This is a genomic window from Streptomyces sp. NPDC047017 (assembly GCF_040644175.1).
Lineage (GTDB): Bacteria > Actinomycetota > Actinomycetes > Streptomycetales > Streptomycetaceae > Streptomyces.
Genome location: NZ_JBEYVW010000003.1, coordinates 112,834 through 228,176 on the forward strand (window position 1 = coordinate 112,834; position 115,343 = coordinate 228,176).

The following is a 115,343-nucleotide window of genomic DNA, read 5'->3' on the forward strand; positions in this document are numbered from 1 at the left end:
ATGAAAGCACTCCGTTCATACGTCGCACGGTCCCTGCACCGTGGCGTAGCTGACTTTGCCCCATCGCAACTCGTCCCACGCGTGCGGCAGTTGCCTCCGGCACGGCACACCGTCCCGGGTGCGGGGACGGCGTGGGGGCCGGACGGCGGGGTGTGCGGTGGTCCGTCGTGCCCGCGGGTCGCGCGGGGCGGGATCTCGCGCCGCGTCCGGGCAGCTGACGCCCGCCTCACCCGGACCGCCGGATCACGGCAGACGGCGCGGGCCGTGCACCCGTCTCACCACCCCGAAAGTTCGAATAAATATTCGAGCATCCTGTGTCGTCGTGGACCGGATGTTCCCGTGTCGCCACAGCGCGCCCCCCGCAAGATTGTCGGGTGCAAAATCGTTTACGTCCGATGCGCGTTCCAAGAATGACGTGAAGTGATCGGTCCAGGGTGGAAACATTGAAAACTTCGGACAGACTCTCTGGTCGGGCGCCGCCCGACTCACGTACACGCCCCCAAATGCGCCCCGGCGCACGCTTGTTGCCCGGGATACAGGTGGTGCGGAAATGACCTGGAGTGGTGATCCGGCCGGGCCGGATCTCTGCTTTGATCTGACCCCATGGAACCCCTGTCACCCGAACAGCACCGTGCCGCAGGCGAACAGCGGACCCACCGGCTGAGGATTCTCGGTCTCAACACGGTCGATGTGGAAGCCACGTTCGACCGGGTAGCACGACTCGCGGCCACCTTCACCCAGGCGCCCCTGGCCATGGTCAACTTCATCAACGACGAACGCCAGATGTTCCGCGGCATGTTCGTGCCCACCGGGTCCCCCGAGGACCCCGTGGAGATCGTGGGCGGCGGCGTCCCCTTCGACCTGAGCAACCTCGCCCGCGAGGCCCCCGGCGACTACGGCTTCTGCCCGCACGTGGTCGCCCAGCAGTCCCAGCTCGCCCTGGAGGACGTCTTCGACTACCCGCGCTTCAAGGGCAACCCCCTCGTCAACGACCTGGGCGTGCGCTCCTACCTGGGCACCCCGCTGCGCGACAACACCGGCATGATCCTCGGCACCGTGTGCGTCGCCGACTTCAAGCCCCGCGCCTGGGACCGCCAGCTCAGGCAGGGCATGCGGGAACTCACCGAGACCCTGCTGTCCGAGTTCAAACTGCGCGACAGCCTCCTCGCCCAGCAGCAGGAGCTGTTCGCGGTGTTCGACGGCGCGCCCTTCCCCATCATGCTCACCGAGGGCCCCGAGCACCTGCTGCGCTACGCCAACGGCAAGCAGGGCCAGGCCTTCGGCAGGGTGCCGCAGTTCAGCCTGGGCCGCAGCGTGCTGCCCGGACTGGACCGGGTCGGTGTCTTCAGCGCGATGGACGACGCCCTGCGCACCGGCCGGCCGACCACGGTGCCGCACGCCTCGCTGCGGACGTACGACTCCCCGACCCCGCAGGACTACGACTTCCTGTGCACCCCGGTCCGCACCTCCCCGAGCGCCCCCTTCAAGGGTGTCCTCACGGTGGCGATGAACACCACCGGGCAGGGCTACGGCGGCACCGAGTCGCACGCCTTCGCGGCCAACGTCCAGCAGCGGTTCGAGCAACTGGGCGGCGCCGCGCTGTCCGACAGCGTGCCCGGCCGATGACCGCCCGGCCGCCCGGCGCCCGCTGACCCGGCGCCGGGCCGCGGCACCGCTTCCGCGACCGCACGGCCCGCCCGCCCCGGCACCGCACGGTCCGCCCGGCCTCGTCTCCGGTGGGCCGCCGTTTCCGCGAAGGCCCGGCGACGGACCGGCGAAGGCCCCGCGCGCAGCCCCTGCTGAGGCGCCCCCGTGCCCTTGGCCCCTCCCGCCCGGCGCCACCCGGCGGTGCGCCGCCCTGCCCCGGCCGGGGGAAGATGGAGATCGCGAGCGGACACAGGACCGAAGACGAGGAGATGGGTGTCATGCAGCAGGAACGAGCGGGCAAGCCGGCCGGGCCCGGGGAGCTGATCGATGTGGCCCGGCTGGTGACCGCGTACTACGCGCTGCACCCCGATCCGGCCGAGCCCGGCCAGCGGGTGGCGTTCGGGACGTCCGGGCACCGCGGTTCGTCGCTCACAGCGGCGTTCAACGAGGACCACATCGCCGCGACCAGCCAGGCCATCTGCGAGTACCGCGCCCGCCAGGGCACCGACGGCCCGCTCTTCCTCGGCGCGGACACCCACGCCCTGTCCGAGCCCGCCAAGGTCACCGCGCTGGAGGTGTTCGCCGCCAACGACGTCTCCGTGCTCATCGACGCGGCCGACGGCTACACCCCCACCCCGGCCGTCTCGCACGCCATCCTCACCCACAACCGCGGCCGCGCCGCGGGCCTGGCGGACGGCGTCGTCGTGACGCCCTCGCACAACCCGCCCGCCGACGGCGGCTTCAAGTACAACCCGCCCAGCGGCGGACCGGCCGGCTCGGACGCCACCTCCTGGATCCAGGACCGGGCCAACGAGATCATCGCGGGCGGCCTGAAGGACGTACGGCGCATCCCGTACACCCAGGCGCTCGCCGCCCCCGGCACCGGCCGCCACGACTACCTCGGCAGCTATGTCTCCGACCTGCCCGCCGTGCTCGACCTGGACGCGGTCCGCGACGCGGGCGTGCGGATCGGCGCCGACCCGCTGGGCGGCGCGTCCGTGGCCTACTGGGGCCGCATCGCCGAGCAGCACCGCCTCGACCTGACCGTGGTCAACCCGCTCACCGACCCCACCTGGCGGTTCATGACGCTGGACTGGGACGGCAAGATCCGCATGGACTGCTCCTCGCCGTACGCCATGGCCTCGCTGATCGAGCAGCGCGACCGGTTCCAGATCGCCACCGGCAACGACGCCGACGCCGACCGGCACGGCATCGTCACCCCGGACGCCGGGCTGATGAACCCCAACCACTACCTCGCCACCGCCATCTCCTACCTGTACTCCCACCGCGAGCGGTGGCCCGCGGCGGCGGGCGTCGGCAAGACCCTGGTCTCCTCCGGCATGATCGACCGCGTCGCCGCCGACCTCGGCCGCCGGCTGGTCGAGGTGCCCGTCGGCTTCAAGTGGTTCGTGGACGGACTGACGGACGGCTCGCTCGGCTTCGGCGGCGAGGAGTCCGCCGGCGCGTCCTTCCTGCGCCGCGACGGCTCGGTGTGGACCACCGACAAGGACGGCATCGTCCTGGCGCTGCTCGCCTCCGAGATCACCGCCGTCACCGGGAAGACCCCCTCCCAGCACTACACGGCCCTCACCGAGCGCTTCGGCGAACCCGCCTACGCCCGGATCGACGCGCCCGCCTCCCGCGAGGAGAAGGCCCGCCTCGGCAAGCTCTCCCCGGCGCAGGTCACCGCCGACACGCTCGCCGGGGAGCCGGTCACCGCCGTGCTCACCGAGGCGCCCGGCAACGGCGCCGCCATCGGCGGTATCAAGGTGGCCACCGAGAACGCCTGGTTCGCCGCCCGCCCCTCCGGCACCGAGGACGTCTACAAGATCTACGCGGAGTCCTTCCGCGGCCCCGGCCACCTGCGCCAGGTGCAGGACGAGGCCAAGCAGGTGGTCCTGACGGCCCTGGGCGGCTGACTCCCACCGGACGACATGGTGCGCGGCCGCTCCCGGCCGCGCACCACGTGTGTGCGCCCCCACATCGTCACCAGAGTTTGACCATTCGTTTTCTTGAATCATTCGTGTTTACGGCGGTAGGTTCTGCCCCATGACCGCAGACCGGCCCCGCACCACCGCCGAGGAGCTGCGCGGCGCGGGCCTGCGGGTCACCGCCGCGCGCGTCGCCCTGCTGCAGACCGTCCGCGCCGGTGACCACCTCGGCGTGGAGGCGATCGCCTCCGGGGTGCGCGAGCGGGTGGGCCATGTCTCCCTGCAAGCCGTGTACGAGGCCCTGCACGCCCTGACCGCCGCGGGACTCGTCCGCCGTATCGAACCGGCCGGCAGCCCGGCCCGGTACGAGGGCCGCGTCGGAGACAACCACCACCACGTCGTGTGCCGGTCGTGCGGTGCCGTCGCCGACGTGGACTGCGCGACCGGCCGGGCGCCCTGTCTCACCGCGTCCGCCGACCACGGCTTCTCCATCGACGAGGCCGAGGTCATCTACTGGGGCCTGTGCCCCGCCTGTTCCACCGCGCGCACCACCTGAGCACCGTGTTCCGCCCAGTCCGGAAGGATTCCCATGTCCGAGAACCACGAGGCCATCGTCACCGATCCCAAGACGGACGACGCGGGTGGCGGCTGCCCGGTCGCGCACGGGCGCGCGGCGCACCCCACGCAGGGCGGCGGGAACCGCCAGTGGTGGCCCGAGCGCCTCAACCTGAAGATCCTCGCCAAGAACCCGGCCGTGGCCAACCCCTTCGGTGAGGACTTCGACTACGCCGAGGCGTTCAACAGCCTCGACCTGCCCGCCGTGAAACGGGACATCGCCGAGGTGCTGACCACCTCGCAGGACTGGTGGCCCGCCGACTTCGGCCACTACGGCCCGCTGATCATCCGGATGGCCTGGCACAGCGCGGGCACCTACCGCATCAGCGACGGCCGCGGCGGCGCCGGCGCCGGGCAGCAGCGCTTCGCCCCGCTCAACAGCTGGCCCGACAACGCCAACCTCGACAAGGCCCGCCGCCTGCTGTGGCCGGTCAAGAAGAAGTACGGCCGCGACCTGTCCTGGGCCGACCTGCTGATCCTGGCCGGCAACGTCGCCCTGGAGTCCATGGGCTTCGAGACCTTCGGCTACGCCGGCGGCCGCGCCGACGTGTGGGAGGCCGAGGAGGACGTCTACTGGGGCCCGGAGACCACCTGGCTCGGCGACGAGCGCTACACCGGCGACCGCGAGCTGGAGAACCCGCTCGGCGCGGTCCAGATGGGCCTCATCTACGTCAACCCCGAGGGCCCCAACGGCAACCCGGACCCGATCGCCGCGGCCCGCGACATCCGCGAGACCTTCCGCCGGATGGCGATGAACGACGAGGAGACCGTCGCCCTCATCGCGGGCGGTCACACCTTCGGCAAGACGCACGGCGCCGGCCCGGCGGACAACGTCGGCCCCGACCCCGAGGCCGCCCCGCTGGAGCAGCAGGGCCTCGGCTGGAAGAACACCTACGGCACCGGCAAGGGCGGCGACGCCATCACCAGCGGTCTGGAGGTGACCTGGACGCCCACCCCCGTCCAGTGGGACAACACCTTCTTCGAGACCCTGTTCGGCTACGAGTGGGAGCTGTTCAAGAGCCCCGCCGGCGCGAACCAGTGGCGGCCCAAGGACGGCGCCGGCGCGGGCACCGTGCCCGACGCCCACGACCCGGGCAAGCGGCACGCCCCGACCATGCTCACCACCGACCTCTCGCTCCGCTCCGACCCGGTCTACGAGCAGATCTCGCGGCGCTTCCTGGACAACCCCGCGGAGTTCGCGGACGCCTTCGCCCGCGCCTGGTACAAGCTGACCCACCGCGACATGGGCCCGGTCGCCCGCTACCTCGGCCCCGAGGTCCCGGCCGAGACCCTGCTGTGGCAGGACCCGCTGCCGCGGCGCGACCACGAGCTGATCGACGCCGCCGACGTCACCGCCCTCAAGGCGAAGATCCTCGACACCGGCCTCACGGTGTCCGAGCTGGTCTCCACCGCGTGGGCCTCGGCGTCCTCCTTCCGCGGCAGCGACAAGCGCGGCGGTGCCAACGGCGCTCGCATCCGGCTGGAGCCGCAGCGCGGCTGGGAGGCCAACGACCCCGACCGGCTCACGTCCGTGCTGCGCGCCCTGGAGGGCGTCCAGGAGTCCTTCGACGCCGCCCAGAGCGGCGGCAAGCGGGTCTCCCTCGCCGACCTGATCGTGCTGGCCGGCGGTGTGGGCGTGGAGCGGGCCGCCAAGGAGGCCGGCTTCGAGATCGAGGTGCCCTTCACCCCGGGCCGCGTGGACGCCGCCCAGGAGGAGACGGACGTCGAGTCGTTCGCGGCCCTGGAGCCGGCCGCCGACGGGTTCCGCAACTACCTGGGCAAGGGCAACCGGCTGCCGGCCGAGTTCCTGCTCCTGGACCGCGCCAACCTGCTGACCCTGAGCGCCCCCGAGATGACGGTCCTGGTCGGCGGCCTGCGCGTGCTGGGCGCCACCCACCAGCAGTCGCAGCTCGGCGTCCTCACCACCACGCCGGAGGTCCTCACCAACGACTACTTCGTCAACCTGCTCGACCTCGGCACCGAGTGGAAGTCGACCGCCCAGGACGCGACCGTCTTCGAGGGCCGCGACACGGCCACCGGGGAGGTCAAGTGGTCCGGCAGCCGGGCCGACCTCGTCTTCGGGTCCAACTCCGAGCTGCGCGCCCTCGCGGAGGTCTACGCGAGCGACGACGCCAAGGAGAAGTTCGTGACGGACTTCGTCGCGGCCTGGACCAAGGTCATGGACCTCGACCGGTTCGACGTGGCCTGACCACGAAACGCCGGGCCGGCCCGTAGCGGCCGGCCCGGCGCGTACCGTCGTCGGCGGCCGCCGCTGTGCCATGAGCTGCTATTCCATGAGCTTCCTGGCCACGCGGGTCGCCGCCTCACTCTCGGCCGCGGCCGGCGACAGCTCGCTCAGTGTGTCGAGGTCGGTGTCCTGCCACAGTTCCTTCTCCCAGGCGGCGGCGAACTTCTCCTGTTCCTCGCGCGGCAGCCCCTGGACGTGCTCCCGGTGGTGGGGGTCCAGCGCGGCGAGGAACCGCTCGACGGTGTCGATGGGCATCTTCTTCTCCTCGGTCGACGGGACGCCGGCCCGCGCCGCGCACGCGACCGGCGGCGTCAGCGGCCTCAGCGCGCGGCGCGCCGGCGTGAGCGCGAGGACCAGCGCAGGGCGATGAAGACCAGATCCACCACGACGAGCGCGATGCCGATGATCAGAAGGTAGAACAGGCCCTTGACCACCACGCCGATGATGCCCAGGGCGACGGCGACGAGGATGAGGAACAGGAACAGAGCCATACCGGGCGCACCTCCACGGATCGGTCAGCGGCGGGCCAGGCGGCGTTCTCCGCCGGCGCCGGGGCTGTAGGGAAGGTCGTAGTGCTGGTAGATCGACGCCTCCTGCTCGGCGGGCAGGACGTCGTCCGTGCCGATGGACGGCGCCTTCTTGACCAGGCCCTTGGGATGCGCGACCTTCACGTAGTCCGGCCCCACGACCGCGTCGCCCACGGGGACGAAGACCAGGCGCTGCCGCGTCGGCAGCCCGGCGCGGACCGTGACCATGGCCGGTTCGTCGGTGCTGGTGTCCACATAGACCGCCTCCAGCGCACCGATCTTGTGGCCCTCCACATCGACCACATCGTGGTTGCGCCACTCGCGGATGTCGGCTGTACGAATCATATGGATGCTCCCCTGCCGTCGTACCGATGAGTGACCCGGCGGCCGGGGACGTAAACACCCCCGATGGGCCGCCCGGACCGGACCGGGCCCCGGACGGCGTGCCGTCCGGGGCCCGGGAGCGGTAGGCGTCAGCGGATCCGCCACTGCTGGAGGTGCGAGGTGCCGCCGCTCTCCTGGGTCACCGCGGCGCCCCTGCCCGCCGACGCGGCGGTGAGCAGCAGTCCGCTGTGCACGGAGGTGACGGTGGAGGCGCCGTTCGTCAGCCGCCTGACCGCCCAGCGCTGGTTGTCACCGCCGGTGCAGGGCCACTGGATGACCTTGGCGCCGGCCGCGAGGGACGCGCCGTCGACGTCGGCGCACTGCCCCGACTCGGTGTTGACGATCTCGTAGGTGCCGTCGGCCTGCCGGGCGAACCGCCACCTCTGGTTGGCGCCGCCGTTCGCCGTCCAGGTGGCGAGCGGGGTGCCGGCGGTGGCGCTGTGACCGGGCGTCTCCAGTGCCTTGCCGGAGGTGACGAGCGTGCGGGTGCCGTCCGGCGCGGCCGGTACCCGGCCGGTGGGCGTCAGGGTCAGCGTCTGCTCGGCCGCGGTACGCGTACCGCCGACCGGGCTGCCGGCGGCGTTCCAGAAGCGGACCGGGGTGGTCTCCGCGGGCCGCCGGGAGTCGGCGGACAGCCCGACCACCAGGCCGCTGTAGCGGTTGACCAGCCGGTACGTGCCGTTCGGGGCGCCGCCGGCGGAGGTGCCGGGGACGATCCACCACTGCTGTCCGACACCGGCGCCGCCGGGCCCGGCCGCGGTGACGGTGGGCCGGGTGCCCCAGGCGCGCTGGGCGGTGGCGGAGGAGCCGACGCCGAGCAGGCCGCCGGTGGCCGCGTTGGCGATGCGGTACGAGCCGTCACCGTTGCCGGTGAAGATCCACGACTGCCGGGCGGAGCCGTTCGCGCGGGCGTCCGAGGTGGTCGCGGAGCCGCCGGAGACCTGGGCCAGGACACGGCCGCCGCCGCTGGAGACACGGTAGGTCCGGCTCGTGTCGACGGGGGCGGCCGGTGCCGAGGTGCCGATGGTGACGTTCGCGTACTCGCCGGCCGAGCCGTTCGAACAGCCGAAGGAGCAGTACGAGCGGAACGACTTGCCGACGATGTTCGAACTGGTCCTGTTCGCCGGGTCGAGGAACCAGCGGTACCAGGAGGCGTTGGTGAGGCTGCCGGTGTCACCGATCAGCCGCCACTTGGGCGCGGCCAGGTCGGCGGTGGCGTAGAACCGCTGCGGCGCCTTGCCGCTCTGGTCCACGCCCTGCGGTTCACCGATGTACAGGCCCAGGTAGGCGTTGTAGGTGATGTCCATGACGAACAGGGGAGAGGTGGCGGGCATCCTGCCCGCCGCGACCTGCTGGCTCACCGTGCCGCTGTTGGCCGGGTCGTACTCCTTGTCCGGCGGGGTGTAGCCGGTGGGGTGCGTGGCGTCGACCGGCACCATGTTGCTCTCCCGGCCGCCCGTACCGGGCTGCGACCACGCGCCGTCGTACCACTTCTGCCAGGAGCCGGGCGCCATCTTCCCGGAGATCGGGGCGCGGGCGACGTGCGCGTGGAACGCCTTCCAGCTGCCGCCCTTGTCCACGATCCGCGAGCCGTAGTAGACGTAGAAGTAGCCGGAGGCGGTGTCCACGAACAGGCGCGGGTCCCCGTCGCCGTAGTCGAACGTCTGCTGCGGGAAGGCCGCCGTGTCCCCGCGCTCGGTGCTGTACGGAGAGGTGATGACGTGGTCCTTGATGGTCCACGTCCTGCCCTGGTCCGTGGAGACGGCGTAGTCGATCGCGTCGTAGTGCAGGCCGTCGCCGAAGGGCTGCGGGGTGAACTCGTTGTGCACCAGCCCGTACCAGTCGCCGGTGTCCGGGTCGACCCACACACCCGCCAGGTCGCAGTAGTTCTTCTGGGCGTAACCGGAACCCGAGGGCGCGTAGCTGGCGGTGAGGCCGGTGGGGCTGTTGTCGCAGCGCCAGGTGGTGTCGTCGTTGCGGTCGGCGGGGTTGGCCGGGTTCACCGCGTCGCTCAGGGCGGTGTCGCGGGTGGCGCTGTCGAAGTCCTTGCCGGTGAAGAAGGTCCACTCACGGCTGTCGTTCGCGCCGTACAGGGAGTGGGCCTGCTGGAAGTGGAAGGTGCCGTCCTTGTCGATGTAGGGCGCGGCCGGGGTGTCGTCGGGCTGGGTCCAGGTGCCCTTCCCGTCGACGGTGACGGTGTAGCCGGGGTCGCCGGCGGCGGCTCCGGGAGCTGCGGGGGCGGCCAGCGCGCTGGAGCCGGTCACGGCCGTCGCCGTGGCGGCGACCGCGGCGACGAGCGCTACGGCCAGTCTCTTGCGGTGAGTTGACACAGGTGCTCCTTTGCGGGACGGGGCCGCGCCCCAGTGCGCGGGCCCCCTGGGTGTGGTTCCTGTGCGGTGCGGCGGACCGGTGTCAGGACCGGTCCGGTCTGTGGCCCCCCGTCGTGCCCCCCTTTTTTTCCGCCCTCGTCGGCCGGACGTCCGCTGCCCGTCAGTCGAAGGTCTCGACGTACTCCTCGGCCGGTCCGAGGGCTGGCCGGTCGCGCAGGGCGAGGTGGTCGCCGAAGTGTTCGAGTTCCAGGACGGTGAGGGTGTTCTCACCGGCGCGCAGCAGCGGTCCGGGCAGATAGAGCGTGGTCTGCGGCCCGATCTCCCAGTAGCGGCCCAGCAGGGTGCCGTTGACCCAGACGAACCCCTTGCCGAAGCCGGGCAGCGCGAGGAAGGTGTCGGCCGGCCCGGGCACGGTCAGCGAGGCGGTGGCGAAGCCCGCACGGCCGTCGGGCGGCGCGGCCGAAGCGGCCCGGGCGAGGTCCTCGGGCCGCCACTCGTCCAGCGGCAGCCCGCGCACGGTCCAGCCGTGCACCAGCCGCCGCTCCACGCGGACGCCGCCGAGGATGCCCTTGCCCTGGCCGAGCAGCGGGCCGTAGTTGATCCGGCCCTGGTTCTCCACCAGCAGTTCGAGCCGGACCCGCTCGCCCCGGCCCGGCACGGTGAACGACCCGGTCTCCCGGTCGAGGACGGCCACCGGCTCCCCGTCGGCGAACACCTGGGCGCGGTCGTGCAGCCCGGTGACGGTCAGCTCGTGGCGGCCCGGCGGCAGCAGCGGCGCGGCCTCGTACAGCACCAGGCCCGAGGACTGCTCCAGCTCCTCGAAGCTCAGCGGCAGCGGCGCCCGGACCGGCTCGCCCGCCGACCGCAGGGCGTCCAGCAGCCCGGCCCCACGGGTGATCCCCAGGGTGCGCGGAGCCAGCAGCGGGGGATCGGCGGGCACCTCGCCGGGAGTGCCGCCGACCGCGGCCAGCCGCTCGCGCACGGCGAAGAACTTCGGGGTGAGCGCGCCGTGTTCGGCGATCGGCGCGTCCGAGTCGTAGCTGGTGACGGTGGGCTGGAGGCGCTCACCGTCGTGGTTGGCGCCGGCCCACAGCCCGAAGTTGGTGCCGCCGTGCGCCATGTACAGGCTCACCGAGCCGCCCGCGTCCAGGATGCCGCCGACGTCCTCGGCCGCACTGACGGCGGAGCGTACATGGTGCCGCTCGCCCCAGTGGTCGAACCAGCCGTTCCAGAACTCCGCGCAGAAGAAGGGCTCGCCCTCCCGGCGCGAGCGCAGCAGCGCGGCCGCCTCGGCGGGACGCGAACCGAAGGTGGCCGCCGCGAGCTGCCCGGGCACGCTGCCGCCGTCCTGCATCAGCGCGGTCGGCCCGTCGGCCGTGTACAGCAGCTCGGTCACGCCCCGCCCCACCAGGGCGTCGCGCACCCAGCGCACATAGTCCTGGTCGTCGCCGTGACTGCCATACTCGTTCTCGATCTGCACGGCCACCACGGGCCCGCCCCGGCCGGCCTGGAGCGCGGCGACCCGCGGGATCAGCTCGTCGAACCAGCGTGCGACCGCGTCCAGGAAGGGACCGTAGGAGGTGCGCAGCCGCATGCCGGGCGTGCCGGTCAGCCAGGCCGGAAGGCCGCCGTTGTCCCATTCGGCGCAGATGTACGGTCCCGGGCGCACGATCACGTCCAGTCCCCGCTCCTGCGCCAGCTGAGCGAACCGGGCCAGGTCGCGCGGGCCGTCGAAGCGGGCGTCACCCGGGGTGCGCTCGTGGAAGTTCCACGGGACGTAGGTGTCCACGGTGTTCAGGCCGAGCGCCGCCAGGCGCCCGAGCCGGTCGGCCCACTGCTCGGGCCGGACGCGGAAGTAGTGCAGCGAGCCCGCCAGGACGCGGTGCGGGCGGCCGGCCCGCAGCAGGGTGCCGCCGGTGTACGTCAGGGCGGCCCGGGCGGTGGCCGCGGGGTACGGGGCGGAAGTGGTCACTTGACGGCTCCGGCGGTCATGCCCGCGCGCCAGAACCGCTGGAGCGCGAGGAAGGCGATCAGAAGCGGGACGACGGACACCAGCGATCCGATGACGACCAGCGCCGGGGGCACCGCGACATGACTGGCGTTCCAGCCGACCAGGCCCACCGTGACAGGTTGCAGCCGGTCGTCGCCGAGCACCATCGCGGGCAGCAGGTAGTTGTTCCAGATCTCCACGAACTGGAACAGGAAGATCGTCACCAGGGCGGGCAGCATCATCCGCACCCCGATGGTCCGGAAGATGCGGAACTCGCCCGCACCGTCCAGCCGGCCCGCCTCCAGCACCTCGTCGGGAACCGTCTGCGCGGCGAACACCCGGGACAGGTAGACCCCGAACGGGCTGACCACGCTGGGCAGCAGCACCGCCAGCGGATTGTCGATCAGGTGCACACCGGAGAACATCAGGTACAGCGGCAGCGTGAACAGCACCTTGGGCACCAGCACCGCCGCCAGCACCAGGCCGAACACCGCGCCGCGCCCGGGGAAGTCGTACTTGGCGAGCGCGTACCCGGCCAGCGCCGAGAAGGCCGTGCCGAGCAGCGCTCCCAGCCCGCAGTACAGGACGCTGTTGAGCATCCAGCGCCAGAAGATCCCGTCGTCCTGGGAGCCGAGCCGGGCGATGTTGTCGAACAGGCCGAAGCCGTGGAACCACAGGCCGCTGCCGGAGAACTGCTCGCCGAACGGCTTGGTCGCCGACACCAGCAGCCACCACAGCGGGAAGAGGAAGTAGCAGGCCGACAGGCCGAGCAGCGCCAGCACCGTGACCCGGCTCGCCGGACGGCTCTCGCGCCGGGAGCGGACCGGGGACGCCTTCGCACTCACTGCGCTCATGCCTGCTCCTTCCGGCCGGTCAGCTTGAAGAACGCGAACGACACGGCGCCGACCAGGACCGCGAGGAGGACGGACTGGGCGGCGGCGTACGGGTAGTTGCCGGCCGCGACCGCGCTCTGCGCGGACATGATCGGCGTGAACGCCGAGGACACCGAGCCGTCGGAGAGCGGCTGCAGGACGGTCGGCTCGTTGTAGAGCTGGGCCGAGCCGATGATGGAGAACACGGTGGTGAGCACCAGCGCGCCGCGCACCGCCGGGATCTTGATGCTCCAGGCGGTCCGCACCGCCGACGCCCCGTCCATCCGGGCGGCCTCCAGCACCTCCGCGGGGATCGACTGGAGCGCCGCGTAGATGATGATCATGTTGTAGCCGGCCCAGCTCCAGGTGACGATGTTCGCCACCGACCACAGCACCACCTCGCTGTGGAAGAAGGGGATGGTGAAGCCGAACGGGTGCAGCAGCCGGTTGACCGGGCTCGACTGGGGGGAGTACATGAACGACCAGACCAGGGCGGCGCTCACCCCGGGGATGGCGTACGGCAGGAAGCTCGCCAGCCGGAAGAAGCCCTTGCCGCGGGCGGACCGGGAGTCGATCAGCAGCGCCAGGACCAGGGCCGCGCCCAGCATCACCGGGACCTGGACCACGCCGAACTGCGCGACCCGGCCCAGCGAGGAGAGGAACGCGCCGTCGCCCAGCGCCCGGCTGTAGTTGCCGAGCGGGTCGAAGGCCCTGGTCGGTGCGGTCAGGCCCAGTCCGGAGCGGTGGACGGTGAACAGGCTGCTGACCGCCGCGTAGACGATCGGGGCGATGTACATCGCGGCGAACAGGACGAGGAAGGGGGCGCAGAAGAGCAGCGGCTCCAGGCGGCGCGAGCGGCCGGCCCGCGCCCCGGCCCGCGCCCCGGCGGGCGCGGGCGCCGCCGTGGGCGGCGGGCCGCCCACGCTCCGGCGGCCCCGGGCGGCCGCCGGAGCGGCCGCGTCGATCACGGACTCGTTCACGGGGCGACCTTCAGGCCCTGCTTCTTCATCTCGTCGACGGTCTTGTCCTGGGCGGTGCGCAGCGCGCCGGCGATGGTGCCCTTGCCGGCCCACGCCTTGCCGAGGCCGTCGTCGAGGTCGGTGGCCGTCTTAGTCATCAGCGGCCCCCAGGTCCAGGAGGAGTCGATGTGCGGCGCGGCGGCGGCGAACACGTCGTAGATCTTCTGGCCGCCGAAGTACGGGTCGGCGCCCTTGAGCTGCGGGAGGTCCAGCAGGTTCTTGGCGGCCGGGTACAGCGCGGCCTTCTCGACGAGGCCGCCGAAGGCCGCGCGGTCGGTGCCGAGCCAGTGCGCGAACTCCCAGGCGCCCTCGGGGTTGTCGCAGCCCTTGAGGACCGCGGTCGCGGACCCGCCCGCGTCCCCGACGCGGGTGTCCCCCTTGGTCCACTGCGGCAGCGGTGCCACCGCCCACTGCCCGGAGCCGTCCTTCGCGCCGCCCTTGATGACACCGGCCTGCCAGACCCCGCCGACCACGGTCGCGATGTCACCGTCGCCGATCCCGGTGTACCAGGACTGGTCGTACATCGGGGCCCCGCTGATCAGCCCGTCCGAGACGAGGCCCTGCCAGTAGTCGGCGACCTTCTTGTTGGCCGCGGACGCCATGGTCACCTGCCAGGCGTCGCCCTTGACGCCGAACCATCCGGCGCCGGTCTGCCAGGCGAGTCCCGCGTAGTCGTAGTCGAGGTAGGGCGAGGAGATGTAGCGGTGCGGGTCGGAGGCGTGGATCTTCTCGGCGTCCGCCCGGTACTCGTCCCAGGTGGTGGGGGGCTTGAGGCCGAGCGAGTCGAACACCTTCTTGTTGTAGAACAGCGCCATGGGGCCGGTGTCCACGGGCGCGCCGTAGACCGCGCCGCCCAGCGTCACCGACTTCCAGGCCGCCGGCTGGTAGTCGCCCTGGTCGGCGGTGGCGTACCGGGTGACGTCCTTGAGGGCGCCCTGCGCGGCGAAGCTCGGCAGCGTCTCGTAGCCGACCTGGGCCAGGCAGGGGGCGTTGCCCGCCTTCACGGCGTTGAGCATCTTCTGGTAGCCGCCCTTGGCGCCCGGCTGCACCGCCTGATAGGTGACCTTGAGGTCCGGGTGGCTCTTGTCGAAGGCGGCGACGGCGTCCGCGTACCCCGGTGCCCAGCCCCAGAATGTGATCGATCCCTTGCCGTCGGACGAGGTGGAGCCGGAGCCGGACCCTCCGCACCCCGTGGTGACGAGGGCGAGGCATATCGCTCCCGCGGTCCCGGCAATTCGGGCAATGGATCGCTTCACGGCTTCTCCTGAAGGCTGGGGTGGAGCGGAGGAGATGCCTCCGCGAGGCCGCACACACGGCATGCGACACGCGGCCCGCAGGGAGCCGACGCGCTGATGGCCGAAACTATGGCAGAGAATGTTATCGATGCCAATAGGTGGGGACGGTCTGGTGTCCAGCAGGGAAAACAGCAGATGGCAGGGCCTGAGCGCGATATCATCGGCTCCCAGCAGGAGGGGTACGAGGAAGGAACCCATGGCGAAGCGGAGTGACGGCGGGGGCCGGCCGCCGGGCATGGCGGACGTGGCCCGGGTCGCCGGGGTGTCGGCGCAGACCGTGTCACGGGTGCTGTCCGGCCACCCCAACGTGCAGGAGAAGACGCGGGCCAAGGTCCTCTCGGCGGTGGACCAGCTCGGCTACCGGCGCAACAACGCCGCCCGCATGCTCTCCTCCGGGCGCAGCCGCACCATCGGCGTGGTCACCCTCCAGACCGACTTCTACTCGCGGGCCGCCGTCACCTCCGGCATCGAGCACGCCGCCCAGGCCGCCGGATACGCGGTCAGCACGGCGACCACCACCTCGCTGGACACCTCCGCCATCGAGGCCGCCCTGTCCCGGCTGGCCGACCAGGGCGTCGAGGGGGTCATCCTGTCGGTGCCGCTGAACCACAGCAGCCCGCGCATCGAGCAGCTCACCCGGGCCACGCCCACCATCACCATCGACGGCTCGCGCACCGACGCCACCGAGGTGGTCGCCATCGACCAGGCGCTCGCCGCCCGGCTGGCCACCCGCCATCTGCTGGACCTCGGCCACGACACCGTCTGGCACATCGCGGGCCCCGAGGAGTGGCTGGAGGCCGCGGCCCGGCGGGACGGCTGGCGCCGCACGCTCCAGGAGGCGGGCCGCCCGGTGCCGCCGCCGCTGGAGGGCGACTGGTCCCCGGCCTCCGGCTACCGCAACGGACTGATCCTGGGCCGCATCCCGGACGCCACGGCGGTGTTCGTCGCGAGCGACGAGATGGCGTTCGGCGCGATCAGGGCACTGCACGAGCTGGGCCGGCGGGTACCGGAGGACATCTCCGTGGTCGGCGTCGACGACATCGAGCTGGCCGAGTACTGCTCGCCGTCCCTGACCACCGTGGCCCAGCCGTTCAGCCAGATGGGCACGCTCGCCGTGGCCCACCTCCTTCGGCACATCGCCGATCCGGCGGCCGTGCCCGAACCGGCCTCGGTGGAACCGCAGCTGATCGTCCGGGCCAGCACCGCCCAGGCCGGCACCCCGGCCGCCCAGGCCGGCACCCCGGCCGCGCGGGCCGCTGCCCCGGCCGCACCGGCCGCCGTACAGGCGGATGCCCCGGCCACGGGGGCCGGGGCACCGTAGGGAGCCAGGCCGGTCAGCCCGCGCAGTGGAACTTCGCCTGCGCCCAGTCGCCGTGGTCGCCGGACTTCGTGCCGTCCGTGTCGGTGACCACCAGCTGGACATGGCGGGCACCGGCCAGCGGCACGTCCACCGGCAGCGGATCTGACGTGCCGCTCACGGTCGGGGAGGACCACACCTTCTTCCCGTCCGCGACGACCGAGAAGGACACGCCGCCGTAGCCGTTGATCTCGTCGTCGATCCCGGCGGTCGCGGTCAGGGCGGAGCACCGGCCGCCGAGCCAGAACTCGATGGCGGAGTCGGCGTGCACACCGATGCCCTTGGCGTAGGCGGTGCCGTTCAGGGTGAGGGTGTGGCCGTCACCGGCGGCCGACTCCCCGTTGCTGCGGTCCCGTTCGGCCGGTCCGTAGCCGTTGGTGGAGTTCAGCCAGGGCAGGTCACTGGCCCAGCTGTCGCCCCGGGGCGGGGCGGGCATGGTGCGTATCGCGGTCCGCCCCGTGGTGACACGGTCCTCTCCCGCCGACCGGTAGCGCGCGGTCCCGGTCAGCACGGCCTCACCCGCCGTGGCGCCGGCCGGCGGCGTCACGGTGAAGTCCGCGCTCACCCGCTGCCCCGGCCTGAGCCGGCCGAGATCGCGCTCCGGCGAGACCGTCCACCCGGCGGGCGCGGTCACCGACAGCCGGGTCGCGGAGCTGCCGGTACGGCCCGCGGTGAAACCCACCGTGACCTTGCCGGACACACCGGCGCCCAGCTCCCCGGGCGGGGTGAGCGCGACGGTACCGGTGGCGCCGGGCACCTTGCCGCCCACCGCGCTCGCCCCGGCCAGGTCGATCCGGAAGCCCTGGGCGGTGCTCAGCGAACGGGTCTTGACCTGGACCACCCCGGCCCGGTCCGAGGGGTCGTACCACCAGCCCTGGCCGGCCGCGTCGAAGGCGGCCTTCGAGGTGAACCGGGGCAGCGTGCGGCCGTCCAGCGAGACATGCCCGGGCGCCGAACCGGTATGCACCGTGAACGCGTACGGGCGGCTCTGCTGCTTGCCCGTGAAGTCGCCCTTCTCGGCGCCGACCGCGATGCGCACCGGACCCGCGCCGCTGCGCGGGGCGGTCACGGTCACCGGCTGCTCGGCGTACTTGCCCGAGCGGTGCCGGCGCGTCACGCCGTCGTCCTCGTACAGGGTGAAGGAGCTGCGCCCCTGCGGGTAGACGTCCCAGGCGAGCGGGGAGCCGGCGGTGCGGTCCTGGTAGGAGGTGACGCCCGGCCACATCGGCACGGTCGCGCCCGCCTTGACGAACAGCGGCAGGGTGTCCAGCGGGGCCTGGTAGCCGTCGACGGTGGCCGGGCCGTGGTACGTCCGGCCGGTCCAGTAGTCGATCCAGTCGCCCTTGGGCAGGTAGATGCCGTCGCGCACGGCGGTGTCGCTGTAGACGGGCGCCACCAGGAAGTCCCGGCCGGTCAGGAACTCGTACTTGGCCGCGTCGCTCGCCGCCGTCGCGTCGTCCGGGTACTCCAGCGCCAGCGGGCGCACGGCGCCGACACCGGTGCGGTGGGCCTCGGCCGCGTACGTGTACATGTACGGCAGCAGCGATTCCTTCAGCTTGAGGTACTTGCGGTTGATGCTGGTGTACGGCTCCCCGTACCGGTAGGGCTGCTTGTCCTGGGCGGCCCAGCCGTCCATGGTCATCACGGCCGGCAGGAACGACTTCCACTCCAGGTCGCGGGTGTACGTCTTGGCGCTGCCGCCGAAGATGCCGTCCACGTCACCGGAGGTGTAGGCCAGGCCCGACATCGTGGCACCGGCGTACGTCGGGATCTGCCAGCGGATGTAGTCCCAGCCGCCGGACTGGTCGCCGCTCCACTGCACGCCGCAGCGCTGCGCGCCCGCCCAGCTCTCCGGGGCCCAGGTGAAGCCGCGGGCGTCGCTGTTGTCCTCGATGCCCTGGTAGGCCGCCTTGCAGCCGTCCAGGGCGAACTTGTACCCGTCGCCCACCCAGGCCACGTCCAGCTTGGCCACCCGCTGGCCCGCCTTGACCTGATCGGCCAGCTTGTCCAGGCCGTTCTCGGTCCACAGACCCATCTGCGTCTTGCGGGAGTTGAGGCCCTTCGCGGTCTCGGCGAGGTCCTCGTAACCGCAGCCGTAGCCGTCGTTGACGAGCATCCAGCCCAGCGGCATGTCGTTCTTGACGTAGTCGTCGGCCACCTTGAGGGCGTCCAAGGTGTGCCGCTCGCCGCGGTTGGCGTTGTGCAGGTAGCAGTCGGAGTCACCGATCTCCAGGCCGTAGACGGGCGGCAGCATGGGCCGGCCGGTGAGCTGGGTGTACCGGCCTATGACGTCCTTGGCGGAGTTCCCCGCGAAGTAGTAGGCGTCGAACCGGTTCTCCTGCTCGGTGGCGGTGACCGGGTCGGTGAAGGCGTAGGTGCCGGGGGCGTAGGTGTTGCGGTAGACGCCGTAGCCGGCCGAGGACAGGTAGAACGGCACCGAGTTGGGGTGACCGCCCTCGTTCCAGTTGTAGTCGACGCCCACTTCGAGGGTCTTGCCGCGCTGCGAGGTGTTGCCGCTGCCGTTCTGCTCGCCGGTGCCGTAGAACTGCTCGCCGGCGCCGCGCGAGAGGGTCTGGGTGGTGGCGGTGCCGTCCCAGCTGATGCCCTGGGTCTCCTCCCACAGGCGGGTGCCGTCCGCGCGGTACAGGGCGAACCGCAGCGGCGACTTGTAGGCGCGCAGGGTCACCTTGTCCGTGGCCAGCTCGTAGCGGTCGCCGCGGTCGCGCCAGTGGGTGGCCGGCGCCTTGCCCTGCGGCAGCACGATGTCACTGCCCACGGGGTCGGTGAACGTGCCGTCCGGGGCCACCTCGATGCGGAAGGTGTCGGCCGAGACGAAACTGACCCGCGCCTTCGCCGAGTTCGCGGTGAAGGTGTAGGCGGCGCCCGAGTGCGAGAACCCGGTGACCGCGCCGATGACGGTCGGGGCCGCGGCGGAGGCGGTCGTCGCGGCGCGGGCCGGTCCGGCCGGTCCGGCCGTGGTCGCGAGCACCGCGAGCACGGCCGTGGCCGCCACGGCCGCCCCGGAGGAACGGAGGGCCTTGCGTCTGCGGGGTGGAGCGGTCATGTCGGTCCCTTCGCACACGTCGGCTGATACGGAATGCGGTGATTGAACGTGCGTGATACGGCACTGAAGCAAGCAGAATCAATCATGCGAAGGTATAGCGCACGGCGGTCGCCGTGACCAGAGTGCGAACTGACCGGAAGCAGCCCTCAGTTGTCCCGGTGCGGGCCTCGGGCATGGTCGCGGGAGGAGCGGGCACCCGGGCGGTGAAGGAACGGCGAAGAGGGCGTGACCCTTCGGGCACGCCCTGCGTCAACCACACCGATCACGGGAGAGAGTGATGACCAGTTACGGTGGCCCCTCCGCGGCGTCCTCCGGATCGCGCACCAACGGCCTGGCGGTCGCGAGCCTCGTCTGCGGCATCGTCGGCGTGTTCTTCCTGAACGTGGTCCTCGGCCCGCTGGCCATCATCTTCGGCGGTGTGGCCCTGCGGCAGCAGAGCGCCAAGGGCGGCGGCAGCGGTATGGCCAAGGCCGGCCTGATCCTCGGTGTCGTCGACCTCGTGCTCTTCTTCGTGCTGCTCGCGGTGGCCGCGTCGAACGGCGGCTTCCACTGGTACGTCGGCGGCTGACCTGACCTGACCTGACCTGACCTGATCCGGCCGGGAGGGCGCGCTCAGTCCGTCTCGGTCGCGGCGATCACACCGACCACCGTGCGGGTGGGGTCCAGGCAGGCGAAGGCCGTGTCGGTGAAATCGCCGAAGAACCAGCGGTTCTCGCTGTACGGGGCGAGGGCGAACCGCAGCCACCGGTACTCGGCGGCCAGGCGCACGGCGTCCCGGTGCGGGACCTGGGTGTCGAGGCCCATCAGGGCGTACAGGCTGCGCCAGGCGGCCAGCCTGGCGTAGGCGCCGTGCCGCCCCTGGCACCACAGCCCGCCACCGAACGCGGCGCTGAACAGGTCGGAGGCGAGGTCGTCCGCGGTGGTGTGCACGGTGGTGATCGTCTCGGCGTCGGTCGCCTCCAGGCACTGCGCGTCGAGTCCGGCGAGCAGGGCGGCGTTGAAGTCGCCCGCCGCCAGCGGCTCGGACAGGGTGTAGAACGCCACCTCGCACACGGCGAGTTCGGCGAACCCCTCGGCGGCCGTGCGGGCGCGCGCCTCGTCCACCAGCCGCCGGGCCGTCCGGCCGGCCCGCTCTCCGCCCGCCGTGGGCGCTACCTCGGGGTAGCAGGCGCGTAGTTCACGCGGGGAGAACGACCCCACCATGAGCCCCTCCATCGTGCTGCCGCCGCGCATGGTGTGTTCGAAGTACAGCGCGTCGAGCGGGAGCCAGGCCAGGGGATGGCCCAGTTCGGCCAGCCCGGCTGCGTACGCGAGGTAGACCTCGTCGGTGACTCCGTGCCGCAGTGCCATCTCGTGCAGGAGGCAGGCCCGCAGCTCCGTGCCCGGGTCGTCCAGCGACACGGGTGTCCGGTCGGCGAACTGCGGCTTGAGGTACGCGGTGCTCGGGCGCTGCACCAACTGCCAGGCGGCCCGCCGTACCAGCGGCCGCCAGGCGTCCCCTTCCGCCTGCTCGCCCCGGGTCTCGGCGAGCCGCACCGCCAGGTCGGTCGCCTCCCGGGTCTCCCGGTCGGCCAGCAGGCCCGACAGTTTGCCCAGGGCACGGTTGTCGCCGACTGTCAGGGCGAGGTCGTACAGCCGCTGCGGGTCGGTGGCGGCGAGCGCTTCGAGGGCGGCGTCGTCAGGAAGTCGGGCCATGGGATGACTCTATGCGAGCACCCTGCCCGGCGGCGCCGCGAGGCGGGCGCCGCCGGGGGAGTGCCCGGTCAGGACCGGTCGACGGCGTCCTGGCTGTCCGCCGCCCGGCGCGGGGCCGGCAACGAGCGGTCACGGCTCGCGAGTTGAGGCGCCGTGCGCCGGGCGGTGAGGCGCCGGGCCAGGGGCTCGGTCCAACGGGCGGTCAGCGGACCGGCGATGACGAGGATCAGCACGTACGCCGTGGCCAGCGGGCCCAGCGAGGACTCGATCCCGGAGGTGACGGCCAGCCCTGCGATGACGATGGAGAACTCGCCCCGGGCGACCAGCGTGCCACCGGCCCGCCAGCGCCCCCGGGCCGAGATCCCGGCCCGCTTCGCCGCCCAGTACCCGGTGGCGATCTTGGTGAGGGTGGTGACGGCCGCCAGCGCGAGGGCCGGCAGCAGGACCGGAGGGATGTCCGCCGGGTCGGTGTGCAGCCCGAAGAAGACGAAGAACACCGCGGCGAACAGGTCCCGCAGCGGGGACAGCAGATGGTGCGCGCCCTCGGCGACCTCCCCGGACAGCGCGATGCCCACCAGGAACGCGCCCACGGCGGCGGACACCTGGAGCTGCTGGGCGAGACCGGCGACCAGCAGGGTCAGCCCCAGCACGACCAGCAGCAGCTTCTCCGGGTCGTCGCTGGAGACGAAACGGGAGATGTGCCGTCCGAAGCGCACCGCCAGCAGCAGCACCAGGCCCGCGGCCCCGAGGGCGATGGCCAGCGTGACGCTGCCCGCCGCGAGACCGCTGCCGGCCAGCAGCGCGGTGACGATGGGCAGGTACACCGCCATGGACAGGTCCTCAAGCACCAGGATGCTGAGGACGACCGGTGTCTCGCGGTTGCCGAGCCGCCCCAGGTCGCCCAGTACCTTGGCGATCACCCCGGAGGAACTGACCCAGGTGACCCCGGCGAGGACCACCGCCGCGACCGGCCCCCAGCCCAGCAGCAGCGCCATCAGCGCACCCGGCAGCGCGTTGAGCGTGGCGTCCACGAGACCGGCCGGGTACTGGGTCTTGAGATGGGAGACGAGGTCGCTGGCCGTGTACTCCAGGCCGAGCATGAGCAGCAGCAGGATGACGCCGATCTCGGCGCCGATCGCCACGAACTCCTCGCTGGCGCCCAGCGGGAGCAGCCCGCCCTCCCCGAACGCCAGCCCGGCCAGCAGGTACAGGGGGATGGGGGAGAACCGCAACCGGCCGGCGAACCGGCCCAGCAGTCCCAGGGCGAGCAGGATGGCGCCGAACTCGATCAGGAAGACCGCGGTCGAATGCATGCGTTCACTCCCGTCCGAGTATCACGGCGGCCGCCTCCACGCCTTCGAGCGTGCCGATGACGATCAGGGTGTCGCCGCCGGCCAGCCGGAAGTCGGGCCCCGGGGAGGGGATCGCCTCGGCCCGGCGCAGCACGGCCACGATGGACACGCCGGTACGTGTACGCATCTGCGTGTCGCCCAGCAGCCGGCCGTTCCAGTGCGAGGTGGCCGAGAGCATGATCCGCTCGGCCACCAGGCCCAGTCCGGTCGTCGACAGCAGGTTGGGACTGTGGTGCGTCGGCATCAGCGCGTCGATGAGACTGTCCGCCTCGCCCGGCGACAGCCGCACCGACAGCGCGCAGGCGTCCGCGTCGTCCTCCCGGTACGCGCTCAGCGTCCGTGACCCGTCCCGGTGCGCCACCACCGACAGGCGTCGCCGCTCCCGGGTCGTCAGGTCGTAGCGGCTCCCGATGCCCGGCAGCGGTGTACGGCTCATGCGCGCAGTTCCCACGCGTGTCTCCCGGTCCGAACCCATCATGACTTGACTTTCTCTTTGCAAACCATTGAGGGACACCCTGCCGACCGCTTCCGGCCAGGCGGGTCCCTCCGGGTCGGCGGCAGGGCGGTGCGGGGGCCCGGCAGCGCGAACGCCCGGTCCGGCGGCTGTCCGCCGCCGGACCGGGCGTCCCGGGTGTACCGATGGGCCGTCAGACGAGCTTGCAGTGGCTCCCGCCCTGCCAGGGCGCCCTGGTGCCGGCACAGACCGCCACCGCCACGTTGCGCACCGAGGAATTGCCCCACTGGAAGTGCTTCGTCCTGCCCCCCTGGGGCCCGGCGGAGGCCTCCGGGCCGGTCCACCTCCGGTAGCTGTGGCCGTTGATGAGCTTGTCGTACCTGACGTAGACGTACGCCTTGTCCCGGTCCGTCCGGGTGTCCTTGACGTAGGAGGACGAGTAGTCGATCCGGGCGTTGTACCGGTTGTCCCAGCAGAGGTGGAACGCCGTGTACGCCCCGGTCACACCGCCCTTGCGGTACTGGTGGTGCGGCCAGTTGCGGCCGCACTCCAGGCCGGCCGCGGGCCGGCCGGCCACGGGCATGGCGGCCTGGTGGGCCGCGGTGAGGGCGCTGCTCGGCGCGGCCACCAGGAGCAGGCCGCTCCCGAGCAGCGCCGGGGCTGCCGCGGCGGCCACGATCTTGCGGATGTGCATGGTGGTTCCCGTCTTTCGTCCGTTGCCTGGTACGCCCCCCGGGCCGGGGAGACCGGCTGTCTCGGCGGGCACTGGCGTCCGTCCCCGGCAGAAAAGCCCACCGGCACGGCTTCGAGAAGGGACCGCTGCCGCCTCCCGGTCAATCCGGTCCGACCGGGTTTCGACGGCATGTGCGCCGGTCACCGCCCGGCGCGTCGGCCGGCCCCGCCCATCCGGAGTGACGGAGGCGGCGGGAGGGGCCGACCGCAGTGGCGGGTCCGGTACCCGGAATGACCGAAAATCCGCCGACGAACAGCCATATGGCTCACCTTCACGGGTGAAACAGGCATGCTTCGCATTGACGATCGGCGGCGGTGTCGCCGGTCACGGGGCACTGGGCGCGGGCACCCGACCGGATCAGGGAGCGGCGCGGAACACCCGCTCGAAGTGCTGGAAGGCCACCTCCTGCTGCCACTCGATGGCCGCCTTGGGGCTCGCGGCCAGCAGCCGCCGGCACGCCACGCCGGGCGGGACCACTCCCGGCCGCTCACCTCGGCACCCGCCCGCCAGGCGGTAGCCGTCCCGCGTCGGGTCGCCCTGCCACAGGCTCACGCCCGGCAGGAAGGCGTACTGCAGCGAGGCCCGCGCCAGGTCCTTCAGCTCGGGGTAGGACAGGCCGTAGGTCCGCGCGGCGTACTCGTACTCGTGGCTGATGTCGATCCGGCTCACGCCCGGGTCGTCGGTGGCCAGCACGACCGGCACGCCGTAGGCCCGGTAGGTGTTGAAGGGGTGCTCGGCGCCCTTGACGCCGAGGATCTGGGCGTTGCTGGTGAACGGCACCTCCACGGCCACCTGACGCTGCGCCATGGTGCGGGCGGTGCGCTGCCAGTCGTCCTCGTGGACCAGGTCGACGCCGTGCCCGACGCGTTCGGCGCCGGCGACGTCCACGGCCTCCTTGATGTGGAACGTGAGGTCCGCCGGCTTGACCAGCCCGGGTGTCAACTCGCCCGCGTGCAAGGTGAGTTGGGCGTGCGGGTACACCCCGCGCAGGTACTTGAGCATGCGCATCTGCAGGCTGTAGTCGCGCAGCGAGCTGTCCCAGTCCTCGGGCTGGACCAGATTGACGGCGACGAAGCGCGGGTCGCGCTCGGCCAGCCGCATGCCGAGGGCCATCTGGGTGAAGACCCGCTCCGGCGCACTGCCCCGGGAGACCTGGGAGATCCAGCGCACCGTCAGCGCGCAGCCGGGCTCGGCCCGCCGGGTGCCGCAGCGGGCCGCCGTACGGAACTCGGCGTCCGCGTCGTCGGCCTCCTTGCGCGCCTCGGCCACGACCGCGTCGAGCTTGCCGCCGGCGACCAGCTTGCCGTGCAGCCTGGCCAGGTCCGGGTCCCAGCCGACCGCGGTGGCGAGGTTCTTGGCGCTGTCGGAGGCCGGGGTGACCAGGGTCTCCAGGTAGAACTGGTTCTGGCGTACGACGGTGTCGGCCACGTCGAGCAGCAGCTTGCCGCGGTGCCGCCAGGTCACCTCGCCGAACTTGCCGAAGGTGTCGAAGAAATGGTCGTGCCCGTTCTGGTCCGGCGGGAAGTCCTGCATGGACCAGGCCCGCACGATCGCGTCCCGGAAGGCGCGGTCGGTGCGGGCGTCCGCGGCCGGACGGGTGCCCGGACCGCAGGGCGCGGGCAGCGCCGTCAGCGTCGTGGTGTCGACGCACAGGCCGTCCTCGGCGGCCAGTTCGACGAGGTACTCGGTGGTGACCGCACCGGAGAGGTGGTTGTGCAGGTCACCACCCTTGGGCAGCCGGTCGAAGAAGTCGCGCAGCGACCGGGGGGCGTCGCGGGCCGACCTCAGATACGCGTCGGTGCCCGCCTCCGACCCGGTCATCGGGCGCGGAGCCGCGGGGACGCCGGCCGGCGCGGACCCCGCGCCGCCGGGGACGGAGGAGGGACGGGCGGACGCGGACGGCGCCATCAACGACGCGCTGAGAGTGCCAAGGGCAGCCACGGCCAGGAGGGTCCGGCGGCGTGCGGCACGGCGGTGTTCTGACATCACCGGCCCATGATCGCGACCGGCCCGCCGCCCCCGGGCCGCCCGGCACGGCTGTACGGCCCTTTCCATTCCTCCGAGTGACCCGCGCCGCCGGTCGTTGACGCGAGGCGGCCACCGACTCCCTTACACCGCCCGGATGATGACGCCCCCTCACGCCACTCCTAGACTCGCGATCATGACGACCGACAGCACCACCCCCGAGCCCACGACGCACACCGGCGAGGATGGCCCCGCGCTCTTCTCGACCATGGCCACCATGCGGGCCATGCGCCGCCTCAAGCCCGACCCCGTTCCCCAGGATCTGCTGGAGCGGCTGATCCAGGCGGCGGTCTGGGGACCCAGCGGCGGCAACATGCAGCGCTACGAGTACGTCGTGGTCACCGACCCGGCGGTGATGGCCCGGCTGGCCCCGCTGTGGCGGCGCTGCGTGGACGCCTACCTCGCGACCACCGGGAAGCACGCCCCCGCGGGCATGGACGAGGCCGCGTACGCGCGGATGGTCGCCGCCATCGAGTACCAGCGCGACCACTTCGCCGAGACCCCGGCGCTGATCGTGCCCTGCTACCGCTTCCCCGCACCGAGGCTCGACGAAGAGGGCCTGCGCGCCTCGGCCGAGGCCCTGGGCGCCGAGGCCACGGCCCGGATGGCACAGACCCAGGAGCGCTTCGCCGCGCTGGCGGAGGGCTCCTGCGTGTACCCGGGCGTGCAGAACCTGCTGCTGGCCGCCCGCGCGCTGGGACTGGCCGCCAACATCACCATCTGGCACCTGATGCTGGAGGAGGAGTGGAAGGCCGCCCTCGGCATCCCCGAGGACATGCACACCTTCGCGGCGGTGCCGGTGGGCCGGCCGCGCGGCAGCTTCGGCCCCGTACGGCGCCGGCCCGTCGCGGAGGTGATCCACCGGGACCGCTGGTGACCTGGGAGTGGACCGCGGGCGTTACGCGTCGGCCGTCGTGGTGGTGAGCCAGGCCAGCGCGGCGACCACCAGGGTCTGGACGCCGGTGCCCAGGGTCGGCTCGACGACCGGGGCGAAGTGCGCGGAGTGGTTGCCCGGCAGGGTGTCCAGCTGCCCGGCGGCCAGCGCGGCGAAGGTGGTGTCGGCGTCGAGGCCGCCCCAGAACCAGAAGACGGTGGGCACGCCCGCCGCCTCGCCGAACACGCCCACGTCCTCGCTCGCGGAGACCGGCGGCATCGGCAGCAGGCGCTCCGCGCCGAAGTGAGCGGCGAACGCCGCCACGGTGGCCGCGGTCGCCTCCGGGTCACTGACCAGGAGCGGCATGCCGTGCGTCCAGTCGATCTCGGGAGGCCGGGGCGCCGCTTGGGCGGCCGCCTCGGCCCGGACCACGCGTTCGACGGCGGCGCGCACCCGGTCGCGGACCCGCGGTGTGTAACTGCGCACGTTGACGCCGAGTTCGGCGGTGTCCGGGATGATGTTGTCCTTGGTGCCCGCCCGCAGCCGCCCGACGGTGACCACCGCGGCCTCCGCTGGCGGGACCTCGCGGGCGACGATGCCCTGCAGCCGGGTCACGACATGGGCGGCCATCAGCACCGGGTCCACGGTGGACTCGGGCCGCGAACCGTGCCCGCCGCGCCCGTGCAGCACGACGCGCGCGCTGTCCGAGGCGGCCATCACCGGCCCGGCGGCGTGCCCGATGAAGCCCGCGGGCAGCGGGCCCACGTGCTGGCCCAGCACGATGTCCGGCTTCGGGAACCGCTCGAAGAGCCCGTCCTCGACCATGTCCCGCGCGCCCCGGGCCAGTTCCTCGGCGGGCTGGAACACCACCAGCAGGGTGCCCGCCCAGGCCGTGGTGGCGCCCGCGAGCAGGGTGGCGGCGCCGAGCAGGCAGGTGGCGTGCATGTCGTGACCGCAGGCGTGCATCACCGGCACCTCCTGCCCGTCCGCGTCGGTGGCGCGTTCCGTGCTCGCGTACGGCAGCCCGGTCCTCTCCGCCACGGGAAGGGCGTCGATGTCGGCGCGCAGCATCACCACCGGGCCGTCGCCGTTGCGCAGCACACCGACCACACCGGTGCCGCCGACCTGCTCGGTCACCTCGAAGCCCAGGGGCCGCAGGCCGTCGGCCAGCAGGCCCGCCGTGCGGTGCTCCTGGAGCGACAGCTCGGGGTGCCGGTGGAGATCGCGGTAGAGGTCCGCGAGCCGCGGGCCCAGCTCGTCGAGCCCGTTCCACACGCCGTCCGTCATCTGGCCTGCTCCTTCGGTCGGGGGGACACGGCGACGTGCGGGCGCCCGCACCGCCGGGTGATCTCCATCGATCATCATCGATCATCGCAGGTCCGTTCGGGCCGGTGAGCGGCGGTCCGGCCGCCCGCCGCCCGGTGCGGATCGCCTCGGCGCGGGGTGGGCGGAGGCGTCCGCACTCACCCGGCCGCCGCTGTGGACGAGCGCGGTCCCCGGGCGCGGCTCTAGCCTCGAAGTGCCTTGCGCTGTGACAGGACCGGCAAGGCCCGGGCGGCCCCCGCACCCCGCGCCCTGGGCAGGGGCCGCCCCTTCGCACCCCGACGCCCGCCCGGCCCGTACGCGGGCACGGGCGGCGGCGTCGTCCCCGGTCACGGGCCCCCGGCCGTACGCGGGGCCCCGACCGCCCCTCTAGAGTGCTTGCGTCCCCTACCCGCACTTGCGGCCCCGGCCCGGCGGCACCCGCCGCTTCCGCCCCGGGGCCTGAACGAGGAGCAATCGTGACCGACCTGGCGTCCACCGGCCCGCAGCAGGAGATCGCCCGGGATCTCCAGGTGAGCGAGTCCTTCGACGTACAGCAGGAGAGAGAGCGCCGGGTGGCCTTCCTCGCCGGCCGGCTGACCGGCACCGGTCTGCGCTCGCTGGTGCTGGGCATCAGCGGCGGCGTGGACTCCACGACCGCGGGCCGGCTGTGCCAGCTCGCGGTCGAGCGGGTCCGGGCCACCGGGCAGGAGGCCACGTTCTACGCCATGCGGCTGCCCTACGGCACCCAGGCCGACGAGAAGGACGCCCAGCGGGCGCTGGACTTCATCCGTCCCGACAAGACCCTGACCGTCGACGTGCGGCCCGCCTCGGACGCCGCGCTGGAGGCGGTGCTGACCGGCGGCGCGGTCTTCCGCGACGCCCACCACCAGGACTTCCTGCACGGCAACATCAAGGCGCGGCAGCGCATGATCGTCCAGTACGCGGTGGCGGGCGCGCACGAGGGCCTGGTCGTGGGCACCGACCACGCGGCCGAGGCGGTCTCCGGGTTCTTCACCAAGTTCGGCGACGGCGCGGCCGACGTCGTCCCGCTCACCGGGCTCACCAAGCGGCGGGTCCGGGCCCTGGCGCAGGCGCTGGGCGCGCCCGCCGCGCTGGTCGGCAAGGTCCCGACCGCCGACCTGGAGACGCTGAGCCCGGGCCGGCCCGACGAGGAGGCGCTCGGCGTCACCTACGACGACATCGACGACTTCTTGGAGGGCAAGCCGGTCTCCGAGGCCGCCTTCGAGGCGATCGTCCGCCGCTACCGGTTCACCGAGCACAAGCGGCAGCTGCCGATCGCCCCCTGACCGGGGCCCCGGCAGCGGGGTCACCGGCCGGCGCGGCGGGCGCCGCCGGCCCTCACCAGTCCCGTTCGACCGTGGTCTTCCCCGGGCCGAGGACCTCGACATGGCCGTGGTCGCCGTACGCGGTGCGCCGCCAGGCGGTGAACGCCTCGGCGGTGCGTTCCGCGGCGTCGGCCCCGTCCACCCCGTAGTCGACATGGACCACGGCCGTGGCGCGTGCGCTGCCTTCCGGGGTGCGGACGTAGACGCTCTCCACATGGGCGGCGTGGACCGCGTCCGCCTTCGGGGCCTTCGTGGTGAGGTACGCGCGGAACTCACGGAGCATCGGGAACCAGCGGTGCGGGCCGGTCGAGGGGGCGTCCTCGGAGTCGTCCGTCGTGTCGCCCATGGGCGGCCCGTAGCCCTGGTCGTCGCTGGTGGTGTCCGGGCCGGAGTGCTGGTCGTCCGTGGTGGTGTCCGGCAGGCCGGTGTGCTGGTCGTCGCTGGTGGTGTCCGGCAGGTCGGTGTGCTGGTCGTCGCTGGTGGTGTCGGGCAGATCGGTGTGCTGGTCGTCCGTGGTGGTGTCCGGCAGGTCCGTCCCCTGGTCGTCGCCGGTGGCGTCGCCCACGGACGATCCGGCCGCCCCCGCGGCACCGTCCGCCCGCGTCCCGGCGTGCTCGGTGCCGCAGGCGGTCAGCGGCAGGCAGCAGCACACGAGCAGCGCGGCCGTGGACACGTACCGGGTCATGGTCTTCATTCTGTGAGCCCCCTTTGAGGGGTGAGAGGGGCTCACAGCGTCCTCGGTTCCCTTCCTGACCTGCCCTTTCAGCAGCCCGTCGCAGGTCAGGACGCGCGGTGCACGATGTGGCCGCCGGTCACGGTGAGGCGGACCGCCGCTTCGGCGACCTCGTCCGCGGGCGCTTCGACGGGGTCCAGGCCCAGGGCGGTCAGGTCGGCCCGGAAGCCCTGGCGGATACGCCCGGCGACGGCCGCCTCACCGGCGGCGACCGCCGCGTGGGTGGTGCAGCCCTCCAGGGCCTCCAGGCCGGTGAGTCCCGCCCGCGCGGAGGCGGCACCCCGCGGGCTGCGCGCGGTGGCCAGGACGGCGCGGACGTCGTAGTGGGCGACGGGCCAGTCCGAACCGAGCGCGACGACCGCCCCGGCGTCCCGCAGGTCGCGCAGCCGCCAGGCGCGCCCGGCGCGCGTCTGACCCAGCCGCACGGACCAGGCGTCGGTCCGGTCGGCCCGGGTGTAGGCGGTGTGCGGGGGCTGCATGGAGGCGATGACCCCCAGGCGCGCGAACCGGGCCACGACGTCGTCGGGCACCGACTCGATGTGCTCCACCCGGTGGGTGAGGTGAGCGCCGGCGCCCAGCGACTCCACGGTGTCCAGGACGTGCCGCACGGCCGCCTCCCCGATCGTGTGGGTGGCGGTGCGCACCCCGGCGGTGTCCAGGTGCCGGACGGCCTCGCTGTAGGCGGCCGGGTCCGGCCAGAACGCCTCGGTGCCCTGCCCGTGGCAGTCGGGGTGGTCCAGCCAGGCCGTGCCGCCCTCGACGGTGCCGTCCATGAAGAACTTCACCCCGCCGACCCGCCAGTGCCGCCCGCCGCGTCCTTGCAGGGAGACCAGTTCGTCCAGCGTGTCCTTGTCGGCGCCCGGCATGCACCAGGGCGCGAAGCGCAGCCGCAGCGGCAGGACGGTGTCCTCGGCGACGGCGCCGACGAGGTCGAGGTCGCCGATGTCCATGACGTGGGCGCCGGTGAGGCCGGTGGCCGCCATGGCGGAGAGCAGCTCGACGAGCCGGGCGCGCCGCACGGCGTACGACGGACGCGGCATGACCGCGGTGACCAGCTCCATGGCGGCGTGCTCGACCAGGTGCCCGGTCAGGCGGCCGTCGGCGTCCGCGGCGATGTGGGAGCGCTGCGCGAACGCGCGCGGCCCGGTGACGCCCGCCGCGTCGAGCGCGGCCCCGGTGACCAGGGCGGAGTGCGCGTCGTACAGCCGCAGGAAGGCGGGGGCTCCGCCGAGGACGTCCTCGACGAGGGACCGGTCGACGGGCCGGCCGTCGAAGACGTTGTGGTCCAGGCCGAAGCCGATGACCCAGCCGTCGACACGCTCCGCCGCGGCGAGCGCCGCCCGCAGCCCGTCGAGGTCGCGCACGGCGGACAGGTCGGTCCCGGTGGTCATGTCCAGGCCCATCACCGGATGGCTGTGGCAGTCCGCCAGGCCGGGCACCAGGGTGGCACCCGCCAGGTCCACGACCTCGGTGGCGGGCCCACGCCAGTCCCGTACGTCGCTCTCCTCGCCGACGGCGGCGATCAGCCCGTCGCGCACGGCGACCGCGCCGGCGTACGGGCGCCGCGGGTCGAGAGTACGGACACGGGCGCCCGTGAGGACGAGGTCGGTGGTGGGCATGCGGGGGCTCCTTGCGGTTCGGGAAGGGGGGGCTGGACGGGGGCGTGGGCCTCAGACGGGGTCCGGCGCGGCGGCGTCGGCGGGCCGGGCGGCGTCCTCGCCGGGCTCGGCGGCGAACCGCTCGTAGACGCCGGGCCGGCGGCGGCGCAGCCAGCCGGCGAGCGGGAACCCGGCGAGGAAGACCAGGGGGACGACGGCCGCCAGCACGGTGTTCACCGCGGCGGACGCCCCCGTGAACAGGTCGAGGTGGGTGACGACCAGCGCGATGGCGGTGGCGAGCAGGACGGCCGCGACGACGGGCGCCACCACCGTGCGCAGGACGCCCTCCTGGTGCCGGACGCGTCGGAAGTACAGGGGCACGGCGAGGGCCGCCAGCAGTTGCAGCGCCAGCAGGGCCAGCATGCCGGGGGTGTTCACCCACAGCAGCAACTGCTGGTACGGGTCCGCCCCGGCGGCGGCGAAGGCCAGGACCACGGCGGCGCCGAGCACGGTCTGCACGACACCGGTGACGTACGGGGAGCGGTGGCGCGGGTGCACGCGGGCCAGCGCCCCGGGGAGGATGCCCTCCTCGGCGAGGGCCAGACCGTAGCGGTTGATGGCGTTGTGGAAGGCGAGCAGGGAGGCCAGGACGCTGGTGACGATGAGGACGTGCATGGTGTCGGCGGCCCAGCCGCCCACGTACGTGGTGATCGCGGAGAAGAACAGTCCGGCGGGGTCGCCGCCCGCCGCCCGCACCACCTCGGCGTCACCGAACGCCTGGATCGCGATCCAGACGATGAACGCGTAGAAGAGGCCGAGGAATCCGACCGCGAGGTAGGTGGCGCGGGGCACCGTGCGCGCCGGGTCGCGGGCCTCGCGGCGGTAGATGACGGTCGACTCGAAGCCGGTGAACGCGGCGAACGCGAAGGCCAGCACGGCCGCCGTGCCGGGCACCAGCACATGGGCCGGGGCGAAGGAGGCCGCCGACAGCCCGTGCGCCCCGCCCTTGACCAGCACTCCGGCGGCGAGCAGCACCAGGATGCCGGTCTCTGCGGTGAGCAGCACGCCGAGCACCTTGGCGCCGAAGTCGATGGAGCGGAAGCCGCCGTAGCCGATCAGCAGCAGGCCCGCCAGCGACACGGGCAGCCACGGGATGTGTGTGCCGGCCAGGGCGCGCACGGTGCCCTGGGTGGCGGTGCCGAGGAGGCCGTAGACGCCGATCTCCATGCCGTTGTAGCCGAGCAGGGCGAGCAGCGCGGCGCCGATGCCGACGCGGCGGCCGAGGCCACGGGTGACGTACGCGTAGAAGGCGCCGGCGCCCCGGACATGACGGCTCATCGTGGTGAAGCCGACGGCGAAGACGGCGAGCGTGATCCCGGCGACGAGATAGCCGACCGGGGCGCCGATGCCGCCGAGCATGATCGCCAGCGGGGCGACACCGGCCATGACGGTGAGCGGAGCGGCGGCGGACACCACGAAGAAGGCGATGTCGGTGGTGCCGAGCGACCCGGAGCGCAGGGTCGGGGCGGCGGGGGAGGTGACGCTCCCGGAGGGGCTGGAGCCGGGGGTGGTGACGGGCATGAGCGAAAGCCCTTCTGGCTGCGGGCAAGGCTGCGGGCAGGGAGGGATGACAGGCGTGGGGGTGGCCGGAGCCCGTAAATCTAAAGGCTTTCGGTTTCCGCAATGTAGCCTTCCGTTCGTACGGATGGGAAGACCTTCGAAGGGGAAACGCGACATGGGGCGGCCGCGCACGGCTCTGCTCGACCGGGAGCGCATCACCGCGACCGCGCTCGATCTCCTCGACGCGCAGGGCGAGTTCAGCGTCCCGCAGATCGCACGGCGGCTCGGGGTGCAGACCGGCTCGGTGTACCACCACGTGGACGGCCGGGACGGGATCGTGGAACTGGTGCGGGAGCGGATCGCCGAGGCGATCGACACCGCGCCCCTGGACGCAGGGCCCTGGGACACGGCCCTGGCGGGGTGGGCCCGCTCCTACCGCGCCGCGTTCGGCGCGCACCCGCGGGCCATCCCCCTGCTGATGGCCAACCCCGTACGGGCGCCCCGGGTCCTTGAGCAGTACGAGCGGGCCGTCGCCCTCCTCCTCGACGCGGGCTTCGCGACCGCCGACGTCATGGTGGTCATCACCGCCCTGGAGAACGTCGTCCTCGGCTCGGCCCTCGACCTCGCCGCCCCGCAGGCCATGTGGGAGATCGCCGACGACACGGCCACCCCGCGCCTGGCCGAGGCGCTCGGCGCGGTCCACGGCAGCCGGACGGACCGGGCGTTCGATCTCGCGCTGGAAGGGATGCTTGTCGCTGCGCGGCGGATGCTGGAGGACTGAGGGGGGGGAGGCGGGGTGAGGTGAGGCCGGGGCCGGGCCGGGCCGGGGGTTTCGTCGCCGCCGTTCGGATGGCGGTGCGGGGGCGTGGCGGTGCGGCCCGCTCGGGCGGGTGCGGGGCGGGTGTCAGGGTGTCCGCATGCAGACGTGTCCACCGCCGTGGCCCGCACGTGTCCCGGCCTGACCCCGAGCGGCGGGTCCCTCCGGTGCCGGTGCCGGTGCGGGGCATCGACCATGTCGGCGTGACCGTCCCCGACATCGAGGCCGCGACCGCTTTCTTCGTCCACGCCCTGGGGGCGGAGGTGCTGTACGACACGCTGCGCCGCGAGGACGGGCCGCGCGGCGGGCAGGCCCTGGAACGGCGGCTGGGGGTGCCCGGGGGCACCGAGCAGCGGGCGATCCGGATGCTCGCCCTGCCGCACGGACCCGGCCTCGAACTCTTCGAGTTCGCCGGCCCCCCTCGACGGACCCCGGCGCTGCCCTGCGACCTCGGCTGGCAGCACCTCGCCGTCCACGTCGACGACCTCGACCACGCCCTCGCCCGCGTCGAGGAGGCCGGGGGGCAGGCGCTGTCCGTGCCCGCCCCGCTGCCCGGCCCCGAAGCGGGCCCGCGCAACCGCATGGTCTACACGCGAACGCCCTGGGGCAGCACGCTGGAACTGATCACCTACCCCGACCCGCAGCCCTACGAGGACCACACCACGCGCCGGCGTTGGCGCCCCTGACGTCCCGGGGCCGGGTCGAGGCAGCAGGTGCTCGGCGAGTTCGCCGAGCAGTTCCATGCCCTGTCGACGGTGGCCGCCGGCCACGGCGTACCGGAGCCTTGCGGGCGGTCCGCTTCCCGGGCGCGGAACTTCCCGCCCCGCTCCGCACGTTCCGTCCACAGGCGGATGCCATCCTGGCTTCCGTACGTACACGGACGAGCGGGGGAGCCGCATGGCACGGGTTCTGGTCATCGGCGGCGGGATCGCCGGTACGGCGACGGCGCTGGCCCTGCACAAGGCGGGGTTCGACGCCACGGTGTACGAGGCCCACCCGGACTCGGCCGCGGACATCGGCGCGTTCCTCACGCTGGCCGGCAACGGCATGCGCGCCCTCGCCCAGCTCGACGCCTCCGCCATGGTCACCGCGCTCGGCTTCCCGCTGACCTCGATGCGCGTCCTCGACCGGACGGGGGCCGAGACGGCGCACGTACCGCTGGGCGACGCCGACGACCCCCGGCTGCGGTACAGGTGCCTGCGCCGCGGCGACCTCAACACCGCCCTGCAGCGGGAGACCGGGGCACGGGGCATCACCGTCCGGCACGGCGCCCGGCTCACCGCGATCGACGACGGCCCGCGGGGAGTGACCGCGCGGTTCTCCGACGGCAGCACCGCGACGGGCGACCTGCTCATCGGCGCGGACGGCCTGCGCTCCACCGTCCGCCCGATCGTCGCGCCCGACACCCGGCCGCGCCACGCGGGCCAGCACGTCTTCTACGGCTACACCGGCACCGCTCCCGTGACCGCACCGGGCGAGTGCATCACGATGGTGCGGGGCAGCGCGGTCGCGTTCGGCCACACCGTGTCACCGCGGGGGGAGACGTACTGGTTCGCGCGGGTGGCCGGTGACCCGCTCACCGCCGACGAGATCGCCGCCGCCACACCGGACATGTGCCGCGCGCAGCTCCTCCCCCTGCTGCGCGCGGACACCACCCCGGCCGCGGACATCGTCGCGGCCACCGGCGAGGAGCTGATGGTCACCGACGCCACGGAGCTGCCGCCGGGCACCCCCTGGCGCGCGGGCCGCGTCCTGCTGGTCGGCGACGCCGCCCACGCCGCCTCGCCCGCGACCGGGCAGGGCGCGTCGATGGCGCTGGAGGACGCCGTGGTCCTCGCGAAGTGCCTGCGCGACGCACCCGGCACCGAGGCCGCGCTCTCCCTCTACGAGACGCTGCGCCGGCCCCGCACCGAACACAACACCACCGTCAGCGGGAACATCTCGCGCGGCACCCACACCGCGTCCCCCGCCGCCCGCGCGGCGGCCGCTTCCCGGCGGACCGGCGACGACGGCGAACTCGTCCGGCTGCTGGAGTGGGACGCCGACATCCTGCGGACCGCGCAGGCCGTACAGGCCGCGCAGGCCGCACAGGGGCCGGTGGAGGAGGGACAGGGATGACGGGCGGGGCCGGCGGGCGGGGTCGGCGGGTCGCGGGCTTCGCGTCCGAATAGCGCCGGCGGGCCGGTGACACGCTGCCGACACTGGACACATGACCGCATACACACCCCTTGCCATCCCGCCCGCCGCCCTCAAGGAACTCCGCGACCGCGACGACTCCGGACACCCCCTGCGGCCCTGCACCGCACGCGAGGACGGTGTCCCGCTGGACTCCGTGGGCAGTCCGCTGCGCTGCTGCCTGCGGGCCGTCGAGCCCGGTGACCGGATCGCCCTCGTCTCCTACGCGCCGCTGCGCCGCTGGGCGGCGGCGACCGGGGCCGACCCCGGCGCCTACGACGAGGCGGGGCCGGTCTTCATCCACGCCGAAGAGTGCGCGGGACCGGGGAACACCGGCGACCACCCCTTCGCACGACCGGGCGCGCTGCGCACCATCCGCCGTTACGACGCCGAGGGGCACATCGTCGGGGGCCGCCTCTTCGAGATCCCCGAGGACGCCCGGGCCGGTTTCGACCGGGCCTTCGACGAGGCGTTCGCCGACCCGGAGGTGGCGCTGGTGCACGTACGGGCCCTGGAGTACGGCTGCTTCCAGTTCGAGGTGCGGCGGCCGTAGGCCGGACACCCTCCCCGCGCCCGCCGGTGCGGACCGGCCGGGGGCCGTGCGGGAAGCGAGGATGGCGGCGGCCGGAGAGAGGCGTGGAGTAGGCTCGGGCGCCGCGCGGCACATGGTCCGCGGCGGCGCCCCGAGTGGGCGCCCTCCTGCGAGGAAAGGCACGGGGGATGGCTGAGAACGGCGGAGCGGCCGAGGTGGTCTCGTATCCGGTGGGCCGGGTGGTCGGCGGGCGCGACGAGGTCCGTGACGACGACTGGGGCGGGGTCACGGCCGTGATCCGGCTGGACGGCGCCCGCTACGCGCCGGAGGCGCTGGCCGGTCTGGACGCCTTCTCCCACCTGGAGGTCGTCTACCACTTCGACCGGGTGCCCGTGGAGAAGATCGAGACCGGCGCCCGTCACCCGCGCGGCAACACCGACTGGCCCCTGGTGGGCATCTTCGCCCAGCGCGGCAAGAACCGCCCCAACCGCATCGGCCTCTCCCGCTGCCGCCTGATCAAGGTCGACGGTCTCGACCTGCACGTCCAGGGCCTGGACGCGGTCGACGGCACCCCTGTGCTCGACATCAAGCCCCACATGGACGAGTTCGGCCCGCAGGGCCCCACCACTCAGCCCGACTGGGCCACCGACCTCATGCGGCACTACTACTGACCGCTTCACTCGGCTCTGTCGCGCCCCGGCCGGACGGTTCCGGCCGGGGTCAGTTGTCGGTGCCGGGGGTGAAGAGCGGCAGGGTGCCGGTCAGTTCCAGGACGCGGCGTACGCAGGGACCGGCCGCGCGTACGGTCACGGTCTTGCCGGCGCACAGTGCCAGCCGGCGCACGGTGAGCAGGACGTTCAGGCTGGAACAGTCCCAGAACGAGACCTCGGCGAGGTCGAGGACGATCCCCCCGGCCGAGTCACCGAGGGCGCTCAGCAGACAGCGGTGGAGGACTTCACGGGACTCGTGGTCGACCTCGCCGCGCACCACGACGAGTGTCCTGTCGCCGTGCGGACGGCGACTGGTCGACAGCGCACGGGGCACGGGTGCGGCCCCCGTGGTCGGCCTCTCCATGGGCGTCGGCGACTCCGTCCTCGTGGTGCTGTGCCAGCAGGTGTGTCACTGGTGACACGAAATATATGTCATGTATTCGACTCCGGCCATAGCTGAACCTAAGATTCACCCATGGTTGGAGTGCCTGAGCCGCATAACGGATGGACGTTCGTCACCAACCACGCGCGCGTGCTGGCGGCCATCGCCGAGGACCCGAACGTCCGTATCCGCGACATAGCCGCCCACTGCCGCCTCACCGAGCGCGCAGTGCAGCGGATCATCGCCGACCTCGAACGTGACGGGTACCTGTCCCACACACGCGAGGGGCGGAGCAACACCTACCGCATCGAGCCGGGCAAGGTGCTGCGGCACCCGGCGGAGGCCGGCCGGACCGTGGCCTCCCTGCTCTCCGCGCTCATCGAGGACGAGGTCGGCCGCGGCGCGGAGACTACGCCGGCGACTGCGACTGCGACTGCGACGACGGCGGCGGCCGAGCCCGGGACGCAGTAGCCCCTCCGGCACCCGCGGCCGCACCGCCGACGCAGGCAAAAGCCCAGGCGGACGCGGCCTCCCCGCCGCCCCGATCGACCTCGGCCGCCGTGCGCCGGTGCCGGGAAGCGACCACCCTGTGGGTACAGGCGGGCTCCTCGCCGCACGCGCCGGCCGCGGCGGTGTCCGTGGCACGGCCCGGGGACAGGGCCGGCCGGGCGGACGTGCGAGGAGGAGCGATGCGCAGCAGCCGTAGGAGATCCCGCGGCCTCCTCCTCGCCGCCGCCCTGCCGCTGCTCGGAGGTGTGCTGGCCGACCTCTTCGGCCCCCAGCCGTTCACGGGGCTGCCGCTGCTCTCCGCGGCGCCGCTGGTCGCCGCGGCCCTGCTGTCCTTCCCCGCCAGCGTGCTCTTCGCCGTGCTGACCTGCGTGGCCTCGGTCGCGCTCGACCTGTACCTGGGCCGGCCCCGCACGGCCCTCCTCGTCGACCTGGCGGACGTCCTCGTCACCGGCGCCCTGGCGCTGGGCGTCAACCGGGTACTGGCCCGCCAGCAGCGCCGCCTGGCGCAGGTCCGCGACGTGGCCGAGGCCGCGCAGCGGGCGGTCCTCCCGGACCCGCCGCGCCGTGCGGGGCCGGTCGAGGTGGCCGCCCGGTACGAGGCCGCGCACAGCGGGGCGCGCATCGGCGGCGACCTGTACGCGGTGCAGACGACCCCGTACGGGGTCCGCGCGATCGTCGGTGATGTCCGGGGCAAGGGCCTGGGAGCCGTCTCCACCGTCTGTGTGCTGGTCGGTGTCTTCCGCCAGGAGGCGGGGCGGGTGCCCACCCTGGCCGGGCTCGCGGACCGGCTGGACGAGGCCCTCGCCCGTGGCGGTGACGCGAGCACCGACGCCGCCCTGGAGGGCTTCACCACCGCCGTGCTGCTGCAGATCCCGCCGGACGGGAGCACGGTGCAGGTGGTCAACCGCGGGCACCCGGCGCCGTACCGGATCGACCCGCGGTCCGTGTCCCGGCTGGAGCCCACCGCCCGGGCGCTGCCGCTGGGACTCGGCATACCGGGAGGCGCGGCGCGGGAGGAGGCCGACGCGGACGTGTTCCCGCTGAGCCACGGGGCCTCCCTGCTGCTGGTCACCGACGGAGTGACCGAGGCACGTGACCGCGACGGCGTGTTCTACGACCCGTGCCGGCGGCTCGCCCCCGGCGACCACCCCAATCCCCGGCGCCTGGTGGACGCCCTCGTGCGAGACGTCTTCCGCTGGACCGGCGGACGCAACCAGGACGACATGGCGATCCTCGCCCTCACCCGGGCCGGCCCCAGCCGCCCGTCCGCGGACGAGGCTCCCTGAAGACGTCCGTCAAAGCAGACAGAAGATGTCCGGTTCGGCTCGTAGCGTCAGGACCGAGGCTCACCGAAAGGACATCGCATCCATGCGTATCGCCCTCACCACCCCCACCGGCAACGTCGGACGGCACGTCGTCGCCATGCTCCTGCGCGCGGGCGTCCGCCCGCTCGTCCTGGCCCGGGACGCCGGCCGGCTCGACCCCGCCGTCCGGGCCGAGGTGGACACCGTCGAGGTGGACCAGCGCGACGCCGACGCGGTCGTGGCCGCCACCGCAGGGGTCGACGCGCTGTTCTGGGTCGACCCCCCGAGCAGCGGCCCCGACCCGCTGGCCGACTACGCGCTCGCCACCGAGAGCGTGACCCGGGCCGTGCGGGCCAACCGGATCGGGCGGACCGTCTTGCAGAGCAGCGTGGGCGCCGAGAAGCGGCACGGCGCCGGCGAGATCGACGGCCTGGCGGCGACCGAGACCGCCCTCGACGCCCTCGGCGCCGACGTCACCCACCTGCGCTGCGGCTACTTCTTCAGCAACCTCGAACTGCAGACGGAAGCGCTGCGCGCGGGCACCCTGCCGGTCATCGTCCCGCTGGACCAGCCGATGGCCTGGGTCGCGCCCCGCGACATCGCCGAGGTCGCCGTCACGCGCCTGCTGTCGGCCGACTGGACCGGACGGCACGTCCAGGCCGTCCACGGCCCCGCCGACCTCACCTGGACCCAGGTGGCCGGCATCGTCTCGGCCGCCACCGGACGACCGCTGCGCGTCGAACGCGTCGACGACGACACCATGCGCGGTCTGCTCCGGGGCGCCGGGATGCCGCCGGGCCTGGCCGAGGCGGTCATCGGCATGTCGACGGGACTGCGCGAGGACTTCGTGCCCGAGCAGCCGCGCACGGTACGGAGCACCACCCCCACCACCCTGGCGTCCTGGGCGTACGACGTGCTCCGGCCCCAGGTGTGAGCCGGAGCGGCACCCCGCCGCCGACGCGCGGCCGGGAACCGGCCGAGCGCTGGCCGACGCCACCACGTGTGCCCTGGCCGACGCCACCACGTGTGCGCTGGCCCGCGCCACCCCGGGTGCGGTGGACACAGTCCGCGACCGTGACCACCGCACGCGCGCGTCAGCCGGCGGCGAGCCGCCGCAGCGCCAGTTCGGCCAGCAGCGTCGCCCCGTCGCCCAGTACCGCGTCGTCGAAGACCGCCTGCGGCGCGTGGTTGTTCGCCGCGGTCGCCGGATCGGCGTCCGGCGGGCAGGCGCCCAGCATCACGAAGGCCGAGGGGACCCGCTCCGCGACATAGCTGAAGTCCTCCGACGCCGTCATCGGACGGTCCGCCTCCCGGTAGCGGTCCGCGCCGAACACCTCGGCCGCCGTACGGGCCACGAAGGCGGCCTGACCGGCGTCGTTGACCGTCACGGGATACCTCATGACGTAATCGACATCGGCCTCCAGGCCGTGCGCCCGTGCCATGCCCCGTACGAGTGCGGTCGACTCGTGCCGCACCCGCTCCCGCGCGCCGGGGGAGAACGAGCGCACGGTGGCCGAGAACTCGGCCCGGTCCGGGATCACGTTCTCCGCGTCGCCCGCCCGCAGGCGCCCGACGCCGATCACCACCGGGTCGAAGACGTCGAACCGGCGCGTCACCATCGTCTGCAGCGCGAGCACCATCTCGCAGGCGGCGGGCACCGGGTCGAGCGCGGAGTGCGGGGCCGAGCCGTGCCCGCCCCGGCCGCGTACGGTCACCGACAGCGTGTCCGCGGCCGCGAGCGCCGCCCCGGCCCGGCACGAGAACTCACCGAGCCACTGCGCGGACTGCACGTGCAGCGCGTACGCGGCGACCGGCAGTGCGCCCGACGCGTCGAGGAGCCCTTCCTCGATCATCAGCCGCGCACCGCCGTCGGCCTCCTCGCCGGGCTGGAACATGAACACCACGTCACCGGCCAGTTCCGCGCGCCGCTCGGTGAGCAGCCGGGCGGCGCCCACCAGCATGGCGGTGTGCAGGTCGTGGCCGCAGGCGTGCATCACGCCGGGGAGCCGCGAGGCGTGGTCGAGACCCGTGCGCTCGTCGACCGGGAGCGCGTCCATGTCGCCGCGGAGCAGGACCGCGGGGCCGGGGCGGGCGCCGCGCAGCACCGCCGTCACCGAGGACAGCCGACGGCCCGTGGACACCTCCAGCGGCAGCCCGCGCAGCGCCTCCAGCACCCGGCGCTGGGTGCGCGGCAGCCGGAGCCCCACCTCGGGCTCGCGGTGCAGGGCACGCCGCAGCTCCACCAGCTCGTCCCGCAGGGCGGCGGACGCGCGGACGGGGGAGGCGAGGGCGGCGGAGGGGATACCGGCGGCTTCGGATGTCATGTGCGGCTCCTGGCGGGGCGGACGCTGGTTCCTGACGTCAGGCCCGGGAAGGGCGGTCCCTGACCGGGCCATCTTCGCCCACCGCGCCGGCGTCCCGGCAGCCCGCGTTCCCCTACGGCCGCGGCGACGCGTCCCGTGGCGAGGCCGGGCCGGGGGAGGGGCCGCCGTCCGCGCCGCGGGACCGCCCGAGCCGTCCGGTGCCCGCCCGTACCGCCCAGAAGAACACCGCGAAGGCGAACGCCGCCACCGCCAGCGAGTCCCACGGCGCCGGCAGCCGGCCGGACCCGCCGAACGAACCGAGCCAGGACAGCACCGTGAGCACCACCAGGAACACCACCAGCCAGGCGCCGGTGCGCAGTTCGGCCAGGAGCGGGCGGTCCGCCGCGGCGCCGCGGTGCATGGCGAGGAACACCAGCACACCCGCCAGCACGAGGGGCAGCGCCAGCCGCAGGTCGTGCCAGCCCGACCAGTACACGAACTCCGCCGCCACCGTGAAACTCACCGGAGCGATCCAGCGCAGTCCGGGCACCCAGCCGGCGGTGCCGCTGCCCGGGTCGGCCAGGAACACCGCGGCGGCCACGGCGGAGGCCGCGTACGTCAGCAGGTACATGTCCCCCATGACGCTCACGATGTCCTGCCAGCCGCCGAACGGCAGCAGGAACACCACGATCACCGCCAGGTTCAGCACCAGCGCCCGGCGCGGGACGCCCGAGCGCGCTTCCACCGCCATGAACCAGCGCGGCAGGGTGCCGTTCTTCGCCAGCGCGTAGGTGTGCCGGGCGTCCAGCGCCACACCGACGTACGCCGAGCCGCCCGGCGAGACCACGGCGTCCGCGTACAGCAGCGCCGACAGCCAGTGCAGATTGAGCAGCAGCGCGAGCTGGCCGAACGGCGAGTCGAAGTCCACGCCGTGCCAGCCGTGCCCGAGCGCGCCGGCCGGCACCGCGAACAGGAACGCCACCTGCAACGCCAGGTACATCAGCACGGCCAGCCCGATGCCGGTCAGCACCGCGGCGGGCACGGTGCGCCGGGGATCGCGGGTCTCGCCGGAGAAGTCCAGGGGTGCCTGGAAGCCGTTGACCGAGTACACGATGCCGCCGCCGGCCAGCGCCGACAGGCAGGCGGCATACCCGTAGGGGGCGAACCCGCCGTGGTCGGTGAGCCGTCCGGTGTGCCAGCCGGACGCCAGCAGCGCGACCACGGTGACGACCGGTACCGCGATCTTGAAGACGGACAGCAGGTTGTTCAGCCGCGCGAACAGCCGCACCGCGAACCAGTTCAGCGCCGTCAGCAGCACGCTCAGCGCCGTCGCCACGCCGAGGCCGGTGGCGGTCAGCGAACCGCCGCGGTAGATGCCGGGCAGGTAGTGACCGGCGTACTGCATGATGGCGCTGATCTCCGCCGCGGTACCGCCCACCGACAGCAGCACCGACCAGCCGACCAGCGTGCCCACCAGGCGGCCGCTGGCGTACAGCGGCCAGCGCACGGTGCCGCCGCCCTCCGGCCGGGACGCCCCCAGTTCGATCATCACCAGCGCCACCAGGACGCACAGCAGCCCCGCCGCCACCCACGACAGCAGGGCGGCAGGACCCGCGGTCCGCGCCGCGTACATCGCGGCGAACAGCCATCCCGAGCCGACGATGTTGGAGAACGCGATGGCGGTCAGCGCCCAGAAGCCCAGGTCCCGGCGGAGCCGGCGTTCCTGCGTCACCGCCGCCGTGGTCGCGTACCCGTCGTCCGGCCGGTCCTGCGGCACGCCACCGCCTCCTCGCCTGGTCCTGCGTCCGCCCGAGCGTAGCGGGAGCCGGGGCGCGCCGGGCGATGTCGCGGCCGTTTCCCCGGCCGCCGGAGCCGCTCTCCGCCCCGGCCGCCGGAGCCGCTCTCCGCCCCGGCCGCCGGGACCGCTCTCCGCCCCGTGTCCGGGGCCGCTCCCGCCCCGGGACGCGAGCACCGGTACGTCACCCGGTGCTAGAAATAAGTACATGGCCGGATTTTTCGGCCGCTGCCGGATTCCGGGCTTCCGGAACCGCACCGGTCGTCGTCCACGCCGCCATGGCGCGGACCCGGGGCCGGGGCCGGAACAGCGGGCCCGGGCCGCGGACGAGCGAGATCGATCACGCGGGTCCGCGAGCGGGCGCCGGCGACCGGGCACGCGCAGTTTCGCCGCCGAGGCGTTCGCCCTGCAGATGGCGATGCTGCTGGTGCTCATCGCCGCCGCGAGCACCGTGTTCGTGCTCCAGGCCCGGCGCGGCAGCCTGAACAACGCCCGCGACCGCACCCTGGCCGTGGCCAATTCCTTCGCCAGCGCCCCCGGCACCGCCGAAGCCCTGGACAGCAGCCACCCGACGGCGATCCTGCAACCGCGCGCCGAAGCCGCCCGCAAGCGCACCGGTGTCGCCTTCGTCGTCGTCTACCGCCCGGACGGCATCCGCCTGACGCACCCCGTCCCCGCCCTGATCGGCAAACGCGCCGTCGGCCCGTACCAGCAGGCCGCCCGGGGCCGGCAGTCCACGAAGATCGTCAACGGCAGCCGGGGCACCGCCGTCGACTCGTTCGTGCCCGTCGTCCGGCCGAACGGCTCGATCGCCGGGATCGTGGACGTCGGGATCACCCTGGAGGCGGTGAACAGAACGGTCGAGGGCCAGCTGCCCGTCCTGGCCGGCGCCGTCGCGGCGGCGCTCGTCCTGTCCACGGCCGGATCGGCGTGGGCGACCAGACGGCTGCGACGGCAGACCCACGGCCTGGGCCATGTCGAGATGACCCGGATGTACGACCACCATGACGCCGTGCTCCACTCCGTGCGGGAAGGGGTCCTCGTCCTCGGCGGCGACGGCCGGCTGCTCCTCGCCAACGACGAGGCGCGCCGCCTGCTGGACCTCCCGCCGGACGCGGAGGGCCGGCCCGTCGCCGCACTCGGCCTCGACGGGCGGACCGCGGAACTGCTGGCCTCCGGCCGGGTGGCCAGCGACGAGATGGTCCTGGCCGGAGACCGGCTGCTGGCCGTCAACACCCGCCGCACCGACCGCGACGGAGGCAGCACACCGGGCAGTGTGGCGACGCTGCGGGACACCACGGACCTGCGCGCCCTCGCGGGCCGGGCCGAGGTCGCCCAGGAACGCCTGAGACTGCTGTACGACGCCGGTGTGCGCGTCGGCACCACCCTGGACGTCGTACGGACCGCCGAGGAACTGGCCCAGGTCGCCGTCCCCGCCTTCGCCGACCTCGTCACCGTCGACCTGCTGGAACCCGTACTGCGCGGTGACGAGCCCGAGTACACCGCGGACATGCGCCGTACGGCGACCCGCGGCACCGGCCCGGAACAGCCGCTGTTCCCCGTGGACGAGCTGATCACCTGGCGGCCCGGCACCCCCATGGCGACGGCACTGGAGAGCGGGCACGCGGTGCTGGAGGCGGACCTGCGCACCGCCCGCGGCTGGCGCGTGCAGAGCCCGGCCACGGCACAGAAGGCCCTGGAGTACGGTATCCGGTCGCTCGTCACCGTGCCGATGCGGGCCCGGGGCGTCGTGCTGGGCCTGGCCGACTTCTGGCGCACGGACCGGCGCGACCCCTTCGAGTCCGACGACCTCTCCTTCGCCGAGGAACTCGTCGCCCGGGCCGCCGTCTGCGTCGACAACGCGCGCCGCTACACCCGTGAGCACCACGTCGCCGTGACCCTGCAACGCAGCCTGCTGCCCAGGGAACTGCCCGAGCAGCAGGCCCTGGAGGTGGCCCACCGCTATCTGCCCGCGCGGGCCGGGGTCGGCGGGGACTGGTTCGACGTCCTGCCGCTGCCCGGGGCCCGGGTGGCGCTCGTCGTCGGTGACGTCGTCGGCCACGGGCTGCACGCCGCCGCCACCATGGGCCGCCTGCGCACCGCCGTGCTCAACTTCTCCGCGCTCGACCTGCCGCCCGAGGAGATCCTCGCCCACCTCGACGAACTGGTCGCCGGATTCGACGAGGACCAGACCGCCGAGGGCGAGCAGATCACCGGGGCCACCTGCCTGTACGCCATCTACGACCCGGTCTGCGGGCACTGCGTCATGGCGACGGCGGGCCACCCCGGGCCCGCCCTGGTCCGCCCCGACGGCACGGTGGACTTCCCCGAGCTGCCCGTCTCCCCGCCCCTGGGCCTGGCGGCGGGCCTGCCCGTGGAGAGCGCCGAACTGGACCTGGCCGAGGGAACGAGCCTGGTCCTGTTCACCGACGGGCTGGTGGAGTCCCGCGACCGGGACATCGGCCCCGGCCTCACCCTGCTGCGCGACGCCCTGGCGGGCCACCCCGACCGCGGCGCCGAGGAGACCTGCCGGGCGGTCATGGAGGCCGTGCTGCCGGCCCGCCCCAGCGACGACGTGGCGCTGCTGGTGGCCCGCACCCGGCTGCTGGACCCGGCGCACGTCGCGGAGTGGGACGTACGACGCGATCCCGCCGCCGTCGCCCGGGTCCGCGCCGCCTGCACCCGGCAGCTGCGCCTGTGGGGGCTGGAGGAGGCGGCGTTCAGCACCGAGCTGATCCTCAGCGAACTGGTCACCAACGCCATCCGCTACGGCGGTGATCCGATCCGGGTGCGGCTGCTGCGCGACCGCGCCCTCATCTGCGAGGTCTCCGACGGCAGCAGCACCTCGCCGCACCTGCGCCGGGCCGCCAGCACGGACGAGGGCGGGCGCGGCCTGTTCCTGGTCGCGCAGCTGGCGCAGCGGTGGGGCACCCGGTACACACCCCTCGGCAAGGTCATCTGGACCGAGCAGTCCCTGCACGGCGGGCCGGCGGAACCCGCCGGGGACCTGGGCGACCTCCTGCTGAGCCAGTGGGGCGACGAGGAGCTGTGAGGGGAGGCCGCCCCGACGGCGGGGGGGGCCTGAAGGACGGCCGCCGTTCGCCGCTCCCGGTGTCGCCGGGCGCGGCGTCGCCTCAGTCGGTGACCAGGGTGTCCGGGGCGGACCGGGCGAGCCCGGCCAGGGTGCCCAGGGCCTGCGCGAGGACGCCGGTGCTCGGTGAGGCCAGCCCCAGCCGGACCGCGTTGGGGGCGTGACCGCGGCCGACGGTGAACGCCGCGGCGGGCGCCAGCGCGATGCCGTGCCGTGCGGCGGCGGCCACGAACGTGTCGGCACGCCACGGGCGGGGCAGCTGCCACCAGCAGTGGTAGGAGCGCGGATCGCCGCGCACCGCGAAGCCGTCCAGCAGGCGGCCCGCCATCTCCTGCCGTACGGCGGCCTCCCGCTGCTTGGCCCGGACCAGCGCCTTCACCGTGCCGTCCTGCTGCCAGCGGTAGGCGGCCTCCAGCGCGAACCGCATGGGGGCCCAGCCGCCCGAGCGCAGGGACGCGCCGATGTCGCCGGCCAGCGCGGCGGGCGCGACGACGAAGCCGAGGCTCAGCCCGGGGGCGACGCGCTTGGACAGGCTGTCGACGAGGACGGTCAGGTCCGGCGCCAGCGCGGCCAGCGGTGACACCTCGTCGCGCAGGAACGCCCAGATGGTGTCCTCGACCGCCGGGACCCCCAGGCGCAGCAGCACCTCGGCCAGCCGCTCCCTGCGCGGCCGCGGCATGGTCAGCGAGAGCGGGTTGTGCAGGGTCGGCTGTACGTAGACGGCGCTGAGCGGTCCGCCGCGGTGGGCCTCCTCGACGGCCTCGGGGAGCAGCCCGTCGTCGTCCATGGCGAGGGGGACGAGGGTGATGCCGAACCGGGCCGCGATGGCCTTGACCACGGGATAGGTCAGCTCCTCGACGCCCAGCCTGCCGCCCGGCGGGACCAGGGCGGCGAGGACGGCCGAGAGGGCCTGCCGGCCGTTCCCGGCGAACAGCACCTGCTCCGGGTCGGGGCGCCAGTCGCCCCGGGCGAGCAGGTCCGCACCGGCCGCGCGGACGGCCGGGGCCCCGGCCGCGCCGACCGGCCCGAGCGCGGCGCCCAGGGCCGCGGGCCGGAGCAGGCCGGTGAGGCTCTCCGCCAGCAGCGCCGCCTGCTCGGGCACCACCGGATAGTTCAGCTCCAGGTCGACGCGGCTGCCGGTGGGCTCGGTGAGCGCGGGGGCGGCGGTCTCGGACTCGGCGCGGACGAAGGTGCCGCGGCCCACCTCGCCCACGGTCAGGCCACGCCGGGCGAGTTCCCGGTAGACGCGGGTGGCGGTCGAGTTGGCGATCCGATGCCGCCGGGCGAACTCCCGCTGCGGCGGCAGCCGGTCGCCCGGCCGCAGCACACCGCTCCGGATCTCCTCGGCCACCGCGTCGGCGACGCCCTGGTAGTCCTTCACCGCGCCCTCCCTCCTGTCGGACGTCCGCCATCGAACCACATCATTGCCCTCGGTGCAATATCACGCATTGCATTGAGGGGGGAGACGGCAATATTCTCATCCCTGTGCCCCGGGGGCCCTTTAGCGCGGTCATTGCACCGAGCGGACGGATGTCTTGCACCGACACCCCCAGGCAGGATCAGCCAGCGAATCAGGAGTTGTCATGATGGTGGGACTCGGCGGTGTGCTCGGCGTGACGGTGGTGGCCCTGGGGATGGTCCTCACGCCCGGCCCGAACATGATCTACCTCGTCTCCCGCAGCATCACGCAGGGCAGGCGGGCCGGGATCATCTCCCTCGGCGGGGTGGCCCTGGGGTTCATGGTGTACCTGCTGGCGGCGAACCTGGGCCTGTCGGTGGTCTTCCTCGCCGTGCCCGAGCTGTACGTCGCGGTGAAGCTGGCGGGCGCCGCCTACCTCGGCTACCTGGCCTGGAGCGCGCTCAGGCCCGGCGGAATCTCCGTGTTCGCGCCGCAGGACGTGCCGCCCGACCCGCCGCGCAGGCTGTTCACGATGGGCCTGCTGACGAACCTGCTCAACCCGAAGATCGCCGTCATGTACCTCTCGCTCATCCCGCAGTTCGTCGACCTGCGCGAGGGGCATGTGCTGGTCCAGGGGCTCGTACTCGGGGCGGTCCAGATCGTGGTCAGCGTCGGCGTCAACCTGGGCATCGTGCTGGCGGCCGGCGCGATCGCCGCCTTCCTCGCCCGCCGCCCGTCCTGGCTGAAGGCGCAGCGCTATGTGATGGGCACGGTCCTCGGCGCCCTCGCCGTCTCCCTGGCCGTCGACACGTCCGGCCCCGGCGGCGCGACCTGACCGGCCCGCAGGTCACGCGGCCCGCGGGCGGCACGACGGTGGACGGGCCCGCCTCCGGGCCCGTCCCGGCGTACCGTCAGATGGTCATCGACTCCTGGAGCCAGCGGCTGATCCGGTACGGCAGCCACCAGGCGAGCGGCCCGACGTCCAGGACGAGCCGCTCACCGCGGAAGTCGTCCAGGACGGCGGCCGGCACGGAGTCGGCCGGCGCCCCGTACGCCAGCCGCTCGATGGTCTGCTCGTACTCCGGTTCGTCCGCGGTGAAGCGGCGCAGCTCGCCCCAGCGGCGGTCGCGGATCTGCACGAACCCGGGGCCCTTGCGCCACAGGCACTTGCACAGGTAGTGGCCCCGCCGCCAGGCCCGCAGCGTCTCACCGGACCCGGCCGGGCCCTCGACGCGCCCGGGGGGCTGGAGGTGGCTGAGCACCTGCCAGGCGTCGTCGGCCGCGTCCGGTGCCAGGCACAGGTCCCACTCCACGAGGACGGCCCGCGCGGTCAGGTCCCGCACCAGGCTCAGCGCGGCCACCGCCGCCGCGGCCCGCTCCGCGTCCGGGTCGCCCGACAGGTCGACCGCCCGGGGCAGCCGGACCCGTCGGGCGCCGAGCTGCCACAGCCGTTCGCTCTCGCCCTGCGGCGGGCCGGGCAGGGCGAGTTCGCCCAGGAACATGCCGGGCAGCTCGCAGGCGGCGGGGTCGTAGTCGCGCCAGGCGAGGACGGCGGGCGGACTCAGGACGGTGCTCATGGGCGTGCTCCTCCTCGGGGCGCGGTCATACGGTGACGGGCTCGGCGGGCACCGGCCTCGCGGCCACCGGTTCCGCCGCGTGCGCGTGGCGCATGAAGTCCAGCCGGAGCAGGTCCTCGTTGACGGCGGCCGGGGCGATGTGGACGTACTGGCCGCCGTCGGTGAAGACGATCCCGAGCGCCGCCCACGAGTCCAGGAGGCGGCGCACGGCGTCCTCGTCCCGGGCGTCCGCGGGCGCCTTGCGCGCGGCCTTGCGGGCCAGCGCGGCCGGGGTGTGCGGCTGGTCGAGGAGGCGGAAGGCGGCCAGCTCGAAGGGGTCGGTGAGCTGCCGCGTCCGCCAGTCGAAGGCGCGGCGCCGGGAGATCAGCACGATCCGGTCGCCCAGGTCCTCATGGGTCAGCCGGGCGTCGGCGTGGTGCTTCTTCCAGGCGGCCAGCGCGTCGTTCAGCGCGGTCACCGTCGGCTCCCCGATACCACGCGCCGGCGCCTCGAAGACGTACGCGAGGTCGTACAGTTCCTCCTCGGGCAGGTCGTAGGTGAAGCGGTAGTGCTCCTCGGGCCGCAGCCCGGTGAAGCCGAGTTCGGGCCGCTCGAAGTACGGGCTGAACCGCTCGATGGCGATCCGGGCCGACAGGTCGACCGGCGGGTCGAGGTGCTCCAGCGCCGGGATCTGCGCGATCACCGGTTCGTAGTCGGCGGTGGTCTCGCCGGGGAAGCCGTGCAGGTAGTTCCAGGCGACGGACAGCCCGGTCTCCGCGCCGTCGCGCAGCATCCGCACGTTCTGGCAGCCGCTGACGCCCTTGTCCATCAGGTCCAGGACCCGGTCGTTGAGCGACTCGATGCCCGGCTGGACGTAGATCATCCCCGCCTCGGCGAGGGTACGCAGCTGCGGGCGGCGCATGTTGGCCTTGATCTCGATGTGCAGCCGCAGGTCGTACGGGCTCTCGATGATCCGGGGCAGCACGGTCGTCAGGTAGCCCATGTCGAGGATGTTGTCGACGACGTACATGTCCAGGACCCGGTGGCGGCGGGCCAGTTCGACGATCTCCTCGTAGAACGTGTCCGGGCTCTTGGAACGGAACTCCATGAACGAGCCGTTGAGCCCGCAGAACGTGCAGTGGTGCTTCTCGCCCCACCAGCAGCCCCGCGCGCCCTCCACGACCAGCTTGGGCTCGACCCAGTTGCGGGCGACGGAGGCGGCAAGGCGCTCGAAGTAGCCGCTGTAGTCGGGCGGCAGGATCGCGGCGGGCGGCAGCGGACGGGTGGCCATGGGGTTGGCGACGCTCTCCCCGTCCGGGCCCCGGTGGCACAGCCCGGGCACCCCGGCGAGGTCCAAGCCGTCGCCGAGCGCGGTGAGCAGCTGCGGGAACGCGGCCTCGCCCTCGCCGCGTACGACATGGTCGACGAAGGGGAAGTTGCGGTGCACGGCGGCGCCCTGCGCGCCGTCGCAGTTGGCGCCGCCCATGACGGTGACGATGTGCGGGGCGAGCTGCTTGACCCGGCGGGCGCAGGCCAGCGCCGCGGCGTTCTGCTGGAAGGTGGAGGTGAACCCGACGACGTCGGGCGCGTGGGCGACGATCCGCCGCGCGATCTCGTCGACGAACTCCGGGACCACCCGGTGCAGCGCCCGCGTCATCTCCATGCGCGACTTCTTGAGCTTGCCGCGCATCACCGCGGTGAACTCCTCCTCGCGCCAGGCCGGGTCGTCGTAGAGGGCGGAGGAGAACACCCAGTCGCCGCAGCCCATGAAGTAGGACGACAGCGCGTAGTACTCGTAGTCGTCACCGGTGAACTCGGTGCGGGCGGTGATCCAGTCGGTGAATTCCAGATTGGCGTGCAGGACCTCGGCCTCGGCGCCGGGCACGCGCTCGTCCACGCTGCGTTTGAGGATTCCCAGCGCTAGGGACGGGAGGTCGATGGGCGACCAGGGCATGTTGACCAGCAGGACACGCATGTCGGCTCCTCGGGGATGGGGGACCGGACGGCCCGGCGGTGCACCACCGGGCCGTCCGGCGGGGGTCAGTCCTCGTCCGCGTCCTCGGCGTTGCGGAACGGGACGGTGACGGTGATGCCGACGCTCGGCTTGCGGTTCTCCTCGTCACCCGCGAGCGGGTCGTTGTGGATGATGTCCTTCTGCATGGGACCTTCTCCTCTCCGTGAGGTGTTCTGCGGTGCGGTGTTCCCCGCTCCGGACGGAGCGGGGCGTCTGGGGGCGGCGGCGCGGGCCGCGCAGTTCCCGGTCGAGGAAGACCACGGCCCGGCGCAGCACGGTGACGTGGTCGCCGCCGTCGTAGCCGTCGTGGCCGGAGTCCAGCCACAGCGACTCGTGCCGGACCGAGGCCGCGTCGAGCGCGGCGAGATAGGCGCGGACCTGGCCGGGCGGGCATTTGGCGTCATGGGTGGCGGCGGCCACCAGCAGCGGGGCGCGGACCCGGTCGGCGTAGTGCACGGGGGAGCTGCGCGCGTAGCGCTCGGGGACCTCCTCGGGGGTGCCGCCGAAGAGCCGTTCGTCCAGGGCGCGCAGCGCGGGCGTGCTGGTCCGGTGGGCGGCCGCGCAGTCGGCGACCGGCTTGACGGCGACGCCCGCCTGCCACAGGCCGGGCCGGGTGCCGAGGGCGAGCAGCACGAGGTAGCCGCCCCAGGAGGTGCCCCACAGCCCCACGGCGTCCGCGCGGACCAGCCGCCGCGCGACGAGGTCGGCGCGCACCGACGCCAGGTCCGCGACCTGGGTGAGGCCCACTCCCGCGCCGAAGGCGCGCCGCCAGCGCGGGCCGTACCCGGTGGAGCCGCGGTAGTTGACGCGGGCCACGGCGAAACCGGAGGCGACCAGGGAGTGCACGACGCCGTCGTAGGCGTCGCGGTCGTGGTCGGCGGGGCCGCCGTGCACCAGGAACACCGCCGGGCCCGGGCCGCGCGCGTCGTCGGGCAGGCTGAGCAGGGTGTGCACGGGCCCGTCGGGCCCCGCGGTCCACACGTCCCGGTGGGTGCCGGGCACCCGGTCGGCGACCGTGGGCAGCACGGGCAGCGCGGTGCCCCGGGTGGAGCACAGCCGGGGCGGCCGGCCGGTGGACGTCCAGAGGCAGTGGAGGTCGCCGCCGGGCCGGGTGGCCGCGTCCAGCAGGGTGCCCGGCGGGGTGGGGACGGGGGTGAGGGTGCGCGCGGTGAGGTCGGCGCGGTGCAGGGCGGAGCGGCCGTGGCGGTCCTGGCGTACCAGCACGGACCGGCCGTCCGGCTCCCAGCGGGCGGTGATCTCGGTGTCGAAGGAGCACCAGTCGTGTGCGGCGGGCCCGGTCGCCGGCCGCCAGGTCACCAGGACGTAGCGGTCCTCGCACTCGCGGATCAGGAGCAGTTCGTCGCCGTCCCCGGCGGGCGCGAACCCCAGCGACCACAGCCGGCCCGCGCCGCCGCCGGGCAGCACGGCCGCCACGGCGCCCGCGTCGGTGAGGACGGTGACGGCGTCCGGTCCGGCCAGGGCGAGCAGCCGGCCCGAGGGGGTGATGCCGGTGAGCGTGGCGTGGCCGTCGAGCCGGGCGACCGTGCGGGCCGTGCCGCCGCGCGGGCCGGTGTGGACGGTGGTGGACCGGCCGTCCCCGAGCGCGATGGCGACGGTGCCGCGGTCGCTCACCGCGAGGCCGCGCGGCAGCCCGGACGGTACGCCGGCCAGCCCGGCCCGGTCGGGTCCGCCGGCGAACGGCTGGAACCGCCACCGCCCCGCCCCGCGGGCGTCCTCGTCGAACCACCACACGTGCGCGTCCCGGTCGATCGCGCCGTGCAGGGTGCCCCGGGGGCGGCGGGTGACCTGCCGGGCGCGGCGGGCGGCGGCGTCCCAGGTGAACACCTCGCACCGGCCCTCGGCGTCGGCGGTGAACACCATCTTCGCCGGGTCGCCGGCGCACACCTCCGGCAGGGCCGCCCGGTACACCTGGTAGCCGCCGGTCACGCGGTCACCCCGGTGGCGAGGGCGCCGCGCACCGGGCGCCGTGAGGTGTGCACCGCCAGGGCGGCCAGCGTCACCCCGCAGGCGACCGCCGGCGCGGCGGTGGAGACCCGGTCGGCGAGGGCACCGGACAGCACCGGGGCCAGGGCCGCGGCGCCGGTGGTCGCGGTGGCCAGGACCGCGCCGGTACGGGCCTGCAGCGCGAGCGCGGTGGCCTGCAGGGCGCGGGCCTGGAGCAGCACCGAGGCGAGCGGCATCAGCAGGCACACCAGGCTGAACAGCAGCCCGTACGCCCAAGCCCCGGTGGTCATGGCCAGCGCGGCGGCGAGCGGGACGAGCAGCCAGGTCACCCCGGTCACCACGCGTGCCGCGCCGAGCCGCCGCACCACCCCCGGCGCGGCCAGCGCCCCCGCGAGGCCGGCGGCGCCCGAGGCGGCGAGCACCGCGCCGAGCACGGCGCCGCCGTGGCCGCCGCGCTGGAGGGCGAAGACGGCCTGGTAGTACAGCGCCACCACGACGAGGTTGACCGTGGCGCTCCACACCAGGACCAGGCGCAGCAGCGGGGAGGAACGCACCAGGCGCAGCCCGGCCGCGCTCTCCCGCAGCAGTGACTCGCCGGGCTCGGCCGGGGCCGGCGCGGTGAGGTCCGCGCGCATGGCACCCACGCACACGGCGCTGACCACGTAGGACAGGGCGTCGGCGAGGAACGGGAAGGCGCGGGCGGCCTGGTAGAGCACACCGCCGAGCGCCGGGCCGGTGATCAGCGCGCCCTGGTCGGCGGCGGCGAGTCGGGAGAGCGCACGGGGCTGCTCGGGGCCCGGGCAGACCAGCGCAACCGTGCCGCGCGCCGCCGCCTCGAAGCAGGCGGTCGCGAACCGCTCGACGAGCACGGCGGCGAGGACCAGCGTCAGCGGCGGCCGGCCGGTGGCCAGCGCGAGGGCCACGCAGCCCATGGCGAGCGCGGCGACGGCCGCCGACCCGAGCAGCACGCGCCTGCGGGCGCCCCGGTCGACGGGCACGGCGACGAGCGGGCCCAGCAGCAGTCCGAGGGCGGTGGAGACACCGGCGACCAGGCCGACCACCTGCGGCGAGTTGCCCAGGCCCAGCAGGAGCAGGGGGAGGACGGCACCCGATGCCTGGCTGCCGATCCCGTCGGCGGCGTTCGCCCACCACAGGAGCCGGAAGTCGCGTGACCCCGTCCGGTCGCGGGACGGTCGTGCGGTTGCCGCTGGCCGTTCCACGAAGCACCTCACCGATGTGGCGAAAACGTGCAGAGAGTGTGGCGAGAACGAAACGAGCGGGATCGTATTCCGGCCGGAACAAGCGCCACAAGAGCCCCTCGCGACTGGCCGGATCCGGACGGTGGGGCGCGGGGTGGCGACCGGGACGGCCCCGCACGGAAATGAGAGATGATCATTCCGTCACAGGAAGGCGAATGGCTCCTTTTCTCCTGGAGGAATGCGCGAGAACCGCCGCGTCCCGGCCGGGGGCGGGGCGGTGAGGTGCCCGGCCGGACAACGCACCGCGTACGGCCGGGGGAGGCGGCCCGAGGACGCTTTCGGCCGAGAATGTTCGCCGCGACGACCGGACACCGCTGGAGCCGGCGGCCTGCTCACCGCCGGGGCCTGCGCGGTGCTGCTCGGCGGGCGGGTGCGGCGCAACGGCAGCGGACCCGAGCCCGCCCGATGACAGCGGAGCGGGGGACTACGCCCGCCGGTCGAACGCCGGGGTCACCGCGAGCAGCTCGGACACGTCCGATCCGGAGGCCAGCTCCCGTGGCCGCGCGCCCCGCCGGAACAGCCGCGCCGGACGCTCGCCCCCGATCGTGGCCCGGCTGTCCGCCACCCGCAGCCAGGAACCCTCGCGCAGCCCCAGGACCGGCACGTCGTTCTCCTCCAGGAACTCCGTCAGCCGCTCCTCGCGGGTCTCGCCCTTGTGCGTGGAGCCCGGGTCGGGGTCCAGGTAGTGCGGATTGATCTGGAAGGGCACCAGGCCCAGCGCCTCGAAGGACGGCGGCTGCACGATCGGCATGTCGTTGGTGGTGCGCAGCGTGGGCGCGGCCATGTTGGTGCCCGCGCTGGCCCCCATGTAGGGCAGCCCGCCCCGCACGGCGTCCCGCAGCGCCTCCCGCAGCCCCGTCCGGTACAGGGCGCTCAGCAGCCGGAACGAGTTGCCGCCGCCGACGAACACGGCGTCCGACGCGGCCAGCCGCGCCAGCGGGTCACCGCCCTCGTGCACCCCCCTCACCTCGATCCCGGCCCCCGCGAGCGCGTCGCGCACCTTGGCGGTGTACGCGTCATGGTCGGCGAGCGCGTACGGCACGAACGCCAGCCGCGCCCCGGCGGGCAGGAAGCCGGTCACGGTGTCCAGCGCGTGTTCCAGGTAACCGCGGCCGTACTGGGTGGAGTTGGACAGGAGCAGCAGATTCACGGGGTGTTCCTCATCGACGGGTGCGACGGTCATGTGTCAGGCCGGGCGGGTGGTCCGGGGCCGGCGGTGGTGCTGCGGCGGGTGCGTCAGCCGCCGCTCCAGCAGCCGGGCGGCGCGGCGCAGCGCGTCCAGGCGGTCCTCGGGCCCGTCCGGGAAACGCTCCTTGGCGGCGCCCAGGCTGAGGCTGCCGTAGGGCTCGGCGCCGAGGAAGACGGGCACGGCGACGGTACCGATGCCGGCGTCGTACTCGCCGACGGTCCAGGCGTACCCCTGCGCGCGCACCTGCCGGAACTCCCGCTCCAGCAGGTCGGGGTCGGTGACCGTGCGCTCGGTGAAGCGCGCCATGGGGCGGCCGCGGAACAGCCGGTGGCGCTGGTCGTCGGGGAGGAAGGCGTAGTACGACTTGCTGGTGGCGCCCGCGTGCGCCGGGTACAGCTCCCCGACCAGCGGGTAGTAGCGCAGCGGACCCTCCTCGCCCTCGACGGCCGCCACACAGCGCATGTGGAAGCTGTCCGGCAGGCAGAACAGCACCGTGTCACCGGTCGCCGCCCGCAGCTCCTGGAGGACCGGCTCCGCCAGCAGTTCCAGGGAGCCCGAGCGTTCCCACAGCCGGCCCAGGCGCAGCGCGGCCGGGCCGATGCGGTAGCGGCGGGTCGCCGGGTCGGAGACGAGGAAGCCGCGGCCCGCGAGCGTGGACAGCAGCCGCTGGGCGACCGAGGTGTCCCAGCCGAACTCGCCGGCCACCTCCGTCACCCCCCAGTCGGGCCGCGAACGCTCGAAGGCCAGCAGCACCAGCAGGGCACGGTCCACGGTCTGCAGGGCCCCGGCCGGGGTCCTGCGGTCGGCGGGCTGACCGGACACGGCAGCCTCCTCTCTCTGCACTCGCCCGTTCCCGTATCTCGGCACACAGGCATCTCGGCATACAGACGTGAATTGCAGATAGCGGGAAACAGTTGCGGAGAACGTTAACGGGTCCCGAACCTGCTGTCAGCACCGCCCCGGGTGCGGATCAGGAGAGCTGCCCATGTTGAAGTACGTCCTGGACCTCGTCGACCTGCTCGACGACCCCGACGTCGACGGCAAGCGCGTCGCCGCCCACCTCGACACCCTCGCGGGCCCCGAGGGCTCCGGTGCCCAGGTCACCACCGTCACCGGCGAGCGCGGCTCGACGGACTTCGTGCTCGTGCGGATACCGGGCCGCAACGGCCGCGCCCGCGGCGGCCCGGCCCGCACCCTCGGCGTGGTGGGCCGCCTGGGCGGGGTCGGCGCGCGCCCTCAGATGACCGGGCTGGTTTCTGACGCCGACGGCGCCCTCGCCGCGCTGGCCACCGCCGCCAAGCTCCTCGACATGCGCCGCCGGGGCGACGTCCTCGACGGCGACGTGGTCGTCGCCACCCACATCTGCCCGAACGCCCCGACCGCGCCGCACGACCCCGTCCCGTTCATGGACTCACCCGTCGACATCGCCACCATGAACCGGCACGAGGTCACCGCCGACATGGAGGCGGTGCTCTCCATCGACACCACCAAGGGCAACCGGATCATCAACCACAAGGGCCTGGCCCTGTCGCCCACCGTCAAGGAGGGCTGGGTGCTCCGGGTGAGCGAGCAGCTCGGTGAACTGCTCGCCGTGGTCACCGGTGAGCCGTTGGTCACGTACCCGGTGACCACCCAGGACATCACCCCGTACGGTAACGGTGTACACCACATCAATTCGATCCTGCAGCCGGCCACGGCGACCTCCGCCCCGGTCGTGGGCGTGGCGGTGACCTCCGCGGCGGCGGTGCCCGGCTGCCAGACGGGCGCGAGCCACGAGACCGACATCGCGGCGGCGGCCCGGTTCGCCGTGGAGACCGCGAAGGCGTACGGCGGCGGCCGCCTCGGCTTCCACGACGAGGCCGAGTTCGCCGCCCTCGTCTCCCGCTACGGCCCGCTGGCCCACCTGCAGACCCTCGGCAACGCCCCCAGGGAGTCGTGAGCATGGCTTCACACGAGAACACGGCCGCGCCCCCGCAGCCGGGCGGCGCCAAAACCGTCGGCAGCGACGACTACGCGCTGTCCCGCGTCCCGCGCGACAAGCGGCTCGGCTTCTGGACCATGCTGCTCCAGTGGCTGGCCCAGTCGGGCTCCATCTCGCAGTTCACCCTGGGCGCCACCATCGGCGTCGGCATGTCCTTCGCCGGCGCGTTCTGGGCCTTCACCCTCGGCGCGGTGATCCTGGAGGTGGTGATCTTCGCGATCGGCCTGGCCGGCATGCGCGAGGGCCTGGCGACGCCGCTGCTGACCCGCTGGGCCGGCTTCGGCCGCAACGGCTCGGCCCTGGTCAGCCTGGTCATCTCGATCAGCCTCGTCGGCTGGTTCGGCGTCCAGAACACGATCTTCGGCGACAGCGTGTCCTCGCTGGCCGGCGGCGCCTCCTGGCTGTGGTGCGTGGTCGCCGGCGTCGCCATCACCGTCCTGGTCATCTTCGGCTTCCGGTACATGGCCGTCTTCGCCAAGATCGTCACCCCGCTGTTCTTCGCGATGGTGGCCTGGTCGGTCACCGACGCGCTCGGCAAGCACTCCCTGTCCGAGCTGATCCACTCCCCGGCCCCCGGCCAGGCGATCCCGCTCTCGGTCGCCGCCACCGCCATCGCGGGCGGCTACATGACCGGCGCGATCGTCTCCCCCGAGATGACCCGCTACAACCGCAGGGGCAGCCACGTCTTCCTGCAGAGCGCCTCGTCGATGATCCTCTCCGAGTACATCGTCGGCCTGACCGGCGTGCTGCTCGGACACATGGTCGGCAACGGCCAGGTCTCCCAGATCGTGCTGTCGACCTCCGGCGTCTTCGGCGTCCTGGTCGTCCTGATGTCCACGGCCAAGATCAACGACTGGAATCTGTACGGCTCCTCGCTCGGCGTCGTCAACTTCTTCCAGGTCGTCTTCGCCAGGCGCCTGCACCGCGGCGCGGTCACCATCGTCCTCGGCATCGCCGGCACCGTGCTGTCCGCCGTCGGCATCATGACCCACTTCACCGACTTCCTGTCCGTGCTCGGCGTCGCCATCCCGCCGGTGGGCGGCATCATCGTCGCCGAGTACTGGGTCGTCCGCCGCATGCGCGCCCCGCTCGACGCCACCCGCGATGCCGGGACCCTGCCCGCCACCTCACCGACCTGGGTCCCGATGTCCCTGGTCATCTGGGCCGCCGCGTTCTGCGTCGGCAAGTTCTACGACGGTGGCATCCCCGCCCTGAACTCCCTGCTGACCGCCTTCGTCCTCTACGCCGTCCTCGGCCTCGCCGGCTGGATCAGGCCGTACGGCACCACCACCGTCGAGGACCACCCCGGCGACACCGGCACCACGACCCCGGCCGCCTCCGGCGCGGCCCCCGTAGGAGCACCATGACCAGCACCGCCCCCGCCCTCGTCCCCGCCTCCGACGAGGCGCAGAAGGAAGTCGTCGACCTGTGCGCGGAGCTGATCCGCTTCGACACCTCCAACCCCACCAGCGACGAGCGGGCCTGCGCCGACTGGGTCGTGGCCCGGCTCGCCGAGGCGGGCATCGCCTCCGAACTGGTGGAGAGCGCCCCGGGCCGCGCCAACGTCATCGCCCGCATCCCCGGCACCGACCCCGCGCGCGGCGCCCTGCTGGTCCACGGCCACCTGGACGTCGTACCCGCCGACGCCGCCGAATGGCAGGTCCCGCCGTTCTCCGGCGAGATCCGCGACGGCTACCTGTGGGGCCGCGGCGCCATCGACATGAAGGACACGGTGGCCGTCATGCTGGCCACCGCCCGCCACTTCACCCGCACCGGCACCCGGCCCGCCCGCGAGATCGTCCTCGCCTTCCTCGCCGACGAGGAGGCGGGCGGCAGGTTCGGCGCCCACTGGCTGGTCGAGCACCGGCCCGAGCTGTTCACCGGCGTCACCGAGGCGATCGGGGAGGGCGGCGGTTTCAGCTACGCCCTCGACGACACCCGCCGCCTCTACCCGATCGAGAACGCCCAGCGCGGCATGGCCTGGATGGAACTGACGGCCACCGGACGCGCCGGACACGGCTCGTCCCCGAACACCGAGAACGCCGTCACCGACCTCGCCGAGTCCCTCACCCGCATCGGCCGCCACACCTTCCCGGTCCGGCTGATCGCCCCGGTGCGCGCCGTGCTGGAGGAGGCCGCCCAGCTCCAGGGCGTCGACGTCGACCTGGACACCGAGGACGCCGGACGACTGGAGGCGGAGCTGGCCAAGCTGGGCCATGTCACCGACTTCCTCCAGGTGGTCCTGCGCAACTCGGCCAACCCCACCATGTTCTCGGCCGGCTACCAGACCAATGTGATCCCCGGCCGGGCCACCGCACGCGTCGACGGCCGCTTCCTGCCCGGCCACGAGCAGGAGCTGATCGACACCGTGGACGCGCTGCTGCTGCCCTCGGTCTCCCGCGAGTGGGTCAACCACGACATCGCGATGGAGACCTCCTTCGACGGCCCGCTCGTCGACGCCATGTGCGCCGCCGTGCGCGCCGAGGACCCCGACGGCCACCCCGTGCCGTACTGCAATCCGGGCGGCACCGACGCCAAGGCGTTCACCAAGCTGGACATCCGCTGCTTCGGCTTCAAGGGGCTCAAGCTGCCCCACGACCTGAACTACAGCCGCCTCTTCCACGGCGTGGACGAGCGGGTGCCGCTGGAGGGACTGCGTTTCGGCGTACGGGTGATGACCCGGCTCTGGCAGGACTGCTGAGCACCACGCGGCACGGCCCGCGGGCGGGGGAACGCACCGGCGGGAGGCGGTGTTGTGCGGCCCGGAACCCGCCGGCACGGCAGGGCGTCCCGCCCGGAGGAGACATGCCGGCCGAGGAGAGGAGAACGCCATGAAGGTGCGCAATTCCCTGCGTTCGCTCAAGGCCAGGCCCGGCGCGCAGGTGGTGCGCCGCCGCGGCCGGACCTTCGTGATCAACAAGAAGGACCCCCGGTCCAAGGCCCGCCAGGGCTGAGCCCGGCCACGGCACCCCACGGCCCGGTCCCGCACGCGGCGGGTCCGGGCCTCCGTCTCGGTCCTTCCTCGGTCCTTCCTCCGTCCTTCGGCGTAGCCGGCGCACCCGGCTCGGGCGGCGCCCGCCGGGGCCGGACCGGAACCGCCCGCCCCGGCACCGGCCCTCGGGGCGGCCGCGTACGTCCTTCCCGCCCCGGTCCGTACCCGTGCGGCTGCCGGTGCGCCCCGGCGGGATTCGGCAGACGATGGGAGGGACCGGAAGCCCCGAGGTGCGCATATGGAGAGCCAGCTGTTTCCGTTCGCCGAGAGCATGGCCGGTGTCGTTCTCGACGGGCAGGGCGTCATCGTCGCGTGGACACCGGCTGCCGAGGAACTGCTGGACCATCGCGCCGAGGACGTCTGCGGCCGGCCCGTGTGGGAGCTGCTGCGGGACCCGGACGCCCGGCCCGTGGCACCGCCGGGGTACGGGCACGACGAGCCTTGGTACGGCGAGGCCGTCCTCCGGCGGGGCTCGGGGGGAGAGCAGAAGGTCGTCTTCCGGGTGCTCCCGCTGTCCGGTGCGAGTGCCGGCGAGGGGGTGAATGCGGATGCGGATGCGGGAGCGGAGGACGGGGGGTGCGACGACACGGCCCGCTGTCTGGTCCTGCTCGCGGCCGCGGCGGACGCCTCCCACTGGCGGCAGGACCGCGCCATCACCCGCGGGCTGTTCCTCCAGGACCGGGTGGGCCTGGCCGTCTTCGACGACCGGCTCCGGCTCGTGCGCACCAACATCCACTTCCTGCCGTACACCGGTGTCCCGGCCGGTCTCACCGGCCGGGCCCTGGCCGACTTCCTGATGCCCGAGGACGCCGCGGAGATCGAACGGCACCTGGGCGGGGTGCTGGAGACGGGCCGGCCGCTGGTCCGCGGCGAGGTGCTGGCGCGGACGCTGGACGACCCGCGGGGCGGGGTCGTGATGGACCTGTCGGCGTTCGGCCTGCGAGCGCCGGACGGCCGCGTGGTCGGGCTGACCGCCCTGTTCACCGACATCACCGAGCTGCACCGCTCGCGCGCCCGCCTGGAACTCCTGCACCGCGCCACGGCCGCGGTCGGCGGTCTGCTGTCCGTCACCGGCACGGGTGAGGAACTGGCCGCGGTCCTCGTCCCGGACCTGGCCGACGCCGCCGTGGTCGAGATCGCGGAGGCCGTCTTCTCGGGCGGCGAGCCCGCCGTCGAACCGGACGGGCGGCTGCCGTTGCGGCGCACCGCCGTCGCCGGTGACGCCCCGGCCCTGAGCGGCGCCGTCCCGGCCGGCCACGGCGAGCCCGCAGCACCGGACGGCGCCCCGCTGGAGCTGACCGCCCCGCTGCGCGCCCGGGGCGTCCTGCTCGGTTACGTCACCGTACGGCGCGAGCCGCACCGGGGCGCCTTCGAACCCGCCGACCTGGACCTGCTGCGCGAGATCGCCGCCCGCGCCTCCCTCGCCCTCGACAACGCCCGCAGCTACACCCGCGAGCACCGGGCCGCGGTCGGCCTGCAGCGCAGCCTGCTGCCGCCGTCCGAGGCCAGCAACGCCGCGGTGACCACGGCCGGCGCCTATCTGCCCGCGGACTCCTCCACCGGTGTCGGCGGCGACTGGTTCGACGTCATCCCGCTCTCCTCGGCCCGCGTCGCCCTGGTCGCCGGTGATGTCGTCGGGCACGGCCTGGGCGCCAGCGCCACCATGGGGCGGCTGCGCACCGCCGTGCGCACCCTCGCCGACCTGGAACTGGACCCGGAGGAACTGCTCGTCCACCTCGACGACCTGGTCGCCCAGCTGGTCGTCGAGGACGGCGAGCCGGAAGGCGCCGAGTGGCGGCCGCTCACCATCGGCGGCACCTGCGTCTACGCCGTGTACGACGCGGTGTCCGGCCGCTGCGCGGTCGCCTCCGCCGGACATCCGCCGCCCGCGGTGATCGACCCTGACGGCGTCGTCACGTACGTGCCGGTCAGCCCCGGCCCGCCGCTCGGGGTCAGCGGTGTGCCCTTCGAGGCCACCGAGTTCGAACTGCGGCCCGGCAGTGTGCTGGCGCTGTGCACCGACGGACTGCTCGAAGAGATCGGCGGCGACCTGGACCGCGGGATGGCCGAGCTGGGCCGGCGGCTGGCCGGGGCCTGCCCCCAGGACCGGCCGCTGCGGGAGGCCGTCCGCGAGATCGTGGCCGGCCTGCCGGCCCACGAACTCGCCGACGACGTCACCCTGCTGCTGGCGCGCACCCGGTGCGTCCCGGCGGCGGACACGGCCGTGTGGTCCATGGAGGCCGACCCGGCGGCGGTCGCGAAGGTGCGCGAGCTTGCCACCGGCCGGCTGCGCGAATGGGGCCTGGAGGAACTGGCCTTCACCACCGAACTGGTGCTGAGCGAACTGGTCACCAACGCCATCCGCTACGCGGGCGGCCCCTTGCAGGTGCGGCTGATCCTCGCGGAGTGCCTGACGTGCGAGGTGTCCGACCCCAGCGCGACCCAGCCCCGGATGCGCCGGGCCCGGCTGACCGACGAGGGCGGCCGCGGCCTGTATCTGGTCGCCCAGCTCACCACCCGCTGGGGCAGCCGTTACACCCGCCACGGCAAGACCCTCTGGGTGGAGCAGAGCCTGCCGCCGCCGCTGTCCGGCCGGTGAGGTGAGCTGGTTAGGTTAGGCTCACCTTATGAAAACCTGGACCGGTCGGCTCCTGCCCGCCGTCGTGGCCGCCCTCTGCCTGGCGGCGGCAGGCTGTTCGAGCGACAGCGAAGCGCCCTCGCACGCCTCTTCCGACGCGAAGACCTCCACCGGCGACCCCGCGGCCTTCCCCGTCACCATCGACTCCGCCGTCGGCAAGGCCACCGTCCCGGCCCGCCCCGAGCGCGTGGTCACCATCGGCTGGGGCAGCCAGGACGTGGCGCTGGCCCTGGGCGTCGTCCCCGTCGGCATGCAGGACATGAGCGGGGACACCGGGGACAGGACCGGCATCCTGCCGTGGGACGCGCCGAAACTGCACGGCGCCAAGCCCAGGCTGCTGAAGTACCTCACCGACGACGTGCCCTACGAGCAGATCGCCGCGCTGCGCCCGGACGTCATCCTCGCGGTCGACTCCGGCCTCACCCGGACCCAGTACCAGCAGCTCAGCCACATCGCCCCGACCGTGGGCTACCCGGGCAAGCCGTGGCTGACCTCCTGGCAGGACCAACTGCGGCTGGTCGGCAGGGCGCTGGGGATGCCCGGCAAGGCCGCCGCGCTGGAGAAGTCGACGAACCGGCTCATCGCCGACGCCAAGGCCCGGCACCCGGAGTTCACCGGCAAGACCGTCGCCTTCGGCTCCGGCACGACCACCAGCAGCTACAACCTCTACCTCTCCTCCGACTCCCGGGTACAGCTGCTGCACCAGCTGGGCTTCACCGTCTCCCCGAGCCTGCCGTCGAAGGCCAAGTCGTTCGCGGCCCAGCTGAGCCTGGAGAAACTCGACTCGGTCGACTCCGACGTCCTGGTCTCCTGGTACCTCAGCAAGCCCGTCCAGCAGCAGTTGGAGGGCAACGCGCTGTTCCGGCGGATGCCGGCCGTCGAACGCGGCGGGTACGTGCCCCTCACCGACCCCGCGATGGTGTACGCGACCAGCGCCGTGTCGGTGCTGAGCCTGCCCTGGATGCTCGACCGCTACCTGCCGCTGCTGAGCACCGCGGCCAAGGGAAAGACCCCGTGACCGAAGGGCACCGGCGGCCGGTGCGGCCGGCCGAGGACACCGGGGCGGCCCCGGTCGGCGCCCCGCCGCCGCTCGACGGCCGGTGCGCGGCCCTCCTCGGCGAACTCGCCGCCGACGCCCGCGTCCTCGGCTGGTCGGAGGGCGTCCACCTGCGCACCGAGTACCTCACCGCCCGCAACGCGGCCGTCCGCCACCTCGTCGAGCGGCACGCCGTCCGGGCGATCGCCGCCGAGACGAACTTCGCGCTGTCCCGGGCCTCCGACGCGTACATCCGCGGCCTGGGCCCGGACGAGCCCACCCCCGCCGCCGTCACCGGCGTGTGGTCCTGGAGCAGCACCCCCCTGCCGGACAACCGCGCGCTGCTGCGATGGCTGCGCCGGCACAACGCCGCTCTCGACCCCGCCCGGCACGTACGGTTCTACGGACTGGAGATGTACGGCACGGGCCCCGGGGAACCGGGCGGCACACCGGAGTCCACCGCGCTCGACGACCTCGCCGACCGCCGGCACGCCGACCACCTGCGCCGCCTCCTGCTGGACCACCGCGCCGCCGGTGGCGACCACCGCGACCTCGCGGTACGCGACGCCGCCCAGTACCTGACGCTCCAGGAGGTCGCCCGCCGCCACCCGGACGACCGGGTCCTCCTCTTCGAACAGGTGGAACACCTCGACCGGCGCGTCCCCGACTCGCTCGGCGCACACCTCGCCCGGCACGAACTCGGCCGCTTCCGCGCGGTCGGCGCGGTGTGGCGCGACGGCGACCCGACCGTACGGTACCCACTGGGCCGCTACCGCGAGCTGAGCCGCCGGCTGCACGACCTGACGCGGGCCGGGCCGGCCGGGCAGGCCGGACCGGAGCACAGCGGCGCCGCCCTGCTCGCCGCGCCCGCCGGATCGGCCGGGTCCGCTGGGGCCGCCGGGTCGGCCGGAGCGGCGGTGTTCGACCTGCGGCCGTGGCGGGCGGCCCCGGGCACGGCCACGTCCGGCGGGTCACCGGCGGCTCACCCCGACGCCCCGCTCGCCGACGCCGCCACCGCCTTCGACGCCGTCCTGTACACCCCCACCCTCAGCCCGGCGGGGCACACTCCCTGAGTCCGGCGCGGCGCACCCCGAGAGCCCGCCCGCCGTGACGCGGCCGCGCCGGGTGCCGGGTGCCGTGCGCCCGGTGGTGGGCGATGCTGAAGGGGTGTGTGGTGTCCACGTCGGGCGGCTTCCCGCGGCCTATGCCGCCCCGGGCCGCCGGGCGGTGCGCGTGACGCTGGTCGCGGCGGCCGGCTTCTACGCCTTCCGCTACGGACTCGAACGCCCGGTCGCGGCCACCTACGCGCTCTTCGCCGCCGTGGCCCTGGGCGGACTGGCCAAGATCCCCGGCACCGGACGGCAGCGCGCCAGGACGATGCTGCGCCTGCTGCCCGTGTGCTGGCTGCTGGTGATCATCGGCACCTACCTCTCGGTACGCACCTGGAGCGCCGTCGCCGGCATGCTCGCGGTCGGCTTCGCGCTGGCCTTCGTCGCCGTGGGCGGCCCGCGTCCGGCAGGCGCGGCACCGGGCCTCCAACTGCTCTACATCCTGCCGTCCTTCCCGCCGTACGATCCCGCCTCGCTCGGCGACCGGCTGATCGGGACGACCGCCGGAACGGCCCTGCTCGTCGCCGCCGAGGCGCTGATCCTCACGGAGCCCGCCGCGACCACGTACCGGGAGCTGGCCGCCCGCGCGGCCCGGACCGCCGCGCACTGCGCGACCCTCCTCGGCGGGCCGCCTTACACGCTGACCGGCGCGGACCGGCGGACGGCACGCGCGGCCGGGCGCGCGCTGCGGCCCCTGACCGTCCCGGAGGCGGAACGCCCGGCCGGGCCGGGGCTGCGCGACCGGGCGCTCGCGGACATCGGCCTGGCCGCCCGCACCCTCCTCAGCCGCCTCGCACAACTCCCCGACGCACCAAGCGCACCGGCACCCGAGGCGACCGTCGCGCTGCGCGCCGTGGCACGACTGGCCACGGCCACCACGGCCTGCCTGCGGGCGGGTCCGTCGCCGGTGGCACCGTACGAGGAACTGGCGGCCGCCCGCGCCCACCTGTCGGCCCTGTCCGTAGGCCCGCCGGCCACCGGCACCCGCGCCCCGGCCCCCGCCCGCCGGACCGCCCCCGCACCGCCGCCCGCGCCGCCCGCGGTCCTGCGCCGCCACGCCGCCGTGCTGGAGGCCGCCGACGCCGCGCTGACCATGGCCGCGGCGGCCGATCTGGCCGTACGGGGCCGGCACGCCCGCGTCCCGGCCCCGCCGGGCCGCTTCTGGTACGCCGTGTCCCGCTCGCCCCTGCTGTGGTGGCACCGGCTGCGCGGCCACGCCGGACGCCGCTCGGTGTTCTTCCAGAACGCGGTGCGCATCGCCCTGGCCCTGACGGCGGCCCGGCTGGTGGCCGGGGTGGACACGCTGCCGCACGGCTTCTGGGCCATGCTGGCGACGCTCACCCTCACCAGGACCACCATGGACGAGACCTGGCACACCATCCGCCTGGCGCTCGCCGGCACCCTGGCCGGGGCCCTGGTCACCGCCGGAACACTGACCCTGGTGGGGACCGACACCGCGGTCTACGCCGTGGTGCTGCCGGCGTGGATGCTGTTCGCCTTCACGGTCGGGCCGGTCAAGGGCGTCGGCTGGGCGCAGGGGCTGTTCACCGTGCTCGTGGCGCTGGTCTTCGCCCAGCTGGCACCGCCCACCTGGCGGCTGGCGGAGGTGCGGATGCTGGACGTGCTGGTGGGCAGCGCGATCGGCGCCGTCTTCGGCGTGCTGGCCTGGCCCCGCGGAGCCCACGACGAGCTGCGCCACGCCGCGGCGGGACTCCTGCGCAGGGCGGCGGAGATCGTGGTGGCGACCAGCGCCTCGGTCGCGGGCGGCGGGGCGCTCGCCGCGCCGTCGGGGGTTCCCGGCCACCGGTCGCTGCGGCACGCGGTCATCCTCGCGGAGTCCGCGTACGCGCAGTACCAGAGCGAACCGACGCACTTCGGCGGCGGGCCCCGCGCGCCGGTGCTGCCCGGAGTGGACTGGCAGGCCACGCTGATGGCCGGGCACCACACGCTGTGGGGGTCCCAACGGCTGCTGCGTCCACCGCTCACCGCGCTGGGCCCGGCCGCCGCCGAGTCGGCCGGCGCCCTGGGGGAGCGGGTGGCCGGACGGATGCTGCTGGTCTCGGCGGCGCTGGACCCCGGAGGGGACACGCCCACCGCGCCGGTGCCGCTGATCGACCCGGCCTTCGCGGAGTTCGGCACGGAGCCGCCCGAGGCGCCCCGGCTGTACTACGCGACCGTGTCGTGGCTGGAGTCCCTCATGACCGACCTGGCCCGGATCGCCCGCGGCGGCACCGGCCCCGCGGCCGCCGACGAAGGCCACCGCGAGCGCCCCGGGTGACACCGCTGGCCGACCCGAGGGCACCCGGTGGCTGTCCCGAGGGCGCCCGGTGACGGTCAGGTGCGGGCGTAGCCGGTCAGGGGCGGGGTGCGCAGGGCGAGGACGGCCATGTCGTCGTGCCCGTCGCTGGGATGGTGCTCGGCCAGGTGCCGGCACAGTTCCCCGGGCGGCCGTCCGGCGAACCGGGACGCGGCGGCGGCCAGCGCGTCCAGCCCCCGGTCCAGCAGCTCGCCGGGGGTCTCCACCAGGCCGTCGGTGTAGAGGATCACGGTGCTGTCGACGGGGACGACCAGGCAGTGGTCGGGGCGCGGCAGCTCGGCCGCCACCCCGAGGGGCAGTCCGGGCCGGGTGTCCAGGAAGCGCACCCGCCCGTCGGGCAGCAGCAGGAGCGGCGGCGGGTGCCCGGCACTGGACCAGTGCAGCTGCCAGGCCCCCTCGAAGGGTTCGAGACGGGCCAGCAGGGCGGTCGCCACAGGGGCCTCGTCCAGGGCGTGGAGGATCCGGTCCAGCCGGGTGAGGGAGGTGCTGGGCGGTGTGCGCCAGTCGTAGGAGAGCGCGCGCAGCATGTTGCGGATCTGCGACATGTCGGCCGCCGCGCGCAGGTCGTGGCCCACGACGTCGCCGATCACCGCCGCGCACGCGCCGTTGGGCAGCAGCATCGCGTCGTACCAGTCGCCGCCCACCGCCGCCGGGGCGCTCGCCGGGCGGTAGGCCGCGCCCGCCGCGAACGGGGCCAGATCGGGCAGCCGGGGCAGCAGGAGCCGCTGGAACTGTTCGGCGCTGCGGCGGACCTGCTGGTAGAGCCGGGCGTTCTCGATCGCCACCCCGGCGGTGCCGGCCAGCGCGCGGATCACGCCCTCGTCGTGCCGGTCGAAGGGCTGCCCGTCGCCGCGCTCGGAGAGGTAGAGGTTCCCGTAGACCCGGCCGCGCACGCCGATGGCGACGCCCAGCAGGGTGCGCATCGGCGGATGGCCGGGCGGGAAACCCGCGGACTCCGGATGCCGCGCGATGTCCTGGATGCGCAACGGCTCGGGGTGGTGGATCAGATGACCCAGCAGACCCCGGCCCCGGGGCAGCTCCACTCCCTCCAGGTCGGCCAGTTCCCGCGCGGTGAGCCCCAGCGGGATGAACTCCGCCAGGAACCTGCCCTCGTCGTCGAGCACCCCCATGGCGCCGTAGCGGGCGCCGACCAGATCCATGGCGGTACGGACGATGCGGCGCAGCACCGCGGGGAGTTCCAGCTCGCTGGTGATGTCCACCACCGCCTGGAGCAGCTCCTGCAGGGTGCCCTGGGCACGGGCCAGGGCCTGCAGCTGTGCACCGATGCGGTTCAGGTCGGAGCTGACCGGCAGGCCCAGCAGCGAGGTGTAGGACGCCTCCTCCGGTGGTGGAGCACCGCGGCCCTGCGGATCCCCGTCTCCCTGTTCCCGCCGGTCGTCCACCATCGCCGCTGTCTCGCTTCCGCCGTGCGCCGCGGCCGCACCTCGCACACGCCCGCCGCCGGGCCCCGCACGAGCACGGCCCCGCAATGACAACCTTCGCCCGCCCCGCCCCGCCCGGCGACTGGCCGCACGACGCCCGCCGGCACCCGATCGGCGTACCCGCGCCCCGCCCGCGCGGAACGGTCGGCTCAGATGGTCCCCGACGAGGACCGCGCACTCGTCGGGAGTGACCGGGCGTATCTCCAGCTCCTGGGCCTCGACGCGCTGGGACCCGGCTCCCCCCCCCGGCCACGACCAGGGCGGTCTTCTTCGACACGCCGGAGGAGGAACGGCCGCCGGCGCGCTCGACGAGGCCGTTCACCTGATTGCGGCCAGTGGAAGCAGGACAGGGAACCGGGTGCCGGGGTGTCAGGCCGCGGGAGAACTGCTGCCGGGAGCGGTCGCCGCCCGTCCGCCACCGCCACCGTCGCCCCCGCCGTTCCGGCCCGCGGCGTCGCGCAGGGCCCGCTCCTCCGCGTCGGCCAGCCAGAAGAAGACCGGCGGCAGCCCGAGTTCGATGACCGTCAGGGCGAGCTGGAACCACTGCGGCCGGCCGGCCACCGCCAGCGAGAGCAGCCGGCCCGCGCCGCCCAGCAGGAAGACGCCGGCCATCCACCGCACCACCTGCGCGGGGATCGGCCGCTGCCGTACGGCCCACAGCCACACCAGCCCGTAGCCGACGAAGCTGGAGCCCATGAACCGGCCCCAGCTGTCGACCGTCGCACCGGCCGAACCGGCGCCGGGAATGGCCGCGTTGCCCGCCAGCACGTGGAACAGGCCGATCGCCACGCAGGCCCAGCCCATCAATTGTGTGAGCGCGCGCAGAGTTCTCGCCATGACCCCTCCGAGCCGTGCCGGCCGAGCTTGGTTGACATGTGTCTACCAGGGTGGCCGCGCCAGTAGACACGTGTCAAGTAATCTGGGTCCGTGCCGCCCTCCCGCCAGCGCCTCAGCCCCGCCGAACGCCGCGCCCAGCTCCTCGCCGTAGGGGCGCGGCTCTTCGCCGCCCGCCCGTACGACGACGTACTGATGGAGGAGGTCGCCTCAAAGGCCGGTGTCTCACGGGCCCTGCTCTACCGTCACTTCCCCAGCAAGCAGGCCCTCTTCGCGGCGGTCTACCGGCAGGCGGCGGACCAGCTGCTCGCCGAGACCCGGCTCGACCCCGCCGACTCCCTGGTGGAACAGCTCGTCCAGGGCATGGACGTCCATCTCGACTACTTCGTGGCGAACCGCAATGCCGTCCTCGCCGCGAACCGGGTCCTCGCGGGCGACCCGGTGATCCAGACCATCATGACGAACGAGCTGGACGCGCTCCGGGCGCGGCTGCTGGCCGTGCTCCCGCTCGCGGACGACGGGTCCCGCGCGGCCGTCTCCGGCGTCCTGAAGAGCTGGCTGGTCTTCGTCCAGGTGCTCTGTGTCGACTGGCTCACCCAGGAGACGTGCACCCGCGCCCAGCTGCGGGACGTGTGTGTCGGCGCCGTCCTCGGGGCCCTGCGGCCCCTGCTCGCCGAGGACCCCGCGCCCGAGTGGCCGCCGCGGTGCTCCCCGGTGCGCGACGGCGGGCCCGGTCAGTCCTTGAGGCCGTAGAAGTGGATCGGTGAGTTCGGCTCGAACCCGATGCGCGGGTACACGGGCGCGCCGGCCGCGGTCGCGTGCAAGGTGGCCCTGGTCAGCCCGGTGGCCCGGGCGCCCTCGTACAGCGCCTTGCGGGTGACCGCCTCGCCGTAGCCCCTGCGCTGCCACCGGGGGTCCGTGGCGACGAGGACGACGAAGAGGCGGCCGTCCGCCTCGACCGTGCCGGCGCATGTCACCGGGATGCCGCCGCGCAGGCCGAGGTAGGCGTGCACCTTGTCCTTCCAGAGGGCGGAACCGGCCAGTCCGTCACGGCCCTCCTCCAAGGGGAAGCCGTACCCGAGGGAGTTGATGTCCGCGTAGGCCCGCAGGTGCTCGTCGGTGGTCACACGCACGAAGGTCAGGTCGGGGTGGACCGGCTCGGGGACGGGGAGCAGGTCTGCGGCCATGCCCGTTCCGGAGAAGGCGTACTCAAGGCCCGCCTTGTCGGCCGCGCTCGCCAGCGAAGGCCGGGCCTCGGCGTCGAGGAGGTCCTCGAAGAGCCAGAGGAAGCCCGGGTGTTCCTTCGCGCGCATGATGTCCACGGCCCGGCCCAGCCGTTCGGCGACGAGTTCGGCCCCCGCGCCCGTCTCGGTCAGGGTGACGCAGTTCCAGAACGCGAACCGGCAGTCGGCCCAGCGGACGGCGATGCCGGGCAGGTCGCGCACGTCCGCATCGGCGTCGCGGTCGAGCACCATGGCCCGCCAGACCGTGGCGAGCTGTTCCATCGATTCGACGGACTCCGTGCGACCAGTCACCGTCGCCCCCCCATTCCTGAGCTTGCGAGAACCCTCGACCGGGCCGGACACGATCTCTTGTACGGCACGCGGAGCCGGTTCGTCCACGGGGACAATCGGACAAGGGGACGACGACCGGCCATTGTTTTCCGGCGCGTACGCGCGGCGCCCCGCACGCGAGGTGCGTCAATTTCCGTACCGGCCATTCACTCGAACGATATGGCCGGTACGGATGGATTCACCCGATCACGGCCCGGTAATCTCACGATATGCCGCCGGAAATGACCGCCGGGGCGAACTGGCGGTATGGGGAGGGCCACATGGGTGCGCTGCTGGATCAGAAGTACGAGAAGCTTTTCTCCTTGCTGGACGCCAACGGCGACGGGGTGATCGCCGAGGACGACTTCACGCTGATGGCCGCCCGCGTCATCGAGACGTTCGGCGACGGGCCCCTGGCGAGCAAGGGCAAGGCGTACGCCGACGAGATGCTGAAGTACTGGCGGGCGCTGCGCGACACCGCCGACACCGACGGCGACGGACAGGTGGACAAGGACGAGTTCAGCCGCGCCCTGCACCAGGTGAGCGACAGCTTCGACACCCTCGTCGGACCGCTCTACCGGGCCGGCTTCCACCTCGCCGACCGCGACGACGACGGCCTGGTCACCAAGGAGGAGTTCACCGTGGTCATGGTGGCCATCGGAGTGCCCCCGGAAGAGGCCGGGGCGGCGTTCGACCGGCTCACCGAGCGGGGTGGTGGACCGGACGGGCAGCTGTCCCAGGACCAGCTGATGAGCGCGGCGGAGCAGTTCTACCGCACCGAGGACCCGGCCGACACCGCCGGCCATCTGCTCTTCGGCACCCTGTGAGGCGAACGCGTGGCGATGGCCGGGCGAGCACCCGCCGGGCACCGCTCCCGCGCGGGCGCGCCGGACCGCGCGGTGAAGGTGCCGCTGCTGACCGAAGCCCTTTTCGAAGGCCGTTTCGACGAACTCCACCGACCTTGGACGGAGCTTTTCCGCCACGACATCTTCCACTACCGCGACGGGTTGTCGCTTTCCCAGCGTGCCGAACTCGCCTATGAACGCCTGCGCGTACTCAACGGGGGCATCACCTCGGTAGAAGGGCTGGTCGCCGCCACGGACCGGCTCGTGGCCCTGCACGAATGGTCAGGAATCGTCGACGGCACCCTCACCACATTGGCGACCATCCATTACAACCTGTTCCTGGGCAGCCTGCTCCACCTCGACCCCGAACGGACCGTGGACCGCGAACCGTTCACGCGGCTGCACCGCTACGGCACCGTCCTGATCACCGAACTCGACTACGGGAACAACGCCGCCGCACTGGAGACCACGGCCGCCTACCGCCCGGACTCCGAGACCTTCCTGCTCCACACACCCTCGCCCGGCGCCCGGAAGTTCATGCCCAACACCGGCCCGGCGGGCGGCCGCAAGAGCGGACTGGTCGCGGCCCGGCTGATCGTCCGCGACCAGGACTGCGGAGTGTTCCTGTTCCTGGTGCCGCTGCGCGACGAGCACGGGACGCTGCCCGGCATCCGGACCCGCCCCCTGTCCGAGACACCCGGCTCGGCCGTCGACCACGCCCTGACCTCCTTCGACCACGTCGAACTGCCCCGTACGGCACTGCTGGCCGGCGACCACGCGCACCTCGCCGCCGACGGCACCTTCCGCAGCACCATCGGCAGCCGGCGCCGCCGCTTCCTGCGCTCCATCCAGCGCGTCACGGTCGGCAAGCTCTGTCTGAGCGCGGGCGCGCTGGGCGGAGCCCGGGCATGCCTCACCATCGCCGTGCGCCACGGCCACCGGCGGCACACGTTCGCCCCCGCGCGCAGGACCGGCGTCCCCCTCTTCGCCTACCGCTGCCACCAGACCAGGCTGCTCGGGGCGCTGGCACGCGCCTACGCGGCGACGTTCCTGCTGCGCGAGGCCGTCCGCGGCTGCCTCCGCGACGACACCGGCGAGCAGGCCGGGGCCGAGGTCCTCGTCGCGGCGACGAAAGGCTGGATCACCTGGCAGGCCAGGGACATCGTGATCGAGTGCCGGGAACGCTGCGGCGCGCAGGGCCTGCTGTCCGAGAACCGCGTCGTCGACCTGATCACACCCATCGAGGGCGCGATCACCGCGGAAGGCGACAACCTCGTCATCTGGAGCAAGGCGGCGGCCGACATGCTGACAGGACGGGGCTACAGCGCACCGCCCCGCACCGACACCACGCATGACGCGCTGTCCGACTGCACCCGCCTCCTCGACCTGCTCGTACGCCACGAACTGGCGTGTCTCCAGCGCGCCCGCGCCCGCCTCGACCGGTCCGGCACCGATCCGCTGGACCGCTGGAACCAGGCGGTGAACGCGGGCCTTGCACTCGTCGACGCGTACGCGGCCCGGCGGGCCGCCGAGGCGTTCCTGGCCGCCGTCGAGCGGACCGGCGACCGGGCCACCCGCGGTGTCCTCGCGGACGTGTTCCGGCTGTACGCGCTGCAACGCCTCACACCCGACGCGGGACCGCTGCTCGCGGACGGCCACCTCACCGCCGACGAGGTCCGCGACCTGGGCGCGGCCGTCGACCGCCTCGCCGCCCGGCTGGCACCCCACGCCCTGAAGCTGGTGGCGGCGTTCGCCGTACCGGACGCGCTCCTGCGGGCACCCATCGCCGGGGGCGGCCACACGGCGACGTACGACGATCCGGCAGGACCGCGGTGGAGCGAGGTGCGGCCGGCCGAGCCGGGGCGGGAACCCTTCACGGCATCCTCCACCGCCCCCTCCACCACGCCCTCCGCACCCGCGAGGAGGGAGCACGAACCATGAGCGACGCGTTCTCACGCGAGCCGGTCTGGGACCCGCGACGCTTCCCGCCGGCCGCACGGGCGCCGCGGACCGTGCAGACCGCACGGATGCTCAGGGACCCGCAGGGTTACCCGCGCGCCCTGCGCGACCGCTTCGGGCCGGTCTTCTCGCTCCGCGCGTTCCCCTACCGGGGCGCCCTCGTCTGCGCGGCCGACGCCGACACCAACCGCACGGTGCTGACCGACCACCGCCGGTTCACGGGAGGCGACGCCGCCGCGCTGCTGGCACCGGCGGTCGGCGCGGGCTCGCTCATCTGCACACCGCCGCCGGGACACCTGCGCCGGCGCAGGCTGCTGCTGCCGCCCTTCCACGGCGCGCGGATCGCGAAATGGGCGGGGCGGGTCCGGGAACTCGTACGGACCGGACTGCCCGAACTGCTGGCCGCCCGCGACGGCGGCCCCGTACGCCCCTGGGCGCAGCGGCTGACACTGGACGTCATCCTGCGCGTCGTCCTCGGCCTGACCGACCCCGCCCGGACGGCGGCCTTCCGCCGCGCGCTGACGCCGTTCGTCGGCACGGCCAACCTGGCCGTGCTCTTCCTGCCCGGCCCCGTGCGGCGCGACCTCGGGCCGCTGTCACCGGGAGGCCGCTTCCACCGCCTGCGCGCGACCGTACGGGCCCTCGCCCGCGAGGAGATCGCCGCCCGCCGCGCCGCGCCCGACCGCGCCCACCGCGACGACGTGCTGTCCCTGCTGCTGGGCGCGCGCGACGAGGAAGGCGTCGGGCCGGACGACGACGACCGGCTTCTGGACGAGCTGACCGGACTCGTCCTTGCGGGCTACGAGACGACGGCCACCACCATCGCCTGGACGCTGCACCTGCTCGCCCACCAGCCCGCCGCCCGCGACGCCCTGATCGCCGACCTCGACACGGGCTCGGACCAGCTCCTCAAAGCGACCCTCAAGGAGTCGAGCAGGCTGCGCCCCGCCGTCTACAACGCCATGCGCACGGCCGCCCACGACACGGAACTGGGCGGCCGTCCGGTGCCACGGCACGCTTTCGTCGCCGCCCTCTTCCCGCTCACCCACCTCGACCCGGCGCTGTGGCCCGACCCCGACGCCTTCCGGCCCGAACGCCACCTCGGCCCGGAACCGGCCCCCTACGCGCTCACCCCGTTCGGCGGCGGCGTCCGGCGCTGCATCGGCGCCTCCCTCGCCCAGCTCGAAACGGAGACCGTCCTCACCGAAGTCCTCGCCGCCGCCGTCCCCGAGCCCGCCGGACCCCCGGAACCGCCCCGCCTCGTCTCCGTCACCCTCGTCCCCGCCCACGGTGGCCGCGTGCGCCTGCGCCCCCGCGGACCGCGCGACCGACCGCCCCGAATGTCGTGACCGGCCGCACCGGCCGCCCCGGCGACGAGGTGCGGCGGCACCCGCCTCCGCGAAGGCACCTAACTCCGCGAAGGCAGCATCAACCTCCCGCAAAAACGCCCCCCGCTCAGAAGCCCGCCGCCGGACCGGTGCGGACGGCGGGCGCCCCGCGCCCGAGGGTGCTCTCCCGGCACACCAGGAAGTGACCGGCCCGGATCCGCCGGGCCTCCCGCGCGGGCGCGCCGCCCAGTTGGGACAGGACCGACTCCACCGCCATCCTCGCGATGGACGCCTTGTCGGGCGAGACGGAGGTGAGGGTGACGGCACCGAACCGGCCCTCCATCACATCGTCGAAGCCGACCACGGCGACGTCCTCGGGCACGCGCAGCCCCCGTTCGGACAGGACGCGCAGGGCGCCGATAGCGATGAGGTCGTTGTAGGCGAACACCGCGTCCGGCCGGTGACCGGCGTCCAGGAGCCGCGCCATGGCGGCGGCCCCGTCGGCGTGACCCCAGCCGTCGGTGGCCGCCACCAGCCGTTCGTCGGCGACCAGCCGCGCGCCGTCCAGCGCCTCCCGCCAGCCGCGCAGCCGCAGATGAGCGGGCTGGCTGTGACCGCGACGCGCGCCCAGGAAGGCGATGTGCCGCCGGCCCAGGGAGATCAGGTGGCGTACCGCCTCGCGCGCGGCGGCCACGTTGTCGATGGCGATGTGGTCGTACGGCAGGTCGTACTCGCGTTCGCCGAGCAGGACGAGCGGCACGGGTTCGGCCCGTCCCCGCAGGTCGTCCGCCTCCAGCTCGATGGGGCTGAGGATGAGCCCGTCGATGACCCGGGCGCGGAACCCCTGGCTGACCAGGCTCTCCTGGTCCCGGCGGCCACCGGTGTGGTCGAGCAGCACGGTGTAGTCGTGCTCGGCGGCGACGTCGATGACCTCGGCGGCCAGTTCGGCGAAGTAGGGGTTGCCCAGCTCGGGCAGGGCCAGGGCGACGATGCCCGTGCGTCCCGCGCGCAGATGGCGGGCGGTGAGGTTGGGACGGTAGCCGAGTTCGTCGAGGGACTTCCGCACCCGCGCCCGCATCGCCGGGGTGACATGCGGATGGTCGTTGACGACGTTGGAGACGGTCTTGATGGAGACGCCCGCGTGCAACGCGACGTCCTTGAGGCTCACCCGCACGACGTTCCTCCCGTGTCCGGGCAGGCGATCCGGCCGACGCCTTCCCCGCGAACCCGGCGCCGGGCCACCTTGACGCCGTATCAGGCCCATCCTACGGTGACGCACCATCGATATTACATCGATGCAAAAGGAGTCCATCATGCGCACGCAACTCCTCGCGGCCACCCGCTCACCGCGCCGCAGGCGACTGCTCGGCGTCCTGGGCGCGCTCGTCCTGGTCCTCGCCGGAACCTGCGCCGTCCGGCCCGCCGAAGCCGCGGCGGCCACCCCGCGCACCACCGTCACGGGCACGTTCCGCAACCCGCTCAACACCGGCCCGGACCCGTTCATGACGTACTGGAACGGCAACTACTACCTGACCACCACCCAGGGCGGCAGCATCCGCATGTGGCGCTCCCCGTCCCTCGCCACCCTGCTCACCAGCGATCCCGTCACCGTCTGGACCGACACGGACGCCTCGCGCGGCCGGGACATCTGGGCCCCGGAGTTCTACCGCTTCGGCAGCCGCTGGTACCTCTACTACACCGCCGACGACGGCACCGACGACCACCACCGGATCTACGTCGCCGAGTCCGACCGCGACGACCCGGCCGGCCCCTACCACTTCAAGGCGAAACTCGCGCCGCCCAACCACGCCGCCGACTTCGCCATCGACCCGGGCATCCTCCAGCACAACGGCCGCCTCTACCTGGCCTACAGCGGCATCAACCCGTACCAGCACAACGGCATCAACATCGCGCCCCTGTCCAACCCGTACACCGTCTCCGGCGACGCCGTCGCGATCGACGCGGCCGGCGGCTGCCCCGAGGTCCGCGAGGGACCGGAGTTCCTGTATCGCAACGGCCGTACCTGGATGACGTACTCCACCTGCGACACCGGGAAGCCGGACTACCAGCTCTGGATGATGTCGCTGCCGTCCGGCGCCGACCCGCTGGTGCCGGGCAACTGGACGCAGCACCAGGGGCCGGTCTTCTCCCGCGCCGACGCCCACGGCGTCTACGGACCCGGCCACCACGCCTTCTTCCGCTCACCCGACGGCACCGAGGACTGGATCGTCTACCACGCCAAGACCACCTCGGCCTACACCTACAGCGACCGCACCACCCGCGCACAGCGCATCGGCTGGAACGCCGACGGGAGCCCCTCCCTCGGCGTCCCGCTCGCCACCGGAGCCACCCAGGACCTCCCCTCCGGTGACCCGGGCCCGGGCGCCTACTGGATCAACGACGACGGCCGCTCCAACGGCGCCGGCTCCCTCGCCTACACCGGTTCCTGGAACTCCGGCACCGGCTGTGGCGTGCAGTGCTTCTGGGGCGACGACCACTGGAGCGACCGCGCCGGGAACACCGCCGCGTTCACCTTCACCGGCACCCGCATCGCCCTGCTGTCCGTACGCGACACCGGCAACGGCTACGCGGCGCTCAGCATCGACGGCGGCCCCGAGCAGCGGCTGGACTACTACGGCGCGATCCGCACGGGCGAGACGCTCCAGTTCCTCAGCCCGCGCCTGCCCTACGGACGGCACACCCTCCGGGTGCGGGTGACCGGCGAGCACGACGGATCGTCCGGGGCGTCGTTCGTCAGCGTCGACCGGGCGGAGGTGTACGTCAACTGAGGCCGAGGGGGGAGAGGGAGGGGTGCGGGAACCGGAGACCGGTTCCCGCATCCCTCCCTCTCTCGCACTTGACGTGACGTCAGCTCAGCGTGAACCGCTGTGCCGCCGACCCGTTGCAGTCCCAGAGCCGCAGCCGCGTCCCGTCGGCGGTGGCGCCGTCGGGGGCGTCGAGGCAGCGGCCGGACTGCGGGTTGACCAGCGAACCGTCCGAGCGCTGCTGCCAGTTCTGCCCTCCGGCGCCGTCGCAGTCCCACAGCTGCGCCTGGGTGCCGTTCGCGGTGCCGTTGCCCACGAGGTCCAGGCAGCGGCCCAGGGTGCGCAGCGAGCCGTCACCGTTGTGGTACCAGTGCTGGTCGACGGCGTAGGACTGGCAGCCCCACAGCTGTACGGCCGCGCCGTCGCCGCCGCTGTCGTCGGCCGCCACGTCCACGCACTTGGCGCCCGGGCCGGTCACCGGAGCGCCGCCGTTCACGGCGAACTTCTGCGCCGGGGCGCCGTTGCAGTCCCAGATCTGCAACCGGGTGCCGTTGGCGGTCGCGCCGCCGGGGGAGTCGAGGCAGCGGCCCGACTGCGGGTTGCGCAGCGAACCGTCGGACTGCTGCACCCACTTCTGCCCGCCGACCCCGTCGCAGTCCCACAGCTCGACCTTGGCGCCGTTCGCGGTGCCGTTGCCCACGATGTCCAGGCACGTGCCGATCGTGCTCAGCGAGCCGTCGGCGTTGTGCTGCCAGTGCTGGTCCTCGGCCCAGGACTGGCAGTCCCACAGCTGTACGGCGGTGCCGTCGGTGCCGGTGTCGTCCGCGGCGGCGTCGACGCACTTGCCGCCCGGTCCCGTGATCGTCCCCTGCGGGCCGTTGGGCACGTCGGTCTCACCGGAGTAGCCGACGGAGACGATGTTCGCCTGCACGGCGTTCTCGGCGGCGTCGCCCGGATAGCCGGCGACCATCACGCCTTCGAAGAAGGTGCCCCGGTTCCAGTTGCTGTTGTCGCCGCCGGTGCCCAGGATGATGCCGCCCTCCTGGTGCATGGGCCGGTAGCCGCCGCGCGTCGTCAGGCCGCCGTCCCACCACGTCGACAGCGCTCCCGACCGGGAGTTGCCGCCCTTGAGGGCGTACTTGGTCTGCCCGTCGTTCTTCAGCACGGCCGTGACGAAGGGGCTGCTGTTGCCGCGGTTGGCGGTGTTGGAGCCGTCGCCGCCCTGGAACATGCCGTTCTCCATGTCGGCCTCGACCCACGGCCCCGAGCCGGTGCAGGGCGCGAAGTAGCAGGTGGTGGCGATGGACACGGCGTCCATGTGCCCGTTGCCGGTGTCGGCCGGGGTGCTCTCCGCATTGCCGTAGTCGAAGCAGCAGTCGGAGCCGACGTGGGTGCCGCTGGCCACCATGTAGGCGCCCTCGGGCCGGCCGTCGACGGCGACCCCGGAGGCCACCCCGGTGTAGCGGTAGCCGACGCCCGGCGAGATCCAGATGCCGTACACCTTGTGCCCGCCGGCCGTCACCGCGATCTCACCGGCGTCGGCCCCGCGGTCGGCGCCCATCCCGGAGGTCCCGGCCGGGCCGGGGGTCAGGTCGTTGTGCCGGGTGGTCTGGTCGTAGACCTTGGTGATCCGGCACGTGCTGTTCTGGCAGAACACGTCCTGCTGGGCGGCGTTCGCGTAGCCGCCCGGGGTGAGCAGGCCGATGTCCGCGCGGGCCCCGTCCGAGGCCCGGGTGACCTGGTACAGCGGCCCGTTGTAGGACGACAGCAGGGCGCGGGTCGTGCTGTGCGCGGCCACACAGGGCGTACCGGCGGCGCCGTACAGGTCGCAGGGCAGCGAGCCCGCCGCCTGCGAACGTCCCGCGAGACCGATCAGCGCCGCGAGGACGAGCGCGCAGGCCGCCGCCACGGACAGCAGCGGCCTCAGCAGGCGCACGGCCCGCGGCCACCTGGTGAGCGGCGGGGCGGTCGGGGTGGGTACCGGACTCTCTGAGCGCATGGTGTGCTCCCGGTGAGGTGTGTGGGGGAGAGTGGGGAGGGACGGGGAGCGCACCCGGCCCGACGGCGGGGCCGCTCCCCGGCGGCCCTCCCGGCCCCGGTGGGTGCCGGGTCCGGGAGGGCGGGACGCCGTGCGGTGGCCGCCGTCAGCGGGTGGCCGCGCCGGCTGAGGCACCGGCCGCGATGAGCCTGCGGTTGATGTCCCTGACCTGTTGCGGATAGACCTTCAGGACGGCACGGTCGTACGTCACCAGGCCGTTGAGTTCGCCCTCGACGTCGCTGATCTGGGTGTAGACCGAACCGGAGAGCCCGGCCGCCGCGCCGGGGATCAACTGGCTGGTGTTCTCCACGTACGTCCGGGTCATCTCCGCGATGTCCGCGGGCCCGTCACCGTAGTCCTGGCCGCCCGCGACCCCGGCGATGTGCCCCGGGATGGTGAGCGAGTAGCCGCCGTGCTCGCCGTCGACGGCGGCGCGGGTGGCGTCGGGCGCCGGGTTCGCCGGGCCGTGGTAGAGGTGGTGGTCGATGACGTCACCCCGGCCCGAATCGCCCTTGGAGGCACAGCAGTTGACGCCGGAGTGCGCGTCGACCAGCCGGGAGGGGTCCTGCCGCTTGACCGCGTCGGCCAGCTCACCGGTGGACTGCTTGCTCTGCTCGCCCCAGCCCTCGTTCATCATGGTCCACATGACGACGGAGGGGCTGCTGAGGTGCTGGTCCACGATCTCGTGGACCTCCTTGTCGAACTCCGCGTTGCTCGCCGCGCTCGCGGAGTCGGTGTTGCGGCTCGGCATGTCCTGCCACACCATCAGCCCGAGCCTGTCGGCCCAGTAGTACCAGCGGGCCGGCTCCACCTTGATGTGCTTGCGCACCGCGTTGAAACCGAGCTGCTTGTGCAGTTCCAGATCGGACCTGAGAGCCGCGTCGGTCGGTGCCGTGTAGATGCCGTCGGGCCAGAAGCCCTGGTCGAGGGTGGCCAGGAGGAAGGTCGGCTTGCCGTTGAGTTCGACCTTGTTGACGCCGCCGACCTTGCCGACCGACACCGACCGCATGCCGAAGTAGGAACCCACCACGTCGTGCGAGCGGCCGTCGGCGAGGGTGACCTTCAGGTCGTAGAGGAACGGGCGGTCCGGGCTCCACAGCTTCGCGTGCGGGACCTTCAGCCGCAGCGCGGTACCGGCCCTGCCGGTCACCGAGCCGACCGGCCGGCGGCCGTCGTAGGCGGTGGCGGTCACCCGCGCCGAGTACCTCGTGCCGGGGCTGGGCCGCACGGTGACCGACAGGAAGCCGCCCCGCACGTCCGGGGTGAGCACCAGCGAGTCGACGCTCTTCTCGGGCACCGGCTCCAGCCACACGGTCTGCCAGATGCCGGAGGTCGGCGTGTACCAGATGCCGCTGGGGTCGCGGGACTGCTTGCCCGTCGCCTGCTGCGAGCTGTCGGTGGTGTCCTTGACCTTCAGCAGCACGGTCTGGTCGCCGTGCCGGGTGACGGCGTCCGTGATGTCCGCCGTGAACGCCTGGTAGCCGCCGGTGTGGTGGGCCACCTGCCTGCCGTTGACGTACACCCACGCCTCGTAGTCCACCGCGCCGAAGTTCAGGTGCAGGCGGTTGCCCGAACCGACCCGCCAGCCGGCCGGGACCTTGAACGTGCGCTGGTACAGCGACCAGTCGTGGTGCTCGGCGACGCCGGACAGCGGCGCCTCCATCGGATAGGGGACGAGGATCTTCCCGCTGAGCCTGCCCCTGGGCAGCGGGGCGTCCTGCGCGGTGCCCTGGAACTGCCAGGTGCCGTTGAGGTTGGCCCACTGCTTGCGGGTCTGCTGGGGGCGCGGGTAGTCGGGCAGCGCGTTGGACGGGGAGACGTCCTTGGCGTACTTCGTGGCGAAGTACCAGGTGGAGTTGTTCTGCGCGACGCTGGAGAACACGGCCAGCGGACCGGCCGGTGTGCTCACGCCGCCCTGCCCGTCGTAGCTGATCCGCACGTCGGACTTCATGGCCGCCGGGGTGTCCTTGTCGGCGGCCGTGAGGACCAGCTTGGAGCGGTCGGAGCGGTCCGTGGCCACCGACGGGGACCAGCGCTGGCCGCCGGCGATCACCGAGAGGTGCCGGGTCAGGTCGGCGGGCAGCGAGTCCACCGGGCCGGGCAGCTGCACGACGGCCTTGCGGCCGGAGGAGTCCACCGTGCTGTGCAGGTCGAGCGGCGCGTAGCCGTCCGGCAGGTGCAGCGCGGAGTCGGGGACGGGCTGCCGGTCGATGCCCGGACCCGACCACTCGGTCTGGATGTAGGCGCCGCCGTATCCCTGGTTGTAGTCGAACGCCAGCTGGTGCGCACCGGCGGTCAGCGTGATCGGCTCGGACTGGGTCTGCACGTCCCAGTCGGTCGTCCAGTGGTTGATCACGCTCGTGCCGTCGAGCGACATCCGGAAGCCGTTGTCGCCCTTGATGTAGAACGTGTACGACCCGCCGGCGGGCACGTCCAGCAGGCCCGTCCAGTGCACGGCGACGTTCAGGGTGGAGCCGGCGCAGCTGCGCAGGGTGGGGATGAGGTCCTTGGTGTTCAGGGACGGCTGGACGCCGGTGCTGGTGTAGGTGGCGAAGTCCAGCGAGGTGCTGTCGGAGCTGAGATAGCAGTCGCTGCGCAGGCCCTGCGCGGTGCCGGCGGCGGGCGCGGCGGCCTCGGCCGCGGGCTGCGCGTGGGCGAGGGAGGCCGGGGTCAGGAGTGCGGCGCCGAGCAGCAGCGGCGCCACGGCGGCCAGCCGGCGGGGGAGCGGGATGCGGTGTCGTCCGGGACTCAAAGGGGGTTCACCTCTCGTCGGGGCGGTGGAGGACGGCCTGCCTGCCCGCTCTCCTCGGGGGCAGGCCCTGGGTTCTTCCGGCTGTTCAGACGCGCGGGCCGCCCGGCCCGGTGCGCCAGGCCAGCAGGCCGCCGGAGAACCCGGTTCTGAGCTGCGCCGTGACGCGCAGGGCGGTGGTGGTCACGGCCGGGAAGGAGATCCGGTTGAAGCGGTCGGCGGCGACGCCGGGTTCGGGGGTGCCGCCGACGGGCAGCCACCGGCCGTCGGCCGAGCGGTGCTCCAGCCGCCAGGACGCGGGGACGCGGCAGGCGCCGTGCCCGGTGTCGTCGTACCAGTACACCGCCACGGCGTCGACGCGGACCGGTTCGGCGTAGTCGTACCGCACCCACTCCTCGGTGCCGGTCCGGTCCCACCAGGTGAAGCGCGGAATGTTCTGGTCGTAGGAGCCGGCCGGGTCCACGGCGGCGTTCATGAGCAGTGCCTGCGGGCTGTCGACACCGCTGAAGGAGGCCGAGACCGCCGCCCACTGCCGTGCCGCGGCCGAGGTGGCGGCGGTGGGGAAGGAGGTGATGCGCAGCCGGGCGGCGGCGGCCGGGATCAGGGTGAGCTGTTCGACCGGCCGCGTGGTGCGCGCCGGGCTCTGCTGGAGCGGGGCGATCACGTCCTGGTCGTCGCTCGTCCAGCCGGGCAGCCGCCGGCCCCTGGCCCGGATGCGGACCGGGGTTCCGTCGTGGGTGAAGGGGTCGGCGGCCCGGGCCCGGGTGTGTTCGACGGTGAGGGAGCGGGCGGGGTCGTGCCGGTCCAGGACGAGCGCGTAGTTCCACGGCGAGGCGGGGAACACCTCGTACTCCGGCCAGGCGTCGGTGCCGCCGGAGCGCCGCCAGTCCTCCTCGATGCGCAGCGAGTAGGCGAGCGGCCCGTGGTGCACGGAGACGGAGTCCTCCTCGGCGCCCCAGGTGCGTACCGTCGTGCGCATCGGCAGCCGCAGCACGATCTGGTCGCGGTCGTGCCACCTGCGGTCCAGGACGAGGTGCCCGCCGCTGCGCCGGACCTCGACCGGGCGGCCGCCCAGCCGGACCGAGGGGTCCTGGCACCAGCCGGGGACGCGCAGGTACAGCGGGAAGGCGACGGCGCGCGGGGTGGACACGGTGAGGGTGACGGTGTCGCCGAAGGGGTACTCGGTGCGCTCGGTCACGGTGACGGTGGTGCCGTCGCCGACCTTCGCCCGCACCGAGGACTCGCCGTACAGCGAGGCGCACAGGCCGCCGTCCAGGCTCGCGAGCCACATCTCCTCGGCGTAGTAGGGCCAGCCCATGCCGTAGTTGTGGGGGCAGCAGCGGTACTGGTGGATGCCGGGCTGATACGCCTGCATGGCGAAGGAGTTGTTGAACTGGCCGTGCGTCTTGGCAACGTTGTCCAGCTGGACGCTGTTCGCCGCCGTGACGTAGTGGGTGCCCTTCTGCCGCGGGTCGAAGGCGGCGGGCAGCAGGTTGAGGGCCAGCTCCTCGCAGCGGTCGGCCCACACGGTGTCGCCGGTGAGGCGGGTCAGCAGCTGATGGCTGTGCATGAACTCGACCACGCCGCACGTCTCGAAGCCCTGCCGGGGGTCGTGGTAGCCGGGGCGCGCGTTCTCGTCCGCGGCGAAACCACCGCCGGGGAACCGGCCGTACGTGCCCATGACGGTGTCGTAGACGCGGTGCGTGGCGGCGAGGAAGGCGGGGTCGCCGGCCAGGACACCGTACTGGGCGGGCTCCCGGAAGCCCTGGGCGAGGTTGACGTTGTGCCAGGTCGGGACGGTGTGCGTGTAGTCGGCGCTGTGGGCGTGCAGGGTGTGGACCAGATCGAGCAGCCAGGCGTCGCCGGTGCGGTTGTAGAGCCAGTAGGCGGTGTCGACGGTGTCCCCGACGCGGGCCGCGCCCCAGCCCTTCCCGAAGAGCGTCCCGGGCTGGCCGTGCAGGTAGTTCAGCCAGCCGGTCAGCGCCGGTACGACCCGGTCGTCGCCGCTGTACTCGTGCCAGGTGCGCAGCGCGTCCAGGACCGGCATGTGCGGCCAGTAGTCCGGTCCGCCGTCGAGCGCGGTGCGCAGCCGGGCGGGACCGAAGAACCCGTCGGGCTGCCGGGTGGCGAGGATGCGGTCGATCCAGGCGCGGGTCTGCTCCAGGACCCGGCTGTCCTGGGTGACGTAGCCGAGGTCGCCGAACCCGCGCAGCCAGTAAGGGAGTTCCTCCCAGCCGTCCCGGTCCGGGACGGACCAGCCGCTGGTCTTCTCGTCCAGGTAGTCGGAGACCTCGGGCATGCGCCCGTTCAGCCCGTCGAGCTGGAGGTCCAGCTGGGCGCGCAGCCATCCCTTCGGGGTGATGCTGCCGGGCGGCAGCCGCAGGAACGGCTCCTGCCGCAGCGGGGCGCGGTTGGCGGTGTAGTGGGGGCGGGGGCCGGTGCTCCGGCTGGGTGGGGTGGCGGCGTGCGCGGGCGCGGTGGGGCCGGCCGCGGTGACGGCGCCGGCGACCGACAGGGAGCCGGTCAGGAACGTACGGCGTTCCATGGAATGTCCTCTCTGCGGAAGGACCGTGTCCAAAGGTGCGCGACCGGTGCGGGGGCGCGTGTCGCTCGGCGCCGCCGCCGGTCCGCGGGGACCCGTCGGCGCGCGGCGCCCGGCCGGCGGTGACGACGGCGGGAGTGGACGGGTGAGGGGAGGGACGTCTCCCGCCGCCGCGCGGCCCGGGGCGTGAGGCCGCTCCGGCAGGGCGCGTAACAACGTTGTAAACGAAGGCAGCCACATGACAGCACAGCCCGCGCGGAGGTGTCCACCCCCATGCCGGATTCTTCTCCGGCCCCTCGCCCGGGCGGCCTCCAGTGGGCCTAACCCCCTGGTTCACAAGGGACTTGACGGCTCGTAGGGCCCCGGCGAAAGAGTTGCGGACCGCGGGTTGACACCGGTTTGACGTTCCCTCAATGTCTACAACGTTGAAAAGCCAGCCTGCCGGACCGCCCGCTGCGCGTGAGGGCCCAGGCGGCCCCCCGTCTCTTCGCACCGCCTTCGCCTACACCGTTGAGGATGTGATCGGCGCGTGAACGTCTCGTCCCAAGCCAAGACCCTCACTGCCGCAGTGCTGGCCGCCGGACTGTGCCTGGCCGCCACCGGATGCACCAAGTCGGACTCCTCGTCCTCGGGCGGCGGTTCCAGCTCCGCGGCGACCGCGAACGACAACGCCGCCTCGCAGCAGGTCGCCTCACCGTCCGCCACCGGGCCCGGCTGCACCTACCAGAAGTACGGCGGCGGGGTCCCCAAGCTGGACATCACCGACGGCAAGACGGTCGTCGGCTTCTCCCAGTCGGAGTCGACCAGCAACCCGTTCCGCGCCACGGAGACCAAGAGCATCGAGCAGCAGGCGAAGAAACTGGGCGTCAAGCTCATCGAGCGCAACGCCAACGCCGATGTCAACGCGCAGAACTCGCAGATCGAGGACATGATCGCGCAGGGCGCCAAGGTCCTGATCGTCGCCCCGGAGAACTCCGACGGCCTCGGCCCGGCCCTGGCCAAGGCCAAGTCCGCCAAGATCCCCGTACTCACCATCGACCGCACGGTCGGCGGCAGCGCCTGCGCGGACTTCATGGCCTTCATCGGATCCGACTTCTACCACCAGGCGCAGATCGCGGCCGACGACCTGGCCGGTGCCACGAACGGCGAGGCCCATGTCGCCATCCTGACCGGCACCCCCGGCAACAACGTCACCACCGACCGGACCAAGGGCTTCCAGGACCAGGTCAAGGCCAAGTACCCGAAGACGAAGATCGTCGCCTCGCAGACCGGCAACTTCGCCCAGACCGACGGCCAGAAGGTCATGGAGCAACTGCTCCAGTCGCACTCCGACATCAACGCCGTCTACGCGGAGAACGACGAGATGGCGCTCGGCGCGATCCAGGCGATCAGGTCCGCGGGCAAGACACCCGGCAAGGACATCAAGGTCGTCTCCATCGACGGCATCCAGCAGGCCGTCAAGAACGTCGCCGCCGGGCAGATGGTGTCGGACATCGAGACCAACCCCCGCTTCGGCCCGCTCGCCTTCCAGGCGCTGCAGGACTTCTACGGCACCACCGGGGTGCAGCCCAAGGTGATCATCAAGGACGGCCACTTCACCTCCGGCACCGCACAGCAGGCCCTCGACCAGGGGCTCGTGTACTGAGGCGGCCCGCGGCGGACGTGCCGGAGCCATGACGGCATGGCTCCGGCCCAGCAGACCGGCGGCTGCCTGGGGCAGCCCGCATGAGCCCGCACGAGGAGGAAGACGTTGGTCCAGCAGGACCCGGCACCTCGCAGCGACTGGATCGTCGAAGTCGCCGGGGTGGACAAGAGCTTCGCGGGCGTCCACGCCCTGCGCGCGGTGGACTTCCGGCTGCGCCCCGGTGAGGTGCACGCGCTCATCGGGGAGAACGGCGCCGGGAAGTCGACGCTGATCAAGGTGATGACCGGTGTGTACCGGCCCGACGCCGGCCGGGTGCGGCTCGCGGGCGAGGACCGCGGCTTCCGCAACCCCCTGGAGGCGCAGGCCGCCGGCATCTCGACCATCTACCAGGAGGTCAACCTCGTCCCGCTGATGTCGGTGGCCCGCAACCTGTTCCTGGGCCGCGAACCGCGCCGCTTCGGCCTCGTCGACGTCCGCGCGATGAACCGCACGGCCGCCGAGGCCCTGCGCCGCTACGGCGTGGACGTCGACGTCACCCGCCCCCTGGGCACCCTCGGTCTCGGCGCGCAGCAGATGGTGGCCCTGGCCCGGGCCGTGCGGATCGACGCCCGCGTGGTCGTGATGGACGAGCCGACCTCGTCGCTCGAACCCCGCGAGGTCGACACCCTCTTCTCGGTGATCCGCGACCTCAAGCGCCAGGGCATCGCCGTCGTCTACGTCAGCCACCGCCTCGACGAGCTGTACGCGATCTGCGACCGGGTCACCGTGATGCGCGACGGCGCCGTGGTGCACACCGGCGAGATGGCCGGCCTGGAGCGGCTGAAGCTCATCTCGCTGATGCTCGGCCGCGAGATGTCCACCGTGCGGGCCAAGGGCGCCACCGCCTTCGGCGCCGAGCACCACGACCGGGACGAGGAGGGCACTCCGGCGCTGCGCGCCACCGGCCTGACCGTCCGCCACCGCCTGCACGGAGTCAGCCTCGACGTCCACCGCGGCGAGGTCGTGGGACTGGGCGGGCTGCTCGGTGCCGGACGCAGCGAGACCGCCAAGGCCATCACCGGGGCGCTGCCCACCGACAGCGGCACCGTCGAGGTGTCCGGAGCACCCCTGGCCCGGCGCGGCCCGGCGGCCGCCATCAAGTCCGGTGTGGTGATGCTCGCCGAGGACCGCAAGACCGAGGGCATCCTGCCCAACCTGTCCGTCCGGGAGAACATCTCCCTCGCCCTGCTGCCCCGTCTCGCCCGCGCCGGCGTGGTCTCGCAGGCCAAGCAGGACGAGGTGGTCCGCTTCTTCATGGAGCGGCTGCGCATCAAGGCGTCCGGCCCCGGCCAGAAGGTCAGCGACCTGTCCGGCGGCAACCAGCAGAAGGTGCTCCTGGCCCGCTGGCTGTGCCTGGACCCCCAGGTGCTGCTCCTCGACGAACCCACCCGCGGCATCGACGTGGGTGCCAAGGCCGAGGTGCAGGCACTCATCGACGAACTCGCCGACCAGGGACTCGGAGTGCTGTTGATCTCCTCCGACCTGGAAGAGCTGATCGAGGGCTCGGACCGCATCGTCGTCCTCAAGGACGGCCGGACCGTCGGCCACCTGCGCGACGCGGACGTCACCGAGCAGGCCGTACTGGACACCCTGGCGTCCGCCGCCGACGCACCGGAGGACCAGGACCAGGACACGGCCGCGCCGGGCAGCACCGTTCCGGACCCCCCGGCCCCTGCCGCGTCAGGCACCCCCGCACCCGATACCCCCGCACCCGACACCCCCGCGCAGGGCACCGCCGCCCCGGACACCGCCCCACCAGGCACCGCCCCACCGGACACTGCCCCACCAGGCACCGCCGCCCCGGACACTGCCCCACCAGGCACCGCCGCCCCGGACACCGCCCCACCGGATGCCGCCCCCCACGACCGGCCCGCCGTGACGGCCGTGCCCGATGACCGCCCCGCGGTGACGAAGGAGGAGCCCCGATGACTCCCACGACCTGGGCCGGCCCCCTCCTGCCGGACCGCGCCCGGCTGCTGCGCTGGACCCAGACGTACGGCGTCTACGCCGCGCTGCTCGCCCTGTTCGTCGTTGCCGTGGCCCTGGACGGCTCGTTCCTGTCCGCGGGCAACGTCCGCATCCAGCTCTTCCAGGTCGCCCCGACCCTGATGGTCGCGCTCGGCATGGCCCTGGTCATCGGCACCGAGGGCGTCGACCTGTCCGTCGGCGCCGTCATCGCCCTGGCCGCCTCCGTCGTCCCGCTCTACCTCGGCTACGGCATGCCGCTCGCGGTGCTGCTCGCCCTGCTGTGCGGCGCCGTCACCGGGGCGGTCGGCGGCACGATGGTGGCCTTCGCCCGCATCCAGCCGATCGTCGCCACGCTCTCCCTCATGATCGGCCTGCGCGGGGTCGCCGAACTCGTCAACGGCAACTCCGCCAAGCCCGTCACCGAGTCCGGGCTGCTCAGCCTCGGCTCCGACAGCTTCCTCGGCGTGCCCGTCATGGCGTGGATCGCCGCGGTGTGCGCGGTCCTGACCGCACTGCTGGTGCGCCGGACCACCTTCGGCCGCCAACTCGTGGCCATCGGCGACAACCGGCAGGCGAGCAAGCTGGCCGGACTGCCGGTCCGCCGGGTCCTCGTCACCGTCTACGTGCTGTCCGGCGTCCTCGCCGCCTTCGCCGGCGCGATGATCGTCGGGCACGGCGCCGAGGCGGACCCCGCCAACCAGGGCCTCACCATGGAACTCAACGCCATCACCGCGGTGGTGGTCGGCGGCACCCCGCTGACCGGCGGCCGGGTCCGGGTGCTCGGCACGGTGGCGGGCGCGCTGTTCATGCAGCTCATCACCGCCGTCCTCACCCAGCACAACGTGCACTCGTCCTACACCCAACTCGTGGAGGCCGCCATCATCTGCTGCGCGGTCTACGCCTCACAGGAGCGTGGTACCCGATGAGCCCCGCCGCCCTGCGACCGGCCGCGCCCCCACCCGAGTCCGCCTCCCCGGCGGCCCGGACCGCCCTGCGCGGACGCGCGGCCTCCCACATCCAGCGCCGGGGCGCCCTGGCCGTCCTCGTCCTGATGGTCGCCCTCGCCTCCGCGACCTCTGCCACGTTCCCGACGTGGTCCAACATCAGCAGCATCCTCGGCAGCAACGCCTTCGTCTGGCTCCTTGCCCTGGGCATGACCTTCGTCATCCTCACCGGCGGCATCGACCTGTCCGTCGGATCCCTCTACGCGCTCGGCGGCGTCGTCGCCGCCTACGGCGCGCATACCGGCGGCACCTGGCTGGCCATCGCCCTGCCCCTGGCCACCGGCGCGCTCTGGGGCACCGTCCAAGGACTGCTCGTCTCCCGGGCGGGCATGGCACCCTTCATCGTCACCCTGGCCGGCCTGCTCGGCGCCCGCGGCCTGCTCCAGGCCCTGACGAACGAAGGCGCCACGACCTACCTCGTCCCGGCGGACTCCGCCTTCCGGCGGCTGGGCGAGGGCACCTGGGTGCCGGTGCTCACCGTCGCCGCGCTGTTCGGACTCGGCGCGCTCCTCCTGACCCGCACCCGGTTCGGCGCCACCGTCACCGCGATGGGCGGCAACGAGAGCGCCTCCCTGCTCATGGGCCTCCCCGTGGCCCGTACCAAAGTGCTGGTCTACGTCCTGTCCGCCACGCTCGCCACCACGGCGGGCGCGCTCGGCAGCGCCCGCCTGGGCTCCGGCGTCACCACCATCGGCGTCGGCTACGAACTGACCGCCATCGCCTCCGTGGTGATCGGCGGCACGCTCCTGACCGGCGGCAGCGGCTCGGTGGGCGGCACGGCCAGCGGCGTGCTGGTGCTCGCGGTCATCCACAACCTGATCGACCATTACTTCTCCCAGTACGGCTCCGCCTTCACCGACACGGTCAACGGCGCCTTCCTCGCCCTCGTCGTCCTGGTCCAGACCCTGCTCAGCCGTACCCGGCAGACGGACTGACGGGCCTGCACCGGAAGGAGTTCCGTGGGCGTCAGCCTCAAGGACGTCGCACAGCGCGCCGGCGTGTCCGTCAAGACCGTGTCGAACGTCGTGAACAACTACGTCCATGTGGCGCCCCGGACCCGCGCCCGGGTGCAACGGGCCATCGACGAACTCGGCTACCGCCCCAACCTCGTCGCCCGCCACCTGCGCAACGGCCGCACCGGCATCATCGCCCTGGCCGTCCCGGAGCTGGGCAACCCCTACTTCTCCGAACTGGCCGGAGCCGTCATCGACGCGGCCGCCCGGCACGACTACACCGTCCTGCTGGACCACACGGCGGGACTGCGCGAGAAGGAGGTCCTCGTCTGCCAGGGCTTCCGGGCCCAGATCATCGACGGCCTCATCCTCAGCCCCATCCGGATGGAGACCGAGGACCTGCTCGCCCGCACGGACACCTCGCCCCTGGTCCTCATCGGGGAACGCGAGTACGCGGCCCCCTTCGACCACATCGCCATCGACAACGTCGCCGCCGCCCGCGCCGCGGTCCAGCACCTGCTCGACACCGGGCGCCGCCGCATCGCCTTCCTCGGCGCCCGCCGCGAGAGCGCGCGCGAACCGGCCCATCTGCGCCTGCGCGGCTGGCGGGAGGCGTACACCTCGGCCGGCCTCAAGCCCCCGGAACCCCTGGTCGTCGCCACCGACGGCTATGACCGCGAGGACGGCGCCGTGGCCATGGCCGCCCTGCTGGACCGCGGCGAGCGGCCCGACGCCGTGTTCGCCTTCAACGACATGGTCGCCCTGGGCGCGATGCGCGTCCTCGCCGAGCGCGGTCTGGGCGTGCCCCAGGACATCGCGGTCGCCGGCTTCGACGACATCAAGGAGTCCCGCTACGCGGCCGTGACCCTGACCACCATCGCCCCCGACAAACAGGCCATCGCCCGCATCGCCGTCGACTGCGTGATGGAACGCATCGCCGCCCGAACGGCCCCCGCCCCGCGCCGCATCCTGCCGGGCTTCGAACTGGTGGTACGGGAATCGACGGTGGAGCGGCCGGTCTGACGCGGGGAGGCGCCTGTAGAGGCGCCTGGTGGAAGGAGTTCGGCGGGGAGTCACTACGATCGGGGGTGTAGACAACCGTTCGGCCGGTGCTCACGGACGAGTGCCGGCCGGGGTCGCCGACGCCGGGGTCCGCTCCCCGGGCTGCGGTGATCTTCCTACCCAGGAGGACCCCCAGCATGTTCCGACGCATAGGGAACACGGTCGTCCGACATCCTGTCTGGACGATCGTGGCGTGGCTGATCGCGGCGGTGGCGATTGCCGCCACGGCTCCCAGCCTGCCCTCGAACAGCGACGAGAGCAGTTTCCTGCCCAAGAGTTACGAGTCCATCAAAGCGGCGGATCTCCAGGAGAGGGCGTTCCCCAGCGCCTTCACCCCGTCCGCGATCGCGCTGTTCCAGCGCGCCGACGGCGGCCGGCTGACCGCCGCCGACACCAAGGACGTCGCCCGGATCACCTCCGAACTGGGCGGCAAGCACATCGACCAGGTGCAGAAGGTCGTCCCCGGCCCGCCGTCCAAGGACGGCAAGTACGCCATGACCCTGGTCCAGATGGACAGCAAGAACGCCGGCCAGCCCAAACAGGCCGACGCGGCCAAGACGTTGCGCGAGGACGCCAAGCAACTCGCCAAGGGCACTCATCTCGATGTCAAACTCGGCGGCTCCGCCGCCCAGGCCCTCGACCAGCAGGACTCCTCCCAGCGCGGCCAGGCACTGATCGGCATCGGCACCTTCGGCATCATCCTGGTGACCCTGCTGATCATCTTCCGGGCGCCCATCCTGGCCGTCCTGCCGCTGATCCTGATCGGCGCGGTGTCCGTCATCGCCAACGGCCTGATCTCCTGGGCCACCAAACTGTTCGGCCTACAGGCCAACAGCTCGATCTCGTCGATCCTCATCGTCGTGCTCTTCGGCGTGGGCACGGACTACTTCCTGTTCCTGATGTTCCGCTACCGCGAACGCCTGCGCGCCGGCGACGAACCCAAACAGGCCATGGTCAACGCGGTCGACCGGGTCGGTGAGGCCATCGCCTCGGCCGCCGGAGCGGTCATCATCGCCTTCCTCGCGCTGGTGCTGTCCACGCTGGGCTTCCTCAAGCAGATGGGCCCGGCGCTCGCCATCGCGGTCGCCGTCACCCTGATCGCCGGACTCACCCTGATCCCGGCCGTGGTGTCGCTGATCGGACCGAAGGTCTTCTGGCCCTCCAAGTCCTGGCAGCGGGAGCCCGAGAACGCCCGGTTCGCGGCCCTCGGCCGCGGTGTGCGGCGCCGGCCGGCGCTGACCGCCGCCGTCTCGGGCCTCGTCCTGGTCGCGCTGTCGCTCGGCACGCTCGGCTTCAAGGCAACGTTCGACCTGGCGTCCGGCTCCATGCCCAAGACCAAGGAGTCCATGGTCGTCCAGGACGAGATGCAGAAGGCGTACTCGGCGGGCGCCGCCGCCCCCACCGACGTCTACCTGACCGCCAAGGACGGCAAGCCGCTGGACAAGGCGGCCTTCGACGCGTACGCGAAGAAGCTCGGCGCCGTGGACGGTGTCGCCGATGCCCACATGAGCCAGGTGAGCAAGGACGGCACCACCGCCGACTTCACCGTCACGCTCAAGTACGAGGCCTCCACGGACCAGGCCATCGACGCCGTGGGCCGGGTGCGTGACGTCGCGCACGCCGACGCGCCCGACGGCACGAAGGCGTACGTCGGCGGCATGTCCTCGATCTTCAAGGACATCGACACGGCGGTGAACCACGACTACCGCACGGTCTTCCCTGTCGCCGCCCTCCTGATCATGGTCATCCTGGGGCTGCTGCTGCGCAGCCTCGTCGCCCCCTGGTACCTGATGGCCTCGGTCGGTCTCGGCTTCGGCGCCACCCTGGGCGCCACCGTCTGGATCTTCCAGGACGGCCAGGGGCACTCGGGGCTGATGTTCATGCTCCCGGTGATCATGTATCTCTTCGTGGTCGCCATCGGAACCGACTACAACATCCTCATGATCGCCCGGCTGCGCGAGGAGGCCCGTGAGGGCCGCGAACCGCGCGAGGCGGCCGGGATGGCCCTGCGGTACGCCGGACCGACCGTGGCCGCCGCCGGCTTCATCCTGGCGGCGACCTTCGCCACCATGATGCTGGCCGGCAACTCGCTGCTCACGGAGATGGGCTTCGCGGTCTCCTTCGGCATCGTGGTCGCCGCGTTCGTCATGGCGATGTTCTTCACGCCCAGCCTCACCGCGCTGATCGGCCACGCGGCATGGTGGCCGGGGCACGGGGACCGGGCGGTGGAACGGGCGGACGGTCCGGCGGCGGCCGGGTCCCTCGGCCCCGACCGGCCCGTCCCCGCCGAGAGCCAGGTGGAGGACCCGTCCGGCCGCCGAGGCTGACCGGCACCGCCCAGGAGAACGCCATCCGCGTGAGTCCGCTCCGGACCACGCGGATGGCGTTCCTGCGTTCCGGCCGCGCGACGACTGTCCCGTAGGCCGGTCATGGAGGCGATGGAGGTCATGGAGGCCATGGCCGGTGATGGCCGGTGATGCGACCGGCTCACCTCACGGTGGCGGTCACGACAGCAGGTCGTCCAACTCGGCGGCGAAGAGCAGGGCGGGATCGAAGCCCATCCCGGTGAAATGACCGGCCAGTTCGAGCGACAGGACGCCGTGCAGGCGGGTCCAGAAGGTGAGGGCCCGGTGGAGGGCGACGGGCGGGGCGGGGTGGCCACCGGCCCAGCCCCGGTGCTCCGCCAGGTGGGCGCTGAACGGTGACGCGGACCGGTCCGGGGCGGGGAGCGGTGCGCAGGCGTCGAGCAGCGTCGTCATGATCTGGTCGGAGATGCCGGTGGTGTCCTCGGGGGCGTGGTAGCCGGGCACGGGGGTGCCGTAGATGAGGAAGTAGCGCTGAGGGTCCGTCAGCGCCCAGTCGCGCAGGGCGTGCGCCAGTCCCGCCAGGTCGGCGCCGGTGGCGGAGGCCGCGCGGAGGGTCTCGGCGAGGCTCAGGTACGCGTCCCGGACGAGGGCGGTGATCAGCTCGTCGCGGCTCGCGAAGTAGCGGTAGAGCGCGGGTCCGCTCATTCCCATCTGCTTGGCGACCGCGTTGAGGGAGAGCGCGGGCACCCCCGCCGCGGCGATCTGCTCCCAGGCGTGCTCCTTGATCTCCGCGCGCACCTGGGCGCGGTAGCGCTCCCGCGGGGTCTTCGTGTCTTCCTGCCCCACGGCCTGCCGCCTTCCACCGCGCTCGTTCGACCGGGCCCTACTGGACCTACACCCTCAAGGTTCCGTTAGAAGCTATCACGCAACCTATTGACCCTTCTCCTCTCATGAAGTTATAACTTCTAACGGAAGCAGAAGCCTATAGCGCCCGGCTTCCAGCGCGCTACTCACCCGCCAACCGCCGTCACTGCCAAGGGGATCAACCATGTCCGTCACCCGCAGCACCCGCAGCGCCCGCATTCGCACCGCCCTCCTCGCCCTCCCGCTCGCCGTCGGCGTCCTCGGCACCGCCGCTGTGCCCGCCGGGGCCGCTCCGCACCGCCCGGCCACGTCGCTCACCTGCCGCGGGGAAGGCGTCGATCCGCAGGCGCGGGTGCGCTACAGGACCGAGACCGTGATCCACGCGTCGCTGCGCACCATCTGGAAGCTGCAGACCGACGTGGCACGCTGGCCGTCCTGGCAGCCCGCCGTCACCACCGCGAAGCGCCTCGACCACGGCCCCTTCCGGGCGGGTTCGGCGTTCCGCTGGACGACACCGATCCCGCCCAACCCGGCGACCGACGCCACCACACTGGAGGTCACCTCGACCGTCCGGCAGCTCCGGCACGACTCCTGCCTGCGCTGGACCGGTCCCGCGACCGCGCAGGGGCTGCGCATCGACGGCGTCCACGTATGGAACTTCACCAAGGTCAAGGGCGGCGTCCTCGTACGCACCGAGGAGACCCACACCGGCCCCCAGGTCGACGCGGACGTCCCGACCGCCACCAAGCTCCTCGGCCAGGGCCTCGAAACCTGGCTGTCCGACCTGAAGACCACAGCCGAGTCCCGCACCCACGGCCCGCGGCCCTGACCGCCACGGGGGCCGGCCCGACGTCCCCTCCGTACCGAAGGTCAGAACGGCTGTACTGGCTGCCGACGTCCCGTTGGATCGAACCTGCTCTACCCTGCTCCCGTGATCACCAAGCTGCAGTGTGCGGTGCTGGACTGCGCCGACGTCGGTGAACTGTCCCGGTTCTACCAGTCGCTTCTCGGGGGCGAAGTGAACCGGCCGGACCCGCGATGGGCGCTCGGCGCGGGCTGGGCGACCCTGCACACCGACGACGGGTTCGTGCTGGCCTTCCAGCGCGTGGACGACTACCGGCCACCTCACTGGCCGGACCCGGCCCGCCCCCAGCAGTTCCACTTCGACCTGGCGGTCGAGGACCTGGACCAGGTCCATCGGGACGTCCTCGACCGGGGCGCCACCCTGCTCGACGAGGGCGACGGCCGGCGTAGCTGGCGCGTCTTCGCGGATCCCGCGGGCCACCCGTTCTGCCTCGTCCGGGACTGACAGCGGCCACGCGGGGTGTGGGGCTTTTTGGTCGGTGACGGGCCCACCGCTTGACTTGGTGTCGGGCGGAGGAACCGCCCGGGCACAGGAGAGGCGGCGGCGACTCATGGTGAGCGGCGAACGGTGAATCCAGAGAACTCCTGGGCCGAGGACCGAAGTTGCTGGTATCTCGAAGGTCTGCGTGGACATCTCGGCATGGCAGGCACTGAGTCACGGGTACGACTTGGTGCTGGTGGCCGACGGGCACACCGCGTCCGTCCGGGCGCACGGCAGTGACGAGTTCGCCGCGACGGCACCGCGACGGCCGGACCGCCACAGCCCGGACCGTGAGCGCCGCATCGCCGTCTCAAGCGCGCTCGCACCCCGGCGGGAGTGCGGCCCGCAACTCCCGCACCAGGGCCCGTACGACGGCGGACCCGGCCAGTTCGGGCGTGGTGACGTAGCCGACCTGGCGGGCCGGCCGCTGGGGGCCGAGCGGGCTGATCCCCACCGAGTCCGGTGCCCCGGCCAAGGAGAGCGCGGGCATGATCGCCATTCCGTGGCCCGCGCTCACCAGGGAGAGCACCGCCCCGTCGTCCTCGGCCTCCACCGTCGCCGTCGGGATCCAGTCCTGCGCGGCCCACCAATCACGGGTGTACGAGCCGCAGTTCTCGGCCCAGTCGACCAGCGGCAGCGAACGCGGGGCGGTATGACCCGCCGCGTGCACCAAGGCGTACGGCTCCGTGAACAGCCCGTGCGCGACCAGCCCCGCCGGAAGCGGCGCGGAGCCGCCCAGGGTGGCGATGGCGAGGTCGGCTCGGCCGTCCGCCACTTCCCCCGCGGTGCCGCGTCCCACCTCGCGTACGATCCGCACCCGCGCCTCGATCCCGGGAAACCGTTCGCGCAGCCGCCGCAGCACCGGGGGCAGCAACTGGAGAGCCGCACTGCGGAAGGCCGCGATCCGCAGTGAGCCCTCCGGCTCGTCGGACCCGGCCGCGCCGCGCGCCTCGGCGACCAGGACGTCCAGCAGCCGCAGAATGCGCCGGCCGTGCGCCACGGCCTTCTCCCCGGCGGGGGTCGGACGGGCGCCGGAGCGGCCCCGTTCGAACAGCACGGCCCCGATCTTGCCCTCGCTGCCGCGCACCGAGTGGGAGACCGCGGACTGGGTCAGACCGAGACTTCGGGCCGCGACCGAGAAACCCCCGAGGTCCGCGACCGCCACCAGAACGCGCAGTTCGTGCGGGGCGAGATCGGTGTCGGTCGTGCGGGCCACAGGGCGCTCACCTCACGGTATGAGAACTGCTCATGGAACGGGTCGTCGCATGAGCCCAACCGGCTGCCGACCGGGCGCATTCCCGTCCTACGGTCCCGGTCATGAACGACACCATGCTCATCGTGCACCAGACCGCCCGCCCCCAGGGCTTCCCCACCGCCGGGCACTTCGCCTTCGTCGAGTCCGCGCTGCCCGACATCCCGGCCGGCAGCGCGCTCGTGCGCAACCTGTACTGGTCCGTGGACCCGTACCACCGTGAGCTGATGGACGACGTCCCCGGCGGCTTCGTGCTCGACGCACCGCTGGAAGGCCGCTCCATAGGGCGTGTCATCGCCTCGCGCACCCCGCGGCTGCCCGAAGGGGAGATCGTGTTCCACCGGCGGGGCTGGCGCACGCACGCGGTCGTCACCCCCGAGGAGACCCGGCACCTGCCCCGCTTCGACGGCGTGCCGCTCACCGCGTACCTGAGTCTGCTCGGCGGCACCGGCCTGACCGCCTACGTGGGACTGACCCGGATCGCCCGGCTCCAGGAGGGCGAGGACGTGTTCGTGTCGGCGGCCGCGGGCGGGGTCGGCACGGCGACCGGACGGTTCGCCCGGCTGCTGGGCGCCGGACGGCTGGTGGGCAGCGCGGGCTCCGCGGCGAAGGCCGAGCTGCTCACGCGGGAGGTCGGCTACGACGCCGTCTTCGACTACCACGACGGGCCCGCCGCCGACCTGCTCGCCAAGGCCGCACCGACCGGCATCGACGTGTTCGTCGACAACGTCGGCGGCGAGCAACTGGCCGCGGCGGTGGGAGCGTTGCGCGAGTTCGGCCGCGTCGTCCGCATCGGCACGATCAGCCAGTACAACGCCCCCGACGCGCCGCCGCCCCGCTTCGACCACGCGGACATCGTGGAGAAGAGCATCCGCATGGAGGGCTTCCTGGTCAGCAACTACCGCGATCTGCAAGAGGAGTTGTACGAGTTCGCGGTGCCGCATCTGCAGAGTGGCCGGCTCGCGGTGGACGAGACGGTGGTGGACGGGTTCGAACACATCGTGGACGCGTTCCTGGGCATGCTGCGGGGGCGGAACACGGGCAAGATCATCGTGCGCGACCGTGCGGAGGTCACGGCGGGAGGGTGACTTCGGTGCACTTCCTTCCTTCCTGTAACCCTTTTTGACCACAGGAATGCCCTTAGTTTATGGGTCAACTTGAACATAAGGCTGACCTGTGATACGCACCCGGGTGAGCCGAGCAAAAGGGCCCCGAGAAGCAGCTTTCCGGGGCCCTTGTGGTCATTACGGGCGACAAGTGCGGACGCTAGATCTTTTTCTTACCCGTTCCTTGGTTTGACCCGGCCGAGGGCTGATATGAGGATGGAACTGAGTCGCTGTGTGGCGCATGTTTGAATTCCTGATCGGGAGAAAGGGTATGACTGCGTGGGTCCGCAACGAGCGGCACCGCGAATTTCCCCGGCTCTCCCTGGCCTGGGTCAATCTTCCGGTGTACGTGGTGGACGTTGCGGACCCATTCTCGCAGCACCGGAAGCCGCACGGCGGAAGATCTCGGCGGTCTCGGTAACAGGCGGTCTCGGCGACAGCGGTGGTGTCTGCAGGGCAAGCCGGGCGACATTGCTGAAAGAGAGGTGCACGGCCATGCGGAACGGTCGAAAGCGACAGATAGCGACGGCAATAGCATCGGCGGCGATGGTGGGCGGACTCGTCACCCTCGGAGGCCCTGCCTCGGCGGCGCCGGCGTCGAGCAGCACAGTAGCCGGCGCTCACGTGTATGCCGGCAAGGGTACATCGCAGGCCCAACGCCTGCTTCCGGAGAAGCCCTGCAAGCACAATTGCGGTCACAAGAAGTCGAGCCACAAGCGGCCCGGCAACACTCAGGGTGGGACGCAGGGTGGGGGTAACGGGAACACCCAGGGTGGTACTCAGGGCGGGGGCAATGGCAATACCCAGGGTGGGACCCAGGGTGGCGGTAATGGCAATACCCAGGGTGGGACCCAGGGTGGCGGTAATGGGAACACCCAGGGTGGGACCCAGGGTGGCGGTAATGGGAACACCCAGGGTGGGACCCAGGGTGGCGGTAACGGGAACACCCAGGGTGGAACGCAGGGCGGGGGCAATGGCAACACTCAGGGTGGAACGCAGGGTGGTGGCAACGGCAACACCCAGGGTGGAACGCAGGGTGGCGGTAACGGGAACACCCAGGGTGGGACCCAGGGTGGCGGTAACGGGAACACCCAGGGTGGAACGCAGGGCGGGGGCAATGGGAACACCCAGGGTGGGACGCAGGGTGGCGGCAATGGCAACACCCAGGGCGGTACCCAGGGTGGCGGCAACGGCAACACCCAAGGCGGTACCCAGGGCTGACTGAGAAGCGCCCAGAACGAAAAGCAGCATCCGGCACCTCGAAGTGACCCCGTCGAGGTGCCGAGTGCTGATCGGGGAGTATCAACTCCCTCTACCACCACCCGGAGTGATGAGAAAATGAGGAAGAAGACGACACTGCGAAGTGTCGGACTCGTGGCTGCCGCCGCCGCGTGCTTCTCGGCCGGTGCGTGGAGCAGCGCCCCGGCGATGGAGGGAAGCACCTCCCGGCAAGCGCCGGCGTCCGAGCTTCGGTGCTACGCGACTACGGCGCATCCCAAGGACCCCGTGTGCTACCGCCTGTCGGCGAAGACCGAGTTCCGGCACGGCCGGCTCGTCTACATCCCGATCCTCATCCAGGTGCCCGCACCGTCGAAGCCGCCGCCCGTCGCGATCGTCGACAGCCTGAGCGACGTACACCCGGACGCGGACGCGGTGCCCTCCGCTTGAGGAACGCTCCCGGCGGCCGACCGCTCAGTCGGTGAAGTCGCTGTCGATCATCCCGTGTTCCAGCGCCAGCCGGGTGAGATCCGCCCTGCGGCGCGAGCCGCTCTTTCTGCGGAGCCGCTCCAGATGGGTATGCACCGTGTTCTCGGTGATACTCAATTTCGTGGCGATCTCCCGGTCCGTGGCACCGCCGGCCACAAGTTGCAGGATCTGCCTCTCGCGGCCGGTGATGTGCGGCGGGGGCGCCGGTATGCTCCGGCCGGCGAGACTGGCACCGAAATAATCCTTCCCTGATGCGACCGCGCGAATGACCGCCACCAGCTCGGCATCATCGCATTGCCGACTCAGATAGCCACGGGCCCCGGCCTTGATGCACAGGATGGCATCCGACTGCCCCCGGGACGCCGAGAGCACGATGACCGCATGCCCTTGCCGGTACAACTGGGCGACCTGATGAGAAGCCACTTGGTCACAGGATTGCAGATTGATGAGCAGAATGATTTCCACGCCGTTCGCCTGGGAAAGCACGTCTTCGACGCTCTCGGCGAAGGCGATGATTTTCAGGTCCGGGTGAGTGGTGATCACCTGCGTGAGACCGAGCCGAAGCAATGGCCAGTCGCAGACGACGGCCAGTGGTGTCACGGATGTACTCATCGGAAGCTCCAGCGCAGGTGGAGGCAGCTGGGTGGCCCCAGTCGTACACAGTGTCCTGGTCGGCCGCGCTCTTGTCGACCGATCACGACGGCGGGCAGGTGGCATGCGGTCGAGTGGCGTAACGCGTGAGCGGAGCAGCGTGACCACCGTCGTGCCGTCCGCCTGCCGCGTCACCCGGGCCGTCAAGGAGGTCACGGCACTCTGTCCGGGTGACATCACCGTGTCGCTGTTGTTATCAAGTGATGTGTTACGGGATTTTTGGTCCGCAGAACTTCCTCACGCCTTCTTCAGCAGGAAAGGGATGCTGTGCATCGAATCGGCGTCTACACCACCCTGTCTTTTGCCGCTGCGGTGGCCCTGACGGGCGCGGTGGCGGGGCAGGCTTCCGCAGATTCCGGGAACGATCCGGAATACCGCATCGGCTCCACCATCATTTTCAACAATGGAGACGGCAACACCACCAACACCCAGATCGGCAACGCGCAGGGTGTGACGCAGGGCGGCGGCATCGGGAACACCCAGGGCGGTACGCAGAGCGGCACCGGGAATGTCCAGGGCGGCACCCAGGGTGGTGCCGGGAACACCCAGGGCGGTACGCAGGGCGGGACCAAGAACACTCAGGGCGGTACGCAGAGCGGCACCGACAACACCCAGGGCGGTACGCAGAGCGGGACCGGGAACACTCAAGGCGGTACGCAGGGCAGCCAGCTCGCGGCCGCGGCGCCGGCGAACGCCGCCCGCTTCTTCTCGCCCTCCACCATGACGCTCGCGGCGGTGGACGCCGCCATGGCGAGCGCCTCCCAGTGGCAGCAGTGGGTCCGGGCCTACTACCTGCCCGCCGGTCGTGCGGTCAGTGTCTCCGGGATGTGACCTGGCCTTCGCCGGGAGGGCCGAGGGCCGTCCCGGCTGCTGATTCGGGATGCGGAAACGCGCCTCTGCCCAGCCGGAACGAGGATGACCAAGATCCTTGCTCCGACTGGGCAGAGGCGTTTTCCGCTTCTCTTTGCTGTAGCCGCGCCGGCCTGCCCGTGGTGCTGCACTGCGGCCGAGTTCACCGAGTCGATCGACCCGTTTCCGTCACGGGTCTTGCCTCGCCTGCCGATACATTGCGCCCATGGCCGATGACTGGCGTACGGATCGGATCGGGGCCGCGCTGCGGGGTGACAACCCGACGGTGCTGCGGCGGCTGGAGTCGGGGTTCACGGCATGACGCGCTGCGGGAGGCGATCGGCGGCGCGCTGGATCAGGTGCGTACGGCGGCCTGACCGCGGTGGGCCTTACGGCACGGTCGCCTCGGCGAGCGGGGGAGCGGCGGCCTGCCTCTGAGCGGTAATGCCCGCCTCGGGGTGATCCGTCTCGGGGTGATCCGTGTCGGTGTGGTCCGTGTCGTCGTTCCGGGCTTCGGAGTAGATCACCAATGTCTGGTCCGGTTGCTCGGCCACGTGGAACGCCGTGTACGCGAACTCGACCACACCCCGTCCCGGACACCGCAGCCGCTTCCGCCCGCCGTGCCGGTCCTGGACGTCGTACCGTGGCCACCAGGCGCGCACTTCCCGGCTGCCCTGTTGCAGCTCCTCGACCAGGGCCGCGTAGCGGGGATCGCCGGGGTGGCGGCCGGCCAGGGTGCGCAGCCGGGCGAGCAGGCCGCGTGCCTCGGACTCCCAGTCGACCACGACTTCCCGGGCCGCCGGGTCGAGGAACACCCAGCGGGCGAAGTTCGGCGGGCGGTCGGTGTGTACCGCGAGGTAGGGGAAGAGTTCGCGGGCAGCCTGGTTGTGGGACAGCACGTCGTAGGTGCCGCCGATGACGTACGCCGGATGCGGCTGGAGCAGCAGGGGAACGGCCGCCACCTCGGTGGAGAGCGCTTCCGGCGCCGCGGTCTCGCCCGCGGGCGCCTGCCCGGCCAGGCGGAACAGGTGGCCGCGCTCGTACCCGTCGAGGCGCAGGGCCGAAGCGAGCGCGCCGAGCACCTGGTCCGAGGGCCTGATGTCCCGGCCCTGTTCGAGGTAGGTGTACCAGGTCGCGCTGATGCCGGCGAGCAGGGCGAGTTCCTCCCGCCGCAGCCCCGGTGTCCGGCGCCGGCCGGTGCGCGGCAGCCCGGCCTGGCCCGGGGTGATCCGTTCCCGGCGGCTGCGCAGGAACGCGCCCAGCTCGCGGCGGCGTCGGTCGGGCTCGTCCGGCTGCTCGGGCATGGTCGGCAGGCACCTCCAGTTCCAGAATAAACAGGCTCTGGATACCAGGCTAAAGGTCCCGCAGGGTGGGAGTGCGCGAGGGGACGGCTCGGACGGCCGGCGGCGGATTTCGCCGAGGTACCCCGGCGGCTCACGAAAGGACGACGTCATGTCGGAAAGCGGAATCGACGGCAAGGTCGTGGCGATCACCGGGGCGAGCAGTGGTATCGGGGAGGCGACCGCGCTGCTGCTGGCCGGACGGGGCGCGCGGCTCGTCCTGGGGGCGCGCCGCACCGGACGCCTCGCGGAACTGACGGCACGTATCGAGGAGGCGGGGGGCGCAGCCGTCTTCCTGCGTACGGACGTGACCCGCGCGGAGGACCTGCGAGCCCTGGTCGCCCTGGCCGTCGAGCGGTTCGGGCGGCTCGACGTGCTGGTGAGCAACGCCGGAGTGGGTACCGTCTCCCCGCTCGACGACCTGCGGGTCGAGGAATGGGACCGGATGGTCGACGTCAACGTCAAGGGCCTGCTGCACGGAATCGGGGCCGCGCTGCCGGTCTTCCGGGCGCAGGGGGCCGGGCACTTCGTCACCACCGCCTCCACGGCCGCGTACACCGTCGTACCGGCCATGGCGGTCTACGCCGGCACCAAATACGCGGTGCGCGCGATCTGCGAAGGGCTGCGCAAGGAGGCCGACGGCTCGCTGCGGGTGACCACCGTATCGCCCGGGGTGACCGACACCGACTTCGCGGAGGCGTCGACGAACCCGGAGGTGCGGGCGCGGATCACGGAGATGCGGGACCGGGTGGCCATCGCACCCGAGGCGATCGCCCGCGCCATCGCGTTCGCCGTCGAACAGCCCGCGGACGTCGACGTGAACGAGATCGTCGTACGACCGACCGCGCAGCACTGACGCTTGGTGCTTCAGGTGAGCTTCAGGCGACCAGGGTGGTGCACAGGTCGGCGAGCAGGCCCCAGAAGGCGGCCCAGGCCGGCGATGTCGATCACCAGCGCGGAAGGCAGCACCGTCAGCAGGGAGCCCACCGCACCGCCGAGGACGTCCACGCAGAGGTGGAACCCTCCGGCCCAGGCCGCCGCCGTATAACGCTTCGCGGGGTCCTCGTGAGTCTCCCGGCCGGTGCGGATCGCGGCGGTGATGGCCGCCAGGTTGCGCGCGAAGCAGCTGAAGGGGGCGAGCAGCAGGGTGACGGCGCCGGTCCAGCCGACCAGGGGCGACACCGGTACGTCGTAACCGTCGTTGCGCAGCACCGCCACGCCCGGCATGTTCTGCGAGGCACAGCACCAGCAGCCAGGAAGCGAGCTGGGCGTCGGGTGGCGCCGGCGGCCCGGGCCGCCGTGAAGACGATGGCCGCCGAGCTGGTGAGGCTCACCAGGACGGTGATCAGGCCGGCGACGACCGCGGACGGTGCGCCGCGGAGCGCAGCCGGTAAGCCGTCCTGCTCCGGTGATGCGTCGTGCTCCGGTGATGAGTCTTGGTCATGAGGCGCGTCATCGCCCCCCTGCTACTCGCCGTACTCTGACGGCCGCCCTCGCCGCGTGTGCCTGGCGTGGGCGCCGCCCCGGTCCAAGCCGCCCAGCGGCCCAGCCGCCTTCTGTCGGTGCGGAGTCTGGGCCGTGGCGGTGAGGTGCGGGAGCATCGACCTATGGATGCGGTCGGGTATCGCCGGCAGAGGGATGGATCGGAGGAGCGAGTCCTATGGATCCCATGGCAGCAGCGGACGGCAGGCGTTTCACGGACAAGGTGGCGGTGGTGACCGGCGGCAGCCGGGGCATCGGGGCGGCGGTGGCCACGCGACTGGCGGCCGAGGGAGCGGCCGTGGTCATCGGCTACCGCGGGAACCGGCGGGCCGCCGACGAACTGGTCTCGGCGCTCGCCGCGGACGGCGCGAGGGCGCTGGCCGTGCGCGCGGACGTGGCCGATCCCGATCAGACGAAGGCGCTGATGGACACCGCGGTCTCCGAGTTCGGGCGGCTGGACGTGCTGGCGTCGTGCGCGGGCATCGAGCACTTCGACGCTCTGGAGCGCATCTCCCCGGCCGACTTCGACCATGTCTTCGCCGTGAACACGCGCGGACAGCTCTTCGCGGCCCAGCACGCCGGCGCCCATATGCGGGAGGGCGGCCGGATGGTGCTCACCTCCTCGGTGAGCGCCTCCCGCGCGGTCTTCCACCACACCCTGTACGCCGCTTCCAAGGCCGCCGTGGAGGCCATGGTGCTCAACCTCTCCGCCGAACTCGGCCGGCGCGGCATCACCATCAACGCCATCGCGCCGGGCGGTACCGCCACCGACATGGCGGCGGAGAACGCCCCCCACTACCAGCACCCCGAGCTGAAGGGCGTGCTGCCGCTGGAGCGGTGGCTGTCCGTGCACGGTGCGCTCGGCCGCCTGGCCCGGCCGGAGGAGGTCGCCGCCGGTTACGCGTTCCTCGCCAGTGACGACGCCGCCTATATGACCGGCCGCACCCTGCCCGTCGACGGCGGTTTCTTCTGATTCTGGTCCTTGTCCTGGTCCCGATCTTGGTCCTGGTCCTGGTCCTTGTCTTGGCCCTGATCCGGATTCTGGCTCTGCCGGCGGGGCGTCACCACGGGACCGTCTCCCCGTTGAGGTCCAGGAACTGCAGGCCCGGGGCGCCGGTCTGCGCTTCGAGGACGTCGACCACGGCCGGGATGCTCTCCTGGGGGTCCAGAGGCGCGTCGGGACCGCCGAGCCGTGTCCGGTTGTGACCGGGGTCGATGAGCAGCTTGGTGTGCCCGTCGTCGGCGTGCCGGGTGGTGTAGCTGCGCATCAGCTGGTTGAGCGCGGCCTTGCTGGCCTTGTACAGCTCGTAGCCGTCCTCGGTGTTGCGCGAGATGCTGCCCTGCTCGGAGGACATGACCGCGACGGTGCCGCCGGGGGCGACGAGTCCGCGGAGGGCTTCGAGGGCGCGCAGCGGGCTCAGCGCGTTGGTGACCATCACCTCGGTGAACATGTCGGTCGGGACCTCGTGGATCGGCAGATCGCCCCGGTCGACGGCGGCGTTGACGAAGAGCAGATCGAGCCGGCGGCCTCCCAGGCGCTCGCGCAGAGCGGACAGCTCCTCCGGGCTCGTCATCTCCAGGGACTCGATCTCCAGCCGTCCCTTCGAGGCGTCGGCGTCGGCCCGCAGCTCACCGCTGTCCTGGCGGGTCGTGGCGATGACGCGCCAGCCGCGTCGGGCGAGTTCACCGGCGAGGACGAGTCCCAGCCCCCGGGAGGCTCCGATGACGAGGGCTTGGCGGTCTGAGGTGGTGGACACATGCGCTCCTTCGTGGTGGGAACCTCAGATTAGACGCACCGTCGCGTCTGGACAACACCCCGGGTGTCACTCACCGGTATGGTGTTCGCATGCCCGCCGCCGACTCTCCACCCCGCAGGCCGCGTTCCGGGAACCGGCGCGACGAAGGCGCACGTCTCGCCGTCCTGCACGCCGCGGACGATCTGCTCGCCGAGAACGGCTTCGGCGCGCTCACCGTCGAGGCGATCGCCCGGCGCGCCGGCGTCGCCAAGCAGACGATCTACCGCTGGTGGCCCTCGAAGGTCGAGATCCTCCTCGACACGCTCATCGAGGACAGCGGCAAACGTCTCTCCGTCCCGGTGGAACAGCCCACGGCCGACAGCATCCGCGACTACCTGCGGGACTTCGCGCTGTTCCTCACCGGCGACCCCGCAGGCAAGGTCCTGCTCGCGCTCATCGCCGAGGCACAGCACGACCCCGACACGGCCGAGCGCTTCCACGAGCGCTATCTCGGCCCCCGCCGCGACCAGGAACGCGAGATGCTCGCACGCGCGATCGACGCCGGCGAGGTCGCGCCCGGCCTCGGCCCGGACGCCGCGATGGACGCCCTGGCCGGGCCGATCGTCTATCGCGCCCTGACCGGGGCGAGCGTCCCCCGGGATCTGGTGGACACCCTCGTCGAAAGCGTGCTCAACCCCCGTTCTCGGTGAGGACCGGTCCTGCGGGCGGAGGTCCGAGCCGGCCGATGCGGCCGAGGCGGCCGAGGTGGCGGCGGCCGTCGCCCGCAGGGACAGGTCCCCCGTGAAGCCGGGTCCCCGGCAAAGTCAGGTCCCCCGCAAAGCCGGGTCCCCCGTGAAGACGGGCCCCGCAGGGCCGCGCACCGTACGGGGTGCGGGGGATGATCACCTCGGCCGGCCGCGTCACGACCCGGTGAGTGCCTTCGTCACGTCGTCGAGGACCGTACGGGCGGCGATGGGGCCGCCGGAGCTGTTCCAGGCCGAGCCCTCGACCACCACGACGTGCTTCTTCCGCTCGGCCTTGAGCGCCGAGAAGTTCGGCACCTTCCGCGCCTGCGCGTAGGCCGTCTCGCCGTCCGCCCGGGAGCCCAGGGTGCCGAAGAACAGCCAGTCGCCGTCGATCGTGTCGAGCTTCTCCAGGCTCACCGGCTCGCTGTGCCCGATGCTCGCGCCCTGCTGGTCGGCGGGGCGCTTGAGGCCGAGCGCCGCCAGCGTCGAGCCGACGTGGCCCAGGCCCTTGCCGACGACGGAGGGCGCGCCGTCCTGCCAGCGGATCACGCTGGTGACGGCGCCCGCGTCGGCGCCCAGCTTGCTCTTGGCCGCGGCCACATCGGCGTCGAAGGACGCCAGTTCCTTCTCGGCCTCGGGCTTCTTGTCGAGCGCGTCGGCCGTGGCGACGAACGCCTTCTTCCAGTCCTCGTTGAGCTTGGCGGTCAGCACGGTGGGGGCGATGGCCTGGAGCTTGTCCAGGACCCGCTTGGAGCCGGTCGTCTCGTCCAGCAGGATCAGGTCGGGGTGGAGCGTGGCCAGCTTCTCCAGGTCCGGTTCGGCCACGGTCGCCACGACCTCGGCGTTCTTCGCCTTGGCGGCGAGGTAGGTGGAGACACCCTTCTGGCCGCGGCCCGCGGTGGCGCCGATCGGCTGGAAGCCCAGGGCCAGGGCCGCGTCGAGGGTCGGCTCGCTCAGCGTGACGACCTTCTTCGGCGCGGCCGGCACCGTGACGGAACGTCCCTGCGCGTCGGTGATGCGGCGCGTGCCGGAACCGGCTCCGCCGGCCTTGTCCGCGCCGCCCGCGTCCTTCTTGCCGTCGTCACCGCAGCCGGCCAGGACGAGGGCGGCCGCCAGGGCGGTGGCGGTGAGGGCGGCCCGGCGGCGGGCACGTGTCGGGAACATGAAGGGGACTCCTAGGGAAAGGGAAGGTGTGTCGCAGGCGTGCGTCGGGTGGGGTGGCGGTGGCGCGGTCTCGTCAGGCGGGTGCCGTGGCCCCACCCCCCACCGTCGCGACCAGGCCGTCCGCCAGGCAGCCGCGCCAACAGGCGTAGTCGTGACCGCCGTTGAACTCGGTGTGGGTCACGTCGTAGCGCAGTGAGCGCAGGACGTCGTGCAGGGCGCGGTTCTGGGTGAGCATGGTGCCCTCGTGCAGGCCCACGTCCAGGCGCACGCGCAGCGGACGCCGCTCGGCCGCGGCGAACCGGGAGACGAGCCAAGGCGGGCCGTCCGGGGAGGACTTGGGCACGCCGGGCGGCAGCCCCGGGCGCCACCACAGGGAGGCGGAGTGCGCGAGGACGTTGCCGAACCGGTCGGGCCGCAGCAAGCCGGCGTACAGGGCGGTCACCCCGCCCAGGCTCTGGCCCGCGACGACGGTGCGCGCCGGGTCCGCGGTCAGCGGCCAGCGCCCGGTCGCCCAGGGGAGGACCTCGTCGGCGAGGAAGCCCGTACAGCTGTCGCGGCCGCCCAGTTCGCGCCAGCGGGTGCGGTTGTCCACGGCGTGCGGGGCGAGCACGGCCAGCGGGGGCACCGCGCCGTCCGCGATCAGGGCGTCCAGGGTGTCCTGGAACGCGAGCCGGCCGAACCACATGTCGCCGTCGCACAGCACCAGCACCGGCAGGTCCCGGTGGCCGCGGCCGGGGGGCAGGTAGACCCGGACCTCCCGTTCGCACGCGAGTGCGGTGCTGGTCACGCGGTGGTGTTCGACCGTGCCCCTGGGCACGGCGGGACGCCGCCCGGCCCAGGGCTGCGGGGGAGCGTCCGGCAGCGCGAAGACGGAACCGCCGACGTCCAGCCAGCGCGACGGCAGTGTCTCGGCGTTGAGCGGGTCGGCCGTGGCGAGCCCGGCCAGGGTGCGCAGGCGCTGCTGGCGGGCCGCCGGGTCGGCGGGCAGTTCGCCGGTGGAGGAGTCGGGTGCGATCCGGTAGGAGCCGCGATGGTCGGCCCGCAGCCGAAAGCTCAGGTGCCATATGTCCGTGCCGGGCAGCGGCGACAGCAGGGAGTCCACGAGGTGCTCGCGGTCGCCGATCCGATTGGCGACCAGCAGGACCCGCCGGGTATCGCGGTCGCCGCGCCACAGGAAGGTGGCGGCCCGGTGGGCGCGGTCGCCCGGCAGCGGTTCGACGAGCGGCGTGCCGTGTTCCCGGGCCCGGGTCCAGAAGTCGGCGATCAGTGAGGGGTGTTCGGTGTCGGGCACGGCGGCGAGCCGGGTGCGCAGCGCCTCCACGGCAGGGGAGGCGACGGGAACGGGACGTGCCGTGTCCGGGTGTCCGGGTCCGGGGCCGTCGCCGAGCGGGGTGCTTTCGAGGTCCGGGGGGCCGGTCACGGTCACCCTCATCGCAGGGCACCGCTGCCGAGCACCAGCTCGACCAGGCGCGGCACGCTCTCGGCGGGGCTCGGCATGGACGCCATCTCGCGGGCCACGTCCCGGGCGGCCTGCCGCAGGTCCTCGTCGGTGAGCAGCCGGCCGATCAGGTCCGCCGTGAGATCGCCGGGCGCCTCGGGGACCAGTCCGCAGCCGCGGGCGGCGACGGCCGCCGCGTTGGCCGGGCGGTCCGCGCCCTGGCCGAAAACGATCTGCGGGAGCCCGGCGTCGAGCGCGGTGAGGGTGGTGCCGGAGCCGCCGTGGTGGACGACGGCGTCGCTCGCGGCGAGCAGGGCACCCAGCGGTATCCAGTCGAGCGGGCGTACGTTGTCCGGCAGCGGGCCCAGTTCGGACAGGTCCGCGCCGCCGAGCGCGAGGACGAACTCGGTGTCCGAGCCGCGCGCGGCCTCGACCACTCCGCGCAGCGGCGAGAGGCCGTCGACCACGGGCTGGACCGTGCCGAGCGTGACCGCGACTCGGGGCCGGGTGCGGGGAGCGAGGAGCCAGCCGGGCAGCTCGGCGCCGCCGTTGTAGGGGACGTAGCGCAGGAACCAGCGGCGCGGTTCGTCGGTGACGCTCATGCTGGGCGGGGTGACGTCGAGCCAGGCCGCCAGCGGGTCGGGACCGGTCAGGCCGTGGCGTTCGTACGCATCCGCCAGCGCCCCGTTCACCATGCGCGCGTGTGCCGAGGTGTGGCCGAAACCGACCGCGTGCAGCACGGAGGGCACCCCCAGGCGCGCGGCCACCAGTTGCCCGACCACGCCGATGGGCGGGTGGACGACCAGACCGGGGCGCCAGGCGAGGGCCACCTCGGTCATCCGGTCGGCCATCTCGTCGCTGAAGAAGCTGAACCCCTTGCCGCTGGGCGCCGCGCCGGCCTCGCCGGGCGCGGGCGGCTTGCGGCCCCGGCGTTCCTTCTCCATCCGCGCGTACAGCGCGTCCGGGTCGATCCCGGGTGCGCAGTCGACGGTGAGCAGACCCGATCGGGCCAGATGGCCGCGCGCCGCACCGCAGGTGGCGACGAGCACGTCATGGCCCGCCGCGCGCAGTGCGTGGGCGAGCGGCACCATCGGATAGTGCAGCCCGAAGAAGGGCGGTCCGGCGAATAGGACCCGCATAGTTCCCCGCTTTCCTCGCGTTCCTCAGCGTTTCCTGGTTGCTTCGGCGTCCGGCCGGGCCGGTCTCGCGCACCGGACCCGGACGGGACCCGGACACGGCGGCACACGGTGTCCTGCCTGGCTGACGGTCAATCAATTAGGCATGGAACGTGCATAGTTCGAAACCGCGGTCCCGGTGAACTTAGGATAGCCTAAGCTAAGTGCATGCTTCACGGATCTCCCACTTCCCCCGGAGGCCTGCGCAGGCTCGCCGCCGCGTGCCGCCGTCATCCCGGCCTGCTGACCGCCGTGCTGCTCAGCTCGGTCCTCGGTACGGGCCTGGAGGCGTTCGGCCCGATGCTGGCCGGCCTCGCCGTCAACGACGCCGTGGCCGGCCGCACCCACCGGGTCGGCGTCCTCGCCGCCGTCCTGTGCGCGCTGGCCGTGGTGCAGTTCGCCGCCGAGTTCACCCGCCGCTTCGCCGCCGGAAAACTCGCCCTCGCCGTCCAACACCGGTTGCGCACCCAGGTGTTCGGCTCTGTGCAGCGCTACGACGGGATCCGCCAGGACGCGCTGCGCACCGGCCAGGTCGTCTCCCGCGCCAACAGCGACCTCCAGCAGATCCAGGTCATGCTCGGCATGCTGCCCATCCCGATCGGGGTGAGCGCCCTGTTCGCCGTCGCCGTCGGCGCCATGCTGTGGCTGTCCGCGCCGCTCACCCTCGTCGCCCTCCTCGTGGTGCCCACCCTCGCCTGGACCGCCGCCCGCAGCCGGGCCCGGATGGTCCCCGCCACCCGCGAGGCCCAGGCGCGGGCCGCCGCCATCGCCGAGCACGTCGAGGAGACCGTCACCGGCGTCCGGGTCGTCAAGGGCTTCGGCCAGGAGGACCGCGAGACCGAACACCTCGCCCGCGCGGCCCGCGCCCTCTTCGGGCGCCGTGCGGCACTCGCCCGCCTCCAGGCCGGCGTCACCGCCGTCATGACCGCCCTGCCCGCCGCCGGCCAGGTCGGCGTCCTCGCCCTCGGCGGCTGGCTCGCCCTGCGCGGCCACATCGACGCCGGCACCTTCCTCGCCTTCGCCGGCTACCTCGTCCTGCTCGCCGGACCCGCCAAACTCCTCGCCACCTTCACCGTCACCGCCCAGCAGGCCCGCGCCGCCGCCGAACGCGTCCACGAACTCATCGACGCCACCCCCGACATCACCGACGCCCCGCACGCCCGCGACCTGCCCGCCGGACCGCTCGCCGTCGAACTGCGCGACGTCACCTTCGGCTACGCCCCCAGCGACCCGGTCCTCACCGGCGTCGACCTGACCGTCCGCCCCGGCGAGACCCTCGCCGTCGTCGGCCCGCCCGGCTCCGGCAAGTCCACCCTCTCGCTGCTGCTCGGCCGCTTCTACGACCCCCAGTCCGGCAGCGTCCGCATCGGCGCCGAGAACGTCCCCGACGACCTGCGCGACCTGCGCCTGGCCTCCCTGCGCACCGCCGTCGGCAGCGTCTTCGAGGACCCCTTCCTCTTCTCCTGTTCGGTCCGCGACAACATCGCCCACGGCCGCCCCGACGCGACCGACGAGGAGGTACGGGCCGCCGCCCGCGCCGCCGACGCGGACACCTTCATCACCGCCCTGCCCGCCGGGTACGACACCCCGGTGGGGGAGCGCGGAGCCCAGCTCTCGGGCGGCCAGCGCCAGCGCGTCGCCCTCGCCCGGGCCCTGCTCACCGACCCCCGCGTCCTCGTCCTGGACGACGCCACCTCCGCCGTCGACCCGGCCACCGAGTCCGTCATCCAGGCCGCCCTGCGCACCGTCTGCGCCGACCGCACCACCCTCCTCATCGCCCACCGCCGCTCCACCCTCGCGCTCGCCGACCGGATCGCCGTCCTGGACGCCGGACGCGTCGTCGACACCGGCACCGCCGAAGAACTCAGCGCCCGCTGCGCCCTGTTCCGTCAGCTCCTGGCCGGACCCAGCGGCTCCGTCGACGAACGCACCGAGGTCCGCCAGGACACCGCGAGCCACGGCGTCACCCCCGAACTGTGGCCGGAACCGGCCACAGCCGACGCATCCGACGCATCCCACGCACCCGCCCCCGGCGCCACCGCACCCCACGACGACGACCCCGCCCTCGACGAACACGAACTGCGCGCCCCCCGCCCCGGCATCACCCTCGCCACGCTGCTGCGGCCGGTGCGTGGCGTGCTGCTGCTCGGACTGCTGCTCCTCGCCCTGGAGACCGCCGCCGGACTCGCCCTGCCCCAGTTCGTCCGGCACGGCCTGGACGACGGCGTCACCGCCCGCGACGGCTCCGCCCTCACCCGGTGCGCGGTCCTGGCCGCCGCCGCCGTCCTCGTCGCCTTCGCCGCCCTCGCCGTCCACGGCAACCTCACCCGCCGCGCCGGCGAACGCGTCCTGTACGGGCTGCGGGTACGCTCCTTCGCCCACCTCCAGCGACTCGGCCTCGACTTCTACGAACGCGAGCGCGGCGGCCAGATCATGACCCGCGTCGTCAACGACATCGACGCCCTCGCCTCCTTCCTCCAGACCAACCTGCTCGCCTCCGTCGCCTCCCTGGCCACCGTCGCCGGCGTGCTGTGCGCCATGGTCGCCGTCCACCCGCCGCTCGCCCTCGCCGCGCTCGCCCTGCTGCCGCTCCTGCTCGCCGCCACCCTCGTCTTCTGGCGGCTCTCCTCGGCCGCCTACGACGACGCGCGCAAGCGCATCGGCGAGGTCAACTCCTCGCTCCAGGAGAACGTCAGCGGTCTGCGCACCTCCCAGGCACAGGCCCGCGAGGCCGGCGCCGCCCGCGACTTCGGCAAGCTCTCCGACGCCTACCGCACCGCCCGGCTGCGTGCCCAGCGCTACGCGGCCGTCTACTTCCCCTCCGTCAACCTCGCCGCCGAACTCTCCCGCGCCCTGGTGCTGTTCATCGGCGCCCGCCAGGTCGCGCGCGGCGACATCAGCCCCGGCGTGCTGGTCGCCTTCCTGCTCTACCTCGGCATGTTCTTCGCCCCGGTCCAGCAGCTCTCGCTCGCCTTCGACAGTTACCAGCAGGCGTCCGTGGGCCTGCGCCGGATCGTGGAACTGCTGCGCCTGGCACCGTCCGTACCGCCCGAGCCCGCCGACCCCGCGCCCCTGCCCGAACGCCTCACCGGCGCGGTCGAGCTGACCGGCGCCACCCACACCTACCCCGGCGCGGCACACCCCTCGCTGCACCCGGTGGACCTGCGGATCGAACCCGGCCGCACCCTCGCCCTGGTCGGCGCGACCGGCGCCGGCAAGTCCACCGCCGTCAAACTGCTCGCCCGGTTCTACGACCCCGCCGAGGGCACCGTCACCGTCGACGGCACCGACCTGCGCCGCTGGCCCGCCTCCGGCTACCGCCGCCTGATCGGGTACGTCCCCCAGGAAGCCCACCTGTTCACCGGGGACATCGCGGACAACATCCGCTACGGCCGCCCCGACGCCACCGACGCCGAAGTGGAGGCGGC

The 115,343-nt window shown here is 73.0% G+C and carries 91 protein-coding genes and 2 pseudogenes (2 of these 93 only partly in view); 48 read left to right on the forward strand and 45 right to left on the reverse strand.

Features of this window, described 5'->3' with window-relative positions; translation table 11 throughout:
* Nucleotides 1-2: a 2-nt sliver of a beta-ketoacyl synthase N-terminal-like domain-containing protein gene (locus ABZ858_RS06160; RefSeq protein ID WP_361373189.1), read on the reverse strand. Its footprint begins 1,966 nt before the window's first position; just 2 of its 1,968 coding nucleotides fall inside the window; its start codon straddles the left edge of the window (only 2 of its three bases are visible, at nt 1-2); its stop codon lies beyond the left edge, outside the window.
* A 601-nt stretch (nt 3-603) separates the two neighbouring features.
* On the opposite strand from ABZ858_RS06160, the gene ABZ858_RS06165 reads away from it, so the two are divergent.
* The 4 genes from ABZ858_RS06165 to katG all read left to right on the forward strand — a co-directional run bounded on the left by ABZ858_RS06165 (nt 604) and on the right by katG (nt 6,402).
* On the forward strand, nt 604-1,626 hold the full coding sequence (locus ABZ858_RS06165) for a GAF domain-containing protein (protein WP_361373191.1): 1,023 nt from the start codon (nt 604-606) through the stop codon (nt 1,624-1,626).
* A gap of 299 nt (nt 1,627-1,925) precedes the next feature.
* Nucleotides 1,926-3,566, forward strand: a complete 1,641-nt coding sequence (gene pgm / locus ABZ858_RS06170; protein WP_361373193.1) for a phosphoglucomutase (alpha-D-glucose-1,6-bisphosphate-dependent) — start codon at nt 1,926-1,928, stop codon at nt 3,564-3,566.
* 130 nt (nt 3,567-3,696) lie between these two features.
* Nucleotides 3,697-4,134, forward strand: coding sequence for a Fur family transcriptional regulator (locus tag ABZ858_RS06175; RefSeq protein ID WP_361373195.1), 438 nt, complete (start codon nt 3,697-3,699; stop codon nt 4,132-4,134).
* 33 nt (nt 4,135-4,167) lie between these two features.
* Complete coding sequence (katG, locus tag ABZ858_RS06180; protein ID WP_361373197.1) at nt 4,168-6,402, forward strand: catalase/peroxidase HPI; 2,235 nt, start codon at nt 4,168-4,170, stop codon at nt 6,400-6,402.
* A gap of 78 nt (nt 6,403-6,480) precedes the next feature.
* Here the strand turns inward: katG and ABZ858_RS06185 are convergent, their stop codons facing one another.
* The 8 genes from ABZ858_RS06185 to ABZ858_RS06220 form a co-directional block, all read right to left on the reverse strand.
* Nucleotides 6,481-6,696 carry a hypothetical protein gene (locus tag ABZ858_RS06185; RefSeq protein WP_361373199.1) on the reverse strand — a complete coding sequence of 72 codons (216 nt, stop codon included), beginning with the start codon at nt 6,694-6,696 and terminating at the stop codon, nt 6,481-6,483.
* Between the two features lie 65 nt (nt 6,697-6,761).
* The gene (locus ABZ858_RS06190) at nt 6,762-6,932 is read right to left on the reverse strand and encodes a hypothetical protein (protein ID WP_361373201.1); all 171 of its coding nucleotides are present in this window, start codon (nt 6,930-6,932) and stop codon (nt 6,762-6,764) included.
* Between the two features lie 24 nt (nt 6,933-6,956).
* Nucleotides 6,957-7,313: a PRC-barrel domain-containing protein gene (locus ABZ858_RS06195; RefSeq protein WP_361373203.1), complete on the reverse strand. Its 357-nt coding sequence runs from the start codon at nt 7,311-7,313 to the stop codon at nt 6,957-6,959.
* Between the two features lie 128 nt (nt 7,314-7,441).
* Nucleotides 7,442-9,682: an RICIN domain-containing protein gene (locus tag ABZ858_RS06200; RefSeq protein ID WP_361373205.1), complete on the reverse strand. Its 2,241-nt coding sequence runs from the start codon at nt 9,680-9,682 to the stop codon at nt 7,442-7,444.
* A gap of 160 nt (nt 9,683-9,842) precedes the next feature.
* Nucleotides 9,843-11,654: a glycoside hydrolase family 35 protein gene (locus tag ABZ858_RS06205; protein ID WP_361373207.1), complete on the reverse strand. Its 1,812-nt coding sequence runs from the start codon at nt 11,652-11,654 to the stop codon at nt 9,843-9,845.
* The gene (locus tag ABZ858_RS06210) at nt 11,651-12,526 is read right to left on the reverse strand and encodes a carbohydrate ABC transporter permease (protein WP_361373209.1); all 876 of its coding nucleotides are present in this window, start codon (nt 12,524-12,526) and stop codon (nt 11,651-11,653) included. The genes ABZ858_RS06205 and ABZ858_RS06210 overlap by 4 nt, the downstream gene beginning before the upstream one ends.
* Nucleotides 12,523-13,524 carry a sugar ABC transporter permease gene (locus ABZ858_RS06215; RefSeq protein WP_361373211.1) on the reverse strand — a complete coding sequence of 334 codons (1,002 nt, stop codon included), beginning with the start codon at nt 13,522-13,524 and terminating at the stop codon, nt 12,523-12,525. The genes ABZ858_RS06210 and ABZ858_RS06215 overlap by 4 nt, the downstream gene beginning before the upstream one ends.
* A complete protein-coding gene (locus ABZ858_RS06220; protein ID WP_361373213.1) occupies nt 13,521-14,819 on the reverse strand; it encodes a sugar ABC transporter substrate-binding protein in 1,299 nt (432 codons plus the stop codon). The genes ABZ858_RS06215 and ABZ858_RS06220 overlap by 4 nt, the downstream gene beginning before the upstream one ends.
* Nucleotides 14,820-15,054: 235 nt before the next feature.
* On the opposite strand from ABZ858_RS06220, the gene ABZ858_RS06225 reads away from it, so the two are divergent.
* Nucleotides 15,055-16,179, forward strand: coding sequence for a LacI family DNA-binding transcriptional regulator (locus tag ABZ858_RS06225; RefSeq protein WP_361373215.1), 1,125 nt, complete (start codon nt 15,055-15,057; stop codon nt 16,177-16,179).
* 13 nt (nt 16,180-16,192) lie between these two features.
* Here the strand turns inward: ABZ858_RS06225 and ABZ858_RS06230 are convergent, their stop codons facing one another.
* Nucleotides 16,193-19,279: an NPCBM/NEW2 domain-containing protein gene (locus ABZ858_RS06230; RefSeq protein ID WP_361373217.1), complete on the reverse strand. Its 3,087-nt coding sequence runs from the start codon at nt 19,277-19,279 to the stop codon at nt 16,193-16,195.
* Nucleotides 19,280-19,556: 277 nt separating this feature from the next.
* Here ABZ858_RS06230 and ABZ858_RS06235 point away from each other — a divergent pair, with 277 nt between their 5' ends.
* On the forward strand, nt 19,557-19,847 hold the full coding sequence (locus tag ABZ858_RS06235; protein ID WP_361373219.1) for a DUF4190 domain-containing protein: 291 nt from the start codon (nt 19,557-19,559) through the stop codon (nt 19,845-19,847).
* Nucleotides 19,848-19,891: 44 nt separating this feature from the next.
* Here ABZ858_RS06235 and ABZ858_RS06240 read toward each other — a convergent pair whose 3' ends face one another.
* The 5 genes from ABZ858_RS06240 to ABZ858_RS06260 all read right to left on the reverse strand — a co-directional run bounded on the left by ABZ858_RS06240 (nt 19,892) and on the right by ABZ858_RS06260 (nt 25,499).
* A complete protein-coding gene (locus tag ABZ858_RS06240) occupies nt 19,892-20,974 on the reverse strand; it encodes a DUF6183 family protein (protein WP_361373221.1) in 1,083 nt (360 codons plus the stop codon).
* A gap of 68 nt (nt 20,975-21,042) precedes the next feature.
* On the reverse strand, nt 21,043-22,287 hold the full coding sequence (locus tag ABZ858_RS06245) for a cation:proton antiporter (RefSeq protein ID WP_361373223.1): 1,245 nt from the start codon (nt 22,285-22,287) through the stop codon (nt 21,043-21,045).
* 4 nt (nt 22,288-22,291) lie between these two features.
* Nucleotides 22,292-22,762, reverse strand: coding sequence for a TrkA C-terminal domain-containing protein (locus ABZ858_RS06250; RefSeq protein WP_361373225.1), 471 nt, complete (start codon nt 22,760-22,762; stop codon nt 22,292-22,294).
* 211 nt (nt 22,763-22,973) lie between these two features.
* On the reverse strand, nt 22,974-23,474 hold the full coding sequence (locus ABZ858_RS06255; protein WP_361373227.1) for a hypothetical protein: 501 nt from the start codon (nt 23,472-23,474) through the stop codon (nt 22,974-22,976).
* A 396-nt stretch (nt 23,475-23,870) separates the two neighbouring features.
* Nucleotides 23,871-25,499, reverse strand: a complete 1,629-nt coding sequence (locus ABZ858_RS06260) for an adenosine deaminase (protein WP_361373229.1) — start codon at nt 25,497-25,499, stop codon at nt 23,871-23,873.
* 175 nt (nt 25,500-25,674) lie between these two features.
* On the opposite strand from ABZ858_RS06260, the gene ABZ858_RS06265 reads away from it, so the two are divergent.
* Nucleotides 25,675-26,415, forward strand: a complete 741-nt coding sequence (locus tag ABZ858_RS06265) for a nitroreductase family protein (protein ID WP_361373231.1) — start codon at nt 25,675-25,677, stop codon at nt 26,413-26,415.
* 21 nt (nt 26,416-26,436) lie between these two features.
* Here ABZ858_RS06265 and ABZ858_RS06270 read toward each other — a convergent pair whose 3' ends face one another.
* Complete coding sequence (locus ABZ858_RS06270) at nt 26,437-27,699, reverse strand: amidohydrolase (protein ID WP_361373233.1); 1,263 nt, start codon at nt 27,697-27,699, stop codon at nt 26,437-26,439.
* A 494-nt stretch (nt 27,700-28,193) separates the two neighbouring features.
* Between ABZ858_RS06270 and nadE the strand changes: the two genes are divergently transcribed.
* Nucleotides 28,194-29,024, forward strand: a complete 831-nt coding sequence (nadE, locus tag ABZ858_RS06275) for an ammonia-dependent NAD(+) synthetase (protein ID WP_361373235.1) — start codon at nt 28,194-28,196, stop codon at nt 29,022-29,024.
* A gap of 52 nt (nt 29,025-29,076) precedes the next feature.
* On the opposite strand, the gene ABZ858_RS06280 is transcribed toward nadE, so the two are convergent.
* From ABZ858_RS06280 to ABZ858_RS06290, 3 genes are all read right to left on the reverse strand, one after another.
* Nucleotides 29,077-29,748: a hypothetical protein gene (locus ABZ858_RS06280; RefSeq protein WP_361373237.1), complete on the reverse strand. Its 672-nt coding sequence runs from the start codon at nt 29,746-29,748 to the stop codon at nt 29,077-29,079.
* A 95-nt stretch (nt 29,749-29,843) separates the two neighbouring features.
* Complete coding sequence (locus ABZ858_RS06285; protein WP_361373240.1) at nt 29,844-31,415, reverse strand: amidohydrolase; 1,572 nt, start codon at nt 31,413-31,415, stop codon at nt 29,844-29,846.
* Nucleotides 31,416-31,466: 51 nt separating this feature from the next.
* Nucleotides 31,467-32,975, reverse strand: a complete 1,509-nt coding sequence (locus ABZ858_RS06290; protein WP_361373242.1) for an APC family permease — start codon at nt 32,973-32,975, stop codon at nt 31,467-31,469.
* 154 nt (nt 32,976-33,129) lie between these two features.
* On the opposite strand from ABZ858_RS06290, the gene ABZ858_RS06295 reads away from it, so the two are divergent.
* The 5 genes from ABZ858_RS06295 to ABZ858_RS06315 all read left to right on the forward strand — a co-directional run bounded on the left by ABZ858_RS06295 (nt 33,130) and on the right by ABZ858_RS06315 (nt 37,149).
* Nucleotides 33,130-33,735 (forward strand): TetR/AcrR family transcriptional regulator C-terminal domain-containing protein, encoded by a 606-nt coding sequence (locus tag ABZ858_RS06295; protein ID WP_361373244.1) that lies wholly within the window; start codon nt 33,130-33,132, stop codon nt 33,733-33,735.
* Nucleotides 33,736-33,944: 209 nt separating this feature from the next.
* A complete protein-coding gene (locus ABZ858_RS06300; protein ID WP_361373722.1) occupies nt 33,945-34,457 on the forward strand; it encodes a VOC family protein in 513 nt (170 codons plus the stop codon).
* Nucleotides 34,458-34,668: 211 nt separating this feature from the next.
* Nucleotides 34,669-35,889 (forward strand): NAD(P)/FAD-dependent oxidoreductase, encoded by a 1,221-nt coding sequence (locus ABZ858_RS06305; RefSeq protein WP_361373246.1) that lies wholly within the window; start codon nt 34,669-34,671, stop codon nt 35,887-35,889.
* A gap of 91 nt (nt 35,890-35,980) precedes the next feature.
* Nucleotides 35,981-36,499 (forward strand): DUF1203 domain-containing protein, encoded by a 519-nt coding sequence (locus ABZ858_RS06310; RefSeq protein WP_361373248.1) that lies wholly within the window; start codon nt 35,981-35,983, stop codon nt 36,497-36,499.
* Between the two features lie 167 nt (nt 36,500-36,666).
* Complete coding sequence (locus tag ABZ858_RS06315) at nt 36,667-37,149, forward strand: SAM-dependent methyltransferase (protein ID WP_361373250.1); 483 nt, start codon at nt 36,667-36,669, stop codon at nt 37,147-37,149.
* Between the two features lie 49 nt (nt 37,150-37,198).
* On the opposite strand, the gene ABZ858_RS06320 is transcribed toward ABZ858_RS06315, so the two are convergent.
* Nucleotides 37,199-37,552 (reverse strand): STAS domain-containing protein, encoded by a 354-nt coding sequence (locus ABZ858_RS06320; RefSeq protein WP_361373252.1) that lies wholly within the window; start codon nt 37,550-37,552, stop codon nt 37,199-37,201.
* A gap of 111 nt (nt 37,553-37,663) precedes the next feature.
* On the opposite strand from ABZ858_RS06320, the gene ABZ858_RS06325 reads away from it, so the two are divergent.
* The 3 genes from ABZ858_RS06325 to ABZ858_RS06335 all read left to right on the forward strand — a co-directional run bounded on the left by ABZ858_RS06325 (nt 37,664) and on the right by ABZ858_RS06335 (nt 40,318).
* A complete protein-coding gene (locus ABZ858_RS06325) occupies nt 37,664-38,041 on the forward strand; it encodes a helix-turn-helix domain-containing protein (protein WP_361373254.1) in 378 nt (125 codons plus the stop codon).
* A 218-nt stretch (nt 38,042-38,259) separates the two neighbouring features.
* On the forward strand, nt 38,260-39,366 hold the full coding sequence (locus ABZ858_RS06330; RefSeq protein WP_361373256.1) for a PP2C family protein-serine/threonine phosphatase: 1,107 nt from the start codon (nt 38,260-38,262) through the stop codon (nt 39,364-39,366).
* Nucleotides 39,367-39,448: 82 nt separating this feature from the next.
* Nucleotides 39,449-40,318, forward strand: coding sequence for an NAD(P)H-binding protein (locus ABZ858_RS06335; RefSeq protein ID WP_361373258.1), 870 nt, complete (start codon nt 39,449-39,451; stop codon nt 40,316-40,318).
* 160 nt (nt 40,319-40,478) lie between these two features.
* Here the strand turns inward: ABZ858_RS06335 and ABZ858_RS06340 are convergent, their stop codons facing one another.
* Both ABZ858_RS06340 and ABZ858_RS06345 read right to left on the reverse strand, forming a co-directional pair.
* Nucleotides 40,479-41,708 (reverse strand): M20 family metallopeptidase, encoded by a 1,230-nt coding sequence (locus tag ABZ858_RS06340; RefSeq protein WP_361373260.1) that lies wholly within the window; start codon nt 41,706-41,708, stop codon nt 40,479-40,481.
* Between the two features lie 112 nt (nt 41,709-41,820).
* Nucleotides 41,821-43,464: an APC family permease gene (locus ABZ858_RS06345; RefSeq protein ID WP_361373262.1), complete on the reverse strand. Its 1,644-nt coding sequence runs from the start codon at nt 43,462-43,464 to the stop codon at nt 41,821-41,823.
* 430 nt (nt 43,465-43,894) lie between these two features.
* Between ABZ858_RS06345 and ABZ858_RS06350 the strand changes: the two genes are divergently transcribed.
* Entirely contained in the window at nt 43,895-46,534 is a 2,640-nt protein-coding gene (locus tag ABZ858_RS06350) for a SpoIIE family protein phosphatase (RefSeq protein ID WP_361373264.1), read from the forward strand.
* Between the two features lie 82 nt (nt 46,535-46,616).
* Here ABZ858_RS06350 and ABZ858_RS06355 read toward each other — a convergent pair whose 3' ends face one another.
* On the reverse strand, nt 46,617-47,954 hold the full coding sequence (locus ABZ858_RS06355; RefSeq protein WP_361373266.1) for a PLP-dependent aminotransferase family protein: 1,338 nt from the start codon (nt 47,952-47,954) through the stop codon (nt 46,617-46,619).
* A 205-nt stretch (nt 47,955-48,159) separates the two neighbouring features.
* On the opposite strand from ABZ858_RS06355, the gene ABZ858_RS06360 reads away from it, so the two are divergent.
* Nucleotides 48,160-48,807 carry a LysE family translocator gene (locus tag ABZ858_RS06360; protein ID WP_361373723.1) on the forward strand — a complete coding sequence of 216 codons (648 nt, stop codon included), beginning with the start codon at nt 48,160-48,162 and terminating at the stop codon, nt 48,805-48,807.
* 76 nt (nt 48,808-48,883) lie between these two features.
* Here ABZ858_RS06360 and ABZ858_RS06365 read toward each other — a convergent pair whose 3' ends face one another.
* From ABZ858_RS06365 to ABZ858_RS06390, 6 genes are all read right to left on the reverse strand, one after another.
* A complete protein-coding gene (locus ABZ858_RS06365) occupies nt 48,884-49,549 on the reverse strand; it encodes a DUF5825 family protein (protein WP_361373268.1) in 666 nt (221 codons plus the stop codon).
* Between the two features lie 25 nt (nt 49,550-49,574).
* Nucleotides 49,575-51,503 carry a RiPP maturation radical SAM C-methyltransferase gene (locus ABZ858_RS06370; protein WP_361373270.1) on the reverse strand — a complete coding sequence of 643 codons (1,929 nt, stop codon included), beginning with the start codon at nt 51,501-51,503 and terminating at the stop codon, nt 49,575-49,577.
* Between the two features lie 144 nt (nt 51,504-51,647).
* Entirely contained in the window at nt 51,648-53,489 is a 1,842-nt protein-coding gene (locus tag ABZ858_RS06375; protein ID WP_361373272.1) for an alpha/beta fold hydrolase, read from the reverse strand.
* Entirely contained in the window at nt 53,486-54,727 is a 1,242-nt protein-coding gene (locus ABZ858_RS06380) for an MFS transporter (protein WP_361373274.1), read from the reverse strand. The genes ABZ858_RS06375 and ABZ858_RS06380 overlap by 4 nt, the downstream gene beginning before the upstream one ends.
* 463 nt (nt 54,728-55,190) lie before the next feature.
* Nucleotides 55,191-55,916: a dipeptidase PepE gene (gene pepE, locus ABZ858_RS06385; RefSeq protein WP_361373276.1), complete on the reverse strand. Its 726-nt coding sequence runs from the start codon at nt 55,914-55,916 to the stop codon at nt 55,191-55,193.
* Nucleotides 55,917-55,952: 36 nt separating this feature from the next.
* Complete coding sequence (locus tag ABZ858_RS06390; protein ID WP_361373278.1) at nt 55,953-56,777, reverse strand: IclR family transcriptional regulator; 825 nt, start codon at nt 56,775-56,777, stop codon at nt 55,953-55,955.
* 163 nt (nt 56,778-56,940) lie between these two features.
* On the opposite strand from ABZ858_RS06390, the gene ABZ858_RS06395 reads away from it, so the two are divergent.
* The 8 genes from ABZ858_RS06395 to ABZ858_RS06430 all read left to right on the forward strand — a co-directional run bounded on the left by ABZ858_RS06395 (nt 56,941) and on the right by ABZ858_RS06430 (nt 67,989).
* Nucleotides 56,941-57,894: a DUF1177 domain-containing protein gene (locus ABZ858_RS06395; protein WP_361373280.1), complete on the forward strand. Its 954-nt coding sequence runs from the start codon at nt 56,941-56,943 to the stop codon at nt 57,892-57,894.
* 2 nt (nt 57,895-57,896) lie between these two features.
* The gene (locus ABZ858_RS06400) at nt 57,897-59,303 is read left to right on the forward strand and encodes a cytosine permease (protein ID WP_361373282.1); all 1,407 of its coding nucleotides are present in this window, start codon (nt 57,897-57,899) and stop codon (nt 59,301-59,303) included.
* Nucleotides 59,300-60,637, forward strand: a complete 1,338-nt coding sequence (locus tag ABZ858_RS06405) for a M20/M25/M40 family metallo-hydrolase (RefSeq protein WP_361373284.1) — start codon at nt 59,300-59,302, stop codon at nt 60,635-60,637. Before ABZ858_RS06400 ends, ABZ858_RS06405 begins: the two co-directional genes overlap by 4 nt.
* Nucleotides 60,638-60,767: 130 nt before the next feature.
* A complete protein-coding gene (gene ykgO, locus ABZ858_RS06410) occupies nt 60,768-60,890 on the forward strand; it encodes a type B 50S ribosomal protein L36 (RefSeq protein ID WP_361373286.1) in 123 nt (40 codons plus the stop codon).
* A 276-nt stretch (nt 60,891-61,166) separates the two neighbouring features.
* Complete coding sequence (locus tag ABZ858_RS06415) at nt 61,167-63,527, forward strand: SpoIIE family protein phosphatase (protein ID WP_361373288.1); 2,361 nt, start codon at nt 61,167-61,169, stop codon at nt 63,525-63,527.
* Nucleotides 63,528-63,555: 28 nt separating this feature from the next.
* Nucleotides 63,556-64,584 carry an iron-siderophore ABC transporter substrate-binding protein gene (locus ABZ858_RS06420; protein WP_361373290.1) on the forward strand — a complete coding sequence of 343 codons (1,029 nt, stop codon included), beginning with the start codon at nt 63,556-63,558 and terminating at the stop codon, nt 64,582-64,584.
* On the forward strand, nt 64,581-65,675 hold the full coding sequence (locus tag ABZ858_RS06425; RefSeq protein ID WP_361373292.1) for an erythromycin esterase family protein: 1,095 nt from the start codon (nt 64,581-64,583) through the stop codon (nt 65,673-65,675). Before ABZ858_RS06420 ends, ABZ858_RS06425 begins: the two co-directional genes overlap by 4 nt.
* A gap of 160 nt (nt 65,676-65,835) precedes the next feature.
* Nucleotides 65,836-67,989, forward strand: a complete 2,154-nt coding sequence (locus tag ABZ858_RS06430) for an FUSC family protein (RefSeq protein ID WP_361373294.1) — start codon at nt 65,836-65,838, stop codon at nt 67,987-67,989.
* 56 nt (nt 67,990-68,045) lie between these two features.
* Here the strand turns inward: ABZ858_RS06430 and ABZ858_RS06435 are convergent, their stop codons facing one another.
* Both ABZ858_RS06435 and ABZ858_RS06440 read right to left on the reverse strand, forming a co-directional pair.
* A complete protein-coding gene (locus ABZ858_RS06435; protein WP_361373296.1) occupies nt 68,046-69,434 on the reverse strand; it encodes a GAF domain-containing SpoIIE family protein phosphatase in 1,389 nt (462 codons plus the stop codon).
* 405 nt (nt 69,435-69,839) lie between these two features.
* On the reverse strand, nt 69,840-70,307 hold the full coding sequence (locus ABZ858_RS06440; protein ID WP_361373298.1) for a DUF4345 domain-containing protein: 468 nt from the start codon (nt 70,305-70,307) through the stop codon (nt 69,840-69,842).
* 90 nt (nt 70,308-70,397) lie between these two features.
* On the opposite strand from ABZ858_RS06440, the gene ABZ858_RS06445 reads away from it, so the two are divergent.
* Nucleotides 70,398-71,057 carry a TetR/AcrR family transcriptional regulator gene (locus ABZ858_RS06445; RefSeq protein ID WP_361373300.1) on the forward strand — a complete coding sequence of 220 codons (660 nt, stop codon included), beginning with the start codon at nt 70,398-70,400 and terminating at the stop codon, nt 71,055-71,057.
* Here the strand turns inward: ABZ858_RS06445 and ABZ858_RS06450 are convergent.
* Nucleotides 71,039-71,839 carry a GNAT family N-acetyltransferase gene (locus tag ABZ858_RS06450; protein WP_361373302.1) on the reverse strand — a complete coding sequence of 267 codons (801 nt, stop codon included), beginning with the start codon at nt 71,837-71,839 and terminating at the stop codon, nt 71,039-71,041. The genes ABZ858_RS06445 and ABZ858_RS06450 overlap by 19 nt on opposite strands.
* 299 nt (nt 71,840-72,138) lie before the next feature.
* On the opposite strand from ABZ858_RS06450, the gene ABZ858_RS06455 reads away from it, so the two are divergent.
* Genes ABZ858_RS06455 through ABZ858_RS06465 form a run of 3 tightly spaced genes read left to right on the forward strand, consistent with a single transcriptional unit; the run spans nt 72,139 to nt 76,010 of the window.
* Nucleotides 72,139-72,684 (forward strand): EF-hand domain-containing protein, encoded by a 546-nt coding sequence (locus ABZ858_RS06455; protein WP_361373304.1) that lies wholly within the window; start codon nt 72,139-72,141, stop codon nt 72,682-72,684.
* A 15-nt stretch (nt 72,685-72,699) separates the two neighbouring features.
* Nucleotides 72,700-74,643 carry an acyl-CoA dehydrogenase gene (locus ABZ858_RS06460; protein ID WP_361373306.1) on the forward strand — a complete coding sequence of 648 codons (1,944 nt, stop codon included), beginning with the start codon at nt 72,700-72,702 and terminating at the stop codon, nt 74,641-74,643.
* A complete protein-coding gene (locus ABZ858_RS06465) occupies nt 74,640-76,010 on the forward strand; it encodes a cytochrome P450 (protein WP_361373308.1) in 1,371 nt (456 codons plus the stop codon). Before ABZ858_RS06460 ends, ABZ858_RS06465 begins: the two co-directional genes overlap by 4 nt.
* A 106-nt stretch (nt 76,011-76,116) precedes the next feature.
* Here the strand turns inward: ABZ858_RS06465 and ABZ858_RS06470 are convergent, their stop codons facing one another.
* The gene (locus ABZ858_RS06470; RefSeq protein ID WP_361373310.1) at nt 76,117-77,163 is read right to left on the reverse strand and encodes a LacI family DNA-binding transcriptional regulator; all 1,047 of its coding nucleotides are present in this window, start codon (nt 77,161-77,163) and stop codon (nt 76,117-76,119) included.
* A 139-nt stretch (nt 77,164-77,302) separates the two neighbouring features.
* On the opposite strand from ABZ858_RS06470, the gene ABZ858_RS06475 reads away from it, so the two are divergent.
* Nucleotides 77,303-78,778 (forward strand): glycoside hydrolase family 43 protein, encoded by a 1,476-nt coding sequence (locus ABZ858_RS06475; RefSeq protein WP_361373312.1) that lies wholly within the window; start codon nt 77,303-77,305, stop codon nt 78,776-78,778.
* Between the two features lie 79 nt (nt 78,779-78,857).
* Here ABZ858_RS06475 and ABZ858_RS06480 read toward each other — a convergent pair whose 3' ends face one another.
* From ABZ858_RS06480 to ABZ858_RS06490, 3 genes are all read right to left on the reverse strand, one after another.
* The gene (locus ABZ858_RS06480) at nt 78,858-80,690 is read right to left on the reverse strand and encodes an arabinofuranosidase catalytic domain-containing protein (protein WP_361373314.1); all 1,833 of its coding nucleotides are present in this window, start codon (nt 80,688-80,690) and stop codon (nt 78,858-78,860) included.
* Nucleotides 80,691-80,898: 208 nt separating this feature from the next.
* Nucleotides 80,899-83,544, reverse strand: coding sequence for a PA14 domain-containing protein (locus tag ABZ858_RS06485; RefSeq protein ID WP_361373316.1), 2,646 nt, complete (start codon nt 83,542-83,544; stop codon nt 80,899-80,901).
* Nucleotides 83,545-83,629: 85 nt separating this feature from the next.
* On the reverse strand, nt 83,630-86,086 hold the full coding sequence (locus ABZ858_RS06490; RefSeq protein ID WP_361373318.1) for a beta-L-arabinofuranosidase domain-containing protein: 2,457 nt from the start codon (nt 86,084-86,086) through the stop codon (nt 83,630-83,632).
* A 526-nt stretch (nt 86,087-86,612) separates the two neighbouring features.
* Between ABZ858_RS06490 and ABZ858_RS06495 the strand changes: the two genes are divergently transcribed.
* From ABZ858_RS06495 to ABZ858_RS06520, 6 genes are all read left to right on the forward strand, one after another.
* A complete protein-coding gene (locus ABZ858_RS06495; RefSeq protein WP_361373320.1) occupies nt 86,613-87,728 on the forward strand; it encodes an ABC transporter substrate-binding protein in 1,116 nt (371 codons plus the stop codon).
* Nucleotides 87,729-87,833: 105 nt separating this feature from the next.
* Nucleotides 87,834-89,696, forward strand: coding sequence for an ATP-binding cassette domain-containing protein (locus ABZ858_RS06500; RefSeq protein WP_361373322.1), 1,863 nt, complete (start codon nt 87,834-87,836; stop codon nt 89,694-89,696).
* Nucleotides 89,693-90,661: an ABC transporter permease gene (locus ABZ858_RS06505; protein ID WP_361373324.1), complete on the forward strand. Its 969-nt coding sequence runs from the start codon at nt 89,693-89,695 to the stop codon at nt 90,659-90,661. The genes ABZ858_RS06500 and ABZ858_RS06505 overlap by 4 nt, the downstream gene beginning before the upstream one ends.
* Nucleotides 90,658-91,674, forward strand: coding sequence for an ABC transporter permease (locus ABZ858_RS06510; protein ID WP_361373326.1), 1,017 nt, complete (start codon nt 90,658-90,660; stop codon nt 91,672-91,674). The genes ABZ858_RS06505 and ABZ858_RS06510 overlap by 4 nt, the downstream gene beginning before the upstream one ends.
* Before the next feature lie 24 nt (nt 91,675-91,698).
* The gene (locus tag ABZ858_RS06515) at nt 91,699-92,715 is read left to right on the forward strand and encodes a LacI family DNA-binding transcriptional regulator (protein WP_361373328.1); all 1,017 of its coding nucleotides are present in this window, start codon (nt 91,699-91,701) and stop codon (nt 92,713-92,715) included.
* Between the two features lie 176 nt (nt 92,716-92,891).
* The gene (locus ABZ858_RS06520) at nt 92,892-95,081 is read left to right on the forward strand and encodes an MMPL family transporter (RefSeq protein WP_361373330.1); all 2,190 of its coding nucleotides are present in this window, start codon (nt 92,892-92,894) and stop codon (nt 95,079-95,081) included.
* A 177-nt stretch (nt 95,082-95,258) separates the two neighbouring features.
* Here ABZ858_RS06520 and ABZ858_RS06525 read toward each other — a convergent pair whose 3' ends face one another.
* Entirely contained in the window at nt 95,259-95,906 is a 648-nt protein-coding gene (locus ABZ858_RS06525) for a TetR/AcrR family transcriptional regulator (RefSeq protein WP_361373332.1), read from the reverse strand.
* Between the two features lie 202 nt (nt 95,907-96,108).
* Here ABZ858_RS06525 and ABZ858_RS06530 point away from each other — a divergent pair, with 202 nt between their 5' ends.
* The 3 genes and pseudogenes from ABZ858_RS06530 to ABZ858_RS06540 all read left to right on the forward strand — a co-directional run.
* Nucleotides 96,109-96,753 carry an SRPBCC family protein gene (locus ABZ858_RS06530; RefSeq protein WP_361373334.1) on the forward strand — a complete coding sequence of 215 codons (645 nt, stop codon included), beginning with the start codon at nt 96,109-96,111 and terminating at the stop codon, nt 96,751-96,753.
* A 102-nt stretch (nt 96,754-96,855) separates the two neighbouring features.
* Nucleotides 96,856-97,233, forward strand: a complete 378-nt coding sequence (locus ABZ858_RS06535) for a VOC family protein (RefSeq protein WP_361373336.1) — start codon at nt 96,856-96,858, stop codon at nt 97,231-97,233.
* Between the two features lie 169 nt (nt 97,234-97,402).
* Nucleotides 97,403-97,495: pseudogene (locus ABZ858_RS06540) on the forward strand (cysteine hydrolase); the annotation flags it as partial.
* 84 nt (nt 97,496-97,579) lie between these two features.
* On the opposite strand, the gene ABZ858_RS06545 reads toward ABZ858_RS06540, so the two are convergent.
* Complete coding sequence (locus ABZ858_RS06545; RefSeq protein ID WP_361373338.1) at nt 97,580-98,485, reverse strand: LysR family transcriptional regulator; 906 nt, start codon at nt 98,483-98,485, stop codon at nt 97,580-97,582.
* A 101-nt stretch (nt 98,486-98,586) separates the two neighbouring features.
* Between ABZ858_RS06545 and ABZ858_RS06550 the strand changes: the two genes are divergently transcribed.
* Both ABZ858_RS06550 and ABZ858_RS06555 read left to right on the forward strand, forming a co-directional pair.
* Nucleotides 98,587-99,609: an NADP-dependent oxidoreductase gene (locus ABZ858_RS06550; protein ID WP_361373340.1), complete on the forward strand. Its 1,023-nt coding sequence runs from the start codon at nt 98,587-98,589 to the stop codon at nt 99,607-99,609.
* A 1,524-nt stretch (nt 99,610-101,133) separates the two neighbouring features.
* Entirely contained in the window at nt 101,134-101,295 is a 162-nt protein-coding gene (locus ABZ858_RS06555; protein ID WP_361373342.1) for a hypothetical protein, read from the forward strand.
* A gap of 24 nt (nt 101,296-101,319) precedes the next feature.
* Here ABZ858_RS06555 and ABZ858_RS06560 read toward each other — a convergent pair whose 3' ends face one another.
* Nucleotides 101,320-101,934 carry a response regulator transcription factor gene (locus ABZ858_RS06560; protein ID WP_361373344.1) on the reverse strand — a complete coding sequence of 205 codons (615 nt, stop codon included), beginning with the start codon at nt 101,932-101,934 and terminating at the stop codon, nt 101,320-101,322.
* 318 nt (nt 101,935-102,252) lie between these two features.
* Between ABZ858_RS06560 and ABZ858_RS06565 the strand changes: the two genes are divergently transcribed.
* Both ABZ858_RS06565 and ABZ858_RS06570 read left to right on the forward strand, forming a co-directional pair.
* The gene (locus tag ABZ858_RS06565; RefSeq protein WP_361373346.1) at nt 102,253-102,816 is read left to right on the forward strand and encodes a hypothetical protein; all 564 of its coding nucleotides are present in this window, start codon (nt 102,253-102,255) and stop codon (nt 102,814-102,816) included.
* Between the two features lie 244 nt (nt 102,817-103,060).
* A pseudogene (locus ABZ858_RS06570) lies at nt 103,061-103,147 on the forward strand (diadenosine tetraphosphate hydrolase); the annotation flags it as partial.
* 76 nt (nt 103,148-103,223) lie between these two features.
* Here the strand turns inward: ABZ858_RS06570 and ABZ858_RS06575 are convergent.
* Nucleotides 103,224-104,138, reverse strand: a complete 915-nt coding sequence (locus tag ABZ858_RS06575) for a helix-turn-helix transcriptional regulator (protein WP_361373348.1) — start codon at nt 104,136-104,138, stop codon at nt 103,224-103,226.
* Nucleotides 104,139-104,286: 148 nt separating this feature from the next.
* On the opposite strand from ABZ858_RS06575, the gene ABZ858_RS06580 reads away from it, so the two are divergent.
* Nucleotides 104,287-105,030 (forward strand): SDR family oxidoreductase, encoded by a 744-nt coding sequence (locus ABZ858_RS06580; RefSeq protein WP_361373350.1) that lies wholly within the window; start codon nt 104,287-104,289, stop codon nt 105,028-105,030.
* An 11-nt stretch (nt 105,031-105,041) separates the two neighbouring features.
* On the opposite strand, the gene ABZ858_RS06585 is transcribed toward ABZ858_RS06580, so the two are convergent.
* On the reverse strand, nt 105,042-105,401 hold the full coding sequence (locus tag ABZ858_RS06585; RefSeq protein ID WP_361373352.1) for a benzoate/H(+) symporter BenE family transporter: 360 nt from the start codon (nt 105,399-105,401) through the stop codon (nt 105,042-105,044).
* Between the two features lie 442 nt (nt 105,402-105,843).
* Between ABZ858_RS06585 and ABZ858_RS06590 the strand changes: the two genes are divergently transcribed.
* Nucleotides 105,844-106,629 carry an SDR family oxidoreductase gene (locus ABZ858_RS06590; protein WP_361373354.1) on the forward strand — a complete coding sequence of 262 codons (786 nt, stop codon included), beginning with the start codon at nt 105,844-105,846 and terminating at the stop codon, nt 106,627-106,629.
* Between the two features lie 88 nt (nt 106,630-106,717).
* Here ABZ858_RS06590 and ABZ858_RS06595 read toward each other — a convergent pair whose 3' ends face one another.
* The gene (locus ABZ858_RS06595) at nt 106,718-107,413 is read right to left on the reverse strand and encodes an SDR family NAD(P)-dependent oxidoreductase (protein ID WP_361373356.1); all 696 of its coding nucleotides are present in this window, start codon (nt 107,411-107,413) and stop codon (nt 106,718-106,720) included.
* Between the two features lie 89 nt (nt 107,414-107,502).
* On the opposite strand from ABZ858_RS06595, the gene ABZ858_RS06600 reads away from it, so the two are divergent.
* On the forward strand, nt 107,503-108,102 hold the full coding sequence (locus ABZ858_RS06600) for a TetR/AcrR family transcriptional regulator (RefSeq protein ID WP_361373358.1): 600 nt from the start codon (nt 107,503-107,505) through the stop codon (nt 108,100-108,102).
* 210 nt (nt 108,103-108,312) lie between these two features.
* On the opposite strand, the gene ABZ858_RS06605 is transcribed toward ABZ858_RS06600, so the two are convergent.
* The 3 genes from ABZ858_RS06605 to ABZ858_RS06615 all read right to left on the reverse strand — a co-directional run bounded on the left by ABZ858_RS06605 (nt 108,313) and on the right by ABZ858_RS06615 (nt 111,879).
* Entirely contained in the window at nt 108,313-109,302 is a 990-nt protein-coding gene (locus tag ABZ858_RS06605; RefSeq protein ID WP_361373360.1) for an ABC transporter substrate-binding protein, read from the reverse strand.
* A 73-nt stretch (nt 109,303-109,375) separates the two neighbouring features.
* Nucleotides 109,376-110,722, reverse strand: a complete 1,347-nt coding sequence (gene fes, locus ABZ858_RS06610) for an enterochelin esterase (protein ID WP_361373362.1) — start codon at nt 110,720-110,722, stop codon at nt 109,376-109,378.
* Nucleotides 110,723-110,730: 8 nt separating this feature from the next.
* Nucleotides 110,731-111,879 carry a nucleotide disphospho-sugar-binding domain-containing protein gene (locus ABZ858_RS06615; RefSeq protein ID WP_361373364.1) on the reverse strand — a complete coding sequence of 383 codons (1,149 nt, stop codon included), beginning with the start codon at nt 111,877-111,879 and terminating at the stop codon, nt 110,731-110,733.
* 204 nt (nt 111,880-112,083) lie between these two features.
* Here ABZ858_RS06615 and ABZ858_RS06620 point away from each other — a divergent pair, with 204 nt between their 5' ends.
* A protein-coding gene (locus ABZ858_RS06620) for an ABC transporter ATP-binding protein (RefSeq protein ID WP_361373366.1) crosses the window boundary here: on the forward strand, nt 112,084-115,343 show its 5' portion. The gene runs 421 nt beyond the window's last position; 3,260 of the gene's 3,681 nt are visible here — the first part of the coding sequence; its start codon is at nt 112,084-112,086; its stop codon lies off the right edge, out of view.

Bases quoted from the DNA above. Each gene is read 5' to 3' on its own strand.
- ABZ858_RS06350 (WP_361373264.1), top strand. From the start codon at position 43,895: ATGGCGATGCTGCTGGTGCTCATCGCCGCCGCGAGCACCGTGTTCGTG.
- ABZ858_RS06460 (WP_361373306.1), top strand. From the start codon at position 72,700: ATGGCCGGGCGAGCACCCGCCGGGCACCGCTCCCGCGCGGGCGCGCCG.
- ABZ858_RS06340 (WP_361373260.1), bottom strand. From the start codon at position 41,708: ATGACATCCGAAGCCGCCGGTATCCCCTCCGCCGCCCTCGCCTCCCCC.
- ABZ858_RS06590 (WP_361373354.1), top strand. From the start codon at position 105,844: ATGGCAGCAGCGGACGGCAGGCGTTTCACGGACAAGGTGGCGGTGGTG.
- ABZ858_RS06550 (WP_361373340.1), top strand. From the start codon at position 98,587: ATGAACGACACCATGCTCATCGTGCACCAGACCGCCCGCCCCCAGGGC.
- ABZ858_RS06585 (WP_361373352.1), bottom strand. From the start codon at position 105,401: ATGCCGGGCGTGGCGGTGCTGCGCAACGACGGTTACGACGTACCGGTG.
- ABZ858_RS06305 (WP_361373246.1), top strand. From the start codon at position 34,669: ATGGCACGGGTTCTGGTCATCGGCGGCGGGATCGCCGGTACGGCGACG.
- katG (WP_361373197.1), top strand. From the start codon at position 4,168: ATGTCCGAGAACCACGAGGCCATCGTCACCGATCCCAAGACGGACGAC.
- ABZ858_RS06600 (WP_361373358.1), top strand. From the start codon at position 107,503: ATGCCCGCCGCCGACTCTCCACCCCGCAGGCCGCGTTCCGGGAACCGG.
- ABZ858_RS06530 (WP_361373334.1), top strand. From the start codon at position 96,109: ATGTCCGTCACCCGCAGCACCCGCAGCGCCCGCATTCGCACCGCCCTC.
- ABZ858_RS06360 (WP_361373723.1), top strand. From the start codon at position 48,160: ATGGTGGGACTCGGCGGTGTGCTCGGCGTGACGGTGGTGGCCCTGGGG.
- ABZ858_RS06175 (WP_361373195.1), top strand. From the start codon at position 3,697: ATGACCGCAGACCGGCCCCGCACCACCGCCGAGGAGCTGCGCGGCGCG.
- ABZ858_RS06605 (WP_361373360.1), bottom strand. From the start codon at position 109,302: ATGTTCCCGACACGTGCCCGCCGCCGGGCCGCCCTCACCGCCACCGCC.
- ABZ858_RS06400 (WP_361373282.1), top strand. From the start codon at position 57,897: ATGGCTTCACACGAGAACACGGCCGCGCCCCCGCAGCCGGGCGGCGCC.
- ABZ858_RS06510 (WP_361373326.1), top strand. From the start codon at position 90,658: ATGAGCCCCGCCGCCCTGCGACCGGCCGCGCCCCCACCCGAGTCCGCC.
- ABZ858_RS06580 (WP_361373350.1), top strand. From the start codon at position 104,287: ATGTCGGAAAGCGGAATCGACGGCAAGGTCGTGGCGATCACCGGGGCG.
- ABZ858_RS06255 (WP_361373227.1), bottom strand. From the start codon at position 23,474: ATGCACATCCGCAAGATCGTGGCCGCCGCGGCAGCCCCGGCGCTGCTC.
- ABZ858_RS06245 (WP_361373223.1), bottom strand. From the start codon at position 22,287: ATGCATTCGACCGCGGTCTTCCTGATCGAGTTCGGCGCCATCCTGCTC.
- ABZ858_RS06335 (WP_361373258.1), top strand. From the start codon at position 39,449: ATGCGTATCGCCCTCACCACCCCCACCGGCAACGTCGGACGGCACGTC.
- ABZ858_RS06455 (WP_361373304.1), top strand. From the start codon at position 72,139: ATGGGTGCGCTGCTGGATCAGAAGTACGAGAAGCTTTTCTCCTTGCTG.
- ABZ858_RS06280 (WP_361373237.1), bottom strand. From the start codon at position 29,748: ATGACCCGGTACGTGTCCACGGCCGCGCTGCTCGTGTGCTGCTGCCTG.
- ABZ858_RS06490 (WP_361373318.1), bottom strand. From the start codon at position 86,086: ATGGAACGCCGTACGTTCCTGACCGGCTCCCTGTCGGTCGCCGGCGCC.
- ABZ858_RS06505 (WP_361373324.1), top strand. From the start codon at position 89,693: ATGACTCCCACGACCTGGGCCGGCCCCCTCCTGCCGGACCGCGCCCGG.
- ABZ858_RS06235 (WP_361373219.1), top strand. From the start codon at position 19,557: ATGACCAGTTACGGTGGCCCCTCCGCGGCGTCCTCCGGATCGCGCACC.
- ABZ858_RS06250 (WP_361373225.1), bottom strand. From the start codon at position 22,762: ATGAGCCGTACACCGCTGCCGGGCATCGGGAGCCGCTACGACCTGACG.
- ABZ858_RS06190 (WP_361373201.1), bottom strand. From the start codon at position 6,932: ATGGCTCTGTTCCTGTTCCTCATCCTCGTCGCCGTCGCCCTGGGCATC.
- ABZ858_RS06435 (WP_361373296.1), bottom strand. From the start codon at position 69,434: ATGGTGGACGACCGGCGGGAACAGGGAGACGGGGATCCGCAGGGCCGC.
- ABZ858_RS06270 (WP_361373233.1), bottom strand. From the start codon at position 27,699: ATGACGGACGGCGTGTGGAACGGGCTCGACGAGCTGGGCCCGCGGCTC.
- ABZ858_RS06225 (WP_361373215.1), top strand. From the start codon at position 15,055: ATGGCGAAGCGGAGTGACGGCGGGGGCCGGCCGCCGGGCATGGCGGAC.
- ABZ858_RS06465 (WP_361373308.1), top strand. From the start codon at position 74,640: ATGAGCGACGCGTTCTCACGCGAGCCGGTCTGGGACCCGCGACGCTTC.
- ABZ858_RS06405 (WP_361373284.1), top strand. From the start codon at position 59,300: ATGACCAGCACCGCCCCCGCCCTCGTCCCCGCCTCCGACGAGGCGCAG.
- ABZ858_RS06295 (WP_361373244.1), top strand. From the start codon at position 33,130: ATGGGGCGGCCGCGCACGGCTCTGCTCGACCGGGAGCGCATCACCGCG.
- ABZ858_RS06370 (WP_361373270.1), bottom strand. From the start codon at position 51,503: ATGCGTGTCCTGCTGGTCAACATGCCCTGGTCGCCCATCGACCTCCCG.
- ABZ858_RS06420 (WP_361373290.1), top strand. From the start codon at position 63,556: ATGAAAACCTGGACCGGTCGGCTCCTGCCCGCCGTCGTGGCCGCCCTC.
- pgm (WP_361373193.1), top strand. From the start codon at position 1,926: ATGCAGCAGGAACGAGCGGGCAAGCCGGCCGGGCCCGGGGAGCTGATC.
- ABZ858_RS06260 (WP_361373229.1), bottom strand. From the start codon at position 25,499: ATGTCAGAACACCGCCGTGCCGCACGCCGCCGGACCCTCCTGGCCGTG.
- ABZ858_RS06415 (WP_361373288.1), top strand. From the start codon at position 61,167: ATGGAGAGCCAGCTGTTTCCGTTCGCCGAGAGCATGGCCGGTGTCGTT.
- ABZ858_RS06440 (WP_361373298.1), bottom strand. From the start codon at position 70,307: ATGGCGAGAACTCTGCGCGCGCTCACACAATTGATGGGCTGGGCCTGC.
- ABZ858_RS06325 (WP_361373254.1), top strand. From the start codon at position 37,664: ATGGTTGGAGTGCCTGAGCCGCATAACGGATGGACGTTCGTCACCAAC.
- ABZ858_RS06265 (WP_361373231.1), top strand. From the start codon at position 25,675: ATGACGACCGACAGCACCACCCCCGAGCCCACGACGCACACCGGCGAG.
- ABZ858_RS06185 (WP_361373199.1), bottom strand. From the start codon at position 6,696: ATGCCCATCGACACCGTCGAGCGGTTCCTCGCCGCGCTGGACCCCCAC.
- ABZ858_RS06395 (WP_361373280.1), top strand. From the start codon at position 56,941: ATGTTGAAGTACGTCCTGGACCTCGTCGACCTGCTCGACGACCCCGAC.
- ABZ858_RS06165 (WP_361373191.1), top strand. From the start codon at position 604: ATGGAACCCCTGTCACCCGAACAGCACCGTGCCGCAGGCGAACAGCGG.
- ABZ858_RS06615 (WP_361373364.1), bottom strand. From the start codon at position 111,879: ATGCGGGTCCTATTCGCCGGACCGCCCTTCTTCGGGCTGCACTATCCG.
- ABZ858_RS06475 (WP_361373312.1), top strand. From the start codon at position 77,303: ATGCGCACGCAACTCCTCGCGGCCACCCGCTCACCGCGCCGCAGGCGA.
- ABZ858_RS06195 (WP_361373203.1), bottom strand. From the start codon at position 7,313: ATGATTCGTACAGCCGACATCCGCGAGTGGCGCAACCACGATGTGGTC.
- ABZ858_RS06285 (WP_361373240.1), bottom strand. From the start codon at position 31,415: ATGCCCACCACCGACCTCGTCCTCACGGGCGCCCGTGTCCGTACTCTC.
- ABZ858_RS06365 (WP_361373268.1), bottom strand. From the start codon at position 49,549: ATGAGCACCGTCCTGAGTCCGCCCGCCGTCCTCGCCTGGCGCGACTAC.
- ABZ858_RS06210 (WP_361373209.1), bottom strand. From the start codon at position 12,526: ATGAGCGCAGTGAGTGCGAAGGCGTCCCCGGTCCGCTCCCGGCGCGAG.
- ABZ858_RS06240 (WP_361373221.1), bottom strand. From the start codon at position 20,974: ATGGCCCGACTTCCTGACGACGCCGCCCTCGAAGCGCTCGCCGCCACC.
- ABZ858_RS06230 (WP_361373217.1), bottom strand. From the start codon at position 19,279: ATGACCGCTCCACCCCGCAGACGCAAGGCCCTCCGTTCCTCCGGGGCG.
- ykgO (WP_361373286.1), top strand. From the start codon at position 60,768: ATGAAGGTGCGCAATTCCCTGCGTTCGCTCAAGGCCAGGCCCGGCGCG.
- ABZ858_RS06520 (WP_361373330.1), top strand. From the start codon at position 92,892: ATGTTCCGACGCATAGGGAACACGGTCGTCCGACATCCTGTCTGGACG.
- ABZ858_RS06575 (WP_361373348.1), bottom strand. From the start codon at position 104,138: ATGCCCGAGCAGCCGGACGAGCCCGACCGACGCCGCCGCGAGCTGGGC.
- ABZ858_RS06330 (WP_361373256.1), top strand. From the start codon at position 38,260: ATGCGCAGCAGCCGTAGGAGATCCCGCGGCCTCCTCCTCGCCGCCGCC.
- ABZ858_RS06320 (WP_361373252.1), bottom strand. From the start codon at position 37,552: ATGGAGAGGCCGACCACGGGGGCCGCACCCGTGCCCCGTGCGCTGTCG.
- ABZ858_RS06315 (WP_361373250.1), top strand. From the start codon at position 36,667: ATGGCTGAGAACGGCGGAGCGGCCGAGGTGGTCTCGTATCCGGTGGGC.
- ABZ858_RS06310 (WP_361373248.1), top strand. From the start codon at position 35,981: ATGACCGCATACACACCCCTTGCCATCCCGCCCGCCGCCCTCAAGGAA.
- ABZ858_RS06290 (WP_361373242.1), bottom strand. From the start codon at position 32,975: ATGCCCGTCACCACCCCCGGCTCCAGCCCCTCCGGGAGCGTCACCTCC.